An 83,259-nucleotide genomic window follows, 5' to 3' on the forward strand; every position below is an offset into this window, starting at 1 on the left:
AAGTGTTGCAGCACGAACGCCATATCGTGTCCGCCGGGAAAGATATGAAACTCGTGCAGCACCTTGCGTTGTTTCAGAATCCGGTCGAGCTCCGCGTTGCCGACGTTGAACCCGTAGTGATCGTGGTCGCCGACGTCGAAGTAGATCTTCATCGACCGCAGTTCCCCCACGGGCGCCATGCGCGCCAGGCTCAGCGGATTGTTGGCCTGGTAGTACTTCTCGTCGATCGGCGATCCGAAGATGGTACCCATCATCTTGCCCTCGGGCGTGTCGCCGATATTCTTCGGTAATACATCCATCAGGGCCGCCATATGGGTGCTCACGGCAGCGAACTTTTGCGGATACTTGAACGCGTAATGCAGTGCCCCGAAGCCGCCCATCGAGATGCCCATGATCCCGTGCGATGCCCGCCCCGGCTTCACCCGGTACTTCTTCTCAATCTGCGGCATGAACTCGCGCAGGAAGAAGTCCTCGTACCGAAACTTCCCGTCTCGCGAATTGATAAAAAAAGACTGGTACCCGTACGGCGTGACGATCAGGAACTCATCGACCTTCTTTTGCGACAGCAGGTCGTCATAAATATTCCACCCGCCGGCATTGATCAGCGACTGCTCGTTATCGCCCAGCCCATGCAGATAGTAGACGACCGGAAACTTCCGCGTCTTGTCCTGGTCATAACTCGGCGGCAGCATCACGCAATACGGCACCGCCCGATGCAGAATCGCGCTCTGAATGCGGCCGCAATCGACCCGCGAAGCCGCGTGCGCTGGAACAAAAGAAAAGATCACCGCAATTGCGATGATCAGCACGCGCATTAGTTTCCCCGTCTTCAGCTCTCTATTCCTCGTGATTAGCCGCTTCGTTTACAAGACTACCCGATTTCCGATTTTCAATGGCACGATGGCACGATCGCCCGATGGCACGATTACTCGTATCTCAGCGCCTGTATCGGATCCAGTTTCGCCGCTCGTGACGCTGGGTACAGAGCCGCAATCAGGCTGAGGCCAACCGCGAAGAGAATCACCCAGCCGATCAGCCACCAAGGAACCGCCCAGAAGTCTTCCGGGCTCATGTTGTTGCGCCGCATATAAAACGTCGTGCCAAAGTTGATCACTCGGCCCATGAGCCACCCCAACCCGACCCCAAGCACGCCGCCCACTAGGCCCATCACGCCAGCTTCGGCGAAGAAGAGCTTCTTTACGTCCCCATCGTCGGCGCCTAATGATTTCATGATCCCGATTTCGCGACGCCGCTCCAGCACCGCCATAACCAGCGTATTCACGATGGCCAGCGATGCCACCGCCAGCGCCAGTGATCCAAAGACGCCAAGGAACATGTCGAAGATCCCAAAAAACTTCCGCAGACTCTTGCTCGCGTCAAGGATCGAATAGGTTCGCAAGCCGAGCTTCTTGATCGCCTCCTGCACCTGCTCGACTTTCCCCGCACTCGAAACCTTCACGGTTAACATGGAATACGTCTTGCCGCCCTTGTTTGAATCCGCATTCGCCGCCGCACGCACGTCGGAGAACTGCACCATGTTCAGCGAATCTGCCATCTGCGTCGGCAGGAACAATCGCGCACGCGAGATCATCCGCATGCCGCCGAAGGGTTCCTGGTCGATGATTCCTACCACCTTCAGCGGTTGCTCTTTCCGTACCACGGAGAACGAGAACTCGTCAGTCGATGACGATGCCGCATCCCCCTTGTCTTCCGCTGCGTGCCGCTCCGCATAGCGCAGCACGATCTCCTTCCCGATCATCGCGTTCGGATTGTCAGGCTCCAGCGTCTTGGCAAAGTCCTTCTGCAGGATCGCTTCTTTCGCCGTCGGCGAGCTGAAGAACTTACCCTGCATGTTGTCGAAGGCATCGCCGCCCTTGGCCGACTCCGGCAGCGCCCCCATGAAGGCCGGGTACGACTTGTCCTTGTACCGGATGTCCGTCATTACCCGGATTTCGGGCGCAACCTCTACCACGTTGGGAATCTTCGCGATCTCCTGCCGTGCAGCCTCATCGACAATGCGGTTCTGCTCCGGTTGCTTTTTCTCGTTGTCATGTTCGTGATCGTCGAACTCCCTCGGCGAGGTGACGAACACGGTGTCGAAGAGTCCCGACTTGGCGACCTTGGAATTTGCAAGCTGCTGCAGTCCAACCCCCAGCGAAAGCATCGCCACCAGCGAAGCCACTCCTACGGCAATCCCCATTGTCGTCAGCCCATTCCGCAGCTTCGACTCACGCAAATTTCGCGAGGCCATTTCGAACAGATCGTAGCCCTTCATGCCGGCACCCCCTCGACCACGCGTCCGTCAGCCAGGTGAATCGACCGGCTGGCATACTCATCCGCCAGTGCCCGCTCGTGCGTCACCATGATCACCGTCATGCCAAGTGTGCGATTCAATTCGCGCAACAGCGTCATGATTTCCGTTCCCGTGTGGCTGTCCAGGTTCCCCGTCGGCTCGTCGGCCAGCAACAGCGCGGGACGATTCACCAGCGCTCGCGCGATCGCAACCCGTTGCTGTTCTCCGCCGGAGAGCTCCGGCGGGCGGTGTCCAAGGCGTTTGATCAGATCCACTCTCTCGAGCGCCTCCCTGATCCGGTTCGCCCGCTCGCCGCGATCGACTTCGGCAAACCGCAATGGCAGTTCGACGTTCTCCTCGAGCGTCATGGTCGGGATCAGGTTGAAGGATTGAAAGATCATCCCGACCGTTTCGCGCCGATAGCGCGCCAGTTCCTGCGAGGACAGCTTCGCCAGGTCGCGGCCTAGCACGTAAATGGCGCCTCCGGTCGGGCGGTCGAGCCCGGCAATCAGGTTGAGCAATGTGGATTTCCCAGACCCCGAAGCGCCGAGCAGCGCAACAAACTCCCGGCGCCCAACCGTCAGGTTCACCCCATCGGCGGCGCGGATCAGCGAGGCCCCCATTCGGTACTGCCGGACCACATCAACGGCTCGGACAGCCAGATCATTGGACTCGGACATTTCTCTCCATTATCGACGCTTATGACCTGATATACGCTTCGAATACCCTGTTTGGCGTAAAGAAATGTATAGGAAAGGTTTGACACTCCTTATCACACGCCCCTATGATAAGGACCATCATGCAGACTTCGCTGGCCCATCGCCATCATCACCATCACCACGCGGCGATCGTGTCGGCGCAGGCCTGCGGATAAAGAGAAATCATCCCAAGTTCCTGGCCCGCTGATGCGATCGAGCACAGCGGGCCATTCGTTTTTCCCGCTGCCTCGCCCTCGGTCCAGTAACGCGATTGGAGCGCCGGCGCCTCGCCGGCACGGAGAAGAACATGCAACTCGACTTCGACAAAATGCAGGGCCTTGCGCCCGCCATTGTGCAGGACGCCGATAATGGTGACATCCTCATGGTGGGCTTCATGAACCGCGAGGCCTTCGACACCACTCTGCGCACCGGCTATGTGACCTTTTACAGCCGCACCCGCAACAAGCTCTGGACCAAGGGCGAGACTAGCGGCAACCGCCTCAAACTCGTCTCCGCCGCCACCGACTGCGACCAGGACACCGTTCTCGTCAAAGTCCGCGTCGAGGGCGACGGCCTGGTCTGCCACGAAGGTACGCGCTCCTGTTTCACCCGGCCCATCGACTTCTCCGCCGAGGTGTCGCAATGAACGTTCGCCTCGGCATTCCCAAGGGCAGCCTTCAGGACGCCACCATCGCGCTTTTTGCCGCCGCTGGTTTCAAGATCTACGCCAATGGCCGCTCCTACTTCCCGACCACCGACGACCCCGAGGTCGAATGCATGTTGATTCGCGCCCAGGAAATGGCACGATACGTGGAGCACGGCGCTCTCGACGCCGGACTCACCGGCCTCGACTGGGTCGCCGAAAGCGGTCTCGAGGTCTTTCCCGTCTGCGATCTCGTTTATGCGAAACAGTCGCGCGCGAAAGTTCGTTGGGTTCTCGCGGTCCCGGAAGATTCACCCGTGAAGCGACCGGAGGATCTCTCCGGAAAAGTCATCGCCACTGAGCTCGTACAGGTGACGAAAAACTACTTCGCGTCGAAGAATATCCCTGTGCAGGTAGAGTTTTCCTGGGGTGCAACCGAGGTCAAGCCGCCCATTCTCGCCGACGCCATCGTCGAAGTGACCGAGACCGGCAGCTCGCTCAAAGCCAACCGCCTGCGTATCGTCGAAACCATCCTCGAATCCAACACCCAGCTCATCGCCAACACGCGCGCATGGCAAGACGAGTGGAAGCGCCGCAAAATCGAAAACATCTCACTCCTGCTACAGGGTGCCATCTCCGCGCAGGGCCGTGTCGGGCTTATGCTGAACGTCGAAACGAAAAGTTTGCCGGATGTTCTCTCGGTTCTCCCTGCGCTCAACAGCCCTACCGTGTCGCCGTTGAGCGATCCGCAGTGGGTCGCCGTCAACACCATTCTCGAAGAAAACACTGTTCGCGATATCATCCCACGCCTGAAGCAAGCGGGCGGCACTGGGATTGTCGAATATCCGCTCAACAAGGTGGTGATGTAATGCGCGTCCTCGAACGTCAGAAGGCGCTTGATTATGCGGCCAGGAACCTCATCGATCGCGGCGCCGAACGCGATCCGAAACTCGAACGCACCGTCGAGCGCATCGTCCGCGACGTTCGCGAAGGCGGCGAGCGCAAACTTCGCGCCTACGCCGAGAAGTTCGACGGCTTGGGAAAAAAGCAGCCTCTTCGCGTCTCCGAAGAAGAGTTGCAGGGTGCCCTCGATTCCGTCTCACCGGATTTCATTACTGCCCTCGAGCGCGCAGCAGCGAACATCCGTCGCTTCGCCGAGTGGCAGAAGCCCGAATCGTGGCTGCGCGAGATCGAACCCGGACTCAAAGTCGGCCAGTCCGTCGTCCCCATCGACTCTGTCGGTTGCTACGTCCCTGGCGGACGCTACCCCCTGCCCTCGTCGCTGCTGATGACGGTCATCCCTGCGCAGATCGCCGGAGTTCCACACATCCAAGTCGCTTCTCCCAGACCCGCACCGCAGACGCTCGCCGCCGCCGCGCTGCTCGGCATCAAGCACTTCTACCGCATCGGCGGCGCGCAAGCCATCGCCGCCTTTGCCTATGGTTTAGCGGGAAAAGATGAGGACCCGGTCATTCCACGCGTGAAAAAGATCGTCGGCCCGGGCAACTCCTATGTCACGGCCGCGAAAAAGCTCGTTGCGTTCGACTGCGCGATTGATATGCTGGCTGGCCCGACGGAAGCCATCGTGCTTGCTCACGAAGGCGATCCGAACTTCTACGCCGCCGACCTGGTCGCGCAAGCCGAACACGATCCCGACACTCTTGTTGTTTTCATCACGAGCAATCGCAAGTTGGCGAAACAGGTAGCCAACGCCTGCGGGGAGATGTCGAAGAAGAATCTGGTCGCACGTGAATCGCTGCGCCGCAACGCCGTCACTCTTGTCATTCCCGACCGCGAAGAAGCGCTCGGCTGGGCCAATGCAATTGCCCCCGAACACATCACGGTTCCCGAGGCCGATGCGAAGTTCGTCTTCAACGCCGGATCGGTTTTTGTCGGACAATATTCTCCTCAATCGCTCGGCGACTATGCTTCCGGCCCCAACCACACGCTTCCCACCGGCGGTGCGGCGCGTTATCGTGGCGGCCTGAGCGTGCTCGACTACCTCAAGATCATCACCGTGCAGGAAGTCTCGAAGGCCGCGCTGAAGAAGATCGCACCGACCGTCACCCTGCTCGCCGAAGCCGAGGGTTTAAAGGCGCACGCAGAGTCCGTGCGCGTGAGGCTATGACATGCTGACCGCCCGTAACGTCGTCCAGAACTTGAAGGAATATCACCCTCCGCTCGGTGGCCGCACCGGACTCCGCCTCGACTTCAACGAGAACTCCAGCGGTTGCTCACCTCGTGTTCTCGAGTCGCTCTCGCGCATCAACGGCGACGTGCTCAGCAGGTATCCGGAGCGCGAACCCGTCGAGGCCATCGCCGCCGAATTCCTCGGCCTCAACCGCGATCAAGTGCTACTCACCAACGGCGTCGACGAAGCCATCCACCTCGTCTGCGAAACCTATCTCGAACCCGGCGACGAATCTCTTATTGTCGTGCCGACGTTTTCCATGTACGAGATCTATGCCCGGGCTACCGGGGCCGATGTGTTCGCCATCTGCGCGGCGAAAGACTTCGAATTCCCCACCGCCGCCGCGCTCACTTCGATCAGCGGGAAGACCAGACTCATTGCCATAGCGAATCCCAACAACCCGACGGGCAAGGTTGTCTCTCGCGAACGCTTGATCGACGTTATTGAAGAAGCGCCCAACGCCGCCGTGCTCATCGATGAAGCCTATTTCGAGTTCTACGGCCAAACGCTGATGGATCTGATCGGCAAGTACGACAATCTGTTCATCGCGCGTACATTCTCCAAAGCCTACGGCCTCGCCGGATTCCGTGTCGGTGTGCTCGCCGGAAGCGCCACGCAGATGAAACTCGTGCGCCGCGTCAGCTCGCCGTACAACGTCAATGGCGTCGCACTCGCCTGCCTGCCGGAAGCTCTAGCAGACCGCGAATACGTAGCCGGATACTCCGCCGAAGTCCGCGCTGGTCGTCGCCGCCTCGAAAACGAACTCGAGCAACTTGGTATCCAGTACTGGCCCAGCCAGGCGAACTTCGTTCTCGCCCGCTTTGGCAAATTCCGTAAGCCCTTCATCGAAGCCATGCGCGCACAGGGCATTCTGGTTCGCGACCGCAACAGCGATCCCGGATGCGAAGGCTGCGTCCGAATCACCGTCGGGACCAATGACCAGACAAACCGTCTTCTGCGAGAACTCCGCGGCGCAGTCGACGCCATCGGCTGGAAACCCAGTTCCGCCGAGGCCTCCCGATGAGAAAAGCTTCGCTTGCTCGCAACACTAATGAGACAAAGATTTCGCTCGCGCTCAACATTGATGGCAAGGGCCGGTACGAGATTTCGACCGGAATCCGCTTCTTCGATCACATGTTGGAACTCTTCACGCGTCACGGCGCCTTCGACCTGACGCTCTCCTGCAAGGGCGACCTCGATGTGGATCAGCACCACACCGTGGAAGACGTCGGTATCGCTCTCGGTGAAGCCTTCGATCGCGCTCTCGGCGACAAGAAAGGAATCCTTCGCGCCGGATACTTCCTGATGCCGATGGACGAAACGCTCGGCATCGCGGCCATTGATCTCGGCGGCCGCACATCGTGCGCCGTCGACACAAAAGTTCGGGTGCGCCTCGTCGGCGATCTCCAGACCGAACTCGTCTACGACTTCTTCGAAGGCTTTGCCCGTGGGGCTCGCGCCAACGTTCACCTCAAGGTGATGTATGGCCGCTCCAACCACCACAAGATCGAATCGCTGTTCAAGGCCTTCGCCCGCGCCCTACGCTTCGCCTGCGCCCGCGACCAGCGACTTGCGGCGATGCTGCCGAGCACGAAAGGGCTTCTATGATCGCAGTGGTCGATTACAAAGCGGCCAACCTCGCCTCGGTGCAAAAGGCGATCGCGCATCTCGGTTTCGACTCGCAGATCACCGACGATCCCGAAGTCGTCCGTCGCGCCGAGCGCGTCATTCTCCCCGGCGTTGGCCACTTCAGTACCATGCAGCGCTTGCAAGACTCTGGCCTCCGCGCAGCGATTTCTGATTCGATTCGCGAGGGCATTCCCTTTCTTGGTATCTGCGTCGGCATGCAGTGGCTTTTCGCCGGAAGCACAGAAGCGCCTGACGTCCCCGGTCTCGGTCTCTTCGAAGGCATGTGCGAGCACTTCCCCACCGGAGTGAAATCACCGCATGTCGGCTGGAACGATTTTGAAGTCCGCGATGAGTCGACACTCTTTCGCGGCATTCCCCGAAATGCTTTCGTTTACTTCACCCATTCCTATCGTGCTCCGGTTGCAGCAGGTGTGGTTGCGACGACTCTTTACGGCACTCCCTTCGCCGCCGCCGTCGAGCGCGACAACGTCTTCGGCGTGCAGTTCCACCCGGAGAAATCCGGGGCCGCCGGAATTCAGATCCTGAAGAACTTCTGCGAGGCGGCATGCTGACGAAGCGCATCATCGCCTGCCTCGACGTCAACCAAGGCCGTGTCGTCAAAGGGGTGCAGTTCGTCGATCTCGTCGATGCCGGCGATCCCGCCGAACTCGCACACCGTCACGCCGCCTCCGGCGCCGACGAAGTCGTGCTCCTCGACATCACCGCCACGCACGAAGAACGCCCAATCCTGCTCGACGCCGTTCGTCGCACCGCCCGAGAGCTCTTCGTTCCATTCACCGTCGGCGGAGGCGTGCGCTCGCTCTCCGATGCTGCCGCTCTTTTCGACGCCGGCGCCGACAAAATCACAATGAATTCCGCTGCGGTCGCCCGGGCTGAACTCATCACCGAAATCGCCGAACGATTCGGTTCGCAGGCTGTGGTGCTCGCCATCGACGCTCGCCGGGGTGAGAAAGCGCCAAGGGAATCCGAAGTCTACGTTTCAGGCGGACGTAAGGCGACCGGCCTCAAAACCATCCAGTGGGCAAGAGAAGTGGAGGATCGCGGCGCCGGCGAGATCATGCTGACGTCGATGGATCGCGACGGCACTCGCATCGGCTTCGACTGCGAACTCACCGCTGCGGTCGCCAGCACTGTGTCGATTCCCGTGATCGCTTCCGGTGGGGCCGGCAACGCCGCGCATTTCTGCGATGTGTTTCGCGAGGGCTGCGCCGATGCCGCGCTCGCCGCCAGCATCTTCCACTTCGGCATTCACGACGTGCGCGAACTCAAGCAATACCTGCGCGAGCAAGGAATTCCCGTGAGGCTCCCATGCTGATCCCATCCATCGACCTCATGGGCGGGAAAGTCGTGCAACTCGTGCAGGGCGCGACGAAAGCGCTGGAGTACGAAAACGTCGACGAGTGGATCGAGCGTTTCCGTCCGTACCCCCTCGTCCAACTCATCGATCTCGATGCCGCCATGCGCCAGGGCTCCAACCGCGATCTGATCGGCCACATCTGCGAGCGCATTCCCTGCCAGGTCGGCGGCGGGATCCGCACCCCGCAGGACGCGCAGGCACTCTTTCGCGCCGGGGCCAAGAAAGTGATCATCGGCTCCTCGCTCCAGCGTGAAGGCCGCGTTGATCTCGACGCGGCGAAATCATTCGCCCACGCCGCCGCAGCCGCGCGCCTCATCTTCGCCGTCGATTCCCGCGCCGGAAAAGTATCCATTCACGGGTGGAAGCAAGCCACCGACCTCACCCCAGCGCAGATGATGCGCGAGACCGAATCGTACTGCGGCGCCTTCCTCTACACCCATATCGACACCGAGGGCACCATGTCCGGCTTCCCGATGGGCGTTCTGCCGGAACTGCAGTCGGCCACGAAGCGTCGCATCATCGTCGCCGGTGGAATTAGATCGATGGAAGAGGTCAAGCAATTGAACGCGCGCGGCGTCGACGCCGTCGTCGGCATGGCAATCTACACCGGAAAACTCGTCTCAGCCTGATCATTGAGCTTCCGCCGCTCTTCGTGAATACTGAAGTATTCGGAAAACGAGCCATGCCCACACCCGCTCAATCCGCCGCCGACCTCCTCACTCGCCTCCGCCAGCGCCGACCCCTAATCCATCACATCACTAACTTCGTCGTGATGAACGAAACGGCAAACATCACGCTCTGCGCCGGAGGCGCTCCCGTGATGGCGCACGCCAAAGAAGAAGTTGCAGAGATGGTCGCTGCCGCTGGCGCACTCGTCCTCAACATCGGAACGCTTACGCCTGAACAGGTTGAGTCGATGCTGATCGCCGGCCGTCGTGCCAACGAACTCGACATTCCGATCGTTCTCGACCCTGTGGGTGCCGGTGCGACCCAGCTCCGCACCGAAAGCGCTCGGCGTCTTCTCTCTGATCTGAAAATCTCAATCATCCGCGGCAATCTCGCAGAACTCGCTACCCTCGTGGGTTTCGAAGCGAAGATCGCCGGCGTTGACTCTCACGAGACCGGAACCGACCCGGAAACCGTCGCCCGAACTCTTGCGCAGAAGAATCACTGCGTAGCTGCGATCACCGGAGCCGTCGATATCGTCTCCAACGGAGCACGTTTCGCACGGATCTCCAACGGCCATCCGATGATGGGTCGCGTCACGGGCACCGGCTGCATGTCGACGTCCATCACCGCCTGTTTCGCAGCCATCGAAGCGGACTGCTTCCTTGCAGCGACCGCCGCCCTAGCCGTCTTTGGTCTCGCCGGCGAAATCGCCGTGCGCAATTCGAAAGGCCCCGGCACCTTTCACGCGCAACTCTATGACGCCCTGGCCAACCTCACTCCCGAAGCGCTCGCTGAAGGCGCACGCATCGAGATCGTCGAATGAACCCGCTCGACCTGCGTGTATACATCATCACGGCCAGCGTTCCGCATCTCGGACGCACCCACGAAGACGTCGCCCTTGCCGCGCTCGCCGGCGGTGCTCGGATCATTCAATTTCGCGACAAAGAAATCAGCGACGAAGAATTCGCGGCCATCGCACAAAGACTCCTGCAACTCACGCGAAAACACAACGCGCTGCTCATCATTAACGATCGCGTTGAAGTCGCTCTCGCCATCGGCGCCGATGGCGTTCACGTCGGCCAGCACGACCTTGCCTTCGCGGAAGTCAAACGCATCTCTTGCCCCGGCATGATTATCGGCATTTCCGCCACCGACTACTCTGAAGCCATCTCGCTCGCAAGTTCCGGCGCCGACTACCTCGGAGTCGGCCCCATCTTTCCCACGCCGAGCAAAGCCGACGCCACTCCTCCCATCGGCCTCGACGAACTTGCCCGCATCTGCCGCGACATTCGCATCCCCATCGTTGCCATCGGCGGCATCACCGAATCTAATCTCCCACAGATCATCAACATTGGCGTAGCGGGTGCCGCCGTAATCTCCGCGATCTCCTCCGCTCCTGACATGACCGCTGCCACAGCCGCATTGCTGGGCGTCTGGAGCAAAGTTGGGGAAGATTGAAAATTGGTGATTTGTAGAAGCGAACGGAATTAGCACCAAAATTATCAATTCAAATTACGAAATTACCAATTCCTTCGCCAAAGACAGGGAAGCCCCACTCTGACTGCTGTGGGGCTGTGTCTGGTACCTGAGTTAACGAACGTTTGTCTTTACGCCGCCGCTTTCCCCGCCGATACTCCGTGTATCGACGAGTTCTCCACCGGCAGAGTCTGCACGCTGGGATTGCCTTGCATCAGCGGACCGAGCGACACCGCAACTTCCTGGAACAGTCCGCTGTCGTAGTTCTCGACATCGGCCTGCGAACTCCACAAAGTGATGCAACAGAACTGGCCCGTGTTCGGATCGAGCGATTCGATGTTGTCAATGAACCCACGCTGCGACTGAATGCGTGGCAGGAAGTCGCTGTTCAGCGCGGACCGGAATTCATTGACGCGGCCAGGGTCGATTGTACAAGTGATGATGCGAGAGATCATGGTTCGCCTCCTTTGAGACCGAATGAGGAGGAGCCGCGAATGACCGCAAGACAGTAGTCCTCACCGCCCATCGGCGTCAAGGTCAGAAATCCACATGCCGCCAAACGCACAGGCGCGGCTACTTTCCGCATCCCCGGGGCATCTTCCGTCATCCTTATATTGAGGTTAACCCCCACCAAATCTGCGGTTTGCCCTTCTGTTAGCGCCCGCCGATTCTTGATATTCTCTTACGTGGGGATTACGTCATCATTCGCATTTTGAGGAGCTCATCTTGCCGGCCCAGGCCTTTCCGTCTGCCGAAACCAGTTCTGAAGTAGAACAACGCGAGCGCATCTTCGACCTTTTTCGTCGCTGGGGTTATCTCGAGGCCAATCTCGATCCGCTCGGCCACTTCCAGCCGCTCAAGCATCCCGACCTTCAGATCGAAGGCGAGCACGCTGAAGCCGCGCGTGCCATCTATTGCGGAACCCTTGGCGCCGAGTTCATGCATATTCCAGACCCTGAACGTCGCCGTTGGATCATCGAGCGGCTCGAGGGTGCGCCATCGCCGGTCAATCGCAAGGAAATCCTCGATAAGCTCGTGGAAGCCGACATCTTCGAGCAGATGCTACAGACCCTGTACATCGGCACGAAGCGCTTCTCTCTCGAAGGCAACACCTCACTCATTCCGCTGCTCGATGAGGCATTGAAGTCGGCCGCTCATCTTGGTGCCGAAGAATGCGTCATGGCCATGAGCCATCGCGGACGCCTGACGGTCGTATGGGACATTGTGGGACGTCCTGCTGCCGAAATCTATTCCAACTTTGAAGATGTCGATCCGCGCTCGGTGCTCGGTGGCGGTGATGTGAAATATCACATGGGCGCCACCGGCTACCACGACTATGAAGGCCGCCAGGTGCGGATCCATCTTGTGTCGAACCCCAGCCACCTCGAAGCCGTCGATCCTGTCGCCATGGGACGCGTGCGCGCCAAACAAACCCGGCGCGGCGAGCAGGGAAAAAAGCAGACGCTGCTCATCGTCATGCACGGCGACTCGGCGTTCGCAGGCCAGGGCATCTGGGCGGAAACGCTCAACCTGGCCACGCTGCGCGGATACACCGTCGGCGGCACCATCAACATCATTATCAACAACCTGCTCGGTTTCACCACGAACCCGGGCGAGTACAACTCGTCGCGCTTCTCCAGCGATCTTGCGAAGCGTTTGCCCATTCCCATCTTCCACGTCAACGCCGAAGATCCGGAAGCGGTCGTGCGCCTCGCCAAACTCGCCATTGAGTATCGCTACACGTTCGGCTCCGATGTAGTGATCGACCTCATTGGCTACCGTCGTCACGGCCATTCTGAAATCGACGATCCGACGATCACGCAGCCGATCATGTACGCACGCATCAAGGAGCATCCGCCGCTCTACGAGATCTACGCCAAGGAACTCGGCGAAGATGTCACGGCGAAGGTCGCCGAGGTTCGCGCGGAGATGAGCCAGGCCAAGCAGGACGCAGCCGCGATGGTCAAGAAGCCGAACCTCTACGACCTTCCGGGCTACTGGGACAAGTACAAGGGAGGGCCCTACCTGCCAGGCCTCGAAGTCAATACGGGGCTGACGCGTGAAGAGATCGCCGATCTCGGCCAGAAACTTACCAGCTATCCGGCCGAATTCCACATTCACCCCAAGGTGAAGAAGCTTCTTGAACAGCGCCTCGAAATGGCGCAGGGCAAGCGCCCCATCGACTTCGGCATGGGCGAAGCTCTGGCGTTCGCGTCTCTTGCGCTCCAGGGCACGCCCATTCGCCTGAGCGGACAGGACTCGCGGCGCGGCACCTTCAACCAGCGCCACTCCGCGCTCATCGACATCCAGAACGAGCGCGAATACGTTCCACTTTGCCATCTCGCGCCCAACCAGGCGCGCGTCGAGATCTACAACTCTGAACTCTCCGAAGCCGGCGTGATGGGCTTCGAATACGGTTACAGTCGCGACTATCCCGAAGCGCTAGTGCTCTGGGAGGCGCAGTTCGGCGACTTCGCCAACGGCGGACAAATCGTCATCGACCAGTTCATCAGCGCCAGCGAAGAGAAGTGGGGATTGCTCAGCGGGCTAGTGCTGCTGCTGCCGCACGGTCACGAAGGCCAGGGACCGGAGCACTCCAGCGCGCGCATTGAACGTTACTTACAGCTCTGCGCTCGAGACAACATGCAGGTGACGCAGGCCTCAACGGCCGCGCAGTACTTCCACCTGCTGCGCCGCCAGGCCATGCGACGCTGGCGCAAGCCGCTCATCGTCTTCACGCCGAAGAGCATGTTGCGTCACCCGGAAGCCGCCAGTCCGATCGACGAATTCACAAAGCCGCGCTTCGAGCCTGTTGTTGTCGATCATACGGTTCCGGCGGCAAGCCGCGTGCTGCTCTGCACCGGCAAGATCGGTCACGAACTCCAGGTCGAGCGCAAGCGCCGCGGCGACTCCGAAACCGCTATCTGCTTCCTCGACCAGTTCTACCCCTTCCCGGAGAACGAGATTCGCGACATGATGAAGTCTTACCCGAACGCCACTGAACTCGTCTGGGTGCAGGAAGAACCGGCCAACATGGGTGCGCTCAGCTTCGTCGTGCCGAAACTCCGCCGCTTGTTGCTCGGCAAACCCATCCGCTCCATCAAACGCGCCGCCGCCGCAAGCCCCTCAACCGGCTCGGCCAAAGCGCATGAACTGGAACAAAAGACACTCTTGACACTGGCGTTTACCAGCTGAAGCCAATTCACCACAGAGACGCAGAGGCACAGAGTTTTTGGGCATAGCTGCAAAAGCAAAGGCACGGAATTTAATTCCGCGCCTTTGCTCATTGATTTTATAACTTACTTTCTGCGTCTCTGAGCCTCAGTGGTGAACAGGTTCTAACGATTCCTTTCCTCCGCTTCCGCCAGCCACCCTCTCCGCAACTTATCCATCGGAATGCTCGACAGGTACGGCTTGATATCCAGGATCGGCGTTCCATCCAGCATATCGACACCTTTGACCTTCAGCGCCGTCCCCTCGCGACCGAGCAACTCCACCACCGTCAAGCCGATGGGGTTCGGCCTGTACGGTGAGCGCGTCGCGAACACTCCATGCTCTCGGTTATCGGTCGGCGGCTTTCCCTTCAACTGGAATCCTTCAGAGCGATCAAAGGCCCAGATGACATAAAGATGCGAGAAGCCCTCGATGTCCGCCAATCCCGGCTCGAATTCCGAGAGAATCTTCAACTCTCCCAACGCTTCCTGCTTTGCACCCAGCCCGCGCGGAACATCGCTCGTGGTCTTGTACGGACTGCTCACATATCCAATCGGTCGCATCGTCAGCATTGCACTAGATTACCAGCGAAACGGGTGCCCCATTCAAGCGTTCTGTTGGCTTGAGTGGGTTGGTCCCGGCACTCTGACTACGGGTGTCTCTCGATGAACTTGCCCACGACTTCCGCGCACGCCTCGCACAATTCCCGGTCTTCCGGCGTGAATGCTGCCTTGAAGTGCGAGTCGATATCCAGTTCGCCGACGACCTTTCTGTGCGCATACACCGGGACGACGATTTCCGATTTCGTCTCGATTGAGCACGCCAGGTAGCGCGGATCGGAATTCACATCGTCGACCACGACGGTGTGGCCGCTGGAGGCCGCCGCCCCGCAGATTCCCTCGTTTAGCGGAATCGCCACGTGCGGTGTCATCGCACCCTCAAATGGCCCCAGATGCAGCATGTCTCCAGCTTCGTTCAACATGTAGAAGCCCACCCAGTTGTATTTAAGGAGATTCTGGTGAAGGATCGCCACGACCTGCGTCATCAACTGCTCTGAAGTGGCGGCTGTCGAAGCTGTTGCGGAGACCTTTTCCTTGATTTCTTCGTAAGAGAGCGTCGCGTTTGACATGGTGAAATTCTAGACGGGCGAGATGCCAAACATCAATCTTCAGGAATTACCGGCGGGAAAGCACCGAAGCGCAGATCAATGCGTCGGTTTGCTTTGTTCAGGCTCATGCCTGATAACTCGCGATTCGGTTGCACGTTGCGCCGCTTCTGCCCTGATGAGCGTCACACACTCCAAGTCCTCTCGGCTCCACTTGGCGAGCATGGCACCGCAGTTTTCGCAACGGCCGAACTTATCGGTTTGAAGGTGGGCACAATTGGATCGGCGCCGTCTCACAGTTCACCCTCATCGGTGTCCAGCATTGTACATTAAAAGAACAATTCCGCTCAGGTATTGAGAATGACGGCTGCCGCCTCACTTGCAGGCAGCTATTTCCGGCCCCCAACTTCCTCCGAGGTCTTGGTAGTCTTTACCACTCCCGCCAGCAGCTCGGCGTTCTTCGCCGTTGCCGCCTTCAAGATATCGATCTGCTGCTGCGCCGTCTTCCAATCAGCAGCTTCCACCGCTTCTGTGATTCCCGGCAACTCCAGGTGCGCGTACGTGTACCGCGCGGCATAGAGTTCGTGCTTGAACCACGGCCGCCCGGGAATGCCATCCGGATTCAGCCAGTTCCTCTCCACCTCCATGATCGCCGCATTGATCTGCTTCACCTCGTCCGGAGACAATCCGCTTTGCCCGCCCACTTCCTTCAGGCTCTTGCCGGCTGCCTCGAACTCGTCGATCTTCTGCATTAGGTCCGCGAATTGCAGGTGCTCCTTCGCTCCCGGCTTTTTCGTCACTTCCTGCACGAAATCTCGCAGATCGCCCGCATACGCCGAGAAATCAAATGGCAGCGTGTCAGCATTCGCCAGTCGCAACGCTACGGCGCCCCAAAGCTTCGACATCAGTGCGTGATACCTGTAACCGGGATCGCCGAAGTGATTCATCCAGAAGAAGTCATCGTAAACCGAATGATAAACGCCGTACGGCCCATCGAATTGCAGGCCAATGACGGGCACTCCATCATGATTGAGAAAAACGGTGTGGTCCGAGCCGCTTCCAATCCGCACGTTGACCATGTTCGCGTCCGTAACCGGTTGCTTGTCTTTCTCGGTCTTCCGCGTGCGCTCGACATAACTCTTCCACGCCTCGTACAAGCTCTTTCCGGTCGCGGGATCCTGGAACGATCGCGTCGCTTCCAGCAGCATCGGCGCGAGCGAACCCACCGCGCTGCCGTCAAAGTCCGGTCCCGAAGTCGACGAATCGACATTGATATACGCCACGGCGTTCTTCTTCAAATTGTCCTCGAACTGCTCTCCCCACTCGGTCGAACCCGTCAACCCAACTTCCTCGCCATCCCAACTGCAGAAGACGAGCGTCCGGTCCGGCCGGATCCCCTTCTGTAACAGTGTTCCCAGCACGCGCGTCAACTCCATCAGCGAAGCAGTCCCGCTGCTCGGATCCACCGCGCCGAATTCCCACGCGTCGTGATGATTTCCGAGGACGATCATCTGATCCGGGTTCTTCGCCCCGCGAATCCGCCCCTCAACGTTGTAGTAAGGCATCGTTCGCGTGTCCATGTCGACCTTGACGTGAACTTTCGCCTGACCGCCCAGCCGATAGGTGATCGGCAGACCGCCGCGCCACGACTTCGGCGCCTTCGGCCCGCCCATGTTCACCAGCAACGGCTTGGCGTCCTTCCACGAAAGCGGAACCGCCATTATCCCCGGGAGCGATCGCGCCCCCTTCATCGGAATCCGCTTTGCCCCCGGCACCGAGGCCCACCCCGGCGTCAGCGGATCGCCCGGCACGATGAAGTCGTAGGTGATCGATCCTCGCTGGAAATGGCTCTCCGGCCCCCACGGCCCGTCCGGATATACCTTCCCCTTCTTGTAGCCATCTTCCTCGGGGTCGGAATAAATGAGGATGGCCGCCGCCCCCATACGTTGCGCCGTCAGCGCCTTGAATCCGCGATAGCTGTAAGGGTTCGAGTAGCGGACCAGGACGATCTTCCCGCGAACGTCGATCCCGGCCTTCTTCAGCACTTCGTAGTCTTCCGGATTGCCGCTGTGCGCATACACAATCGGTGCCGTCACCTCGCCCGAAGCCGACATGCTGAGCCATGCCCCGCGCACCGCCGGGTTGCTCGTGTCCGGATCCTGCGGGTAAGCATCTTCGCGCAGACCAGCGCGATAGACCACCGGACTGACCATGTCGACCGCAATCTCCCGCGGCAGCATGCTCAGCACGTCGTACTGACGAATCGTGACGTCCTCGATCCCCTGCTTGCGCCACGTGTCCGCGATGTACTCCGCGACCTTGTGATCCTGTTCGGTTCCGGCCGGGTGAGGTTCGCTCGTGAAGTAGCGATGAAACGTGCGCGCACTTTCTGCCGATACGAGCGCGTTCAGTTGCGACTCGATCGACAACTCATGCTCGCTGCCCTCAGCGGAAAATCCCATCAGGCGAGCTTCGTTTTTCGATTGCCCGGTCAAAAGTGGCAACGAGAGCACCGCAATGACGGCGACAACTACCACACGGGACACTACTCGACCTGGGATTCTCACGAGAGCACCTCTTTCTGCTGAATGAACCTTCGACCGAATCTATCTACAGGAATTCGTCGTTTCCTCGACCGCCCGGCCTATCTGCTCTACCGCGAACTCAATCTCTTCGCGCTTGATCACCGCTGGCGGCGCGATCAGCAGATGATCGCCGGTAATACCATCGACGCACCCCTGCATCGGATAGGTCATCACGTCGAGACGAGCCGCTGCCGCCGCCACTTTTGCTGCGAACTGCTTGCCCGGCGCGTACGGCCGCCTGCTTGCCTTGTCCACCACGAACTCCACTCCCCACAGCAGCCCAATACCCCGAACATCCCCAACACTCGGCCTCGCCGCAAGCTGGCGCAGAGACTTCCCCAATGCATGGGCTGCTTCCTTTGCGTTGGCGGCAAACTCGTCGTGCTGCAGCCGCGCCAGAACACTCCGTCCTGCCGCCAGCGACGGCGGATGCGCGTTGTAGGTAAAACCGTGTACGAGATTGCCGGAACCGTTTCGAATCGCGTCGACCACTTTCCGGCTTGCGATCACCGCACCCAGCGGCGCGTATCCGCTGGAAACCCCTTTTCCCGCCACGATGATGTCCGACACAGTGTTCCAGTGCGCGCAAGCGAAATTCGCTCCCGTTCGACAGAATCCAGTCATTACCTCGTCAGCAATCGTCAGAACGCCGTGCGCGCGGCACGCATCTGTGACACGCTTCAAGTAACCATCTGGCGGTGCAACCGCGCCCAGCGTCGCGCCGCTCACCGGTTCGAAAATGAACGCCGCCGTATCCTTCCCTGTTCGCTCCAGTTCGCGCTCTACCTCAGCAGCATACTTGGCGGCGCAGTCGTCCCCCCCGTATTGGCAGCGATAACAATAGGGAGTGTTCACCTGCTCGTACGCGCGCAGCATGGGCAAGTACATCTCGCGACGCTTCCGGTTCCCCGACACGGTCATCGCCCCAAACGTCGCGCCATGGTACGACTGCCGCCGGCTGAGCAGGCGATTGCGCTGGATCTGCCCAATCTCCACCTGGTACTGCCGGGCCAGTTTCAGCGCGCTCTCCACCGCCTCAGAGCCGCCGCTGGTGAAGAAAACGGCGCCGCCCTCGAAGCCCGGTCCGGCGAATTGCAGAACTTCGTTCGCGAATTCCAGGGAGACATCCGTCACGAACTGCGAGCTGTGCACAAACTCCAGCTTTGCAATCTGTCCCGCAACGGCTTCCGCAATCTCACGGTCGCCATGCCCAATCAGGTTGACCGCGGAGCTGCCCGAGAAATCCAGGTAGCGCTTCCTCGCGGCGTCCCAGATCCAAACGCCCTCGCCCCGAACCGCAACCGGATAATCTTTCCTGAAATTTCGAACCAGCAGCGAACCCTGAAAATCGACTTTATCTTTAACGTTCATCTAGTCACACGGAACGGACCGCCCTGCGTCAACAGACGACACGTAGGAGTCGAGCTTGTTTGAGAAACAGGGAATGTTACCAGCCCAGCAACTACTCTGCCACCCCAGGGCACTCTTGAGCATCAGAGACCGTGGATGAAACCTCTCACCACCTCTTTGTTCTTTCTGCTGACTCTCGCCGCCCCACGACTGTGGGCGCAGGGGCCACCCTTCCAGACCGACGACCCCGTCCCCGTCGAACTCCATCATTACGAGTTCTACATCTTCGGTTCCGCCGACGGCACGCCGGTCGAGATGAACTCCGTGGGGCCCGCCTTCGAATTCAACTGGGGAGCCATTCCTCGCGTGCAACTCCACGCAATTCTGCCCTGGGGCATAGCGGCGCCGCTCAACAATCCCATCTACTACCCCAACGGGACCGGGCCCATCGAATTCGGCCTGACCGACATGGAACTGGGCGCGAAGATCGCCTTCATCAAGGAAGGCAAGCACATGCCCCAGATCGGCAGCTTCACCATGTTCGAGATGCCCACCGGCAACTCGAACAAAGGACTCGGTGTCGGCAAAGTCTGGTACAGGTTGCCCATCTGGATGCAAAAGAACTTCGGGAGCTGGCTGTTCGACGGCGGCGGCGGATACGAGGTCGTGCCCCAAACCGGCGCCCGCAACTTCCCCTATACCGGATGGCTGCTGGTGAAGAAGTTGAACGAGCAACTGCAACTCGGCGGCGAAGTCTTCGCGCACGGCCGCGCAGGTCCCACGCCGGCATACGGGTCATCCGCCATGATCGATTTCGGCGGCTACTACCATTTCAAACATCATCGCGGCGAACAGTTCTTGTTTGCCTACGGTCACTCCGTCGCCGGACAAACCGAGAACTACGCCTACGTAGGAATGTATTGGACCTGGGGGAAAGATAAAAACAAGTCCACGTCAAATATAGAAAGCCCGTTTCCGGGAGAGTTGAGCCACACCGTTTTCTAACCCTCGCAGTTTCACAGACTGCGCCCCCGGATCTTGGTACGTGCCGGAGTATGCGCATAATTCGCACAAATCGGGCCTCCTTTGCAGGAGGCCCGAGGTCTTGACGTCGCCAGATTATTTACCGGCAGAAGTCCAAGGCTCGAACAACATATTGGCATTAATGTTGCCGTCGGTTTCGGTGATGTTTCTTGCCGTCACTCCGGAATAACCGAACTTCGGACTCGATCCTGCCCAGAAGTAGTAATTACTGCTGTTCGGGAAAGTTTTGTTTCCGAAACTGGTCACATTCAGACTTCCGGGGTAGAGATCCGCTGCGAAGCCGCCGTAGTAGTAGTGCTCCAGGTGCCACTGATCGTCGGCCTGAATGAGCGAAATCGCGTAGTGAGTTTCGCCTGTCCACGCTTTCTGCCACCCGAGTGAGCGGAATTCCTTCCAGTTTTCCGCCTCGTTGGGACGGCTGTAGTTGCGGCTGAAGACTGTCTCGTCTACGTGATAGATCGCCAGCCCGTGAGGACCGAACCGAGCCAGCCCCTGATCGAATCCGATCTGCTGACGATTTTCGAACAGAAAGTACTCCTTCCCGTCTGAGTACGGCACGATCATTTTGTAGACATCGGGGAAAGACTCCGCGGGGCGAATCGTGACCGAGGTTGGATCGTTGATGACGGTTGGAGCAACGAATCCAAGACGGTAGCGGCTCCACGCGTCGAGAAAAGCGGGCGAGTTGCCGTTGAAAATCCGCTCGTTGGGATACCGGTTCCAACTTCCGCCAGCCATGAGGCTGTAAATCCCCGTACCGTCAGACTCGTATCCGTAGTCGTACTGATCGGGCAGGCCGAGAACATGTCCGTACTCGTGTGCGTATACGCCAACCGTGGGCGGATACGGCCCGGTCACCGGACCGTAGTAGCCGGTCAGGTTGCCGCCGACTTCCGGCATCATTGCGTATCGGTTCACCTTGACGCCGTCTTCTGTCATATAGCCGCCCTGGCCAACCGCCGAACTCAGGCTCCAGCTGTGCGACCAAATCAGGCCGGGATCGCCGCTCCACTCGGCGCCAGTTCCGGCGTACACAACAAAGAGATTTGGGACAACGCCCTCAACCGCATACTGCGAGAAATCGACCACGGGATCGAGGGCCTTCACCGCATCAATCACAATCCCCTGAGCATTGTTGGGATAGTAACCAAATGCGTTGTCGTGGATGCCATCAGCCTTGCAGTAGTAGTCGTACGGATGTCCGGTCTGAGCCCATCCCTGTGTGCTGGGCATGTCGAGAGTAATTACGTCTACTGTGCCGTACGATACTGCATGGTAGTAGTTCTTGAGAGTGCGATCGGTGGGATGTTCAGGGTAGGCAGCATACTCCGGCGGGTCATACACAGTGCCGAATAACATATCGTCGAAATAACTGAGGTCGAGCCGGTCTGTGGGCCCGCCTGGCGGCGGGGTTGTGAAGTTGACAAAGATGACCAGCACTTTCTGTTGCGGATCGGTGCTTAGCTGGCCCATCACGAAGCCCGGCGGATTGAACTTGTTCCCCTCGTTGAGACTGTTGGGAAACGGAATCTTGATTTTCTTTCCCTGTGCACGCAGAGCTTGCGCCGCTTCGGGTTCCAGAGGAACTGCGGAGAAGCTGAGATCTGCGGGAGCCGTTTGAGCGAATGCCGGTGTCAGCCCTAGAAGCAAGGCGAAGAGAACTGCATAACCGACTGCGCGAACCATGGGTTTCCTCCTGAAGTTTTTTTGGGCGCGGCCGCGAAACATAGCGGAGACACTGAGGGTCGGCACTAAAGTGCCATGACGAAGCGCGCTAATTGCACAGCGATTCAGAGGAAACGTCTGTGATGAGAGTCATCTGGTAATGTGACAGGCTGAAATCTGGAGCGCCCAAGAAGAGTTTTACGCCAGAGCGGTCACATCTTTTCAGTAGCTTGCGAGGGCAACGCCCCCTACCGATGCAAGTTACTCGTTGCTCAGTGTTTCATCGCTCCCGGACGGACTCGGAGGAAGATCCGAAAGCTGACCGGGTGCTCGCCGTAGTACGGATTGAGAACTGCGGGCTTGGAGTAGACGGAGAAGTCGGCGCCGAGCGCGATCTGCCAATTTGAATCATGTACGAGGTCGCGCGCGCCACCCAACGTGTACTTGCCGATTCGAAACGACTCGATACCCGAAGGTCCGCCGCCCTCCGGGAATAGTTCATCCTTGTCCACGAGTTCCAGCCTTGTGAACGCGTAGTTCTTCGCCGCGAAATTCAGTGAGGACTCCAGTAAATAGGAGTTCTGATTCGTCTGCGGGAGAATCTTGTGGTTCCGACCCCAGATGAGGGTGGTTGCCCAACTTCCATTCGTGATTGGCTGCGCATAGTTGATCGATGCCGTTTGACGCAGCACGTCGCCGGGTTCGAGAGCCTCGGGGTGAATCAGCCGTCCGGCGCTGTACTGCGCGGCCCAGTTCCTGTTAGGGCTGAAGCTGATGCGCCCGGAATAAGAATCCAGCGGCCCAAAGTCGAAGTTATAGCGGCGTTCATCTGGCTCGCGTCCATTGAACACGGAGCCCTCGACTTTGAACCACTTCGCTTCGATCCCGGTGGTAATGACGCCGAAAGTAATGTGCGTCGAGTCCTGGAGGTGATGTCCGATCGGCGCGTCGGGAATCTCCAGTGCGGAGTTGCGATGCAGGAAAGCCGTCGGTCCGAGCGCCGGCTCGCCAGCTGGGCCGCCGTAAATTGTCCATGCGGCGCTCTCGCCGAGAGGAAGGAGGTACTTGGCGGAGATTTCACCGAAGACATCGTGCGGATGCTGGTGGTCGACGAGGGGGACTCCGTGATAAGTCTCGCCGGTCTGGAACAGTTCGGGGAAGCCTGGATGCGGAGTGGTGAGCGGTTCGGCACTGAGCATCTGTCGCAACTGCAGCGTTCCGCGGCCGACTTTGCGCTGTTCCATCAGCATCAGCCAGTTCTCCGATGCCAGCTTTCCAGCCCCGCGCGGACCGCCCTGATGGTCGAACTCGAGAAACATATTCCCGTGCGCCATAAGCGTCCAGTCACGCCATGTACGCATCCACATGTGCTCCGGAACCGATTGCGCCTGCCAGGACGTACCGGAGGCGAAGCCAAGTTCCATATCCTCGATATGGCTCTGAGGCTGGCTCATATTCATGCCGGGCATGTTCTGTTTATTCTGCGTGGACATGTCGTGCTGGTGATCCTGCGCAAGGATGAATGCGGGCAGTAGAATTCCGAAAAAGACGATCAGTTTCTTCATGTTCTTATAGACAAAAAAAGACCGGATACTTACCCCAGTCCTGCATGGTTTGATGCGGGAACAAAGCAGATTGCTTCATCTCACTGGCGATGCTCGGAATTTCCAGTGGTGCTCCCGCAAGGCTCACATGCACCAAGCGCTCAAGACTGTCCTGTAATCTTGAGCCGTACCTCTTCTGGAATGCGATCGCGAACCTCGGGTGGAAGCTTATCGTGAACCTTGCGAGCACCGATGCGCGCAACGTCCACCATGGCCATTGGCGCCGGAGTCGCAACGGCGACGACCAGCCACACCAGAGTGGAGAGCAGGAACCCGCCGATCGCGATCAGTTCGAGAACAAATGCGTGCTGTGGTTGGAAATGGCGAATGACGCCGTAGGCGAGCAGGAACATCAATGCGGAAACAGTCGCCAGTACCATCAATGCAATGTCGATGGTGCGATGCAGTCTCTGGCGGGAACGGCAGTGCTCGCAGGCAGCAAGATGGGCTTCGTAGTCACCCCGCATCTCGGGGGTGATTCCGGAGATATCGTATCGCCAGCCCGCCAGGATGCTTCCTACAACCCGATCAGTGCATTGACTCATGAATGTATTACAGCGTAATCGTTTCCAGCGCCTCGTCCTGCGAAGCGAGCATGAGGCGATTCTGCCAGAGTGACAGGCGGTCCGCCAGCGCGTGCTCGGCGCAGTTGCGCGCAATTTCGGGGTGATTGTTTGCCGCCGAAAGGTGCGCCAATATGAGAAACGCCGCGCTTCCATCATAGTCGCTGGACAAAAATTCCGCGAGAGCGGCATTGGAAAGATGGCCCACGCGGCTCATCACACGCTGCTTCACCGCCCAAGGATACGGACCAACACGCAGCATCTCCAGATCGTGATTCGATTCGACCATCAACCCGTCGCATTGGCGCAAATGCGCCTTTACATTGGATGGTATGTAACCGAGATCGGTCACATATCCGAGCTTGATTCCATCGGCACGAAAGGTGAACCCCACAGGATCGGCGGCATCATGCGGAATGGTGAACGGCGTGACCTCAATGTCACCAATGTGGAACCGATGGCCGGACTGGAAGTGCTCGACCTTCTCGGCCTTCACGCGCTCTCCGTTGCTGTCTGTGTACTGGCGCGTCCAGGCGCGATGCGTGGCCTCGGTCATATAGACCGGCAACGAGTATTTCTTCGCCATAACGTAAAGCCCGGTAACATGATCGGCATGCTCGTGGGTGATCAGGACGGCATCGAGCGAAGCGGCGTCAATTCCACGGCTAGCAAGGCGTTTGGAAATGGCTTTGCAGGAAAGGCCGGCATCAATCAGCAGCCGCGTTCCCGACGACGCAACGACGGAGCAATTCCCGCCACTCCCGCTCGCCAGAACCGTCAAGGACACCGCCATGCGAGCAGCATAACGTGAGTGCCTGTGCATTTGCAGTAATGAAGTAGTAACTAAGGCACTTCCGGGTCACGCTAGGGGTTCCGACGGCCGAACACCTGCTGCAGGATTGCCGTCGTTCGCGCCGCCGGGTTCTGACGGATGTTCTTCTCTTCCCGTCCGAGCATATAGAAGAGGCCGTCGAGCGTCTTGCCGACGACGTACTGATCGAGATCGAAACCGCGGCTCTGCAGCAGTGGCCCGGCCAGCGAGTTCTGCGCGATCCGATCATATTGCCTGACGACTCCTACGTTCTGCATGGCGTTGTGTACGATCGGCGTAAATGCCATCATCAGTTCCTGCGAGGTCGCGTTTTTGAAATACTGCGTTGCGGCGGTGTCGCCGCCGTTCAGGATGTTGCGCGCGTCGCTGATCGTCATCTTCATCAGCGCGTTAAGGAATATTTGTTTTGCCAGAGGCGTCGCCTGCTCGGCCGCGCGATTCATCCCGACCTCAAGCTGATCGAGTTGTGGACCCATCCCAACCAGTTGCAGCCCGGTGCGAGCCTTCTGCAGTGAGGCAGGAAGCGGAATCTTGATCGCCGGATTGCCAAGAAAGCCGTCGGGCCTGCCGGTTTTCGCGACTGCCTGCGTCGTGCTCACCCTCAGGGCCTCTCTCAGACCCCTCGTGATGGTGTCCGTACTGAGGTTTCCGCCAGCTGACTGCGATTTCGGCTTGGTTATGCTCTGCCAGACGCGGTCGAGCGGGGATTGCGCGAAGCAAGAGATGGACAACAACATGAAAATGATGAGGCTGGATAAAATGCGCATACGATGCACATTAACACTGAAATGTCGTGAAAGCTGCATCGCCTTTGGACGTGTACTTCGAGGTGTCCATCACCGCAGGGGACGTATTATGATGATCGCCGGCAATGAGCCGCCTCCGGAAATCACGCCGGCAATGGGAACAGGAGTTGGATCAACTCCAGCACAATGTGCTATTTGAGGACGGTCAGCGCAACGCCTGGCTTCTGAATCAACTCGGCGGTGGAAAGAACCACCTGACCAAGGCGCAATCTCTGGTACTGCTCTCAGCCATTGCGTTTGGCGCCGTGCTGCTCGTCTTCCTCATCGCCGTCCTGCTGGCGTATCTCTGATCAATTTTCTTTGCCCTGGAACATCACCCGCACGAACCTTCGTCCAACGGACCCGCCGTACGCTCCGGCGACGCCAGGCAGCATGATCAGGATCGATCCGGCGAGCCCGGCGCGAGTCAGCGTTTCGTAGTAATGCAACAGGTTCGCGCTCATCATCACGATGGGAACCATGAGGCCGACGAGCAGGGTCCATCGCCAGGGGCGTTCAGGACTGGCAAAGCCAAGCGACATGGTCGAGATGAGTACGACGAGCGATGTCAGCAGCGGATCGCCAATAGTGATGTGAACAAAGCCGGCGAGTAATCCGCAGATGACGGCAATGATGTAGCTGGTCATACGAATATTAAACACGAACAGAGCAGCAGATTACTCAACCCTTTCGTGTCGTATCGCGCGCAAATTGCCGCCATGCTACACCGAGCGTTCTATCAGGAAAACGAACCGGCCGATCCATCAGTACTGGTAGAAACCTTTCCCTGATTTCCGTCCCAGCCAGCCTGCATCGACCATCTTGACCAGCAGGGGGCAAGGCCGGTACTTGGGATCACCAAGGCCCTCATGCATCACGCGCATAATGTTGAGACAGACGTCGAGACCGATGAAGTCGGCGAGCGTCAGCGGCCCCATCGGGTGAGCCATGCCGAGTTTGAAAACCTCATCGACGGCTTCCGGCGTCGCTACGCCTTCCATGACTGCGTAAATTGCTTCGTTGATCAGCGGCATCAGCACGCGATTCGAAACGAACCCGGGGGCGTCGTTCACTTCGACCGGCGTCTTTTCCAGCTTCAGCGCGAGATCCTTCACGGTTGCGTAGGTTCCATTGCTGGTTGCGATCCCGCGAATGACCTCGACCAGTTTCATCATCGGAACCGGATTGAAGAAGTGCATTCCGATAATCTTGTCAGGCCGCTTCGTGACCGCCGCAAGCTTCGTGATCGAGATCGATGACGTGTTTGATGCCAGGATGATTTCGGGCCGGCAGATCTGGTCGAGGTCGCGAAAGATCTCCGACTTGATATCGAACTTCTCTGTCGCGGCTTCGACAACAAAGTCACACTGCGAAAGATCTTTGCGACTGAGGGATCCGTGAATGCGTCCGAGCGCCGCTGACTTCTGCTCCGCGGTGATCTTGTTCTTTGCTACTTCGCGGTCGAGGTTCTTGTTGATTGTATCGAGACCACGATCGAGGAAGCGTTGCTCGACTTCGACCAGAGTGACGTTATATCCGGATTTTGCGAAGACATGAGCGATGCCGTTGCCCATCGTCCCCGCGCCGATGACGCCGATGTTCTTGAAGTCCATATGAAGTGCCTCGGGTGAAATTAGTTCTCAGTTCCCGTTCCAGGCTCTCAGTCGGGAACAGGCACAAATGTAAATGAAGAACGAGGAACTAGGAACGAAGAACTGTCAGTGCGCTTCGCGCGACACGGGTCCACCATTGAACAGGCCCTTGAGCCAGCCCTGCTCCTGGAATTTCAAAGCGAGCACCGTGATATTATCCGCGCCGCCGGCATCCCGCGCTGTGACAATGAGTTTATCGACAGCGTACTCGAGCGCGGTTGACTCGCGCACAATCGCCAGAATCTTCTCACCGTCGAGGTAGCGAGTGAGGCCGTCGCTGCACATTACAATAACGTCGCCGACTTCGGCGGTGAGGTCCTCGATGTCGGCCTGCACCGTGGGTTCGGCTCCGAGGGCTCGAATGACGATGTTCTGGTAATCGACTCGCTTGGCTTCCTCGGCCGTAATCAAGCCCCGGCGAACCTGTTCCATTACCAGCGAATGGTCCTCGGTCAACTGTTGAATGGAGTTTTCGCGAATACGGTAAATGCGCGAGTCGCCTACGTTGGCAATAGAGAATTCGTTATCGTTCGCGGCCACCGCAACGATGGTCGAACCCATGCCCGCGTGTTCTTCACTGGCACGAGAGGCGTTGAAAATTTCCTGGTTGGCGAGGTTTATGGCACTGCCAAGCGCGATGGCTCGCATGGAGAACTCGCTGGGATAGGCGCCTACAATGTCGACCTTGCCGTCCTTGCCCGCCCGACGGAAGTAACTGAGCAGGCAGTCGACGGCCATCTTGCTGGCAACTTCGCCCGCGGCAGCTCCGCCCATGCCATCGCACACCACGTAGATGCCATAACGCTTGTCGAAACCGAAATTGTCTTCGTTATTGGCCCGAACGCGGCCGACATCGGTCTTGCCCGCGACTTCGACAGTCAGACTCATCCACACCCCGTAGGAAATTAGGAATTACGAAGGGCGCACCAGCTCGAACCACTCAGAAAATCGAAACTAGTTTTTACAATATTAGCCGGCGAAACAAAAACCCCCGAAACGTCGGGGGCTTTTCAGTATCTCACGGATTACTTTACTCCTGCTTTGGAGGCAACATCCAGACGCGTTTCAGCTCGTTGCAGCGCTGTCAATGCGCGCTGGTAATCTATTTCGCCTTGTCCGCCCTGCAAACGCTCTTCCGCTCGCTTCTTGGCTTCCTGGGCGCGGTTCACGTCAATCTCTTCCGGTTTCTCCGCCGATTCCGCCAGGATTGTTACCTTGTTCGGAAGAACTTCGGCAAATCCCCACGCAACCGACAATATCGCGGTTGTGCCAGCGTTGCGGTAGGTAATCTCGCCGACGGCCAATTCGGTGATCAGCGGAGCGTGTCCCGGAAGAATGCCAATGTAGCCGTTCCGGGCGGGAATCTGAACCTCTTCCGCCACGTCCCGAACCACCAGCTTCTCTGGGGTTACGATCTCGAGTTCGAAAGTCTCTGCCATGCCAGTTCTCGGTTCCCAGTTATCAGTTCTCAGTTGGTATTCACCAGTAGACCTGCGGGTTCTAACTGAGAACGGAGAACTGAGAACTTCGTTTTACGCGACCGCTCCCGCCTTCAGTTTGTCGGCCTTCTCCAGCACTTCTTCGATTGTTCCGACCATGTAGAACGCCTGCTCCGGCACCTCGTCGTGCTTGCCCTGGAGGATCTCATTGAAGCTGCGCACCGTGTCCTCAACCTTCACGTAGCGGCCCTTCATGCCCGTGAACTGTTCGGCAACGTGGAACGGCTGGGAGAGGAACTTCTGGATCTTACGGGCGCGCGCTACCGTCAACTTGTCGTCTTCGCTCAACTCGTCGATACCGAGAATGGCGATGATGTCCTGGAGGTCCTTATAGCGCTGCAGTATCTGCTTCACACCCTGCGCCACTCGATAGTGCTCCTCGCCGACGATGTGGGGATCGAGAATGCGCGAGGTCGATGCCAGCGGATCAACCGCGGGATAGATTCCGATTTCGGTCAACGGACGCGAAAGCACCGTGGTTGCGTCAAGGTGAGCGAACGTGGTGGCCGGAGCGGGATCGGTCAAGTCGTCGGCGGGCACGTAAATGGCCTGCACCGAGGTGACTGAGCCCTTCTTGGTCGAGGTGATGCGCTCCTGCAGTTCGCCCATTTCAGATGCGAGGTTCGGCTGGTATCCCACGGCGCTGGGCATGCGGCCCAGCAGCGCGGACACCTCGGAACCGGCCTGCGTGAACCGGAAGATGTTGTCGATGAAGAGCAGCGTGTCGGCGCCCTCGGCGTCGCGGAAGTACTCGGCGACGGTCAGAGCGGTCAGCGCGACGCGAAGACGTGCCCCGGGCGGCTCGGTCATCTGGCCGTAAATCAGCGCGGCCTTCGATTCGGCGGGCACGCCGGGCTTGATCACGCCCGACTCGGTCATTTCCAGCCAGAGGTCGTTGCCCTCGCGGGTGCGTTCGCCGACGCCGCCGAACACGGAGAATCCACCGTGCTGCTTGGCGACGTTGTTGATGAGTTCCATGATGACGACGGTCTTGCCGACGCCGGCGCCGCCGAACAATCCGATCTTACCGCCCTTCAGGAAGGGCTGGATGAGATCGATGACTTTCACACCGGTCTCGAACATTTCCGCCCGCGTGGACTGCTCATCGAATGCGGGTGCCGGACGGTGGATCGGCAGCCTCTCGGTGCACTGCACGGGGCCGAGGTTGTCGACAGGCTCGCCGATGACGTTAATGACGCGTCCGAGGGTGCCCTTGCCGACCGGCACCGAGATGGGTCCGCCAAGATCGATGGCCTTCATGCCGCGCACCATGCCGTCCGTGGGCTCCATGGCCACGCAGCGCACGCGCCCTTCGCCAAGATGCTGCTGCACTTCGAGCACGACCTTGATGGGCGTGGGTACGTTGAAGCCGTCGCTGACGACCTTGAGCGCCTGGTAAATCGGGGGCAACATGCCCTCCGCGAATTGAACGTCAACCGCCGGTCCGGCGATCTGAATCACGTGTCCGATGTTTTCCATAAATCAAACTCTCCGTGCCCCACAAGCCGCAGTTAGCAGATGTGGGCACCGCGAATCTCTATAGTGCCGCCGCCCCGCTTACGATCTCGATGATTTCTTTCGTGATCGAGGCCTGCCGGGCGCGGTTCATCGCCAGCGTTAACGAGTCGATCATTTCGCTGGCGTTGTTCGTCGCCGAATCCATCGCGGTCATCTGCGCAGCGTTGAAAGCCGCCCACGATTCCAGCATCGAATGATAGATCTGGATCGCGATGTACTTCGGCAGCAGTGCCGCGAACAAGTCCTTCGGCGACTGCTCGTAAATGTAGTCAACCTGTGCGGCGCCGAACAGCTTGGCGCGCTCGTCGATTTCACGAGTTTCTGGCTCTTCCAGGCTGACACCTGCCTTCAGCGCGGCTTCCGCAGCCTGTTCGCGCTGCTCGGTGGTGAGTTCTTCTACCTGGGCCAGCACGTGCTCGCCAATCGCTCCAACCGGCAGGACGGTGTCAACAACCAGGCGCTGCGCGATCACCGACTTGAATTCGTTGAAGACGAGATATACCGAGTCGATCTCGCCCTCGCAGTAGCGGTCGATGACTTTCTCCGCGATCTCGTGGGCATTGTCGAAAGCCGCTTTTCCGAGCAGGCCGGAGTATTCGCCGACGATCTGGACCGGGCCTTTGCGAGCCGAGGGTTCGTCCGTCACGGGAAAACGCCGGCGTAGAAAATCGCGGCCCTTGCGCCCAAAGGCGATAATGTCGATGTTCTTACCGGCTTTTGACTCGATGAAGCGCATCGCCGCCTTCAAGATGTTGGCGTTGAAAGCGCCGGCGAGCCCCTTGTCGCCAGTCACAATAATCAGCAGCGCGGTCTTTTCCTCGCGGCGCTCCAGCAGCGGATGCTTCGGCGCACCAGTCTGCGGATCGTAGATTTCAGCGCGGCCGACCAGCGACTTCAGCACGTTCGTCAGCATCTGCGCGTACGGACGCGCCGCCATGGCGCGGTCCTGTGCTCGGCGCAGCTTCGCAGCCGAAACCATCTTCATCGCGCGCGTGATCTGCCGCGTGTTGCGAACGCTTCGAATGCGACGCCGAATGTCGAGTACGCCTGCCATTAGTCAGTTCCCAGTTGCCAGTTCTCAGTTCGTTCTTCGTTGTTCGTTCTTTGCTGCAGCAAATGCTACTTCGCTCCAGCGGCTTTCACTTCCGCCAGGAATCGCTCCTTTGCGGCGGTGATGGTCTTGTTCATGTCCGCCTTCAGCGCGTCATCGAGAGCCTTTTTCTCTTCCATCGTCTTCAGCAGGCCGGGGTTCATCGTCTCGACGTAGTTGTAGAGCGATTTCTCGAACGGGCGGCACTGTTCGACCGCAAGATCGTCGAGGAACCCGCCGGTTCCGGCATAGATGATGAGCACCTGCTTGGTGAATGGGAGCGGCTCGAACTGCGCCTGCTTCAGGATTTCAACCAGGCGCTGGCCGCGATTGAGTTGCTGCTGCGTCGCCTTGTCGAGGTCGCTGCCGAACTGCGCAAATGCGGCGAGTTCGCGGTACTGTGCCAATTCCAGTTTCAGCGTGGCGCCGACCTGTTTGGTCGCTTTGATCGCCGCCGAGAATCCGACGCGGCTCACCGACAGACCTACGTTCACCGCAGGACGAATGCCGGAGTTGAACAGATCGGTCTCGAGGAAGATCTGGCCATCGGTGATCGAAATGACGTTCGTCGGGATGTATGCCGAGACGTCGCCGGCCTGGGTTTCAATGATGGGCAGCGAGGTCAGTGAACCACCGCCCTTGGCGTCGCTCAGCTTAGCTGCGCGTTCCAGCAAGCGGGAGTGGAGATAGAACACGTCTCCCGGATACGCTTCGCGCCCGGGCGGACGCCGCAGCAGCAGCGAGATCTCGCGATACGCCGCCGCGTGCTTCGAAAGATCGTCATAGATCGTCAGCGCGTGCCGCTTGCTGTCGCGGAAGTACTCGCCGATCGCGCACGCCGCATATGGCGCGATGTACTGCATCGGCGCCGGATCGGAGGCCGACGCAACGACTACCACGGTGTACTCCATGGCGCCGGCATCTTCGAGGATCTTCACCACTTGGGCAACGCTTGAACGCTTCTGCCCGATCGCGCAGTAAACACAGACCAGGTCGCGACCCTTGCTGTTAATGATCGTGTCGAGCACGATAGCGGTTTTGCCGGTCTGGCGATCGCCAATGATCAATTCGCGCTGTCCGCGGCCGATCGGAATCATGGCGTCAATGGCTTTGATGCCGGTGGCCATCGGTTCGCGCACGGGTTGCCGATCGATGACGCCGGGAGCGATGCGCTCCAGTGGCAGATACTGCGTCGTGTTGATCGGGCCCTTGTCGTCGATGGGTTGGCCCAGCGCGTTGACGACACGGCCAATCATGGCCTCGCCAACAGGAACGCTCATGATGCGCCCAGTGCGGCGAACCTCGTCGCCTTCTTTGATTTCTGTGTAATCGCCCATCAGCACCGAGCCGACCTGGTCTTCTTCCAGGTTCATGGCGATACCGGCCACATTGTGGGGGAACTCAATGAGTTCGCCCGCCATGACCTTGTCGAGCCCATGAATGCGGGCGATACCGTCGCCGAGTGAAATGACCGTGCCGACTTCGTCGACCGCGATCTTCGTCTCGTAGTTCTCGATCTGTTCGCGAATCAGTTGCGTAATTTCGTCTGCTTTGATCTGGGGCATAAAAACCGTTCTCGGTTACCAGTTCTCCGTTCTCAGTTGGTCCATGCCGCTCGATATATAGCTGAGTCGAAGACCGGGAACCCGCAATAATCAAACTCTCGAAAAATCATGACACTTCGCTAATGGCTAATTGCTTCTTTTATTCCGCGCTCAGCGTCTCTCTTATCTTGTTCAACTGGCCGCGCACGGAACCGTCGTAAATGGTGCTGCCGATCTGCACCACGGCGCCGCCGATCAGGGCCTTATCGGTCGCATACAGCGCGCGCACCGCCTTGCCGGTAATCTGCTTGATCTGGTTCTCCAGCGCGAGCCGCTCGTCCGTCGTCAGATCACGCGAACTCGTCACCTTCGCTTCGGCGATTCCCAGCCGCGAATCCAGTTCCGTCTCGAACTGCCGTGCGATGAGATCGATCATCGCGATGCGCTGGTGATCGATCAGCACGGCAATGAAGTTCCGCACCATCGGGTCCAGCACGATCTTCTGTCCAATCGCGTCCAACAACTTCCGCTTCTGATCGGCCGGAACCGAAGGGTTATCCCACACCTGGCGCAGGTTATGGTTGGCTGAAACCAGCTGCGCAATCGTGTTCACCTGCTCGCGAACGCGCCCGGGAATCAGTTTCCTGTCGATCACGACGTCGGCAAGGGCACGGGCGTAACGGCTGGTTACCTCGGCCATTTACTCTCCGTCCTTTCCGAGTTGATCGACAAAACTCCTGACCAGGCTCTCATCCGTGTCGCGATCCACCGAAATCTTCTTCTCCGCCAGTCCAACCGCAAGATCCGCGGCGAACACCTTCAGTTCACGGCGGGCGCTCTTTGCTGCCGATGCGATCTCCTGCTCGGCGGCTTCCACAACGCGCTTCGCGTCTTCCACCGCCTGTTGCTGAATCCGTTGCTCTTCTACCTTGAAATCTGTTTCCGCCTGCGCTTTCAGTCCCGCAACTTCGCCATCGATCTTCGCCAGGCGCGCCTCGATATTCGCCAGCCGCGCATTGGCCTCATCGCTGGCTTTCTTCGCCGCGTCCATGGCAGAGCGAATCGACACATTCCGTTCGCGCAGACCCGGCGCAACCTTTGCCTTGAGGAACCACCCGACGAGCCAAAGCACGACTGCGAAGTTCAGACAAGTAAACAGCCAGTACGACGCCTTCGGCCCGAGGCCGATCAGTTTCCCTACCTTGGTCACCGTCGGCGAATACTTCAGGGCGGCGTTTTCTTCTTCCGATTCCTCTTCCTTCGCGATCCCTTGCTTATTGCCTACTTGCGCCTCGGACCCCGACTGCTTCTCTTCGGGGCTCATCTGACCCGCCGCCTCCGGCTTCTGGGGTTCGGCTTGCGTCTGCGCAGCATGCGGTGCCGACGCGGCTTCTGGCTGCTGCGCGACCGCGATTCCGAACGCGACGCTCAGCGCGAGAAAAAGGATTATGTGTCGAATGAAACTCTTCATCGTTAGCTTCCGGCAGCCGGGGCCTGCCCAGTGCCTGCGGGTTGCAGGATGGTACGGATGATTTCGTTTGCCAGGCGCTCCCCTTCGCTCTGCAGCGTAAACTTCGCCGCCACCACGTCGCGCTCCATGCCAGCCTTTGCGTCTTTGACCTGGGCGTCGGCCCGTGCGCGAGCCTGCGCAACAGCTGCCGCCCGTGCCTGCTGTGCCTGCTGACGCCTGGTCTCCAGGGCCTTGAAGATCGCCAGTTTGGCATCTCTCAGGCGTTCTTCATACTCATTGGCCTTCATTTCCGCCAACGCGATGTCCGTGCGCGCTTGTTCGACGGCGCCCTCGGTTTTCGCCCGCCGCTCGGCCAAAACCCGCTCCAGTGGCCTGTGTACGAGGACGTGATAGGCCAGGTACATCAGCAGCAGAAGCACACCTGTGGGCACCGCTCCGAGCAGTAATCCGCCTAATTGTCTGAAGGTGTCCATGAACCTGTCGGTGAAAGCCTTCTCGAGAGGATGTGGGCTATGAAACTTCTATAAAACAATAAAACTTAACACCCCACAAAGAGGGGTGTCAATGAACGATGAGCAGTCCGCAGATAACGAAAACGGGGCAGAAACATGGGCCGTCTGATCAGTGACGTGGCGACTCGCTGCCACGCCTGACCCCGCTTTCCATGTATTGCAACCTTACGACCGCTCTCGCCCAGCCGACGCAAGAACTTCCTCGGCCGTGGGAACGTCGGCCCAGAAATCCGGCGAGTCGGGGTCGATGACGGAACCGTTCGCGCGAGTGGCCCACAACCGGCCGCCCTTCAGCAACTTGTACTTGTTGTCACGCCAGAGACTCCGTTTGGACAGGTAGCTCGCGCACCAGATGATAAATCCGTGCAGATCTCGTAAGGGATACAGTGGCACTAATTTTCGCGCCACAGGATCACGGGCAGCCCACCAGCCAACGACCCAACACTCAATCATGCGGTTCAGCCATGCGGCGGCAAACAGTCCCACGCCCAGCGAAGTCAATCCGGCGAACGGAGCGGCAATCAAGGCCAGGATTCCGAAGGGCATCGCGAATGTAAGCCCAGTGCCCAAGTGGCCCTTGGGACGCGAATAACGGGTGCCCATGGCCCACCGCAGCTGTCTCTCCCACATGGTTCGGAAACCCATCCGAGGGGCTATGTGATCGACTACATGGCTGGAAAGCACAACATCGTATCCGGCTTTGTGAATGAAGTTTCCGACCACGAAATCGTTCGACAGATAATCCCGAACCGCGGCGTAACCGCCAATCTTCCCTATGGAGTCTTTGCGCAGAGCGATCGTCGGCCCGAGCCCAAACTTCGTACCCTCCAGCAGGTTGACCACGAGAACTCCGGCCGCGAACTCCACCGACATGCCGATTGCGTCGAGATCAGCCCAGAAGCCACCCGCGCTCTTTCCGCGGAAGATAGTAGTGAGTGCCCCGACCTTGGGATCGAGCAGGGGGTGAACCACATCGCGCAAGTAATTCGAATCCACCTCAACGTCACTGTCGCTGGTCACAAGGATGTCGTAGGACGCGACCTCTGTCAGGCGATGGAAGCAATAATTCGGGGCATTTGGCCACGGCGGCTGCCCGGTAATGAAAATTTCGCAGTGTATGTGGGGATAACGTGCAGCGATTTCACGGATTATCGGCAGCGCTGAGTCGTCTGCCTCGTCGGCCGCAAACAGGATCTCGTAGTTCGGGTAGTCCTGACGGAAGAAGCTCTCGATGTTCTCTTTCATCCGAGCTTCATTACCATGTACCGGCTTCAGGACCGAGACCGGCGGCAGATTCTCCGAGAGTCTCCCGACGGCTTTGCGCTCTCGAACGGCATTACGCCTGAACTTGATTGCGCCAATGATGGCAAGAATGAGAACGACCGTGGAGGAGATGCTTCCGACAACGGCAATGGCGAGGATTATCTGTGCAATCAAGCGTGCACTCCCTGAGCAGATGCAACGTTACTTTCTCCATTAGCAACGCTAAGGAGACGCAAGAACCTTAGTTGGGCCTATAAGCTGCCAGTATTTAGTTTATCAGACGGATTTCACCGCAGGCTATCGCCCGATGAGGTACCCAACGGGTCTAGCGTGGTATCTCTGTCGTTGGATCGTGGTTCGTGAACACGAGCTTGCCGCCGCTACGCGCAAGTTGAAACGCCTTCATCCCGCTTAAAGCTCGTGGCTGTTCGTTATCTGCCCACATGAATACCGTTGTCGGACTCTTCCACAAACTCGCAAACGATTCTTGCGTTTCGAAGAGTTTCGGCGCATCGGGGAACTTCGCGCCATACCAGAGGTTCCCGCTGGGCGCGTGCAACACATGGACCGGAACCCCGATATAGAAGTTAAGTGTAGACGCCTGATCATACCGGCCATCGATGACGATCACATCCCCCGGCCGAAAGTGTTTTTGAATCGCGACTGCAAGATTGTAGGACGAAAGAATCGGCGAGAAGGTGATGTAAGCCGAGTGTATGCAGGCCAATAGAACGACCATCATTCCGACAAGCGCGACGTTCCCGGCAAATGGACGCCGAAGCTTCCGGAAAATCCAATTCGCCCCAGGTCCAAGCAGCAGAGCGAGCGATGCTCCGAGGAGCGGGATACGAAAAATGCCCAGGGCCTCCGGCGTCAAATCGAGCACATGGCCCAAAGAAAAGTTGTAGTCCTGCGGATTCTTCTTAAGAAGGTCTGCCAGGTCGGCTCCCGGCGCAGGAGCACGCGAAACGAGGAGAACGTACATTCCGGCAACGAATGCCAGGGCGCCCAATACCAACAATATGATGGATGAAATCAGTCCGGCCCGGCGACTCGACTCCGGGGCGTCCGGCTCAGATTCCCGTACAAGCCAACCACCGGCTAACAAGGCAATTCCGGGCACACCCGGAATCATGTAGTACTCCTGCCGGGTGGAGAAGCTGAAGAATAAAAGGATCACCAGCGGCCAAAGGAGGAACAGCAAGTTCGCCCGACCGCGTCGGTCCAGTTTGGCAGCCCCGGCCCGGAGTTTTCGCCACGCCGGCACGTCACGCACAGCTTGCGGCAGAAAGATACTCCACGGGAATACCCAAACCAGGATGAGGCCCCAGAATATCGCCAAGGGAACAGTGTCGTACCCCGGGGGCACGCGTTTCCCAAGGAAACGCATGACGTGCTCGTTGATGAAATAGAACCAGAGGAACCCCCGCGCCTGACCCTGGGCCGGATTACGGATTGCCGCCAGGATGTGCCACGGTGCTGCGATCGCCAGGAAAACTAGCGTGCTGGAAAACAGGCGCAGTTTCAGCAGGTGCTTCAAATTCCGCGTCAAAATAAGAAAGGCCCCGATCGCGGCAAACGGAAACACCAGCCCGATCAGTCCCTTCGTGAGCACATTCAACGCACATGTCGCGGCAAATCCCCAGCAGACAAAACGCGAAGGCCGCTCTTCTTCCAGCGAGCGCAAGAATAGGTAGTACCCAATCGTGAGCCACAGGGTGACCAGCACTTCTGGAATCAGGAAGCGGGTATAAATGTAGAGGCCCAACGCTGTAGCCAGTACAACGCCCGAAAACAGACCACCCTTCTCACCATAAACATAGCGCCCCAGGTAATACGTCGCGAGAATTAACGCGAGCACGCCGAGCAGCAATGGCAAGCGCGTGCTCCAGGTGTTTACGCCAAAAATCTCGTAGCTGGTCGCCATGCCCCAATACATCAGTGGCGCTTTTTCCAGGTACCGGAATCCGTCCGTGTAAAGCGTTACCCAGTCGTGCCGTAACACCATCTCGCGCGCGGCTTCGGCATGCACGGTGTCGACATCGTCGAGCAATGCAGGATTCGCAATACCCGCAAGGTAAACGACTCCCCATAATGCAACGAGGAGGAGGACAGAAACGCGCCAGTTCCAATGGAACCGCTTTGGGCTACCCGTTTGACCGGAAATGATGCCAACGGTCGACTCTTGCAGCTGACCCGGATCCTGCAGATTGGGGGTGGCACCTGAATTCATAGGTAACGAAAACCATTGTAAAAATACAGCGCCGACGAGTCCATCTCGCGGGAGTCCACTATCGTGTCAAGACTGGGTCAGCAGAAGGACTCCGAACGCCACGAAGATGGTTGCAAACCAGCGTCGCCGATCCACTCTTTCGCCCAGGAAATACTTTGCCCCAATCGCGTTACCGACAAAAGTGAGCGCAGCCGATGTCGGACCCACTAAGCTAAGGTCAGCCCACGAGAGTCCCATCAAGTTGCTGAAAAACGCTATGGCCATGAAGAAAATTCCGCCAAAGAGGACGCCGCTCGTTGCTACCCGAACCATTACCGCGCCAATGCCGTGATCGCGACGGAGATCGCCGAGATCGCCGATGCGTCGCATCGCCATAGCAACCAGTACGTCCCCCGCCGATGCCGCAAGAACAGTGGTAGATATGCAGGCCCAGGTATAAAAAGTTCTCATAACGATTTATCCAGCGCCCCTTCTGAATTTGCGGAAAGCTCCGGGTCCTCGGTTCGCGATGGCCCCCCGGCAACGATTCCAACTCCAATCACGATGAGGACAACCCCGGACCAGCGTTGCGGACTGACATGCTCGTGCAGCCAGAAAATCGACAACAGCACCATCAGGACATAGCTGATAGCCGTCGCTGGGAGTACATAACTAAGGTCTGCAAAAGACAGCGCAGTCATGTAGCTCCACATAAAAATGATGAGAGAAACGATTCCTAAAATAATGAAGGGATTCGTGAGTGCGAAAAACAGATGCGACAAATGATGAATATCAATGGGCGGGACCTGCTTCATCCCGTGCGCCAGGAAAGCGTCTCCGCACGAACCAAAGATGACGATCGAAAGGATTACGAGATATTTTCGAAGGGTCAAACGCAATTCATCCTAAAGGGTGCAATGTCCTATATCCTACCAGACGGTATCGGGACCATCTCGCACCGCAACTAGCACATTGATGGGATGAACTTGTTGTCAGCGCACTCCAAAACTCAACGTGCGATGTTTTATGGAACAAAGAAAAAGGAAGGCGATTGCGGCGCCTTCCCACTCCACGCACGTTCGTGAGGATCCACGGTTAATCTGCTGCCGATGTCGTTGCCGTTTTCCGGAACTGGCTCGCATCCACCGGGTCCAGGAACTTCATCATCGACCGCAGTTCCGCGCCGACCTCTTCGATCTGCTGGTCCTGCTCTTTCTCCCGGGTCGCCTCGAACTGCACCCTGCCAGCCTTGTTCTCGGCGATCCACTTCCTCGCGAAAGTTCCGTCCTGGATCTCATCGAGTAGCTTCTGCATCGTCTTCCGCGTCTCTTCGTTAATCACACGCGGACCCGCCGTGTAGTCGCCATACTCCGCCGTATCGCTCACCGAGTACCGCATGTAATTCAACCCGCCACGGTAGATAAGATCGACGATCAGCTTCAATTCGTGCAGACACTCGAAATAAGCAATCTCCGGCTGATACCCAGCGTTCACCAGCGTTTCGAACCCGGCCTTGATCAGCGCCGACACGCCGCCGCAGAGCACTGCCTGCTCGCCGAACAAATCCGTCTCGGTCTCCTCCGTGAACGTCGTCTCGATGACGCCCGCGCGCGTGCAGCCGATTCCCTTTGCATACGACAGCGCCAGCGCCTTCGCGTTCCCGGTCGCGTCCTGGTGAATCGCCAGCAACCCAGGCGTTCCTCCGCCCTCCACGAACACTTCGCGTACGCGATGTCCCGGCGCCTTCGGCGCGATCATCGTCACATCGACGCCCTCAGGACACTGAATCGTCCCGTAGCGGATGTTGAAACCGTGCGCAAACATCAGCATCTTCCCCGCCGTGAGGTACGGCGCGATGTACTGCTCATAAATTTCCGGTTGTGCCGTATCCGGCGCGAGAATCATGATCACGTCAGCCCATTTCGAAACGTCGGCAACCGAGCCCACCTCGAGCCCCGCCTGACGTGCCTTCGCGACCGACGCGCTGCCCGCCTGCAATCCCACCCGCACCCGCACGCCGCTGTCCTTCAGGCTCAGCGCGTGCGCGTGTCCCTGTGAACCATAACCAATAATCGCAACCTTCTTCGCCCGAATGAGCGCCAGGTCAGCATCGCTGTCATGATAAATCTTCGCCATAAGAATCCTTCCTTCCGTGAATCTAAAATGTTCTCGTCATCCCGAGCGGGGCCGCGCGTTTTTCGCGCAGCGGAGTCGAGGGACCCGCATTATCAACGCAGGAACCACTACACCGAATACGAAATTCCCTGATCATTCGCCGCTGCAATCGAATTGCTAATCGTCTGCATTGGCACAGACTTCGCCCCGCGCTTCATCGCCACGATCCCCGTGCGCACCATCTCGAGCACGCCATAGGGCCGCAGCACTTCAAGCAGTCCATCAATCTTGTCCTCGGTTCCAGTAATCTCCACTGTCACCGAATCCGGCGCGACATCAATCACCCGCCCACGAAATACGCCGACGAGATCCAGCACATGCGGCCGAGACTCCTGCGCGCACGCAACCTTAATCATTGCCAGGTCGCGCACAATCGACGGGTGTGCCGTAATGTTTTCGACCAGCAGAACGTTGACGAGTTTGTATAGGTGCGCCTCGATTCGCTTCGCGCCGTCAGCGTCCGTGTCGACGACGATCGTCATTCTCGACACATCCGGGTTGTCAGTCCGTCCCACGTTCAGCGAGTCGATATTGAAAGCGCGCCGGCGGAATAGCGAGGCCACCCGCGTCAGCACACCTGGCTTATTTTCGACATGCACCACAAATACATTCAGCATGATTACGCATCCGTTGCGGTTTCCACGATGGGACTCGGACGGCGGATCATGCGATGCAAATCCGCTCCAGCCGGAACCATCGGGTAAACCGTGTCTTCCTGTTCGACCTGGAAATCGATGAGCACAGGCCCGTCGTGCTCACGTGCAGCCTGCACCGTGGGAATCACATCCTTGCGTTGATCAACCTTGACCGCGTGAATCCCAAACGCTTCGGCTAGCTTCACAAAGTCCGGATTCAACAGGGGCGTCGCCTGGTAATTCCTCTCGTAGAAGAACTCCTGCCACTGCCGCACCATTCCGAGATAGCCGTTGTTGATGATGGCGATGTGGATCTTCAGCTTTTCTTGCGCTAGCGTCGCCAACTCCGGCATCGTCATCTGGAAACCGCCGTCGCCGACGACGACCCAGACCTCCGCATCCGGGCGCGCCATCTTTGCGCCAATCGCCGCCGGCAGTGCGAATCCCATCGTGCCCAATCCACCAGACGTGATCAGCGAGCGTGGGTCTTCGTGCTTGTAGTACTGCGCCTCCCACATCTGGTGCTGGCCTACGTCGGTCACCACAATCGCGTGACCGTGCGTCTGCTGCCAGATGTCGTTGATCACGTGCGCAGCATAGAGATGGCCGTTGTCCGGAAGGTTCTGAATGTCGCGTACCGCCGCATCGCCTTTAAGTTTCTGGATGTAATCGAACCACTCTATGCGCTCGCGTGCCTCGACCTCCGGCAGGAGTTGATCGAGGACATCCTTCAGGTCGCCGACCAGCGGTACATCCACTTTGACGTTCTTGTTAATCTCCGAAGGATCTATCTCGACGTGGATCTTCTTTGCTCCGGGCGCATACGTGCTCAAGTTCCCGGTCACGCGATCGTCGAAACGCATACCCAGCGCGATCAGAAGATCGGCATCCTGGATCGTGTGGTTCACCCACGCCTCACCGTGCATGCCCATCATCCCGAGATTTAGCGGATGCGACGCCGGGAGCGCACCGATCCCGAGCAGCGTCAGCGCCACGGGGATATTCGCGCGTTCCGCGAGTTCGATGACTTCCCGCGTTGCGCCCGACATCATAATGCCGTGCCCCGCGAGGATCACCGGACGCTTCGAGTTGTGAATCAACTCCAGCGCCTTCTCGTACTCGTCCATCTCCGGCGAAAGATCTGGCCGATACCCTGGCAGTTGCGGCTTTGCGCCCTCCCAGTCAAACTCGCAAGAAGACTGCTGCGCATCTTTGGTGATGTCGATGAGCACCGGCCCCGGCCGCCCCGACTTTGCGATATAGAACGCCTCGCGAATGGTCTGCGCGATCTCGCTCGCATGCGTGACCAGGTAATTGTGCTTCGTCACGGGCAACGTCACCCCCGTGATGTCCGTTTCCTGGAATGCGTCTGAGCCGATTAGCTTGCTGCCCACCTGCCCGGTGATGCACACGATCGGCGACGAATCCATCATCGCAGTGGCGATGCCCGTCACCATGTTGGTCGCGCCCGGCCCCGAGGTCGCAATCGCGACGCCCACTTTGCCGCTCGCGCGCGCATAACCATCTGCCATGTGCGTCGCGCCCTGCTCATGACGCACCAGCACGTGGTGAATAGAGGAGTGCTTCAGCGCGTCATAGGTCGGCAGAATCGCCCCGCCCGGATACCCGAACACGACGGACACGCCCTCGCGCTCCAAACACTCCCAGATTATTTCCGCTCCCGTCTTCATCATCCCGTTTTGCCCCACCCCATTTGGCCGTCATCCCGAGCGAGGATCGCGCTTGTTGTTCACGCGCCGCAGTTTACCGGGGTCCCCGGCACGCCCGCATTTGGTGTGCTGGGGTGGCTTAGCGCGTCGCGACCGCAGTCGAGGGACCTGCATTTACTTCCCGGCTCTGCTGCTCACGGCGAAATCCGGCGTTCCCGCCGCCTGATAGATCTCTGTAATCGCCCCACGTGCAGCCGACGAAACTGTCGCCGCATACTTCGCGAACACCCCGGTCTTGTATCCAGGCTCCGGCGCTTTCCACTTCCGCAACCGTGACTTAATCTCCTCGTCCGGCACCGCCATCGAGAGTTCTCTCTTCGCGATATCGAACGTGATCATGTCACCGTCGCGTATCGCCGCAATCGGTCCACCGACGGCAGCTTCCGGCGCCACATGCCCTGCCATCAAGCCGCGAGTCGCCCCGGAGAATCGTCCATCGGTTAGCAGCGCCACCGTGTCACTCAACTCAGCGATCCCCGCAATCGCGGCCGTAACGCCCAGCATCTCGCGCATTCCCGGACCGCCTCGCGGCCCCTCGTAGCGAATGACGACAACGTCGCCAGCCTGGATCCGTGCATCCTGCACCGCCGCAAACGCGTCCTCTTCCGAATCGAACACGCGCGCCGGTCCGCGATGATTGAGGTGCTCATGTCCCGCAACCTTCACGACGCAGCCCTCGGGTGCAAGATTTCCCTTCAGAATCACATGCCCCCCGGTCGGCTTGAGTGGCTGCGCGTTCGGCCGAACCACGACTTGTCCCGGTGTCTCCGCTGCCGAAGTAGCTTCTTCCGCAATCGTTCGCTGCGTGACCGTCATCGCGGCTTCGTGCAAGAGCCCAGCCTCGAGCAGACGATTGGCTACTAACCTTGTCCCACCCGCCTCGTAAAGATCGGTTGCCATGAACCGGCCTCCGGGTTTGAGATCGCAAAGCAGCGGCACGCGCCGATTGATTCGATCGAAGTCGTCGATGCTCAGTTCAATCCCCATCTCGTGCGCAATCGCCAGCAGGTGCAAAACGGCGTTGGTCGATCCGCCCGACGCGGCGACGCTCGCAATTGCGTTTTCAATCGCGTCGCGCGTGATGATCTGGCTTGGCCGCACATCAGCCCTGAAGAGTTCCATCACCAGCTGCCCGGCCTCGTACGCTACCTTGTTCTTCGCTTCGACCATCGCCGGAACTGCATTCGCGCCCATCGGCGAAATCCCCAGGAACTCACTTACCATCGACATCGTGTTCGCCGTGAACTGCCCGCCGCATGCCCCCGCGCCCGGACACGCGCTCTCTTCCAGCATCTGCAACTCCGCATCGCTCATCGCACCGCGCGCATGAGCCCCGACCGCTTCGAACACATCCTGGATGGTGACGTTCTTCTCGTGAAACTTTCCCGGCGCGATCGATCCGCCGTACAGCATCACCGACGGCACATCAACGCGCGCGATCGCCATGATCGTCCCCGGAATCGTCTTGTCACATCCCGAGATCGCCACCATACCGTCGAACAGATTTCCCCGCGCGACGAGTTCGATCGAATCGGCGATCACCTCGCGGCTCACCAGCGACGCCTTCATTCCCTGCGAACCCATCGTGATCCCATCCGAGATCGACACCGTGTTGAACTCCATCGGCGTCCCGCCCGCGTCTCTCACGCCCTTCTTAATGTGGTCCGCGAGTTCGCGCAGGTGGTAGTTGCACGGCCCAATCTCGATCCATGTGTTCGCAATCCCGATGATCGGTTTCTTCAGGTCCTCACTCGTAAATCCTGCCGCATGAAGCATCGCCCGCGCCGGCGCGCGGTTCGGTCCATCCGTAATAGCTGCACTTTTCCTGGGTTGATCCGGCATAAAAAATTCGTTCTGGGACGCACTGTCCTTTTAACTTTGTGAGTGCCATCTTAGGGCGGAACTTGATGATTAGTCCAATTTATATTTTTATCAATATCATTCACTTTGCCTAATACTGCAATTGAAACTTATGCGCCCTCTTGCTGCTGTAATCACCCCACCTAAATGCCTCAACCGAAGGAAATTAAGCCGCTGTCGCCATCCTTATGAAGCTATCGGGCAGCTTATGATTTCAGGCCCGACGTTTAGCATCCGTGCTCAAACCGTCGGGGGCACCGATTCTACCGCGCGCAAACTCTCCTCACCCTGATGCACGCTCAAAACTCGCACCGCGCACGCATTCCCCGTCCGCAGATACGTCCTTCGCATGAGCGCCGCAATCGCCTCGACATTATTCTGTGCGAACCCCACCAGCGACGGCCCCGCTCCGCTCAAGCAAACGCCCAGCAAATCCGGATGCTCCAATCCGAGCAGGTCTTCCAATCCCGGCACCAGTTTCTCCCGATACGGCTGATGCAACCGGTCGTGCAGCGCCTCGCGCAACAAACCATAACTCTCGTTTTGCAGCGCGCTCATCAGCAGCACCACGCGCTGAAGGTTGTACACCGCATCCTGTCGCGACACATGCGACGGCAGCACCTGTCGCGCCGCCTGCGTCGACAACCCAAACTCCGGCGTCAGCACAATCATCTGTAGCGACTCCGGCCAGCGAAACTGCACTGCCACAGCCGATCCATCCGGCAACTCGCAGCTCGCGGTCATTCCGCCCAGCAGCGCCGCCGCGACATTATCTGGATGCCCCTCCAGCGCGGTCGCCGCATTCAGCATCTGGTTCGGCGATAGCGGCCTCGCCACTGCGTCGTACAACCGGATCCCCGCGACGGTAGCCGCCGCGCTACTCCCCAGCCCCGACCTCATCGGGATATCGCTGCGAACCTCCACCTTGAGCGACGGCAAGTCTTTCGGCAACTGGCGCGCCAGAAATCGAAACGCCCGCTCAATGTAGTTCTCGCCCTGAAGTTGCAGCCCTTCAAAGCGAAAATACAATTTCGACTCCGCATCGTCCGTCGCCCGCACTCGCAGCGTGAGATACAACTGCACTGCCACAGCAAGCGTGTCGAATCCCGGCCCCAGGTTCGCAATTGACGCCGGTACCCGAATCTCAAACTCCTGCGGCGACATTCCCATCAGTTCATCCCCACCGTCGACGCATCGCGCAAACGCCCCTGCTCGCGCCGAATGATGAACTCCGTGTCTTTCAAAACGTGTCCGGTCAGGATCGCCACTACGCGCGCGTCCGCCTCGATCTTCTTCTCGCCCGCCAGTTTGTGCAGGGCCGCCAGTGTCGTCGCCGAAGCCGGCTCACACCCAATACCGTCACGTCCAATCACTTCCTTCGCTTCGGCGATCTCCTCATCCGTCACATCCATCACCCAACCGCCTGTGAACTTCACCGCACGCAACGCCTTCCTCCATGAACGCGGATTCCCGATGCGAATTGCCGTCGCCATCGTTTCCGGATGCTCCACTGGCACCAGTTCCGCCGCTCCGCGTCGCCACATCTGGGCCAGCGGGTTGGCCCCTGCCGCCTGCACGACCACGAGTTTCGGCACATGCTCGATCAACCCCGCCGCCTTCAGTTCCTCGAACCCTTTTCCGAACGCGGACGAGTTCCCGAGATTCCCGCCCGGCACGATCAGGTAATCCGGCGGATCCCACCCGAACTGCTCGCAGAGATGGAACATCGTCGTCTTCTGCCCCTCGATCCGGAACGGATTGATCGAATTCAAAAGGTAAATGTTCTCTTTTGAGGATTCGATCACCGCATCCAGCGCCGCATCAAAACTGCCTTTGATCTGCACGACGTCGGCCCCGTAATCGAGAGTCTGCGCCAGCTTGTTGACGGAAATCTTTCCCTCTGGCAGATAGACTCGAACCTTCAGCCCAGCACGCGCCCCATACGCGGCCAGCGATCCAGAGGTATTTCCCGTCGAAGCGCAGGCGACAATTTTTGCGCCTGCGACTTTCGCCTCCGTCACTCCAACCGTCATTCCCAGGTCCTTGAAGCACGCCGTCGGGTTCCACCCCAGGTGCTTGAACCACAAATTCCGCAACCCCGCGTATTCAGCCGTGATGTTGCCGCGCACGATGGGACAATTCCCTTCTCCCATCGTGACGACCGCTTCCACCGGGTACTCCGGAAGAAACTCGCGGAAGCGCCAGACACCGCTCAGATCGCGCGGATCGTCGGAGACTCGCCGCTGCGCCCAGAGCCGCTTCAGTTTTCCGGGCTCGCACTCGACCTCCGGCTCCAGTTCCAGCAGTTCACCACATTTCGGACAGCTCAACCGGCGATCGTGCAAATCGAGTTCGTAGTGGCACTCACTGCATTGCAGTCTCATATCTAATCGTCATTCCGAGCGGAGCCGCGACTCACGTACTCATCCCAATATCGGCATATCCACCGGCGCCGCCACATGGAAAGTCAGGTTCCGAATTTCCGCCAGCGCCTCGCGCAACTTCTCGCTGCGACACGGCTCCAGCGTGATCACGAACGGCAACGACGCCTTCGAAAATCCCGGCCGCTGCAGCACCGAATCGATGTTGATTCCATGCCCCGAGAACACATTCGCCAGAGCCGCAATAATTCCCGGCTTGTCCGCTACTTTGAACCGGACGTAATGCGCACTGTTGAAATCGCCGCTCACCTTCAGCTTTCGCGCCGCACTCCAACCGACACTTGCCTGATTCTCACGATTCCGTGCCAGCCACAGCAGGTCGGAAACCACCGCCACCGCCGTTGGATCACCACCGGCACCGTGTCCTGAGAAAACTGTTTCGCCGCCGAACTCGCCCTTCGAAACAACGACGTTCTGGCTGCCCGTCACCCGCGCCAGCGCCGAACTCTGCGGCGCCAGGCACGGCTGCACCCGCGCGTACAACGTGTCACCCTGTAACTCTGCCCGAGAAATCTGTCGTATGGTGCACCCCAAATCGTGCGCGTAAGCAAAGTCGATCTGCTCCACCTCACGAATGCTGTGCGTCTCCACCTGCTCCGGTTCCAACGACGCGTTCAGTGCCGTGCGCGCCAGGATCGTCAGCTTTGCCCTCGCATCGAACCCGTCGATATCCTCCGACGCATTTGCCTCTGCAAATCCCTTCGCCTGCGCCTGCTCCAGCGCCTCGCTGAACGAGATCCCCGCATTCTCAATCTGGCTAAGGATGAAGTTGCACGTGCCGTTCAAAATGCCGCTGATGCGCTGGATGCGATCGCCCGCGAGTCCTTCCTGCAAGCCCAGCAGCACCGGGATGCCGCCCGCGACCGAGGCACCATATAGAAGATGGCACCCATGCTCCGCTGCCAGCTGCAACAGCTCCGGGCCGCAGCGGGCCATCAACTGTTTGTTGGCCGTCACCACCGACTTGCCCGACTCCAGCGCCCGACGCACCCACTCCTCTGCCGGATCCAATCCGCCGATCAGTTCCAGCACGACATCGCAGTCGGACGTCAGCACGTCATCGACATTTTCCGTCCACACGACCTCGCGCTTCACCCAATCGACCTTCTTGCGATCGATGTTGCGGTTGTAGACGTGCGTCAAGTGGAGTTGCCCAGCCCCGGCCGTGAGAATGCGTGCGACCGAGCGTCCGACCGTGCCGAACCCGATCAGTCCAACCTTGCATCGCTCGTCGCGCGCCTCGCTCGCTTCTTTAGTCACCTGCGGCGACGTTACCAAGCCCCGCCTCCTTTGCTGCCTCGCTCCGTGCCGGCACCTTCACATAATCCAGCCACCGTGCAGAAAACTTGTGCTTGCCTCGAACTGCCTTGGTAAATGCGCGCTGCAACCGCTGCGTCACCGGGCCCGTCTCGCCCCCACCGATCTTGCGGAAATCAATCTCGCGCAGCCCGATCACCTCGGCAGCCGTACCCGACACAAAGACTTCATCGGCGAAATACAGCTGGTCCCGCGAAACCGGCTGCTCCGTCACGCTATATCCCAGATCGCGCGCCAGTGCAATGATGCTGTCCCGCGTGATGCCCTCAAGCACGCCGGCCGCTGGCGTCGTGTAGATAGCTCCCTTGCGCACCAGGAACAGGTTCTCTCCCGTGCACTCGGCGACGTACCCCTGCGGGTCGAGCATGATCGCCTCGTCGAATCCCAGCCGCACCGACTCGGTCTTGGCCAGCACCGAGTTCACGTAATTCCCGCAGATCTTTGCCTTCGTCATCGTCACGTTCGCGTGGTGCCGGGTGAACGACGAGGTGTTGGCGCGGACGCCGCGCTCCAGCGCCTCATGACCAAGATACGCTTCCCAATTCCACGCGGCGATACCAACGTGAGGCTCACCGTTATCGATACACAAATTCCATCCGCCCTCGGCGAGATACACCAGTGGTCTAACGTAGCAGTTTCCAAAACCATTCGCGGCGACCACTTCCAGCACCGCGTCACAGAGTTCATCCACCGAGTACGGCAGTTCGCGCCACCCGAGAACCTGTGCCGACTGCTCCAGCCGACGCATATGGTCTTTCAACCGAAATACCGCCGGCCCGCGATCCGCCTGGTAGCACCGGATACCCTCGAATACCCCGACGCCGTAATGCAGACCCGCCGTCAAAAACGGCAACTGCGCCGCATGCTGATCCCGCAACTCTCCATTAAGCCAGATGAAATTCCCTGTCTTCGACATCAATCGCTCTCCTCACCTTTGTGACTTCGTGTTTTCGTAATACTTCTTTTTTCGGAAAGAAATGTGCGTGCAGTTTTGCTACTGCCTTTGGCACCGCCTCTTCATCGACGACCACGCTGATGTTGATCTCCGAGGCGCCCTGCGAAATCATGTGGATATTCACGCCGGCGTCCGCCAGCACGCGAAACACGCTCGCCGCAATACCGACCGTCCCGCGAATGTCCTTCCCCACCAGGCACACAATCGCCTTGCGAGGCTCGACATCCACCTCACCCAACTCTCTTAGTTCCGGAACCATGGCCGCGACATCGTGCGACGGATCGACCACCAGCGACACGCTCACTTCCGAGGTCGACACCAGGTCCACCGGGCAGCGATGCTTCGCGAGTATGTCGAACATCGCTTTCAGGAAGCCCGAGGCCATCAGCATCCGCGGCGCGCGTAGGTTAATCACCGTCGATCCCTTCTTCGCAGCGATTGCTCGGAACGTCGTCCGGCTGGGCGCCACCTTGCTGCGAACGCACGTCCCACTGCTCCGTGGCTTCCGTGAATTCAGCACGTAGACGGGGATATCGCGCTCCACTGCCGGCAATAACGTAGCGGGATGCAGCACCTTCGCTCCGAAATATGCAAGCTCTGCCGCCTCGTCGAAGCTGATCGTGCGGATTCGCTGCGCGTCCGGGCATAGTCGCGGATCCGTCGTGAGCATCCCCTCGACATCGGTCCAGATCTCGATTGCCTCTGCATCAAGCAGCGCGCCGAAAATCGCCGCTGAGTAGTCCGACCCGCCACGCCCGAGCGTCGTCACCTCGCCGTCTTCCGTTCCGCCGATAAATCCTCCCATCACCGGAATCTTTCCCTTCGAAAGCAGCGGTGCAACTGTTTTGGTCAACCGCTCGCCGGTCCGCTCGAATAAGGGCTGCGCACTCTTGTGCATCGCGTCAGTCACCATCAATTCGCGCGAATCAACATGAACTCCAGCAAGTCCTTCCGCGCGGAACGCCGCCGCAACCAACAAACTCGACAAAACCTCCCCATAAGAAAGAATGAGATCGGTAGTGCGATTCGAAAGCTCCCCAAGCGCTGCCACGCCCTTGAGCAACAACTCCAGCGATTTAACGTTCTCTTCGAAAGCCGCAAGCAGAAAATTCAGTTCCTGGCCCGATACCAGCTCACGCGCGGCCTCAACGTGCCGCGCCTCAAACCTCGCGAGTTCATCGAGCGCCGGCGCCAATTCATTCCGCTCCGCAGCCTCGCCCATCCGAACCAGCGCATCCGTCATCTTGGCCAAGGCACTTACCACTACCAGCGGACTCTTCGTGAGGCGCCAGCGAACAATTTGTGCCACCCGCCGAATCGCCTTGGCGTCCTCCACCGACGTCCCACCAAACTTCATCACGATCATTTTCGGCAACCTTTCCTATCAATGCCGTTATCCGGAGCGCCCCAAGTAGCGAGGAGTTGCGGAACCCGCATTTCTCGCCGCCCCGCTGTCTCGGGTCGCGCCAAAATTCACACCTAAAACACGAAAGCCCACCGTCTTATTGGCGGTGGGCTCGAATCTCTCTGAACTTTGCTTTAGATCATTTCGAGTCCGCCATCCCTGGGAGCACAATAATTCGTGTCACTGTCATAATGACCGTCGACAGGCTCACCGAGATGGCGTTGAAATGCATAAAGTCCGTGTAGAGTAACCTACCTTTTCTTAGAGGTCAAGAATCCATCGCGAGATTTCCGGTTACAAACATCACAAAAGTTTGGGGTTCAAATGAAATTGCCGATTCGGAATTTTTACTGAACGGCAGAGCAATGGAGCAGGAGATTGGCCGTGCCATGGCTCGCATTCGGGCTCTGCTATAATAAAAATGTAGCGACGAGTTCTTTCCTGCCTTCGTCGCGCCTTCCTAGTCGGGGAGTGGCTCAGCCTGGTAGAGCACCTGGTTCGGGACCAGGGGGTCGGAGGTTCAAATCCTCTCTCCCCGACCAATCTTTCTCTCGCATTCTCAATTGTTTACGCTGCCTCTACTGCTTCGTTTTTTTGTGCAGTTTTCGGTACATTCGGTACAACTGAGGGCAATTCGAATCCGAATCCGCACCGTTCTGCCCATTTTCTGCGGAATGCCACGTCCTCTTTGATCTTGTCGTAGAGGTCGCTCATATCCTCCCCCGCATGACCCATCCAGTATTTGTATAGTCCCGCAGGGCACTCCGTGTAATTCCGCAGGTACGTATTCCGAAAACGACGAAACGCATGGTTTCCAGCTTTGTGCGTTCCCGTAAACGGATTCACGTATTTGAGTTCTTTCAGCGCCTTATGCAGATGACGCCTGATTATGTTCGTTGGCGACACTGGTTTTCCTTTTCGAGTACAGAAGAGGAATCCCGTCTTGCGGTCGCCAATGAACTGTTTGAGCATCTCGGCAATGCTCGGGTGAAGATCGACCTGACGAAAGCCGTTCGCAGTCTTGAGCCGCAGTTCGACTTTCCCGTGACGAACCTTCTGCTTGATGTAGAGAGTCAGGAAGTCGGACGACATGTGCTTGTCGATTTCGATACCGAGCACCTCTCCGATTCTCAAACCCGCCGCACCGCACAGGATGAAAATCATCCGTTCCCGTGACTTCTTCCATCGCACCAAACCGTTCATTACCTCAGCAGAAAAGGACGGCGTGTTCTGCTTGTCCTTTTCGACGACGGGCAGATCGATGAACTCGTGATTCCACTTGCGCGGATAGATTTGCTCTCCTTCCTCATCGACAGCGGAAGCCACCACCATCTTGACCACTGGCACGTAGTTATCACTTATCGTCTTCGGCGACAAACCGCCTTCCGACATTCTGGCAACGAGTGTTTTGAGCACTGCATTGTTGACCTCGGATAGCGGCAGGTCTCCGATATTCGGGTTGATCCAATTATCCAAGCAGCCTTTCCAAAGTTCCAACGTCGCATTTGCTAATGGTTTGCGCTTGCGACGCTGAATGTGGTTCAGCCACCACTTCGCTTGCTGGCGGAATGTGACGCCGTGAGCCTGTTTCACCACCTTGTCGAAGAGCTCAACTGTATCCGCTCCGCTCCCCGTGATGATTTCACGGGCGCGCCGTTCTCTTTCTGATTTGGATATGCAACCGGGACCGGAGATCGGGCATATCTTGGCTCGCATGTGCCTTCTCTCTTCCTGTCCCGGTACATCCATCCACCAACGAACAACCCACCATTTACCGCTCACTTCAATGTGGCCGTTCTGACCAGTTCGGCGGGACATACACTTTCCTCTCCGCTTCACTGGTGTCGCTGGAACGAACTTAATATCAGTGGTCGACAATTGCAATGGACGGAATTCCCTGATCCGCCGAGAGTGCGAACGTTCTCGCACCGAGGCTTCTTCATTCACCGCCAGAAAGGTGCCGCTCTCCTCAGGCGAATTGCCGTGGAAAGAAAGAATGGAAACAGCGCGAATGGCTAAAGGGAAATGCTTAAGGGAAGGACGTCCCGCCGCCGAGTCTGATATACGGCGGCCCCAGCCCTGCCCACCGCCAATACCGCAGCGTGCTCTCTGGCAAATCAAGAATCGCGGACACTTGTTTCGTATTGATCAACTTCACCGTCCCGCACCTCAAGCGTGAAATCGCACTGGTTGTCCTGCTTGCTGATCGGCGGCGATTTTCACCAAACCAATCGAAAGACAACCCGGCACGCTCAAGTTAGGCCGGAAATCTTCAGTCGATCTATATCTTTTTGAGCCGACTTATTCCGTTTAGATATAAATCCACGCCCACACTCTGTTGCACGGAGACCACAATCCCAGCTCCGCCCAGAATCAGAAGATTCCACCTGAGACCTGCTTTCCTGACTCCATGCACGTAAAGCCAACCTCTCGGATTGCGCCTACGCGCGCCGTTCCCCGCACTTCCGCCGGGCGAGTGCGCCCACTCCGCTACGCTCCGGGACGGCCCTTCGGGACAGCGCGTCCGCGCGCCAAACGATAAAGCTGTTTGGCACTTGCCACGCCCGCCACTCGGTCCTTCACCCTCGCCCTCTGTCGTTCCTCTTTGTCTCCCTGTGGTTCGTTTTTTCCTTCGCTTCGCTCCCAGGTGAAAGAAAAAAACGCCCCACAGGGCAGACAAAGGAAAAAACAATGGAATATCAAAGCAACAACAACAGCAACGGCTCAGCCGCCGTCAATGCGGCTTCCGGCAGTAATAACCGGAAGCCCGCGACCGCACAGCAGCTCATCCGCGAAAACGTGCAGTATCTCATCCAGCAACTCGAAGCCGGACACAGCGAAGCCCTCACCGCCTTCCTCGACGCAATGGCTCATTTTCACAACTACTCGTTCGGAAATGTTTTGCTGATTGCGCGGCAGAGACCCACGGCAACGCATGTTGCAGGGATGAGAACGTGGAACGAGCTAGGCCGCCGCGTAAAACGCGGGGAAAAGGGCATCGCCATTCTTGCGCCCATGATTGGCAAGAACCGCAAGAAGCGGAAGCAGGAGAGCGAAGAAATCGACTCGAACAAGTCCGCTCTGCTCGGCTTTCGTCGCGTCTACGTGTGGGATGAGGCGCAGACCGACGGCGCACCACTGCCAACGCTCGGAGAGACCACCGGAGAAGTCGGCGAATATCACGACCGCTTGCGGGAGTTTGTCTCTTCACGCGGAATCGCCTTGGAGTACAGCGAAGACATCGCGCCTGCATTGGGTGTTTCCTACGGCGGCAGAATCGCGCTGCTGCCCGGACAGACGAAGGCCGAGGAGTTCGCCGCTCTTGTTCACGAGACCGCGCACGAATTTCTGCACAAGGCCGAGCGGCGCACGGCAACTACCAAGACGGTGCGAGAGACGGAAGCGGAAGCAGTCGCCTTTGTCGTCGCAAAAGCCATCGGCCTGAACGCCAACACCAGCGCTGCTTACATCCAGCTTTACCACGGCAACGCCGAGTTGCTGATGGAAAGCCTTGAAGTCGTCCAGCAAACAGCTTCCGCGATCCTCTCGGGAATCCAGACGAAAGAATCCATTTCACAGGAAGGTCCCGACTCTCAGTTTTCAACCACGGAAGCGGCACAGACCGCCGCCTAACCGCACCGCACCATAGGCGCGGACAGGCGAAGTGTGTCTGTCCGCTCGACTTTCACCTATTACTCGAAAGGAGCAAATCGTCATGTCTACCGCAGTTAGCATCAACAACAATGAATACCGCAATCTGCCTGTCGTACAGTTGCAGGAATCGCCCACCAACCCACGCCGCCGCTTCGATGAACACAGCCTAGCGGAACTGGCTGCCAGCTTTACGGCCCAAGGAGTGTTACAGCCCTTGCTTGTTCGCGAGATCGAAGAAAGCAAGTACGAGGTCGTTGCCGGAGCACGCAGATTGCGTGCCGCCAAACTGGCAGCACTCGAAACCGTTCCTGTGCGGGTTGTGGAACTCTCGGACGCCGCCTGTGCCGAGGCTCAGTTGGTCGAGAACATTCAGCGCGAAGGCGTGCATCCTCTGGAGGAAGCCTTCGCCTTCCACGTGCTTCTGCACACGGATGGGCTTCAGTACGACATCCAGAGTTTGGCTGCCAAGGCTGGAAAGAGTCCGGCTTTCGTGGCAACTCGGTTGCGCTTGACCGAACTGATTCCATCCATTGCCGAGGCCTTCTTGGCAGACCAGATCGGAGTAGGACACGCGCTGGAAATTGCCAAACTGCCGCAATCAGAACAGCAACTCGCATTCGATGCGGCATTCCGTACCGTCTGGAGTGGCAGCAAAGAAAGTCGCGTATTGCTGCCCGTGCGGGAGTTGACGGCATGGCTTGAGCAGAACATCCTGCTCTCACTTGATGCCGTGGCGTTCGACAAGGGCGATGAAACACTTGTGCCAGAAGCCGGGAGTTGTACGAACTGCCCCAAACGAACCGGATACAACACGCTGCTCTTCGATGCAGCGTTGAAAGATAGTTGTACCGATCAGCATTGCTACAACAACAAGCTCAGCAAACTCGTCGAGCGACAGATTGCCGAGAAACCGAAGCTGGTACAAATCACGACCAGCTACGGAACGCGCGGCGATGATGCCGTGCTTGGACGCAACCGTTACGTCGCCTTGAATCTTTCGGCGAAGAACAGGAAGTCAAAAGCGCCACTCTCGCCACACCAGAAGCCATGCAAGCAAATGAGCGAGGCGATTGTGGTGGACGGCACGGAACGTGGTCACATCGTAAAGGTATGCACCGATCCGACTTGTTCCGTTCACTTCGCCGACCGAGCCGCACCCAATCCAGAGCAGATGGCAAAGGAGCGTGAACAGCGGCGCAAGGAACTGGAACGGCAGAAGCTCGAAACCACGGTGCGGCACCGCACGCTGGCCGAAGTGCTCAAGCGCGTTGGTTCTCCGCTCGACCGTGCCGACCTCGTTCTGGTAGCGAGTGCGCTGCTGAATAGGCTCGAACCCATGAGGAAAGAAGTGTTCGCGCGGAGGCACAAGCTGATTGAAAAGACAGGCAGCGAGGTGACGTATCCGCAGGTGCAGCAGGCCATCGCAAAGCTGCTGCGGCAAGCGGATGAGGCAGCGCTATCAAAGCTGCTGATCGAGGTCACCTTGCTGGAGGTTGCGGACCACCCATCCCAAAGCGATGCAGATGCTCTGACTACAACGGCCAAACGGCATCGCGTGGACGTAGTGAAGGTCCGCAAAGCGGTCGAGCAGGAGTTTGCCGCCAAGCGAGACAAGCAGGAGAGTAAGCAGAAAACCGCTGCGAAAAAGACAGCCGCGAAACCCGCTGCGTAAACTGTACGATCTACAATTCAGGCACTCGGAGACTATCCGGGTGCCTTTTCTTCTGGTTCGCCAGCCCGTGATCCCACCCACCTAAGGGCTCCTGCTACCTGCAGGAGGCTTCTTCACCCCACCCACGGGCAAGGCGCGAATAGCTTTCCATTGCCGACGCCTCGCGATGATCCTGTTTTCTGAACACTTGCGCGTTTGTCGGTACTAACCCAACCAGGCGAGCTGATAACGTCCGGGTTGCCCGTCCTTCGGAAGCACCGGCTCATCAGCAGGGTGCGTCCTCTGCCCGCAGCATCTGCCGTTTTAACGGGAACGCAGTGCGCGAGTAAACCAATGACGATTTTGACCACTGAAAGCGTGGCGCTCACCGCAATGCTGATCAGCGCGATCCGTTTACCAAGGGCAACGTTTGAACTGTTTCCGGTAGCGCTCACTTCCGCTCGCTGCTCTGTTCCGCTCCGGCGCCTAATGCACTTTCCTCAACCCCGTGAACCATAGTCATACAGGTAGACATGCTCTTCTTCGCATCGTCCATTTGCACGGATAGCCGCTTCGTGTCTGGCATGCGCGCCGATACCAGTGCTGCGGCACGATTTAGGGCATCGCTCGCTTTCCCGCAATGCTCCCTCAGCTCCTTTGCCAGATCCGTCGAAGAGAGATAGACGTGGCGATTCTCACTGGAGCGGTCCGGCGACTTCGCGGCGGGCGAGGCACTTCCTTCCGGATTTTGGTGCGAGGTGTTTGGCGAAGGCTCCCGAGAGCAGCTCAGGCACAGCACGGAGCTGAGTATCATGACCGCGAATAGATTCCGCATACCAACACTCCAGGCTCAGTGTATAAGATGGTACGAGCATGACGCGACGCGAGAAAATCTTCTTCATTGTGGGCGCATTGACTGCACTGATTGTGGTCGCGATTGTGCACCATCTCATCACCTATCCTCATGGGCGATGATCATGGTTACTCTGGACTTAGGCAATACGCCGGTGCTCGCGCGGCGTGGCCTACAGATTCACAGTTCGGTGTCGCTTACTTATTTTTGCACGCAGTTTGCGTTGATGTGAGTACGATGTTCTTAGCCCTTCAATGCCGAACAGAGTTCCGACCGTGCAAAAGAGCAGACCGCCGATCAAGCTCCGCAGCATCAGATCGTGATGCACAATTGTGTGCCACAGCCCCCTGCTCAGCATAACCACGCCAATTGTCACGAAAAGGAAACTCGCTCCCACGTCGAACCAGACGATCCGACGGAGTGGTCTTCGTTTACCGAATACTTCGTGCATTGTGTTTCACTCTCAGCAGTCGCAATCCATTGATGATTACGGCGAGAGAGGCTCCCATATCGGCTGCTACCGCCATCCAAAGCGTCGCCCAACCAAAGAGGGCCAAAACTAAGAAGACTCCCTTAATCGCAATTGAGAAAATGATGTTCTGACGCAACACGGCGGCCGTGGCGCGGGAAATACGCATTGCAAACGGCAAGTGTGAAAGGTCGTCCGCCATCAGTGCGACGTCTGCTGTTTCAAGCGCCACGTCGGTTCCGGCGGCTCCCATCGCCACACCAACAGTGGCTGCAGCGAGCGCAGGCGCATCGTTGACACCGTCTCCAACAAACGCCACTCGCCCACCATGGTTTTCCAGTTCGCGGACTACTGTCACTTTGTCGTCGGGCATGAGCTCTGCTTTGAACTCATCAATCCCGAGCCGTTTGGAAATGGCTCGAGCTGTGTCCTTGTTGTCACCGGTGAGCATTACAAGTCGCCGTACGCCATACAGTTTCAGCAGACGAATCGCTTCAGGCGCTTCGGGCCGCGGTTCATCTGCAAGGGCAATAATCCCTCGCGGGGCGCTCTCGGAAAAGACTACGACCGCTGTCTGGCCCTGAGCCTGCGCACTGAAAAGTGCGTCCTCACTGGGCGGGGTACAAGCACCCATTTCATGGCAGAGTTTTTCGTTGCCGAGGTATAGAGTGGCGCCGTTCACACGTGCTCGGATTCCCCGTCCAGCGAGTGACTCGAATTGGTCAATGGGAGCCAAGACCAAACCGCGACTCTTCGCCTCTCGAAGGATGGCTTGCGCGAGCGGGTGCTCGGAACCCTGTTCTAGGCTCGCCGCAAGCTGGAGCACCTCGTTTGCGCTCGCGCCGTCAAACGCCATCACGTCAACCACCGTGGGCTGTCCCTTCGTGAGGGTCCCTGTCTTATCGAAGGCAATTGTCGTGGTTCGCCCGAAATTCTCGAGATGAATACCGCCTTTGATCAGCACACCTCCTCGCGCCGCAGCAGCTAGGCCGCTTACGATCGAGACCGGAGTGGAAATAACCAACGCGCACGGACAGGCGATCACCAGCATGGTGAGTGCACGATAAAACCATGTTCCCCACGTGCCGACGCCGAGTAATGGAGGAGCAACGGCTACTGCAATTGCCCCCAGCACGACGACTGGCGTATAGATCCGCGCAAAGCGATCAACAAATGATTGTGAAGGTGCCCGCGAAGCCTGTGCCTCTTCGACCGCGTGGGTGATACGCGCAAGGGTCGTGTCTTCTACGAGCTTGGTGACCCGAACTTCGAGTAGGCCGTTTTCATTGATCGAACCCGCGAAAATATCCGACCCGGGTTCCTTGTCTACGGGAATGGATTCGCCAGTTATTGGGGCCTGATTGACTGCCGAGGCGCCGGAAGTAACCGTTCCGTCCAGAGGGATTCGCTGGCCAGGTTTGATGACGATAGTCTCGTCCAGCCTGACATCCTGAACCGGGATTGAAATCTCCGTACCATCTCGCCGTACTGTCGCTTCCGGAGGCGACAAACTCATGAGCGCCTTGATCGCGTTCCGTGCACGATCCATCGAGTAGACCTCGAGCATCTGTGCAACTGAGAACAGGAACATCGCCGACGCGCCTTCTCCCCATTCTCCGATTGCGGCCGCGCCGACCGCCGCGACTGTCATGAGGAAATTCATGTCGAGGACGCCGCTTCGCGCCGCTCGGACGCCACGCGGAGCAATGAACCAACCTCCTGCAACTGCTGACCCAGCCAAAATAGGAACAAGTACATACCGTGGCGCCCCTGCCAGGATTGCGATGCCCCCAAGAGCAAGCAACAAGCCTGAAACTACAGTCACCACCAGCCGTTCGCGTCTTTCCCAGAAGCCGACGTGACGAATTTCCTCTCCTTCCCGACGCGCTCGCATTCCGAGTTGCTTTACAACTCGCTCCACTTCCGTCGCAGCGATGCTCCCTTCGACAACGAGGCGACGACGCATGAGATCGAACTGAAGTTTTTTTACATCAGGGAGATTGCCAAGCTTGTCCTCAATCTGCCGGACCTCATCGGCACAGTCCATTCCCTCAATGATGAACGCTGCCGAGTTCGCGTCCCCATCCTCTGCCCTGTACCCGAGACGCCGAATTGCGCCCGCTAAGTCGCCGCGAGCCAATGAACCTTCGGCATACACAACTTGGACCTTCCCGCCGACCACATCCACACTGACATCCTCAATGCCCTTGAGCCGCTCAAGTGCGTGGCGAATCTCGTCGGCACAGCTTGCGCAGTCCATTCCTCCGACACGTAAATCGCACACGGTCCCTTTGGCAGTTCCGTTGAAAGAAGGTTCGGCAACAATGTGACTCGATGCTTTGTGATCAGAATGAGCCATAGTTCCTCATCAAATTGCTCTTTCGCCTCGCTCGCCGGATCGTATTTTCACGACGTCGTAGACGGGATAAACAAAGATCTTCCCGTCTCCGGCGTTCCCGGTGTGCGCTATTTCCGTGATCACCCGTAGTACCGGTTCCACCAATTGATCAGGAACAACAATTTCCAGCTTCGCTTTCTTCACGTACTCGATTCCTTCATCGAGCACCGGGTTTGGCGAACCGGCAGCGCGTGCGCGGCCGAAACCGCGCACTTCCGACACAGTCACACCCGGTAAACCTTCTATTTCCTTCAAAGCCTCCACCACTTTTGAAAGCATGAACGGCTGAATTACTGCCTTTATCTCTTTCATGACTGTCTCCTAAATTTCAACTTCCTCGCGCCGTCCCTCAAACCACTTGTAAAGGCTGGGCAGCACGAAGAGGGTCAGCAGCGTGGAGGTGATAAGCCCACCGATAACCACGGTAGCCAGCGGACGTTGTACCTCGGCGCCTGCGCTGCTCGAAATTGCCATCGGCAAGAAGCCGAGGCCGGCAACAAGAGGTGCCATGATCATTGCTCGCATCTTCTCAACTGAGCCACGCTCCGTTGCCTCGTGAAGTTCAACACCCTCACGCCTCAGGCTCAGGATGTGTGAAAGGAGCACGACTCCGTTCATGACCGCAACGCCGGAGACAGCTATAAAGCCGACACCAGCCGAGATGCTCAGTGGCATTCCCCGAAGCGCCAGCGCTATCACGCCTCCCGATGCTGCCACAGGGACGTTCAGAAAGATCAGCACGGCTGGACGAACTGTGTTGAACGTTGTGTACAGCAGGAAGAAGATCAATAACATGGATAGAGGTACGACAATGGCCAAACGCTCTGTGGCCCGTTGTAGGTTTTCAAATTGGCCGCCCCACGTGACCCAGTACCCGGTGGGGAGAGATACCTTGTTTGAAACGGCAGCCTGCGCTTCCTTGATGAACCCTGACAAATCGCGACCGCGAACGTTCGCTTCCACGCTAATCCTGCGCTGACCGTTGGTGCGGCTGATCTGAGCCGGACCTACTTCCTTGCGTAGATCAGCTAACTGGCTGAGCGGAATCAGCCGCCCTTGGGGATCGGCAACCTTCAAGTTTCCAATCTTTTCAAGCGCGTCACGATCCTGGGCTTGGAAGCGAACCTGCAACGCGAATCGCTTTTGGCCTTCGAGTACCTGACCGACTTCTTTTCCCCCAATTGTCTCCACTGCGTCCAGAACATCCCGCGCATTTATGCCATAGCGTGCTATCTGGTCGCGGCGGACTTCTACTCGCAGGTATGGCAAGCCGCCAATCTGTTCTGCCTTAACATCCGCTGCACCCTTGACTTGGCCGACAACTCGCACGATTTCGTCCGCCTTTTGCCGCAACATTTCAAGATCACCGCCGAACAGGGTGATCGCTACATCTGACCGCACTCCAGCGATCAGTTCCTGCATGCGCAGCTCAATTGGCTGCGAATAACTGAATATGTTTCCAGGTACGCTTTTCTTAAGTGCCTTATCGAATGCCTCAATTAAGCCTTCGCGCGTTGATGCTGTCGTCCACTGTTCACGTGGTTTCAGAATGACGTAGACATCGCTGACCTCGACTCCCATTGGATCAGTAGCAATTTCAGCCCGCCCTGTACGGGAAACGACAGTCTGGACTTCGGGGAATTGCTTGAGCACCTTCTCTGCCATCGTTGTGCTATGGATGGATTCCGAGAGCGAGACACTCGGTAATCGCCAGGATTGGATAGCAAATGTGCCCTCGTCTAGCCGGGGAATGAACTCGGCGCCCATGAACGCCGCAACAACAATCCCGATCGCGAATGCCCCCGCTGCGAGCATAGCTGTGACTGCAGGGCGGTTCGTCGCCTTCCTCAGCCATGGGATATATCGCTCCTTCACATAGTGAATCAGCTTCGACTCATCTTCTTTGACCTTGCCGGCTACGAAGAAGGAACTCAGCACCGGCATCAGTGTCAGAGCAAACACCAACGATGCAACGAGCGCAAAGATGACCGTCCATGCCATGGGGCGGAACATCTTGCCTTCGACACCCTCCAGAGTAAGAATAGGCAGGTAGACGACGGTGATGATCAGCACCGCGAAGAAAACGGGGCGTGCAACTTCGCGGGAGGAATCCAGAATCACGGCAAAGGTATTGCGCTCACCTTTCTTTCTCGCTTCGGCAAGGTGACGGACGATGTTTTCGACCATCACTACTGAGCCATCCACGATCAAACCGAAATCGATCGCTCCCAGGCTCATTAGATTCCCGCTGATTCCAGTCCATACCATGCCACTAAAAGCCGCCAGCATCGAAAGGGGAATAGCCAAGGCCACGATCAAGGCGCCTCGAACGTTTCCAAGCAGTAAAAGCAGAATAACGACAACCAGCAAAGCACCTTCGACCAGGTTCTTCTCTACAGTCTTGATCGTCTTTTGGACAAGAGAGGTTCGGTCGTAATATGGATCGACTTTGACTCCGGGCGGAAGGGTCTTTTGGATTTCCTGCAATCGTTCGGAAACATGCTGTGCGACCACACGCGAGTTTTCGCCGATCAGCATCATCACGACGCCGGTTACGGCTTCGCCCCTGCCATCGCGCGTGGCTGCTCCTTGCCGGATCATCGGCGCAAAACGCACTCCACCCAGATTCTTGATGTAAATGGGCGTGCCGTTCTTCGTCGCGCCGACCACAATGTTGCCAATATCCTCAAGAGATCCGACCAACCCTTCCCCGCGAACAACGTACTGCTCTTGGTTGTGCTCGATGTAGCCGCCGCCCGAGTTAAAGTTGTTGCGCTCTAGCGCCTCAAATACTTTTGCCAGCGGGATGTCGTAGCTGACGAGGCGGCCGGCATCAAGCTGTACTTCGTAGGTTTTTAGTTCGCCGCCGTAGGAATTGACCTCCACTACCCCAGGCTCAGACCGCAGCAGTGGTGCAATATCCCACTCCAAGATGCTGCGCAGATCCATCAAAGAGTAGCCCTGTCCGCGGACTTCAAACTGATAGATCTCGCCGAGCCCCGTTGTGATAGGACCCATTTCAGGCGTACCAAAACCGGCGGGAATCGCTTCCTTGGCTTGCGGCAGGCGCTCCATGATCAGACGGCGACAGAAGTAGATGTCCATGTCTTCCTTGAAGAAGATTGTCACGGAAGACAAACCGAAGCGTGATATAGAGCGAATTTCTGTCACGCCGGGCAGGCCGCTCATTGCAGTCTCGACGGGAAATGTGATGAGGCGTTCCACCTCGACCGGACCTAAGCCGGGCGCATCCGTTAGTACAATGACCTGGTTCGGCGTAATATCTGGAACCGCATCAATCGGCAGGACCCGCATGGCCCAGATACCGACACCGATGACGACCGAGGTGAACACCAACACTAGGAACCGGTTGCGAAGCGCGAACTCGACGACCTTATTCATTGCGGTTCTATTCCTCCCCGCCGATAAATTCGCGCATTAGCGCAGATTTCACATAGAAACTGCCCTTGGCAACTACTCTCTCTCCGACTTTTAACCCCGACTTGATTTCAGCGCTCTCCGGAGTCCGTTCGCCCAGTTCCACGATTCGTTTTTCGAACTTTGTTGGTTCGATCTGAACAAATACCACCGGCTGTCCGTTGATCTCCTGAATTGCCGCAGATGGGACCGCGATTCCGGTACGCGACTCCTTGGTCGGAACTGTCACAGTCGCAAACATCTCTAGCTTCACTCGGCCATCATTGTTGGGAAGTACGCATCGCAGCTTGGCGGTTCGGGACGCTGGGTCTAATGAGTCACTTAGATATGCAATTTTTCCTCGGAACACCTCCTTAGGATATGAAGCCAGCGTTACTAGGCACTCGCCGCCACGGGCGACATCCTGAATGTCCTTTTCATAAACATCCGCTAGGGCCCATAAAGTACTGGTGTCGACGATCGTAAACAGTTCCTTATCGCGCCCGACGACCTCACCTTTAGAAACTTCGTACTTTGTCACCACTCCGGCAAGAGGAGCGCGAACTGTGTTGTGGGAAGCGGTGCGATGGATTGCGTGTTCCGTGCTGTTTAGGTGCTTAATGTCCGGATCCGTAAGACCGAACCGGTGGAGCTTTTCTTCTGCCCTCGAAGCCTCCGCTCGTCGGCTATCGACCTCGGCCGCTGCTTGTTGGTATTCTGCTCTGCGAAGTTCGAGCTCACGTGGCGAGATTGCCTCAACTGCAATCAGCGAATTGGCGCGCTCTAGGGACTTCTTAGCTACCTCCTGCTGAGCCAGTGCCTTGTCTAGGCCGCCGAGCAAATTCTTGTATTCGCCAACTGATTCGCCCAATTCAATGCTGTCGTATATGAGGAGGGGCTGTCCCCTTTTCACTCGGTCACCGAGCTGTACAAATACGTCCTCAATCACCCCTTGTGATAACGGGACAATGTGAGAGACGCGTGCTTCGTCTGGAGAAATGACGCCCGTTGTTGTTACAACCTGTTGAAGGCGACGCTCCTCTGTGCTGGCTAGCTCCATGCCGCCATTTCGCTGTGCATCGAGGCTGATCTCGACGGTGTTCGGATCTTTCTTCTCTTCGTGTAGTTCAGAAGACGACTTTCGTGAGCGCAGCAGCAATGCCCCAGCGACAACAAGAACGACAACCACAATACCCGCAATCAGTACCCTTCTATTCACGTCAGAATTCCTTTCCTACTGAGGCTTCCAGCTGAAACACGGCAATCTTGTAGTCAAACAGTGCAACGTTGTATGCACGCAGGGTTTCGCGGTACACGCGCTCGGCATCGAGCAGCCCGATTAGATCCAAAGCTCCGAGGCGGTACGACTCTTGAGCGATCTCATGTGCCTTTTTGGCCGCAGGTACATACTCTTTTTCGAGCGCACGAAGACGTTCGGCTTGGCTTTCTAATGTCTGGTATCCCTGCTGCACCTCTCGCCGGACAGCAAGAAGGGAGCGAGTCACTTCATACCTCTGCTGTTCCAACTGTGCACTCGCTTTAGTGATTCCGCCCTGGTTGCGATTGAACAAAGGAATAGGTAGGGTGATACCAAATGCGGCGGTATTTACTCCAAAGTCGCGCTTGTATCCAAACGACGGAGTCACGTTTGGCATTGCATCGGCCTTCTGTACCTCGACTTCTCTACGGTTTCGCTCAAGTCGCTGTTGAGCAGCGACAAGATCAGGGCGGCTCTGCAGAGCAAGTTGTTGAAGTTCGCTTAATTGGACGGGTTGAACTGCGGCTGCTAATGTCTCGACTATGTCGAACTTGCCTGTGAGATCGCCGGCACCAAGTACTTCCAGTAAAGCGGTTTTTGAGTTGGCGAGTTGGAGGTTCGAATCGAGAACGTCAGAGTAGAACCGGAGCCTCTCTGCCCGGATGCGATTCATCTCCAGACCAGACAATTCACCCTGCTTGAAGCGAGCTTCGTTCAGCCTGATGACCTCATCGAATTGCTTCAGAATTTCTTGCGCCAGGGAGAGCTGGGTCTTCGCGAGCACAGCTGCAAAGTACCGGCCTTTAACTTCGAGCCTGATCTCACGCTCGGCATTCAGAACGTCAGATCCTGTGGCTAGAAACTCTTGTTGGGCCACCCGAGTCCGCTTCGATCTCTTGCTGGCAGTCTCGATTGTCTGTCCGGCAAGAAGTGTGAACTCCTGGTTATTCCAGAATGAGCCGGGTTTGGACTCGAACAATGGGTAACTCTGTGAACTGACATCAAGCTCGGGATTGGGGAGTAGTTTGGCTTGGCGCACACTTGCATTGGCGATGGCCAGGTTCTGGCGGTCGCGCTGCAAGATGGGGTTGTTCTTCATCGCAAGCTGCAGAGCATCCGTCAGCGTGAGTTTTGCAGGTACAGCAACTTGTTCCTGCGCTGACACCACAGTGGATACGCCGAGCACCATAAAGAACACACTGATCCAGAGGAATCTGCCCACATTGGGCAGGACATTCAGGGTCATTTCGACCGCTCCTTGAAATAGCCTGTAGGTAATAGCGAATTACGCACTTCAATGAGTGACTTTGCCCAAAACTTAAAGGCATCCTCGTGCGAAATGCCGAGGATCGCCGCCGCCCAAGGCAACTGGACTAATAAAGCTGAATGCAGAATGAACACGCCGCGCTCAATTTCTCCCAAGCGAAGGATTGCCGCTTTCAGCGCGTCGGTTGGATTCGTCTTCCCTTTGGGATGATTCCGACAAACGCGGAACGCACAGCTCAGCAACTGCACGGGAGTGCGTTCCCCGGGAGTAGGCAAACCCTTTCGAAGTGATTCGACGAACGCGTCTACCGCGGCTTCCTCAGCCTGGGCTTTGTCACCAAGGAAGAGCTCACAGAATCGCAGAATTGTAGGTCCCGGGGTCTGAAAGCAGTTAGCTTGCCAGGGTTCGCTTCGTTCTCCAGCCGAGTGGCTCAGGCGGACATTCATTTCGCCTCCCAGGTATCGGATGGGTTAGAGCTCGCCGGTCGCAGGGTCGGAGCCGCAGATGAAAGTCGCTGATGCAGTTCCTCTAACGCTTCAGCGCAAGTTCGGCGTGCGTGAATTCTGTCTTGGCCGGTGATCTTGGCAACTACATCCAGATCCAATGACAAACCGCGGAAGAGTACAATCACGGCCCTGCGCATTGGCTCAACCCGGGTGATTGCCAGAACAAGAGGATCAGTGGACCGTGGATTCAGCGGAGCTGAGGCAACACCCTTGGTGAGCGCACGGCGCAGCAACGGCACAACGACGTCACCGTCCGAGTCAACGCCCGAATTACGAACGTGCTCTGCTAGGGTATCGATCGTCAACGCTTCTGCTGTCGCCTGGTCTCCGACAAATAGTTGAAAGAATCGCAGTACGACGGGAGCCCACTCCGATGAGAAGTGGCCCGCGTCTGCGATGACGCGCTTCTTGGTAAACATAGGTTTTAGTCCGGTTCAAAAAAGTCCTTGTTGCGACCAGTACGGGACATTCATCCCGAAGAGGTCAGGACGAACTCAGACTACGTGCGAGGAGGGTGATAATGAGGTTCAGCGAATTCTAGGATCCGCACCTGTGGAGCAGCGACGACGTATTTTTCGATGACCGCAACTGTCGAAAACTCGAAGTGCTGAGTTGGAGAAACATGCGATGAGCAGCAGAAGCAGTCGTCCTCGGACGCCGGAGCGCTTGGGTGGGATCCGTGATTGGAGTCAACTGAGATATTGGACTGCTGTTGAGGAATGGGAAAGAGGTCGTTATCGGCCTCGCAAAGCGAGGGCACACTCATGTCCACTACTGCCCAAAGCAGTATGACTAAAGCAGCGATCCTGTGCCAGCGCCGGAACATCTTCCTGTATATGATACGTGGGCTCGGCTCTTTGTCACACTATTTTGTGACCGGCGATGCGAGGATCACCCCACGTAAGTCGACTGTCCTCTCTGGTTTCGGGGTCGCGTGTAGGCCTCTTAACAAGTCTTTACAAATTCGCCGACTGGCTGAACCCGTAGGAAGGGTACGTGGATGCGATGGGATTGCCTGGCCGTTCTGGCGAAACTTTCGTCCGACGGCAAGCAGAACGAGTGAGGACAAGGGATAATCGGCGTGAGCGGCGGCAAGCCACTCGCAGCGGCATCACCAGCGGCGTAGACAGCTGGATTCGAGATGCTTTGTAGATACTCATTCACACTGACGCCGCGCTCTTCCGTCTGAACGCCAGCGGCGGCGAGATTCAAATCGTCAATCTCCGGAACACGACCGGCGCCGTGAACCACCAAATCCGCCTCAAACACCTCTCGTTCGCCGACCGTTGAAACATGGACCGAAAGCTTGTCATCGGATTTCTCGACCGACACGACTGCCTTTCCGACTTCCACTCCTACGCCGAGTCGTTTCGTCCTCTCCACCAATTGCCCGACCAGATCGGGATCAAATACCTCCAAGGGGTGCTGCCCACGGTGCAGAATCGTGACTTCGGCCCCTGCCCGTGCCGCAACATGAGCGAATTCGAAAGAGATGTATCCGCCACCAATGAAAACGATGCGTCGAGGTAATTCTTCTAGCTCTAGAAACCGATCGCTTGTAGTGACGTATTGCTCTCCAGGAATACCCAACTTCCGCGGCATCGCCCCGGCAGCAACAACTACCTTGCGGCCTTCTAATACGTCCTCTCCAACCCCGACGGCTGTGGAGTCCACGAAGCGTGCGCGCCCCGGAAGGCTGCAACACCTGCCTTGGCAAAGCTTCGCTCGCTGTTTTTCGGTACAGGATCGGTGAACGAGCGCTTGAACCGCATCAATTCTGACCAGTCGATTCGCGTGTTCTCAGAGCGGACGCCTCGCCCGTTCATCCTCTGAACCCAATCGACGACTTCAGCTACACCTACGAGCACTTTCTTGGGATCGCATCCCCGCAAGGCGCACGTTCCTCCGAAAGGGCGCGAATCAATGATGGCGACGTCCCAGCCGGCGGAACGGCACTCGTGGGCGACCGTCGAAGCTGCCGAGCCAGTCCCGATTACAATGAGATCGAATTGTTTTTTCACGACTTGAGTTCTCCCGCGGACTTGATTTGACTCCGGGGTTGATGGGCAGTGCAGCTCAACGAGACGCAGGAAGCGTCTCAGCCACACGTTTCTTCGCTTCTTGAATGGCGCGCGTAATGTCGCCCAGGCAGCAAGTCCCGCTGGGATTCTTGACCTCGCAGGCACAAAAACCGCCTTGCACCTCGGCCTTGATCTCGTCCTGCACCGAGGTTTTACCGTTGGCCTCGATATCCCGGCGGATGTCTTCGCGGCTGTAGTCGAAGCAATAGCAGAGCGGAATTGGATCCGCCGTCTCCTTGTTTCCCACTCGCACTTTCAGATCCGGTTTGTTAAACACGGCTTGATCGGAGAAATAAACAACCTCACAGTCCGCCGTGCGGCAAAAGGAATAGGCCACCGATGCCGGCACGCGCGTGTGATCTCGAACCAGGCTCTTGACAGTCAACACCGCTACAGCCTTCCCCTTTTTGCCACATGAGGGGCAGACCTCTGGCATGCTCGTCGGCGGCGAGCATGTTCCGTCCTTCGTCGTCGAACAGCAACCGGACATTACTTTTTCTCCTGACTCGATTCTTTGAATCCCGTCTTATTGATGGCTTCGCGGAGTTGTTGCTCATTGGTCTGTTCGTCATCGTACACAACAGTCGCGAGTCCCTTTTCGTGACTGACGTCGGCCCTTTTTACGCCTTTGACTTTCGTTAATGCGCTCTTGACACTGACGGCGCATGCGCCACAGGTCATACCGCTGACCTTGATCTCCGTCTTCACATCTTTGGCGAAGGCAGAGCCAGCAAAAAGAAGCAAAAGAAACAGCGTAGTAAGTGATTTCATTAGATGTGTTCTCCTCCTTGGATCGGATGGGCGCGGTAGCCCGCGTCTTGAATAGCTTGTTCAAGCTGCGCGATGGTGACCTTGCCGGCATCGAACTCGACCGTCGCCCGTTTCTGTTCGTATGAGACGATGGCGCTCTGAACACCGTTTAGATCCTTTAGTTTTTTCTGGATGGCCGTCGCGCAGGCTGTGCAATCCATGCCTTCGACGGCAAAGCTGGCACGGTCAGCGCGTGGCGCGGCGGCCGTCGTTTCCGGAGCTTTGCTCGACAGGAGCAACTCGGCAACGGGTCCCGAATAATAGGGAAACGCCGCCACGATGAGCACGACCGCCGTAGCGATCCACAACCCGATGCGACCTCTCCTGTTTGTCGCCGGTTTTTCGCATACTGATCCCGGTTCGCAAGCTTGCTTCGGTTTGCGGTAAGCGAAGTAGAATCCCAGTCCCAACAACAGGAACGTAATTCGCAACAAGTAAGGGCGCCAAGCGGCGAAGAACGCTGATGCGCCCACGATTCCAGCTCCTGCCAGTGCAAACACAATGGGCAGGATGCAGCAGAGGCTGGCTGCAATCCCTGCCATCAACGATGCTCCGATAAAGGCCTTGTCCTTCATTTTCCTTTTCTCCCAAGCGTCCGGCTACGGACTCCGAGTTCATTCGCTTTGGTGATCACTACAACTCGCTTCGATTCGCTCTCTAACGTTTCGCAGCTATCCAAGGCGGGAGCATATTTCGCAAGGTGTTTCTCAATTCCGGTGAGGACTGGTCGGAGGTCCGAATTGAGCCGATAGACTTTGTTCTTGCCATTCCATGCCCATTCCACAAATCCGCAATTCAGCAGGCAGGCCAAATTGTGCGAAATACGGCTCTGCTCGATCCCGAGCTTTTCGACCATCTCGTTCACATAGTGCGGCTTATCTCTAAGCAATTGCACAATTGAGAAACGGGTCTGGTTGGAGAGAGCGCGGAAGAACTCACGATAAAGTCTGGCCTCCAAGATAACCTCCAAATGATATGACACTGATTGCATATGAAAAGTTTCACATATTCACTGCTCCTGTCAACTCTGGAAACCGGGGCCGGGCAGGCCGGGGGTGAGTAGCAGGGGGAAGCGGAATCTCCGGAATTGTCCACAAGCTTTTTTCGAGCTCCCGCCACGTCCGTGATCCCGCCCAGCTAGAGATTCCTGCTAGCGCGGGAGACTTCTTGATCCCACCCCACGGGCATGGCGCGAGCCCTGCCTCGCGCTTTAAGCCCCCATCCGGAAGGCCCTCAGCGACTTATATCTAAATGGAATAAATCCGCCCAAGAAGATATAAATCACCTCCGCAATTCTGGCTTAGCTTCTCCCAGTCACGCAGCCCGCGATGGTTGCGAACTGAACGGAGGAGTTTCAGCCCAATGCAGCCAGACCACACCACTAAAACCAACTTCCGCTTCTCATGGACGCGCCTACGAAAGTTCGTCCCTCTACTGCTGCTCGATCTCCTGATCCCGTCCGCCGCCAACGCCCAAGGCACCGGCAGTTCTCCATGGGAAAACGCAGTCAACGTCCTTAAGACCGCCTTCACCGGTCCCATCGCCACCGGGCTTTCGCTGGTGGCCATCGTCGTCGGCGGCCTGATGTTCGCCTATGGCGAAGGCCAGTCCAAGCGCATGCTCGCCGGAATCGTCTTCGGCGTCGGCATGGCCATTGGAGCCGTGAACTTCATGGCGTGGCTGTTCCCATAAACCAGCAGAAAAGGAGGTGATGCGCCATGGCAAAGGGCGGTTCACGACAGGAGTATCGGCACAGCAAGGTGTTCAAGGCGATGAACCGCCCGTTGACCATCCTCGGGGCAGAACGGCGGCTGTTTTTTGTCGCGTTGATCTCAGGAGGCGCGATCTTTTCGCTCATGCATTCGCTGTTCGGCGGAATTCTGCTCTTTGTGGTGGGCGTGATTGCCGCGCAGCGGGCGACCAAGTATGACGTGGAGATCCTGCCGGTGCTGCTGAATTCTACCAAGTTCCGCAGGCGCTATGACCCGATGAAATGGCAGCCGGTAGAGATACGAATCGCGAGGCACGATGTTCAAGGTTGAGCACATCACGAAAGACTGGAAAGAAGCCGGATCGTTGCAGGCGCATATCAACCTGTACGGCTTCTGGGACGAACACGCGTTTCTGACCAAATCCGGCGACCTCGGGGCGGTGCTCAAGATCGGCGGGATTGATTACGAAAGCCTCGACCACTCCGGACGGGATTGTGCAGTGAAGCGCCTGGAAGCCGCCTTCCGCAGCCTCGATGACAAGACGCGGCTCTATCAGATCATGTTCAAGCACAACCAGCCTGAGATTGCGCACGCGGATTACGAGAACCCCCTGGTAAGCGCAGCCGTGGAACAGCGCGCCGAGTTTCTCCGGTCGAAGGCCGACCGGCTCTACTCAGTCGAGATCTTCTGGGTGGTGATGATAGATGGCAACTATGCCAAGAACGGCTTCCTGCAGGCGCTCTCACAGCTTCCGCGCGATCCGCTCCGTTCCGTCGAACGAATCAAGACACTCTTTGCCAGCAACCAGCAACGGACATTGCTCTATGAGCAGATCGAGCGCGACCGGCTCTTGCTCCAACAGAAGATCCAGAGTTTGAGTGGGCAGCTCAGCGACCTGACGCAGGTCGAGCTGCTAGGGGCGGAGAAGACCTTCCGGCTTGTCCGGCGTCTCGTCAACTTCCGCCCCTCCAAGATTCAGGATGCGCGGCTGCACGGGCCGCGCTTCCTCGACTGGCAGGTGTGTGATTCGGAGCTGGAGGCCCATCGCGGTTACTTGCGTCTGGACGACTACTTCGTTCGCGTCCTGACGCTGAAAGAGTTGCCGAGCGAGACGCATCCTTTATTACTAAACGGGCTGCTGGACATCCCTGCGAACTTCCATGTTGTGACCGAGTGGCACTCCGTCGAGAATGCGGTGGCCCGCAAGGAGATCAATAAGCGCCGCCGCCACTACCACAACTCCAAAACCAGCTTTCTCTCCAATCTTCAAGACCACCAGAACGCCGGGCCGCGCGACGAACTGGTGGATGACTCGAAGGAGGCCGCCGTCGCCGAGTTGGGCGATGCGCTGACGGCACTCGGCATGGAAGGAAAGTCGTTCGGCGAGTTCACGCTCTCGGTCGTGATCTACGACGAGGACCGTCTGAAGGTGGAGCACGCCATTGCGGATTTCCAGAAACTGTTCACCACGCACGATGGCCTGCTGTACGAAGAACGCTACAACCTGCTCAATGCATACTTTGCCACCGTACCCGGCAACCGGCAGTTCAATCTCCGCAAGCAGTGGGCGCTGAACTCGAATTACGCCGACCTGTCTTTTCTATTCACCGTCGATACCGGCAAGACATGGAACGCCCACCTGGAGCGGGAGTTTCTTGCCGTCCTCGAAACCGCGCACGGTGCGCCCTACTATCTGAATCTCCACAGTGGCGATGTGGCGCACACCCTGGTGCTCGGCGCGACCGGCACGGGCAAGAGCTTCACGTTGAACTTCCTGATCCAGTCGCTACAGAAATATCAGCCACTGACATTCATCTTTGATCTTGGCGGCAGCTACGAGACGCTGACGCGCGGCTTCGGCGGGACATACCTGAACGTCGGATTGAAGAATCCCGGTTTCACCATCAATCCGTTCTCACTCGACCCAACGCACGAGAATCTTAACTTTCTGTATCTGTTTGTGCGGGTTCTGATCGAAGCCAATGGCCGTTATGAACTGACACCGGATGATGAGAAGGCACTATTCGCCGCGATTGAGCGCGCCTATAAGCTGCCGCAGGAAATCCGCACGCTCTCAAACTTCGCGTCCATTCTCGGGCCGCTGGGAGAGCGGCTCCATCGTTGGACGCAAACTGGACAATTCGGGTACCTGTTCGACAACGCAGAAGACACGCTGACCTTTTCGCGCTTCCAGACCTTCAACTTCGACGGGTGGAGCGATTATCCCGACATCCTCGAACCTTTGCTCTTCTATATATTACAGCGTGCTTCGTCGGAGATCGAGAGGCCGGAGAACGCCGCTACCTTCAAGGCCTTCGTCATCGACGAGGCGTGGATCTTCCTGAAGAACCGCACGATCCGCGACTGGATCACACGAGCCGAGAAGACCTGGCGTAAGAAGAATGCAGCGATGATCCTGGCCACGCAGTCGGTCGTGGAGCTACAGGCGTCGGAGATGCTGCACGTCGTCAACGAGTCATGCCCGACAAAGATATTTCTTGCGAACCCAAACATCGACCGCAAGCTGTACGCCGAAATCTTCCAGTTCAACGATACACAGCTTGAGCTGCTCGAAAGCCTTGTACCCAAACGCGATCTATTGCTGATCCAACCCGGCAGTACCAAGAAGCTGGTGCTCGAAGTCGATGCGCTCAGCTACTGGGTCGCTACCAACAACGCCCGCGACAACCTGCGCAAGCAGGAGTATTTCGCCCGCTACGGCGCAGAGGAGGGACTGCTGCGCCTTGCCCAGGACTATCCCAACCCCCAATCCAAGGAGACGAAAGGAATCCGATGAAGACACGCATTTTCGCATCGTTGCTGTTGCTGGCGGCCACGAGCGGCTTCGCCCAGCAGACCGCCCGCGTGGTGAGGTACCACACGAACGACATCGTCAGTGTGCGCGCCAAGATGCGCTACACGACGCTCATTCAGCTTCCGGCGACGGAGAAGATTCTGGAGGTTGCCACTGGCGACAAGGACTTCTGGATCATCGATGCCACCGGCAACTACTGTTTCCTGCATCCGGCCAAGGAAGCTATCCATTCGAATCTAAACCTGATTACCGACAAGGGCAGCGTGTACTCGTTCACGCTCGACGAGGTAGAGGCCGGCGATCCCGATCTCAAAGTCGTGATCGAGCCATCGGACGCCTCTTCAGTTGCCGCTGTCAGCGGCTTGGCGAAGTTTGTTTCCGCATCGGAGGTCGTGGCAGCACAGGCCCAGGTTCAGGCCGCCCAGGCTCACGCCGCGCAGGCCGTCGAGCAGTTCCGCGCGGAATATCCCACGAAGAGCCTGAAGTTCGATTACAGCTATCGCAACGACAAGCCGTTCAATGTGTCCGCTATGTACCAGGACGGCCAGTTCACCTACATCAAATCGTCGGCCACGGAAAAGTTCTCGATCTACGAGGTCAAGGACGGCAAGCCCGACCTCATCAACTTTCAATTGAAAGACGGAACCTACGTGATTCCCAAGGTGATTGACCACGGTTATCTCGAAATCGGCAAGCATCGGCTCGCCTTTGAGCGGGCGGCGCAGTAGGAGAGGGCAATGACAGCCGAAAAACCGACTCTTGCAGCAGATACTGTTGAGCCGCCGTCCTCTGAGGTCCCGGAGCTACGCGACCGGCGCCCGAAACCGGAGGGCGTTGTGCCAAAGCAGAGCCAGGCTTACGTCATCGCCGGATTGGCGGTACTGATTCTGCTGGCAGTGATGTTCTCCAACAATCGCGCCAAGCCTGCCGCGAAGCCGAGCGCCGCGGCTCCGGCGGTCTTCTCCAGCGACGCGAATCAGCGCAACATCGACGACCTGAAACGCGACCTGACGGAAGAACAGCGGAAGAGCGAGCAACAGGCGCAGTCGCAGAAAGCTGCTGGTGCTGGAGCTTCGTCACTACCAGGCGGCGCGACGCAGCCAGGCGCAACCACAAATAATAATTCCCAGCCCCCAACCGAGCCGCCGCGTGATCCAGTGAAGGACGCAGAGCGTGCTTTGAACTTCAAAGCGCGCTTCGCGTCGAACCTCGTCCCCGTCAGTGATGCTACTGCGCATTCGGCGGCCACTCAATCGCTCGCGCTCGGGTGCTCTTTGGAAGGGGACCGGACGACGAGCGCTCCTGCGACCGCTGTACAGAGTGCTGGCGCGACACAACAAAATGGAGCGCCCACGAAGCGCGCACCTGAAGTGAGCGTCAACTCCGCCTACGGTCAGCCCTACGTCTTGTTCGAGGGAACGACGATCGACACGGCACTGGTGAATCGCCTTGATGGTGAATTCTCCGGCCCGGTGAAGGTCATGGTCACTAACCCGGTCTACAGCCAGGACCGACAGCACGTGCTCATCCCCGAAGGGACATTCATCCTTGGCGATGTGCAGAAAGTCTCTGGCTTCGGACAGAAACGCTTGGCGATTGTCTTCCACCGGATGCTGATGCCGGACGGCTACTCCGTCGATCTCGATCAGTTCCATGGCCTCGACCAGGTCGGCGAGACCGGCCCGAAGGACAAGGTCAACAACCACTACCTCGAAGTCTTCGGCGCTTCGATCGCGCTCGGCATCATCTCGGGTACGGCGGAAGCATCCACCAACGGCGGCTATAACCAGAGCGGCTCCGATATGTACCGGCAAGGCGTGGCATCGAGTTTGTCGCAGGAGAGCGCCCACGTCCTTGATCGCTTCATCAATGTTCCGCCGACTCTCACCATTCGCGAGGGCCATCGGATCAAGGTCTATCTGACGCAGGACTTGCTCCTGCCAGCGTATGAGAACCACACGATTCCGCCCAACATCTGAGCGGTGAACCGCAACCACCAACGATAACTGAGCCGGCCACGGCTGGCGAAATGGAGAATTCGATGAAATCAGGAAGGCTTTGCTGGCTTGTTTTTGTGTTTTCCGCATTACTCGCACCAACTGCGCACGCGCAGTGGGCGGTCTTTGATGCGAGCAACTATGCCAACGCCGTCGAGGAGTTCAAGCAGTTGCAGCAAATGTACACGACGGCCAACCAAACCCGCGACCAGATCATTCAGGCGTACAACCTCGCCTACCAGATGTCGCGGATGCCGCAGAACCTGTATCAGCGGTACAAGTCCGACTTCTCACAGTGGACGAATCTTTCCGCCCCGAACACCTACGGCAACACGTCAGCCTGGATCGATGCCCTGAATCTCGGCAGTCCGAGCCGCGCCACGGCGGCCTACAACAACGCGGTGATCCAACCGCAGACCTATCCGGGCAGCAGCCTCGCTGCTCAAGACTCGCTGACGCAGGCGGCGATCAAAAATCAGTACGCCACATCGGAGCTGGGCCAGGGCACGATCACCGGTACGCTGTCCACCCTAGGCACTGTGCGGTCAAACTCCGAGGCCTTCGCCCAAAAGCTCGCCAACCTCGAATCGGACACCTATTCGACCGATCCGAGCCAGCAAACCGAGATGGCCGCGCTCGGCAAGATCAACACGGCCACACTCCTGCAAATCCATTCGCAGCAGGACACCAACCAGATCCTTGCCGCGTCCGTTGCGCAGCAAACTCTGGCCGAGAAGCAGCGTATGGACGAGCAGAACCGGCTCATCAACCAGGCGATTTACTTCCAGCAGAACTTTCCGAGCACCATGCAGCGCGTCACCGGCGGTGTGAGCAATTCAATCCAGTCGATTTCGCTGAGCACGAATGGAAGGTAACGATGAATCAGAATCCATTCACATTTCTCGGCCAGGCTATCAGCCAGTTGCTCACTACCAAGAGCGCCGCCATTCAAGCGATGGGCCTGAATATGTTTCGCGGCTTGGCAGTGATCCTGATCGTCTGGTTCGGGGTGAAGGCCGCCCTGTCCGCCGCGCACGGACACGGCGGTTTCAACTTTGCACGATTTGCCGACCTGATCCTTCTGATCTCGTTCGGCCTTGGAATGCTGACCTACTACTCGACGCCAATTCCGGGCGTCGGGTACAGCTTCAGCGACCTGATCACTCAGGAGACCTTGCAGATCGCCGGACAGATCGAGTCCGACCAGACCCAGCAGATCGCCGATGCCGTGGTGAATGCCGAGGAGCAGCTCGGCAGCCCGCCCGGTATCTTCAGCTTCCACGAGTCGCTGACCTTTATCGTCATGGCCATTGCGCTGGCGGCGATGCAGGCGACGGCATTCGCGATCATCGCCTACGGCTATGTCGCATCCGCCGTCTGCGTGCTGTTGGGGCCGATCTTCATCCCGTTCTTCATCGTGCCGAAGATGGACTGGCTCTTTTGGGGCTGGTTCAAGGCATTCATCGGCTTCAGCTTCTATCAGGTCATCGCCTCGGCCTTTATCTATGTCTTCGCCAAGGTGCTCACGGCGATGTTTCAGGTCATCGGCAAAATCAGCATCTCGAATGCGTTGACCGTCCTGCCCGCCCTCTTTATCACCCTTATGGTCTGCATCTACGGGCTGGCCAAGATACCGGAGCTGACAGGCGCGATTCTCAGTGGCCACGCCGGAACCTGGATCAATCCCATGGGGAGCTAACGCCATGAAGAATACTTCGTTTCAAACGTCGGAAGCCGGGCACAAGTTCATCGAGCTATATGCGGAGTCGATGGTCACGAACACCTACCTGAAGGTTGCTCTGCTGGTGCTCTCCGTCGTCGTGCTCACTTTGCTCACGCTTCTCTGGCGAGCCGAGACGGCTGCCTCCCGGATGAAGCCGCTGATCATCTCCATCTCGGACCTCGGGCGCGGCCAGGTAATGAACTATGACGATTTCTCGAAGATCCCCGTTGACCGCGTGAGCAAATATTATCTTGCCCGCTGGTGCCAGCTTTACTACGGCCGCAATCACGCGACATTGCAGCGGGACTTCTCACAGTCGCTCGATTTCTTCTCCAGCCAGTTGCAGTCCGCCACTCTTCAGCGGGTTAACCAGCAGAAGACCTTGCAGACATTCCTGCTCGATCCGAGTGCGCCGGACGTGGACATCGAGATCGACGCCGTCAATCTTATCGACCTGCGTCAGCCGCCTTACAGCGCGCAGATTCAGTTCGAGAAAGTCTTCCGCTCACCCGGCGATGGAGCCGAACAGCGAAGGGAACGCTGGACCGCGAATGTCATTTATAGCTTCCGCGATTCAGTACCGAACGCCATGCTCCTCACCAATCCGCTCGGCCTCGTCATCAGCTACGTACACGAAGACCAGGCGTTCGGGAGTTAAAAATCATGCGACCGAAAAAACCCATCCTGCTTTACTGCGCCGACCGCGAACTGCTCTCGATGATGGCCTTCGCGCTGCGCCTCCATCCCTACGATGTCACGGCAGTCGAAGATAGCCGAAACGCTGCAGCGCTCATGATGACAGGCAATACGGAGCTTGTCTGCGGCATTCTGATCCACGCGCAGCAGGGCGACCTCGCAGGCAGGTTGATTCATCGGCTGCTCGAAGTGGATCTGCATGTGCCCGTGTTGCTGGTGGACCGCGCCGGCGATCTCGCACCCGTCCGCTATGCAGACATGGTGCTGTATGGCCGCAATACCTCGATGGAGCACATCCTGGGTGCCCTCGCTGTGCTCTGCGCGCGGAAGCGCGGACCACGGAGTGCGGCATGAGTGATCTAGTTCTTTCAGGCAGCCAGTTTGAGCTTAGGCCGAAGGCCAAGCCGCGAAGCGATGGTCAGCAGCGTATCCAGGGAGAAGTCTTTCCATTCGCCGCGCTTGATCTTCGAAACGCGCGGCTGCGAGATACCCAACTCTCTGGCGGCTACTGCCTGTGTCCAGCCTTTGGCCGCGATGCGTTTCTCGATCCGGATCATTACCTCCGTGCGCATCTTGAGGATGGCCGCTTCATCTTCATCAAAGCCGAGGTCAAGAAAGATATTGCTGCTTCCTTTGGTGATCCTGCTGTCGTCCCAACGGGAGTCGGTCTTCTTCATTTGTCATTCTCCAATCAGCTTGTATCGCCGTTTCGCAAGCTCCAGGTCGTTCTGACTTGTCTTCCGCGTTTTCTTCTCGAAGGCGTGAAGCACGTAAATGGCATCTGCGAACTTCGCCACATAAATCACGCGCCAGGCTCCATTGATATGGACCCGGATCTCATAGGCTCCTTTGCCCACGTCCTTCATTGGTTTGAAGTCAACCGGCATCAGCCCGTTCTGCACCCGGAGAAGCTCAGCGCCCAGCGCCTTGCGGACCTCCGCTGGAAACTCCCGCAGATCGTCCCGGCTGCTGCCAATGAACAAAATGGGCTTCGTTTCCATTCAAGCAATTATATCAATATTTATCTAACTCCAACAGCCGTCTGCAAGTCACAATTTATGCAAATGCCGGAGATGCAACCATGAGGTACATCTCCGTGTGTTCCGGCATTGAGGCCGTTTCGGTTGCGTGGCAACCGCTCGGCTGGCAGCCAGCGATGTTCGCCGAAATCGATCCCTTCTGCTGCTGGCTGTTGCGCTCGCGCTATCGCACATCGCGGCCCATCTTCATGCCCAGCCCGACCGATGCGCCGGACAGGAGAGAAGCCAAATGCCGCGCGGCAGCCATTCGCAACATCGTTGCTCTTCCTGTCTGCGGCGACGTGATCAACGCAGGGGATTTCACTCGCATAGGTAAAGAGGATGTGGGAACAATCGACCTTCTGGCCGGAGGAACACCTTGCCAGTCTTTCTCCGTCGCCGGTAAACGAGCGGGACTGGATGACCCGCGTGGCAACCTCACCATCGAGTTTGCTCGACTTGCTGATCGGCTCCGGCCCCCTTGGCTGGTGTGGGAGAACGTCCCCGGCGTCCTGTCAATCGACGGAGGACGGACGTTTGGAGCCTTCCTCGGCATGTTGGTCGAGTGCGGGTATGGGGTCGCCTACCGAGTTCTGGACGCTAGATTTTTCGGAGTACCCCAGCGACGGCGTCGCGTCTTCGTTGTCGGACATCTTGGAGACTGGAGAGGTCCCGCGGCAGTATTTCTTGAGTTCGCGGGCCTGTCGGGGTATCCTCCGCCGCGCCGAGAAACGCGGCAAGGAGCTGCCAGCGGCGTTGAAGTCGGCCCTGCTGGCGGTCGCCTCACAGACACTGCTCCTACCCTCGATAGGGGATGCAAGGATGGCTTCGTCCGCAATCAGCTAGGCGTCGGCATTCTTTCATCGACGGAGGAAATATCCCATTGCCTGAACGCTGGCGGCATGGGCCGACAGGACTTCGAGACAGAGACTTTGATCGCTCATTCGCTCTCAGCCGATGGCTTCGACGGGAGCGAAGACGGCACCGGGCGTGGAACGCCCGTAGTGCCTGTCGCCATCTTTACCGCACATACCCAGTCCAACGGCAGCGGCTTCTCCAAGGACATTGCTCACACATTGGAGAGCGGCGGTGCTCAGGCTGTCGCCTTTGCGCAGAACTGTCGCGACGAGGTGCGGCTGCACGGCGGAGATGGCAGAACAGTCGGCGCGTTGGCGGCGCAGCCAGGCGCGAAACAGCAATGCTATGTCGCCTTCTCTGTAAAGGACTCCGGTGCCGATGCGAGCGACGTCGCACCGACACTCCGTGGCATGGGCCACGATTCGAGCCATCCCAACGGCGGCGGCCAGGTAGCCATCGCATTTTCGCAGAACCAGTCCGGTGACGTTCTGGCCGGCGATGTAATGCCCTCGCTTGGAACAAGTCAGAATGCAACAGGCCGGAATGCGGCCACCGTCGCGTTCACGCTCCACGGCAGCGATGGGACGGCAAGCTCTGCTTCATCCACCGAAGTCGCGGGGAGTCTTCGTACCGGCGCTCCCGGCAGCATCGAGAACAGCTCGACCACGGCTGTGCTTCAGGAACAGTCCATCGCTTGGTCTGGAGAACTCACGGCATCGATCGATGTAGCCGGGACGCTTCAACGCGGAGGCGAAGGTGGACGTCCCGATGGCGTGATGACGCAGCAGATGGCCGTGCGGAGGCTAACGCCGCGCGAGTGCGAGCGATTGCAGGGATTTCCAGACGACTACACGCTCGTCGAGTACCGCGGCAAGCTGGCCTCCGATGGTCCTCGCTATAAGGCTCTCGGCAACTCGATGGCTGTCCCGGTTATGCGCTGGCTCGGACAACGCATCGCAGCCGTCGATGCGATCCTCCGTGAGAGCGGCGCGAGGAGGGAGCCATGAGCCTCCGCTTCTTTACCGTATTGGCGCATCCCTTGCGGAAGAGAGAAGACCTTGACCTTCACCCAGCCCGCATCCACTCCATACCCGGAACGCGCAGCTTCGCCTTCCAGGTGGTCGCCCAGGAGCAGACCCTCACAACGTCAGCAGACAGGCAACGATGCGGAAGGCTGCCGAGCGTGGTTCAACCACTCCCCGCTGGTCAACGCCGAATCGGAAGCGCGACAGCACGAGGACTCCGGCGTCCAGGTTGCGAAGCATACGCATCCTTGTCCCGAGACCGTCAGACGGATGTTTCCCTAGAGCGCCATCTCCCCCGGATTTTCCCATGTCTCACTCGGTCACTCGCTCGGTGCTTATCCCGCGCCCTGCGGCACGGCACGGCTCTGCTTCGGCTGCGCCGCCCTAAAGGGTTTCGGCTTTCAGAAAATCTTTTCGGCAAATCTCCGCACAGAACGCGGACGAAAAGATTTTCCGAACCTTCCGAAAAAGCGCCGTTTGGCCTTGGGAGCGGGGCACACTCGCGTCGCTTCGCGCAGGAGTGTCCCGAGTAAGAACAGGGCAAATCCAAACAGGAGAAATTCCAATGGCACTCTATACCAACACCGTCACAGTCAAAGGTTATCTGGGCAAGGACGCCGAGTCCTTCGCCACCCGGAGCCAGAAGGCAGTCGTCGTTCTGTCGATCGCCACCAAGTCCGGCTACAAGGACCAGCAGAAGCACGAGTGGGTGAACCACACCGAATGGCACCGCATCGTCGCCTTCGGCAAGCCCGCCGACTACGCGAAGGGCCTGAAGAAAGGCGACTACGTGGAAGTCGAAGGCGAGCTGCGCTCGACCGAGTACGAGAAGGAAGTCGTGCAGGGCAAAAACAAGGTCAAGGTCACCTTCCGCGACAAGGAAGTGCGCGCCAACACCGTGAAGAAGCTCCCTGCGCCGGCGAAGGGTGAAAACCTCGACGCCGATCCCATCACGGAGGATGACGCCGCATAAGCGGCGTTGTCCTCCCTCACGGGAGGTGTGACATGCTGACTCTCTTTGCCAATAGCGTCACGCTTAGGGGCTTTCTCGCTAAGGATGCTGAAGCTCCCTCATCCGAACATATCCAGAATGATTCGTTCGCGGTCCTGCTGCTGGCGACTGTCTCCGGTGTCTGGGACCTCGGCAACAACCAGTGGATACCGCGCACCGACTTCCATCGCATTATCTGCCCCGGCCCGTTCTTCTGCGGCATGGTGCGTGGCATGAGGCGCGGCGACTACCTCGAAGTCGAAGGTGAGCTGCGCGCTCTGGAGCAGGAACGTGGCGTGGTCGTTGCCGGAGAACGCTTTCCGGTCAAGCACTCGACCTATGCCGTCCATGCAGTCCGCATCCAGCGGCTGGACCGGCCCGATGCGCTGGTTGATTTCGGCGAGGACGGCTAACGCCGTTCCGCCTTTTCGCGGAGGGGCTTTCGCCTCTCCGCTTTTCTGTCGAGATGCCGCCCGTTCGACGGCGGCGGAAAGGACCACTCATGATCGCCAATGCTGTATTTGTCGCTACGCTGATTTTTCTCGCGCTCGGCTTCTGGCTCACGCGTGAGATGCAGTTCCTCACGCCTTGGCGCAATTTGATTCTGCACAGCTACCTCAAGAGCATCGCGCTTTACTGCGCTCTGCTCTTTGCCAATCTGCTCGGCATCGCCATCTGGATCGAGCGCAAGTTCTTCCTGCGCGACACGGGCCGCAAGCTCCGCCACCTCGATCAGGAAATCCATACCGGGCAGAGCGAACTATCCGGCGAAATCCTCGCGCAGTTTGGGGATGAGGAGGAGCGATAGCCATGCAGAACGACGGCCAGTATATGGAGCGCACGCCCGACCTCATCGCCAAGGTCCTCCTGATGCGCGAGGCCGCGGAGAAAGAGATGAACCGCTTCACGCGGCTGGCCGACTACGACGTGCGTCGCGTTGTCGGCCAGAAGCCTGCGGATGTTGTGGAGCCGGGCGCCACGCAAGCAGTCATCGAGTTTTCGCCGGAACAAAATGACGACGGTGAGGCATAGCCATGAGATTCGATATTCCCCAGGA

The 83,259-nt window shown here is 58.1% G+C and carries 84 protein-coding genes and 1 tRNA gene (1 of these 85 running past the window's edge); 30 read left to right on the plus strand and 55 right to left on the minus strand.

The window, feature by feature from the left end; all coding sequences use genetic code 11:
- The 4 genes from ROO76_12155 to ROO76_12170 all read right to left on the minus strand — a co-directional run.
- Positions 1-815, minus strand: the 5' portion of a protein-coding gene (locus tag ROO76_12155) for an alpha/beta hydrolase-fold protein (protein MDT8068907.1). The gene continues 40 nt to the left of window position 1, outside the view; only the first 815 of its 855 coding nucleotides appear in the window; it begins with the start codon at positions 813-815; the stop codon falls past the left edge of the window.
- Between the two features lie 110 nt (positions 816-925).
- Complete coding sequence (locus tag ROO76_12160) at positions 926-2,275, minus strand: ABC transporter permease (protein MDT8068908.1); 1,350 nt, start codon at positions 2,273-2,275, stop codon at positions 926-928.
- A complete protein-coding gene (locus ROO76_12165) occupies positions 2,272-2,973 on the minus strand; it encodes an ABC transporter ATP-binding protein (GenBank protein MDT8068909.1) in 702 nt (233 codons plus the stop codon). Before ROO76_12165 ends, ROO76_12160 begins: the two co-directional genes overlap by 4 nt.
- A 154-nt stretch (positions 2,974-3,127) precedes the next feature.
- On the minus strand, positions 3,128-3,304 hold the full coding sequence (locus ROO76_12170) for a hypothetical protein (protein ID MDT8068910.1): 177 nt from the start codon (positions 3,302-3,304) through the stop codon (positions 3,128-3,130).
- Between ROO76_12170 and hisI the strand changes: the two genes are divergently transcribed.
- From hisI to thiE, 10 genes are read left to right on the plus strand one after another with little or no spacing between them, the layout of a single operon-like run.
- Positions 3,299-3,637 (plus strand): phosphoribosyl-AMP cyclohydrolase, encoded by a 339-nt coding sequence (hisI, locus tag ROO76_12175; GenBank protein ID MDT8068911.1) that lies wholly within the window; start codon positions 3,299-3,301, stop codon positions 3,635-3,637. The two genes, ROO76_12170 and hisI, sit on opposite strands and share 6 nt — an antisense overlap.
- The gene (gene hisG / locus ROO76_12180) at positions 3,634-4,503 is read left to right on the plus strand and encodes an ATP phosphoribosyltransferase (protein ID MDT8068912.1); all 870 of its coding nucleotides are present in this window, start codon (positions 3,634-3,636) and stop codon (positions 4,501-4,503) included. The genes hisI and hisG overlap by 4 nt, the downstream gene beginning before the upstream one ends.
- Positions 4,503-5,762 carry a histidinol dehydrogenase gene (gene hisD / locus ROO76_12185; GenBank protein MDT8068913.1) on the plus strand — a complete coding sequence of 420 codons (1,260 nt, stop codon included), beginning with the start codon at positions 4,503-4,505 and terminating at the stop codon, positions 5,760-5,762. Before hisG ends, hisD begins: the two co-directional genes overlap by 1 nt.
- Before the next feature lies 1 nt (position 5,763).
- Complete coding sequence (gene hisC, locus ROO76_12190; GenBank protein MDT8068914.1) at positions 5,764-6,849, plus strand: histidinol-phosphate transaminase; 1,086 nt, start codon at positions 5,764-5,766, stop codon at positions 6,847-6,849.
- Positions 6,846-7,433, plus strand: coding sequence for an imidazoleglycerol-phosphate dehydratase HisB (hisB, locus tag ROO76_12195; protein MDT8068915.1), 588 nt, complete (start codon positions 6,846-6,848; stop codon positions 7,431-7,433). Before hisC ends, hisB begins: the two co-directional genes overlap by 4 nt.
- Positions 7,430-8,026 (plus strand): imidazole glycerol phosphate synthase subunit HisH, encoded by a 597-nt coding sequence (gene hisH / locus ROO76_12200; protein ID MDT8068916.1) that lies wholly within the window; start codon positions 7,430-7,432, stop codon positions 8,024-8,026. The genes hisB and hisH overlap by 4 nt, the downstream gene beginning before the upstream one ends.
- Complete coding sequence (gene hisF / locus ROO76_12205; GenBank protein MDT8068917.1) at positions 8,020-8,790, plus strand: imidazole glycerol phosphate synthase subunit HisF; 771 nt, start codon at positions 8,020-8,022, stop codon at positions 8,788-8,790. The genes hisH and hisF overlap by 7 nt, the downstream gene beginning before the upstream one ends.
- On the plus strand, positions 8,784-9,461 hold the full coding sequence (locus tag ROO76_12210; protein ID MDT8068918.1) for a HisA/HisF-related TIM barrel protein: 678 nt from the start codon (positions 8,784-8,786) through the stop codon (positions 9,459-9,461). The genes hisF and ROO76_12210 overlap by 7 nt, the downstream gene beginning before the upstream one ends.
- Before the next feature lie 53 nt (positions 9,462-9,514).
- Positions 9,515-10,324, plus strand: coding sequence for a hydroxyethylthiazole kinase (gene thiM / locus ROO76_12215; GenBank protein ID MDT8068919.1), 810 nt, complete (start codon positions 9,515-9,517; stop codon positions 10,322-10,324).
- Positions 10,321-10,959, plus strand: coding sequence for a thiamine phosphate synthase (gene thiE / locus ROO76_12220; GenBank protein ID MDT8068920.1), 639 nt, complete (start codon positions 10,321-10,323; stop codon positions 10,957-10,959). Before thiM ends, thiE begins: the two co-directional genes overlap by 4 nt.
- A gap of 149 nt (positions 10,960-11,108) precedes the next feature.
- Here thiE and ROO76_12225 read toward each other — a convergent pair whose 3' ends face one another.
- The gene (locus ROO76_12225; protein ID MDT8068921.1) at positions 11,109-11,432 is read right to left on the minus strand and encodes a hypothetical protein; all 324 of its coding nucleotides are present in this window, start codon (positions 11,430-11,432) and stop codon (positions 11,109-11,111) included.
- A 271-nt stretch (positions 11,433-11,703) separates the two neighbouring features.
- Between ROO76_12225 and ROO76_12230 the strand changes: the two genes are divergently transcribed.
- A complete protein-coding gene (locus tag ROO76_12230) occupies positions 11,704-14,172 on the plus strand; it encodes a 2-oxoglutarate dehydrogenase E1 component (protein ID MDT8068922.1) in 2,469 nt (822 codons plus the stop codon).
- Between the two features lie 143 nt (positions 14,173-14,315).
- Here the strand turns inward: ROO76_12230 and tsaA are convergent, their stop codons facing one another.
- The 4 genes from tsaA to ROO76_12250 form a co-directional block, all read right to left on the minus strand.
- On the minus strand, positions 14,316-14,753 hold the full coding sequence (tsaA, locus tag ROO76_12235; protein ID MDT8068923.1) for a tRNA (N6-threonylcarbamoyladenosine(37)-N6)-methyltransferase TrmO: 438 nt from the start codon (positions 14,751-14,753) through the stop codon (positions 14,316-14,318).
- 86 nt (positions 14,754-14,839) lie between these two features.
- Positions 14,840-15,319, minus strand: coding sequence for a GAF domain-containing protein (locus ROO76_12240; protein ID MDT8068924.1), 480 nt, complete (start codon positions 15,317-15,319; stop codon positions 14,840-14,842).
- A 365-nt stretch (positions 15,320-15,684) separates the two neighbouring features.
- Positions 15,685-17,841 (minus strand): M28 family metallopeptidase, encoded by a 2,157-nt coding sequence (locus ROO76_12245; protein ID MDT8068925.1) that lies wholly within the window; start codon positions 17,839-17,841, stop codon positions 15,685-15,687.
- Between the two features lie 60 nt (positions 17,842-17,901).
- Positions 17,902-19,251, minus strand: a complete 1,350-nt coding sequence (locus ROO76_12250) for an aminotransferase class III-fold pyridoxal phosphate-dependent enzyme (GenBank protein MDT8068926.1) — start codon at positions 19,249-19,251, stop codon at positions 17,902-17,904.
- 135 nt (positions 19,252-19,386) lie between these two features.
- On the opposite strand from ROO76_12250, the gene ROO76_12255 reads away from it, so the two are divergent.
- A complete protein-coding gene (locus tag ROO76_12255; GenBank protein ID MDT8068927.1) occupies positions 19,387-20,235 on the plus strand; it encodes a hypothetical protein in 849 nt (282 codons plus the stop codon).
- A 114-nt stretch (positions 20,236-20,349) separates the two neighbouring features.
- On the opposite strand, the gene ROO76_12260 is transcribed toward ROO76_12255, so the two are convergent.
- The 5 genes from ROO76_12260 to ROO76_12280 all read right to left on the minus strand — a co-directional run bounded on the left by ROO76_12260 (position 20,350) and on the right by ROO76_12280 (position 25,705).
- Entirely contained in the window at positions 20,350-21,960 is a 1,611-nt protein-coding gene (locus ROO76_12260) for a M6 family metalloprotease domain-containing protein (protein MDT8068928.1), read from the minus strand.
- Positions 21,961-22,211: 251 nt separating this feature from the next.
- Positions 22,212-23,504 carry a hypothetical protein gene (locus ROO76_12265; GenBank protein MDT8068929.1) on the minus strand — a complete coding sequence of 431 codons (1,293 nt, stop codon included), beginning with the start codon at positions 23,502-23,504 and terminating at the stop codon, positions 22,212-22,214.
- A gap of 140 nt (positions 23,505-23,644) precedes the next feature.
- Positions 23,645-24,088 (minus strand): hypothetical protein, encoded by a 444-nt coding sequence (locus ROO76_12270; GenBank protein MDT8068930.1) that lies wholly within the window; start codon positions 24,086-24,088, stop codon positions 23,645-23,647.
- A gap of 7 nt (positions 24,089-24,095) precedes the next feature.
- Complete coding sequence (locus tag ROO76_12275) at positions 24,096-24,899, minus strand: MBL fold metallo-hydrolase (protein ID MDT8068931.1); 804 nt, start codon at positions 24,897-24,899, stop codon at positions 24,096-24,098.
- Between the two features lie 71 nt (positions 24,900-24,970).
- Positions 24,971-25,705: a DUF4197 domain-containing protein gene (locus ROO76_12280; GenBank protein ID MDT8068932.1), complete on the minus strand. Its 735-nt coding sequence runs from the start codon at positions 25,703-25,705 to the stop codon at positions 24,971-24,973.
- A gap of 104 nt (positions 25,706-25,809) precedes the next feature.
- On the opposite strand from ROO76_12280, the gene ROO76_12285 reads away from it, so the two are divergent.
- The gene (locus tag ROO76_12285) at positions 25,810-26,034 is read left to right on the plus strand and encodes a hypothetical protein (protein ID MDT8068933.1); all 225 of its coding nucleotides are present in this window, start codon (positions 25,810-25,812) and stop codon (positions 26,032-26,034) included.
- On the opposite strand, the gene ROO76_12290 is transcribed toward ROO76_12285, so the two are convergent.
- The 23 genes from ROO76_12290 to lysC form a co-directional block, all read right to left on the minus strand.
- Positions 26,035-26,370: a hypothetical protein gene (locus tag ROO76_12290; protein ID MDT8068934.1), complete on the minus strand. Its 336-nt coding sequence runs from the start codon at positions 26,368-26,370 to the stop codon at positions 26,035-26,037.
- 117 nt (positions 26,371-26,487) lie between these two features.
- Positions 26,488-27,336 (minus strand): 3-hydroxybutyryl-CoA dehydrogenase, encoded by an 849-nt coding sequence (locus tag ROO76_12295; GenBank protein ID MDT8068935.1) that lies wholly within the window; start codon positions 27,334-27,336, stop codon positions 26,488-26,490.
- A 105-nt stretch (positions 27,337-27,441) separates the two neighbouring features.
- Positions 27,442-28,263 carry a Stp1/IreP family PP2C-type Ser/Thr phosphatase gene (locus ROO76_12300; protein MDT8068936.1) on the minus strand — a complete coding sequence of 274 codons (822 nt, stop codon included), beginning with the start codon at positions 28,261-28,263 and terminating at the stop codon, positions 27,442-27,444.
- A gap of 137 nt (positions 28,264-28,400) precedes the next feature.
- The gene (locus tag ROO76_12305; GenBank protein MDT8068937.1) at positions 28,401-28,814 is read right to left on the minus strand and encodes a F0F1 ATP synthase subunit epsilon; all 414 of its coding nucleotides are present in this window, start codon (positions 28,812-28,814) and stop codon (positions 28,401-28,403) included.
- Positions 28,815-28,907: 93 nt separating this feature from the next.
- A complete protein-coding gene (gene atpD / locus ROO76_12310; GenBank protein MDT8068938.1) occupies positions 28,908-30,353 on the minus strand; it encodes a F0F1 ATP synthase subunit beta in 1,446 nt (481 codons plus the stop codon).
- A 58-nt stretch (positions 30,354-30,411) separates the two neighbouring features.
- Entirely contained in the window at positions 30,412-31,446 is a 1,035-nt protein-coding gene (gene atpG, locus ROO76_12315) for an ATP synthase F1 subunit gamma (protein MDT8068939.1), read from the minus strand.
- A 65-nt stretch (positions 31,447-31,511) separates the two neighbouring features.
- Positions 31,512-33,047, minus strand: coding sequence for a F0F1 ATP synthase subunit alpha (gene atpA / locus ROO76_12320; protein ID MDT8068940.1), 1,536 nt, complete (start codon positions 33,045-33,047; stop codon positions 31,512-31,514).
- A 139-nt stretch (positions 33,048-33,186) separates the two neighbouring features.
- Positions 33,187-33,726, minus strand: a complete 540-nt coding sequence (gene atpH / locus ROO76_12325; protein ID MDT8068941.1) for an ATP synthase F1 subunit delta — start codon at positions 33,724-33,726, stop codon at positions 33,187-33,189.
- Positions 33,727-34,497, minus strand: a complete 771-nt coding sequence (locus ROO76_12330; protein MDT8068942.1) for an ATP synthase F0 subunit B — start codon at positions 34,495-34,497, stop codon at positions 33,727-33,729.
- Positions 34,498-34,499: 2 nt separating this feature from the next.
- Positions 34,500-34,970 carry a hypothetical protein gene (locus tag ROO76_12335; GenBank protein MDT8068943.1) on the minus strand — a complete coding sequence of 157 codons (471 nt, stop codon included), beginning with the start codon at positions 34,968-34,970 and terminating at the stop codon, positions 34,500-34,502.
- A gap of 204 nt (positions 34,971-35,174) precedes the next feature.
- Entirely contained in the window at positions 35,175-36,446 is a 1,272-nt protein-coding gene (locus ROO76_12340) for a glycosyltransferase (protein ID MDT8068944.1), read from the minus strand.
- A gap of 151 nt (positions 36,447-36,597) precedes the next feature.
- Positions 36,598-38,505, minus strand: coding sequence for a glycosyltransferase family 39 protein (locus tag ROO76_12345; protein ID MDT8068945.1), 1,908 nt, complete (start codon positions 38,503-38,505; stop codon positions 36,598-36,600).
- Positions 38,506-38,571: 66 nt separating this feature from the next.
- Positions 38,572-38,955, minus strand: a complete 384-nt coding sequence (locus tag ROO76_12350) for a hypothetical protein (GenBank protein MDT8068946.1) — start codon at positions 38,953-38,955, stop codon at positions 38,572-38,574.
- Positions 38,952-39,377 carry an EamA family transporter gene (locus ROO76_12355; protein ID MDT8068947.1) on the minus strand — a complete coding sequence of 142 codons (426 nt, stop codon included), beginning with the start codon at positions 39,375-39,377 and terminating at the stop codon, positions 38,952-38,954. Before ROO76_12355 ends, ROO76_12350 begins: the two co-directional genes overlap by 4 nt.
- A gap of 202 nt (positions 39,378-39,579) precedes the next feature.
- The gene (gene ilvC / locus ROO76_12360) at positions 39,580-40,620 is read right to left on the minus strand and encodes a ketol-acid reductoisomerase (GenBank protein ID MDT8068948.1); all 1,041 of its coding nucleotides are present in this window, start codon (positions 40,618-40,620) and stop codon (positions 39,580-39,582) included.
- A gap of 107 nt (positions 40,621-40,727) precedes the next feature.
- Complete coding sequence (ilvN, locus tag ROO76_12365; protein MDT8068949.1) at positions 40,728-41,276, minus strand: acetolactate synthase small subunit; 549 nt, start codon at positions 41,274-41,276, stop codon at positions 40,728-40,730.
- 2 nt (positions 41,277-41,278) lie between these two features.
- Positions 41,279-42,988 (minus strand): biosynthetic-type acetolactate synthase large subunit, encoded by a 1,710-nt coding sequence (gene ilvB, locus ROO76_12370; protein ID MDT8068950.1) that lies wholly within the window; start codon positions 42,986-42,988, stop codon positions 41,279-41,281.
- 150 nt (positions 42,989-43,138) lie between these two features.
- Positions 43,139-44,866: a dihydroxy-acid dehydratase gene (gene ilvD / locus ROO76_12375; protein MDT8068951.1), complete on the minus strand. Its 1,728-nt coding sequence runs from the start codon at positions 44,864-44,866 to the stop codon at positions 43,139-43,141.
- 258 nt (positions 44,867-45,124) lie between these two features.
- Positions 45,125-46,054, minus strand: a complete 930-nt coding sequence (gene thrB / locus ROO76_12380; GenBank protein ID MDT8068952.1) for a homoserine kinase — start codon at positions 46,052-46,054, stop codon at positions 45,125-45,127.
- Positions 46,054-47,268 (minus strand): threonine synthase, encoded by a 1,215-nt coding sequence (gene thrC, locus ROO76_12385; GenBank protein ID MDT8068953.1) that lies wholly within the window; start codon positions 47,266-47,268, stop codon positions 46,054-46,056. The genes thrB and thrC overlap by 1 nt, the downstream gene beginning before the upstream one ends.
- Before the next feature lie 39 nt (positions 47,269-47,307).
- Positions 47,308-48,603, minus strand: a complete 1,296-nt coding sequence (locus tag ROO76_12390) for a homoserine dehydrogenase (protein MDT8068954.1) — start codon at positions 48,601-48,603, stop codon at positions 47,308-47,310.
- Positions 48,578-49,558, minus strand: a complete 981-nt coding sequence (locus ROO76_12395; GenBank protein MDT8068955.1) for a branched-chain amino acid transaminase — start codon at positions 49,556-49,558, stop codon at positions 48,578-48,580. The genes ROO76_12390 and ROO76_12395 overlap by 26 nt, the downstream gene beginning before the upstream one ends.
- Positions 49,527-50,963, minus strand: coding sequence for a lysine-sensitive aspartokinase 3 (gene lysC / locus ROO76_12400; GenBank protein ID MDT8068956.1), 1,437 nt, complete (start codon positions 50,961-50,963; stop codon positions 49,527-49,529). The genes ROO76_12395 and lysC overlap by 32 nt, the downstream gene beginning before the upstream one ends.
- 504 nt (positions 50,964-51,467) lie before the next feature.
- Between lysC and ROO76_12405 the strand changes: the two genes are divergently transcribed.
- Positions 51,468-51,544 (plus strand) — tRNA-Pro (locus ROO76_12405).
- Positions 51,545-51,569: 25 nt separating this feature from the next.
- On the opposite strand, the gene ROO76_12410 is transcribed toward ROO76_12405, so the two are convergent.
- Positions 51,570-52,820 carry a tyrosine-type recombinase/integrase gene (locus tag ROO76_12410; GenBank protein MDT8068957.1) on the minus strand — a complete coding sequence of 417 codons (1,251 nt, stop codon included), beginning with the start codon at positions 52,818-52,820 and terminating at the stop codon, positions 51,570-51,572.
- A gap of 873 nt (positions 52,821-53,693) precedes the next feature.
- On the opposite strand from ROO76_12410, the gene ROO76_12415 reads away from it, so the two are divergent.
- Positions 53,694-54,635: an ArdC family protein gene (locus tag ROO76_12415; GenBank protein ID MDT8068958.1), complete on the plus strand. Its 942-nt coding sequence runs from the start codon at positions 53,694-53,696 to the stop codon at positions 54,633-54,635.
- A gap of 82 nt (positions 54,636-54,717) precedes the next feature.
- Entirely contained in the window at positions 54,718-56,328 is a 1,611-nt protein-coding gene (locus ROO76_12420) for a ParB/RepB/Spo0J family partition protein (GenBank protein MDT8068959.1), read from the plus strand.
- 430 nt (positions 56,329-56,758) lie between these two features.
- Here the strand turns inward: ROO76_12420 and ROO76_12425 are convergent, their stop codons facing one another.
- The 14 genes from ROO76_12425 to ROO76_12490 all read right to left on the minus strand — a co-directional run bounded on the left by ROO76_12425 (position 56,759) and on the right by ROO76_12490 (position 70,324).
- A complete protein-coding gene (locus ROO76_12425; GenBank protein MDT8068960.1) occupies positions 56,759-57,142 on the minus strand; it encodes a hypothetical protein in 384 nt (127 codons plus the stop codon).
- A 449-nt stretch (positions 57,143-57,591) separates the two neighbouring features.
- Positions 57,592-59,988: a heavy metal translocating P-type ATPase gene (locus ROO76_12430; GenBank protein MDT8068961.1), complete on the minus strand. Its 2,397-nt coding sequence runs from the start codon at positions 59,986-59,988 to the stop codon at positions 57,592-57,594.
- Between the two features lie 9 nt (positions 59,989-59,997).
- A complete protein-coding gene (locus ROO76_12435; protein MDT8068962.1) occupies positions 59,998-60,339 on the minus strand; it encodes a P-II family nitrogen regulator in 342 nt (113 codons plus the stop codon).
- Positions 60,340-60,348: 9 nt separating this feature from the next.
- Positions 60,349-63,429, minus strand: a complete 3,081-nt coding sequence (locus ROO76_12440; protein MDT8068963.1) for a CusA/CzcA family heavy metal efflux RND transporter — start codon at positions 63,427-63,429, stop codon at positions 60,349-60,351.
- A gap of 7 nt (positions 63,430-63,436) precedes the next feature.
- The gene (locus ROO76_12445; GenBank protein ID MDT8068964.1) at positions 63,437-64,663 is read right to left on the minus strand and encodes an efflux RND transporter periplasmic adaptor subunit; all 1,227 of its coding nucleotides are present in this window, start codon (positions 64,661-64,663) and stop codon (positions 63,437-63,439) included.
- A gap of 1 nt (position 64,664) precedes the next feature.
- The gene (locus tag ROO76_12450) at positions 64,665-65,948 is read right to left on the minus strand and encodes a TolC family protein (protein MDT8068965.1); all 1,284 of its coding nucleotides are present in this window, start codon (positions 65,946-65,948) and stop codon (positions 64,665-64,667) included.
- Positions 65,945-66,217, minus strand: coding sequence for a hypothetical protein (locus ROO76_12455; GenBank protein ID MDT8068966.1), 273 nt, complete (start codon positions 66,215-66,217; stop codon positions 65,945-65,947). The genes ROO76_12450 and ROO76_12455 overlap by 4 nt, the downstream gene beginning before the upstream one ends.
- A gap of 194 nt (positions 66,218-66,411) precedes the next feature.
- Positions 66,412-66,894, minus strand: a complete 483-nt coding sequence (locus tag ROO76_12460; protein MDT8068967.1) for a hypothetical protein — start codon at positions 66,892-66,894, stop codon at positions 66,412-66,414.
- 526 nt (positions 66,895-67,420) lie between these two features.
- Positions 67,421-68,149 (minus strand): FAD-dependent oxidoreductase, encoded by a 729-nt coding sequence (locus ROO76_12465; GenBank protein MDT8068968.1) that lies wholly within the window; start codon positions 68,147-68,149, stop codon positions 67,421-67,423.
- Entirely contained in the window at positions 68,110-68,496 is a 387-nt protein-coding gene (locus ROO76_12470; GenBank protein ID MDT8068969.1) for an FAD-dependent oxidoreductase, read from the minus strand. Before ROO76_12470 ends, ROO76_12465 begins: the two co-directional genes overlap by 40 nt.
- Positions 68,497-68,551: 55 nt before the next feature.
- Complete coding sequence (locus ROO76_12475) at positions 68,552-69,046, minus strand: hypothetical protein (GenBank protein MDT8068970.1); 495 nt, start codon at positions 69,044-69,046, stop codon at positions 68,552-68,554.
- The gene (locus ROO76_12480) at positions 69,046-69,327 is read right to left on the minus strand and encodes a heavy-metal-associated domain-containing protein (GenBank protein MDT8068971.1); all 282 of its coding nucleotides are present in this window, start codon (positions 69,325-69,327) and stop codon (positions 69,046-69,048) included. Before ROO76_12480 ends, ROO76_12475 begins: the two co-directional genes overlap by 1 nt.
- Positions 69,327-69,941 (minus strand): mercuric transporter MerT family protein, encoded by a 615-nt coding sequence (locus ROO76_12485; GenBank protein ID MDT8068972.1) that lies wholly within the window; start codon positions 69,939-69,941, stop codon positions 69,327-69,329. Before ROO76_12485 ends, ROO76_12480 begins: the two co-directional genes overlap by 1 nt.
- Positions 69,938-70,324, minus strand: a complete 387-nt coding sequence (locus tag ROO76_12490) for a metalloregulator ArsR/SmtB family transcription factor (protein ID MDT8068973.1) — start codon at positions 70,322-70,324, stop codon at positions 69,938-69,940. The genes ROO76_12485 and ROO76_12490 overlap by 4 nt, the downstream gene beginning before the upstream one ends.
- 404 nt (positions 70,325-70,728) lie before the next feature.
- On the opposite strand from ROO76_12490, the gene ROO76_12495 reads away from it, so the two are divergent.
- The 9 genes from ROO76_12495 (at position 70,729) to ROO76_12535 (ending at position 78,663) form a co-directional block, all read left to right on the plus strand.
- Positions 70,729-71,058: a TrbC/VirB2 family protein gene (locus tag ROO76_12495; protein ID MDT8068974.1), complete on the plus strand. Its 330-nt coding sequence runs from the start codon at positions 70,729-70,731 to the stop codon at positions 71,056-71,058.
- A 26-nt stretch (positions 71,059-71,084) separates the two neighbouring features.
- Positions 71,085-71,408 (plus strand): VirB3 family type IV secretion system protein, encoded by a 324-nt coding sequence (locus ROO76_12500; protein ID MDT8068975.1) that lies wholly within the window; start codon positions 71,085-71,087, stop codon positions 71,406-71,408.
- Positions 71,395-73,875: a DUF87 domain-containing protein gene (locus ROO76_12505; GenBank protein MDT8068976.1), complete on the plus strand. Its 2,481-nt coding sequence runs from the start codon at positions 71,395-71,397 to the stop codon at positions 73,873-73,875. Before ROO76_12500 ends, ROO76_12505 begins: the two co-directional genes overlap by 14 nt.
- Positions 73,872-74,621: a TrbG/VirB9 family P-type conjugative transfer protein gene (locus ROO76_12510; GenBank protein ID MDT8068977.1), complete on the plus strand. Its 750-nt coding sequence runs from the start codon at positions 73,872-73,874 to the stop codon at positions 74,619-74,621. Before ROO76_12505 ends, ROO76_12510 begins: the two co-directional genes overlap by 4 nt.
- Before the next feature lie 9 nt (positions 74,622-74,630).
- On the plus strand, positions 74,631-75,872 hold the full coding sequence (locus ROO76_12515) for a TrbI/VirB10 family protein (protein MDT8068978.1): 1,242 nt from the start codon (positions 74,631-74,633) through the stop codon (positions 75,870-75,872).
- A gap of 62 nt (positions 75,873-75,934) precedes the next feature.
- Positions 75,935-76,765 (plus strand): hypothetical protein, encoded by an 831-nt coding sequence (locus tag ROO76_12520; protein ID MDT8068979.1) that lies wholly within the window; start codon positions 75,935-75,937, stop codon positions 76,763-76,765.
- 2 nt (positions 76,766-76,767) lie between these two features.
- The gene (locus ROO76_12525) at positions 76,768-77,589 is read left to right on the plus strand and encodes a type IV secretion system protein (GenBank protein MDT8068980.1); all 822 of its coding nucleotides are present in this window, start codon (positions 76,768-76,770) and stop codon (positions 77,587-77,589) included.
- A gap of 4 nt (positions 77,590-77,593) precedes the next feature.
- Positions 77,594-78,271 carry a VirB8/TrbF family protein gene (locus ROO76_12530; protein ID MDT8068981.1) on the plus strand — a complete coding sequence of 226 codons (678 nt, stop codon included), beginning with the start codon at positions 77,594-77,596 and terminating at the stop codon, positions 78,269-78,271.
- Positions 78,272-78,276: 5 nt separating this feature from the next.
- A complete protein-coding gene (locus ROO76_12535; protein MDT8068982.1) occupies positions 78,277-78,663 on the plus strand; it encodes a hypothetical protein in 387 nt (128 codons plus the stop codon).
- A 14-nt stretch (positions 78,664-78,677) separates the two neighbouring features.
- Here the strand turns inward: ROO76_12535 and ROO76_12540 are convergent, their stop codons facing one another.
- Together ROO76_12540 and ROO76_12545 are read right to left on the minus strand one after the other, a co-directional pair.
- Positions 78,678-78,986 (minus strand): XRE family transcriptional regulator, encoded by a 309-nt coding sequence (locus ROO76_12540; protein MDT8068983.1) that lies wholly within the window; start codon positions 78,984-78,986, stop codon positions 78,678-78,680.
- A 3-nt stretch (positions 78,987-78,989) separates the two neighbouring features.
- Positions 78,990-79,310 carry a type II toxin-antitoxin system RelE/ParE family toxin gene (locus ROO76_12545; protein ID MDT8068984.1) on the minus strand — a complete coding sequence of 107 codons (321 nt, stop codon included), beginning with the start codon at positions 79,308-79,310 and terminating at the stop codon, positions 78,990-78,992.
- 80 nt (positions 79,311-79,390) lie between these two features.
- On the opposite strand from ROO76_12545, the gene dcm reads away from it, so the two are divergent.
- A complete protein-coding gene (dcm, locus tag ROO76_12550) occupies positions 79,391-81,193 on the plus strand; it encodes a DNA (cytosine-5-)-methyltransferase (protein ID MDT8068985.1) in 1,803 nt (600 codons plus the stop codon).
- A 132-nt stretch (positions 81,194-81,325) separates the two neighbouring features.
- On the opposite strand, the gene ROO76_12555 is transcribed toward dcm, so the two are convergent.
- Positions 81,326-81,451 (minus strand): hypothetical protein, encoded by a 126-nt coding sequence (locus ROO76_12555; protein MDT8068986.1) that lies wholly within the window; start codon positions 81,449-81,451, stop codon positions 81,326-81,328.
- 325 nt (positions 81,452-81,776) lie between these two features.
- Between ROO76_12555 and ROO76_12560 the strand changes: the two genes are divergently transcribed.
- From ROO76_12560 to ROO76_12575, 4 genes are all read left to right on the plus strand, one after another.
- Positions 81,777-82,184, plus strand: coding sequence for a single-stranded DNA-binding protein (locus tag ROO76_12560; GenBank protein ID MDT8068987.1), 408 nt, complete (start codon positions 81,777-81,779; stop codon positions 82,182-82,184).
- A gap of 32 nt (positions 82,185-82,216) precedes the next feature.
- Positions 82,217-82,615, plus strand: coding sequence for a hypothetical protein (locus tag ROO76_12565; protein MDT8068988.1), 399 nt, complete (start codon positions 82,217-82,219; stop codon positions 82,613-82,615).
- 89 nt (positions 82,616-82,704) lie between these two features.
- The gene (locus tag ROO76_12570; GenBank protein ID MDT8068989.1) at positions 82,705-83,010 is read left to right on the plus strand and encodes a hypothetical protein; all 306 of its coding nucleotides are present in this window, start codon (positions 82,705-82,707) and stop codon (positions 83,008-83,010) included.
- 2 nt (positions 83,011-83,012) lie between these two features.
- Entirely contained in the window at positions 83,013-83,234 is a 222-nt protein-coding gene (locus ROO76_12575) for a hypothetical protein (GenBank protein MDT8068990.1), read from the plus strand.
- The last annotated feature ends 25 nt before the right edge of the window (positions 83,235-83,259 follow it).

Source organism: Terriglobia bacterium, assembly GCA_032252755.1.
Taxonomy (GTDB): Bacteria; Acidobacteriota; Terriglobia; order Terriglobales; family Acidobacteriaceae; genus JAVUPY01.

Excerpts from the sequence above, each read along its gene's own strand:
- ROO76_12160 (MDT8068908.1), bottom strand. The coding sequence starts at position 2,275 with ATGAAGGGCTACGATCTGTTCGAAATGGCCTCGCGAAATTTGCGTGAG.
- ROO76_12165 (MDT8068909.1), bottom strand. The coding sequence starts at position 2,973 with ATGTCCGAGTCCAATGATCTGGCTGTCCGAGCCGTTGATGTGGTCCGG.
- hisI (MDT8068911.1), top strand. The coding sequence starts at position 3,299 with ATGCAACTCGACTTCGACAAAATGCAGGGCCTTGCGCCCGCCATTGTG.
- hisG (MDT8068912.1), top strand. The coding sequence starts at position 3,634 with ATGAACGTTCGCCTCGGCATTCCCAAGGGCAGCCTTCAGGACGCCACC.
- hisD (MDT8068913.1), top strand. The coding sequence starts at position 4,503 with ATGCGCGTCCTCGAACGTCAGAAGGCGCTTGATTATGCGGCCAGGAAC.
- hisC (MDT8068914.1), top strand. The coding sequence starts at position 5,764 with ATGCTGACCGCCCGTAACGTCGTCCAGAACTTGAAGGAATATCACCCT.
- hisB (MDT8068915.1), top strand. The coding sequence starts at position 6,846 with ATGAGAAAAGCTTCGCTTGCTCGCAACACTAATGAGACAAAGATTTCG.
- hisH (MDT8068916.1), top strand. The coding sequence starts at position 7,430 with ATGATCGCAGTGGTCGATTACAAAGCGGCCAACCTCGCCTCGGTGCAA.
- hisF (MDT8068917.1), top strand. The coding sequence starts at position 8,020 with ATGCTGACGAAGCGCATCATCGCCTGCCTCGACGTCAACCAAGGCCGT.
- ROO76_12210 (MDT8068918.1), top strand. The coding sequence starts at position 8,784 with ATGCTGATCCCATCCATCGACCTCATGGGCGGGAAAGTCGTGCAACTC.
- thiM (MDT8068919.1), top strand. The coding sequence starts at position 9,515 with ATGCCCACACCCGCTCAATCCGCCGCCGACCTCCTCACTCGCCTCCGC.
- thiE (MDT8068920.1), top strand. The coding sequence starts at position 10,321 with ATGAACCCGCTCGACCTGCGTGTATACATCATCACGGCCAGCGTTCCG.
- ROO76_12225 (MDT8068921.1), bottom strand. The coding sequence starts at position 11,432 with ATGATCTCTCGCATCATCACTTGTACAATCGACCCTGGCCGCGTCAAT.
- tsaA (MDT8068923.1), bottom strand. The coding sequence starts at position 14,753 with ATGCGACCGATTGGATATGTGAGCAGTCCGTACAAGACCACGAGCGAT.
- ROO76_12240 (MDT8068924.1), bottom strand. The coding sequence starts at position 15,319 with ATGTCAAACGCGACGCTCTCTTACGAAGAAATCAAGGAAAAGGTCTCC.
- ROO76_12250 (MDT8068926.1), bottom strand. The coding sequence starts at position 19,251 with ATGAACGTTAAAGATAAAGTCGATTTTCAGGGTTCGCTGCTGGTTCGA.
- ROO76_12255 (MDT8068927.1), top strand. The coding sequence starts at position 19,387 with ATGAAACCTCTCACCACCTCTTTGTTCTTTCTGCTGACTCTCGCCGCC.
- ROO76_12260 (MDT8068928.1), bottom strand. The coding sequence starts at position 21,960 with ATGGTTCGCGCAGTCGGTTATGCAGTTCTCTTCGCCTTGCTTCTAGGG.
- ROO76_12265 (MDT8068929.1), bottom strand. The coding sequence starts at position 23,504 with ATGAAGAAACTGATCGTCTTTTTCGGAATTCTACTGCCCGCATTCATC.
- ROO76_12270 (MDT8068930.1), bottom strand. The coding sequence starts at position 24,088 with ATGAGTCAATGCACTGATCGGGTTGTAGGAAGCATCCTGGCGGGCTGG.
- ROO76_12275 (MDT8068931.1), bottom strand. The coding sequence starts at position 24,899 with ATGGCGGTGTCCTTGACGGTTCTGGCGAGCGGGAGTGGCGGGAATTGC.
- ROO76_12280 (MDT8068932.1), bottom strand. The coding sequence starts at position 25,705 with ATGCGCATTTTATCCAGCCTCATCATTTTCATGTTGTTGTCCATCTCT.
- ROO76_12285 (MDT8068933.1), top strand. The coding sequence starts at position 25,810 with ATGAGCCGCCTCCGGAAATCACGCCGGCAATGGGAACAGGAGTTGGAT.
- ROO76_12290 (MDT8068934.1), bottom strand. The coding sequence starts at position 26,370 with ATGACCAGCTACATCATTGCCGTCATCTGCGGATTACTCGCCGGCTTT.
- ROO76_12295 (MDT8068935.1), bottom strand. The coding sequence starts at position 27,336 with ATGGACTTCAAGAACATCGGCGTCATCGGCGCGGGGACGATGGGCAAC.
- ROO76_12300 (MDT8068936.1), bottom strand. The coding sequence starts at position 28,263 with ATGAGTCTGACTGTCGAAGTCGCGGGCAAGACCGATGTCGGCCGCGTT.
- ROO76_12305 (MDT8068937.1), bottom strand. The coding sequence starts at position 28,814 with ATGGCAGAGACTTTCGAACTCGAGATCGTAACCCCAGAGAAGCTGGTG.
- atpD (MDT8068938.1), bottom strand. The coding sequence starts at position 30,353 with ATGGAAAACATCGGACACGTGATTCAGATCGCCGGACCGGCGGTTGAC.
- atpG (MDT8068939.1), bottom strand. The coding sequence starts at position 31,446 with ATGGCAGGCGTACTCGACATTCGGCGTCGCATTCGAAGCGTTCGCAAC.
- atpA (MDT8068940.1), bottom strand. The coding sequence starts at position 33,047 with ATGCCCCAGATCAAAGCAGACGAAATTACGCAACTGATTCGCGAACAG.
- atpH (MDT8068941.1), bottom strand. The coding sequence starts at position 33,726 with ATGGCCGAGGTAACCAGCCGTTACGCCCGTGCCCTTGCCGACGTCGTG.
- ROO76_12330 (MDT8068942.1), bottom strand. The coding sequence starts at position 34,497 with ATGAAGAGTTTCATTCGACACATAATCCTTTTTCTCGCGCTGAGCGTC.
- ROO76_12335 (MDT8068943.1), bottom strand. The coding sequence starts at position 34,970 with ATGGACACCTTCAGACAATTAGGCGGATTACTGCTCGGAGCGGTGCCC.
- ROO76_12345 (MDT8068945.1), bottom strand. The coding sequence starts at position 38,505 with ATGAATTCAGGTGCCACCCCCAATCTGCAGGATCCGGGTCAGCTGCAA.
- ROO76_12350 (MDT8068946.1), bottom strand. The coding sequence starts at position 38,955 with ATGAGAACTTTTTATACCTGGGCCTGCATATCTACCACTGTTCTTGCG.
- ilvC (MDT8068948.1), bottom strand. The coding sequence starts at position 40,620 with ATGGCGAAGATTTATCATGACAGCGATGCTGACCTGGCGCTCATTCGG.
- ilvN (MDT8068949.1), bottom strand. The coding sequence starts at position 41,276 with ATGCTGAATGTATTTGTGGTGCATGTCGAAAATAAGCCAGGTGTGCTG.
- ilvB (MDT8068950.1), bottom strand. The coding sequence starts at position 42,988 with ATGATGAAGACGGGAGCGGAAATAATCTGGGAGTGTTTGGAGCGCGAG.
- ilvD (MDT8068951.1), bottom strand. The coding sequence starts at position 44,866 with ATGCCGGATCAACCCAGGAAAAGTGCAGCTATTACGGATGGACCGAAC.
- thrB (MDT8068952.1), bottom strand. The coding sequence starts at position 46,054 with ATGGGAATGTCGCCGCAGGAGTTTGAGATTCGGGTACCGGCGTCAATT.
- thrC (MDT8068953.1), bottom strand. The coding sequence starts at position 47,268 with ATGAGACTGCAATGCAGTGAGTGCCACTACGAACTCGATTTGCACGAT.
- ROO76_12395 (MDT8068955.1), bottom strand. The coding sequence starts at position 49,558 with ATGTCGAAGACAGGGAATTTCATCTGGCTTAATGGAGAGTTGCGGGAT.
- lysC (MDT8068956.1), bottom strand. The coding sequence starts at position 50,963 with ATGATCGTGATGAAGTTTGGTGGGACGTCGGTGGAGGACGCCAAGGCG.
- ROO76_12410 (MDT8068957.1), bottom strand. The coding sequence starts at position 52,820 with ATGTCCCGCCGAACTGGTCAGAACGGCCACATTGAAGTGAGCGGTAAA.
- ROO76_12415 (MDT8068958.1), top strand. The coding sequence starts at position 53,694 with ATGGAATATCAAAGCAACAACAACAGCAACGGCTCAGCCGCCGTCAAT.
- ROO76_12420 (MDT8068959.1), top strand. The coding sequence starts at position 54,718 with ATGTCTACCGCAGTTAGCATCAACAACAATGAATACCGCAATCTGCCT.
- ROO76_12425 (MDT8068960.1), bottom strand. The coding sequence starts at position 57,142 with ATGCGGAATCTATTCGCGGTCATGATACTCAGCTCCGTGCTGTGCCTG.
- ROO76_12430 (MDT8068961.1), bottom strand. The coding sequence starts at position 59,988 with ATGGCTCATTCTGATCACAAAGCATCGAGTCACATTGTTGCCGAACCT.
- ROO76_12435 (MDT8068962.1), bottom strand. The coding sequence starts at position 60,339 with ATGAAAGAGATAAAGGCAGTAATTCAGCCGTTCATGCTTTCAAAAGTG.
- ROO76_12440 (MDT8068963.1), bottom strand. The coding sequence starts at position 63,429 with ATGAATAAGGTCGTCGAGTTCGCGCTTCGCAACCGGTTCCTAGTGTTG.
- ROO76_12450 (MDT8068965.1), bottom strand. The coding sequence starts at position 65,948 with ATGACCCTGAATGTCCTGCCCAATGTGGGCAGATTCCTCTGGATCAGT.
- ROO76_12460 (MDT8068967.1), bottom strand. The coding sequence starts at position 66,894 with ATGTTTACCAAGAAGCGCGTCATCGCAGACGCGGGCCACTTCTCATCG.
- ROO76_12475 (MDT8068970.1), bottom strand. The coding sequence starts at position 69,046 with ATGTCCGGTTGCTGTTCGACGACGAAGGACGGAACATGCTCGCCGCCG.
- ROO76_12480 (MDT8068971.1), bottom strand. The coding sequence starts at position 69,327 with ATGAAATCACTTACTACGCTGTTTCTTTTGCTTCTTTTTGCTGGCTCT.
- ROO76_12485 (MDT8068972.1), bottom strand. The coding sequence starts at position 69,941 with ATGAAGGACAAGGCCTTTATCGGAGCATCGTTGATGGCAGGGATTGCA.
- ROO76_12495 (MDT8068974.1), top strand. The coding sequence starts at position 70,729 with ATGCAGCCAGACCACACCACTAAAACCAACTTCCGCTTCTCATGGACG.
- ROO76_12500 (MDT8068975.1), top strand. The coding sequence starts at position 71,085 with ATGGCAAAGGGCGGTTCACGACAGGAGTATCGGCACAGCAAGGTGTTC.
- ROO76_12505 (MDT8068976.1), top strand. The coding sequence starts at position 71,395 with ATGTTCAAGGTTGAGCACATCACGAAAGACTGGAAAGAAGCCGGATCG.
- ROO76_12510 (MDT8068977.1), top strand. The coding sequence starts at position 73,872 with ATGAAGACACGCATTTTCGCATCGTTGCTGTTGCTGGCGGCCACGAGC.
- ROO76_12515 (MDT8068978.1), top strand. The coding sequence starts at position 74,631 with ATGACAGCCGAAAAACCGACTCTTGCAGCAGATACTGTTGAGCCGCCG.
- ROO76_12520 (MDT8068979.1), top strand. The coding sequence starts at position 75,935 with ATGAAATCAGGAAGGCTTTGCTGGCTTGTTTTTGTGTTTTCCGCATTA.
- ROO76_12525 (MDT8068980.1), top strand. The coding sequence starts at position 76,768 with ATGAATCAGAATCCATTCACATTTCTCGGCCAGGCTATCAGCCAGTTG.
- ROO76_12530 (MDT8068981.1), top strand. The coding sequence starts at position 77,594 with ATGAAGAATACTTCGTTTCAAACGTCGGAAGCCGGGCACAAGTTCATC.
- ROO76_12535 (MDT8068982.1), top strand. The coding sequence starts at position 78,277 with ATGCGACCGAAAAAACCCATCCTGCTTTACTGCGCCGACCGCGAACTG.
- ROO76_12540 (MDT8068983.1), bottom strand. The coding sequence starts at position 78,986 with ATGAAGAAGACCGACTCCCGTTGGGACGACAGCAGGATCACCAAAGGA.
- ROO76_12545 (MDT8068984.1), bottom strand. The coding sequence starts at position 79,310 with ATGGAAACGAAGCCCATTTTGTTCATTGGCAGCAGCCGGGACGATCTG.
- dcm (MDT8068985.1), top strand. The coding sequence starts at position 79,391 with ATGAGGTACATCTCCGTGTGTTCCGGCATTGAGGCCGTTTCGGTTGCG.
- ROO76_12555 (MDT8068986.1), bottom strand. The coding sequence starts at position 81,451 with ATGCTTCGCAACCTGGACGCCGGAGTCCTCGTGCTGTCGCGCTTCCGA.
- ROO76_12560 (MDT8068987.1), top strand. The coding sequence starts at position 81,777 with ATGGCACTCTATACCAACACCGTCACAGTCAAAGGTTATCTGGGCAAG.
- ROO76_12565 (MDT8068988.1), top strand. The coding sequence starts at position 82,217 with ATGCTGACTCTCTTTGCCAATAGCGTCACGCTTAGGGGCTTTCTCGCT.
- ROO76_12570 (MDT8068989.1), top strand. The coding sequence starts at position 82,705 with ATGATCGCCAATGCTGTATTTGTCGCTACGCTGATTTTTCTCGCGCTC.
- ROO76_12575 (MDT8068990.1), top strand. The coding sequence starts at position 83,013 with ATGCAGAACGACGGCCAGTATATGGAGCGCACGCCCGACCTCATCGCC.